The organism is Methyloceanibacter caenitepidi (assembly GCF_000828475.1).
In the GTDB taxonomy this organism is placed as follows: domain Bacteria; phylum Pseudomonadota; class Alphaproteobacteria; order Rhizobiales; family Methyloligellaceae; genus Methyloceanibacter; species Methyloceanibacter caenitepidi.
On the sequence record NZ_AP014648.1, the window covers coordinates 1,704,557 to 1,819,899 of the forward strand.

The 115,343-nt window shown below is 63.2% G+C and carries 98 protein-coding genes (2 of these 98 running past the window's edge); 54 read left to right on the forward strand and 44 right to left on the reverse strand.

From position 1 onward, the window contains the following. From GL4_RS07920 to thiD, 14 genes are all read left to right on the forward strand, one after another. Window positions 1–633, forward strand: partial view of an ABC transporter substrate-binding protein gene (locus GL4_RS07920; RefSeq protein WP_045369752.1) — the final stretch only. Its footprint begins 921 nt before the window's first position; the window shows 633 of its 1,554 coding nt (coding positions 922–1,554); the start codon falls outside the window, past its left edge; its stop codon occupies window positions 631–633. Between the two features lie 26 nt (window positions 634–659). After that, window positions 660–1,205 (forward strand): SRPBCC family protein, encoded by a 546-nt coding sequence (locus tag GL4_RS07925; protein WP_045366458.1) that lies wholly within the window; start codon window positions 660–662, stop codon window positions 1,203–1,205. 171 nt (window positions 1,206–1,376) lie between these two features. Beyond that, window positions 1,377–2,003, forward strand: a complete 627-nt coding sequence (locus GL4_RS07930; RefSeq protein WP_045366462.1) for a hypothetical protein — start codon at window positions 1,377–1,379, stop codon at window positions 2,001–2,003. Window positions 2,004–2,048: 45 nt separating this feature from the next. Continuing rightward, the gene (locus GL4_RS07935; protein WP_045366465.1) at window positions 2,049–3,041 is read left to right on the forward strand and encodes an ABC transporter permease; all 993 of its coding nucleotides are present in this window, start codon (window positions 2,049–2,051) and stop codon (window positions 3,039–3,041) included. Further along, on the forward strand, window positions 3,038–3,958 hold the full coding sequence (locus GL4_RS07940) for an ABC transporter permease (RefSeq protein WP_052464234.1): 921 nt from the start codon (window positions 3,038–3,040) through the stop codon (window positions 3,956–3,958). The genes GL4_RS07935 and GL4_RS07940 overlap by 4 nt, the downstream gene beginning before the upstream one ends. 211 nt (window positions 3,959–4,169) lie before the next feature. Next, window positions 4,170–5,165 (forward strand): class II fructose-bisphosphatase, encoded by a 996-nt coding sequence (gene glpX, locus GL4_RS07945; protein ID WP_045366468.1) that lies wholly within the window; start codon window positions 4,170–4,172, stop codon window positions 5,163–5,165. Window positions 5,166–5,200: 35 nt separating this feature from the next. Then, window positions 5,201–6,139 (forward strand): phosphoribulokinase, encoded by a 939-nt coding sequence (locus tag GL4_RS07950; protein WP_045366471.1) that lies wholly within the window; start codon window positions 5,201–5,203, stop codon window positions 6,137–6,139. A 41-nt stretch (window positions 6,140–6,180) separates the two neighbouring features. Beyond that, entirely contained in the window at window positions 6,181–8,178 is a 1,998-nt protein-coding gene (tkt, locus tag GL4_RS07955) for a transketolase (protein WP_045366474.1), read from the forward strand. 29 nt (window positions 8,179–8,207) lie between these two features. After that, window positions 8,208–9,221 (forward strand): type I glyceraldehyde-3-phosphate dehydrogenase, encoded by a 1,014-nt coding sequence (gene gap / locus GL4_RS07960; protein ID WP_045366476.1) that lies wholly within the window; start codon window positions 8,208–8,210, stop codon window positions 9,219–9,221. Then, window positions 9,218–10,474 (forward strand): phosphoglycerate kinase, encoded by a 1,257-nt coding sequence (locus GL4_RS07965; protein ID WP_244462588.1) that lies wholly within the window; start codon window positions 9,218–9,220, stop codon window positions 10,472–10,474. The genes gap and GL4_RS07965 overlap by 4 nt, the downstream gene beginning before the upstream one ends. Before the next feature lie 2 nt (window positions 10,475–10,476). Further along, entirely contained in the window at window positions 10,477–11,148 is a 672-nt protein-coding gene (gene rpe, locus GL4_RS07970; protein WP_045366479.1) for a ribulose-phosphate 3-epimerase, read from the forward strand. Then, window positions 11,148–11,834 carry an HAD-IA family hydrolase gene (locus tag GL4_RS07975; RefSeq protein WP_045366481.1) on the forward strand — a complete coding sequence of 229 codons (687 nt, stop codon included), beginning with the start codon at window positions 11,148–11,150 and terminating at the stop codon, window positions 11,832–11,834. The genes rpe and GL4_RS07975 overlap by 1 nt, the downstream gene beginning before the upstream one ends. Window positions 11,835–11,843: 9 nt before the next feature. Continuing rightward, on the forward strand, window positions 11,844–12,578 hold the full coding sequence (locus GL4_RS07980; RefSeq protein WP_045366483.1) for a cytochrome c biogenesis CcdA family protein: 735 nt from the start codon (window positions 11,844–11,846) through the stop codon (window positions 12,576–12,578). An 89-nt stretch (window positions 12,579–12,667) separates the two neighbouring features. After that, the gene (thiD, locus tag GL4_RS07985; RefSeq protein ID WP_045366486.1) at window positions 12,668–13,489 is read left to right on the forward strand and encodes a bifunctional hydroxymethylpyrimidine kinase/phosphomethylpyrimidine kinase; all 822 of its coding nucleotides are present in this window, start codon (window positions 12,668–12,670) and stop codon (window positions 13,487–13,489) included. Window positions 13,490–13,497: 8 nt separating this feature from the next. Here the strand turns inward: thiD and GL4_RS07990 are convergent, their stop codons facing one another. Further along, window positions 13,498–14,343, reverse strand: a complete 846-nt coding sequence (locus GL4_RS07990; protein WP_045369757.1) for a fumarylacetoacetate hydrolase family protein — start codon at window positions 14,341–14,343, stop codon at window positions 13,498–13,500. Window positions 14,344–14,990: 647 nt separating this feature from the next. Beyond that, window positions 14,991–15,869 (reverse strand): fructosamine kinase family protein, encoded by an 879-nt coding sequence (locus GL4_RS07995; RefSeq protein ID WP_045366488.1) that lies wholly within the window; start codon window positions 15,867–15,869, stop codon window positions 14,991–14,993. Window positions 15,870–15,951: 82 nt separating this feature from the next. Between GL4_RS07995 and GL4_RS08000 the strand changes: the two genes are divergently transcribed. After that, window positions 15,952–16,782, forward strand: a complete 831-nt coding sequence (locus tag GL4_RS08000) for a UDP-2,3-diacylglucosamine diphosphatase (RefSeq protein ID WP_045366490.1) — start codon at window positions 15,952–15,954, stop codon at window positions 16,780–16,782. Further along, window positions 16,782–17,855 carry a glycosyltransferase family 4 protein gene (locus GL4_RS08005; RefSeq protein ID WP_045366492.1) on the forward strand — a complete coding sequence of 358 codons (1,074 nt, stop codon included), beginning with the start codon at window positions 16,782–16,784 and terminating at the stop codon, window positions 17,853–17,855. The genes GL4_RS08000 and GL4_RS08005 overlap by 1 nt, the downstream gene beginning before the upstream one ends. A gap of 537 nt (window positions 17,856–18,392) precedes the next feature. On the opposite strand, the gene GL4_RS08010 is transcribed toward GL4_RS08005, so the two are convergent. Beyond that, window positions 18,393–19,415 carry a hypothetical protein gene (locus GL4_RS08010; RefSeq protein WP_045366494.1) on the reverse strand — a complete coding sequence of 341 codons (1,023 nt, stop codon included), beginning with the start codon at window positions 19,413–19,415 and terminating at the stop codon, window positions 18,393–18,395. A gap of 73 nt (window positions 19,416–19,488) precedes the next feature. Between GL4_RS08010 and GL4_RS08015 the strand changes: the two genes are divergently transcribed. Continuing rightward, window positions 19,489–20,778 (forward strand): MFS transporter, encoded by a 1,290-nt coding sequence (locus GL4_RS08015; protein WP_052464237.1) that lies wholly within the window; start codon window positions 19,489–19,491, stop codon window positions 20,776–20,778. Here GL4_RS08015 and dgcA read toward each other — a convergent pair. Beyond that, entirely contained in the window at window positions 20,748–21,767 is a 1,020-nt protein-coding gene (gene dgcA / locus GL4_RS08020) for an N-acetyl-D-Glu racemase DgcA (RefSeq protein WP_045366496.1), read from the reverse strand. The genes GL4_RS08015 and dgcA overlap by 31 nt on opposite strands. 102 nt (window positions 21,768–21,869) lie before the next feature. Here dgcA and GL4_RS08025 point away from each other — a divergent pair, with 102 nt between their 5' ends. From GL4_RS08025 to GL4_RS08035, 3 genes are read left to right on the forward strand one after another with little or no spacing between them, the layout of a single operon-like run. Next, a complete protein-coding gene (locus GL4_RS08025) occupies window positions 21,870–23,048 on the forward strand; it encodes an ABC transporter permease (protein WP_052464239.1) in 1,179 nt (392 codons plus the stop codon). Beyond that, window positions 23,045–23,845, forward strand: coding sequence for an ABC transporter ATP-binding protein (locus GL4_RS08030; RefSeq protein ID WP_172653254.1), 801 nt, complete (start codon window positions 23,045–23,047; stop codon window positions 23,843–23,845). The genes GL4_RS08025 and GL4_RS08030 overlap by 4 nt, the downstream gene beginning before the upstream one ends. Before the next feature lie 30 nt (window positions 23,846–23,875). Continuing rightward, the gene (locus GL4_RS08035) at window positions 23,876–24,694 is read left to right on the forward strand and encodes an MlaD family protein (RefSeq protein ID WP_082025566.1); all 819 of its coding nucleotides are present in this window, start codon (window positions 23,876–23,878) and stop codon (window positions 24,692–24,694) included. A gap of 160 nt (window positions 24,695–24,854) precedes the next feature. Here the strand turns inward: GL4_RS08035 and GL4_RS08040 are convergent, their stop codons facing one another. Beyond that, the gene (locus GL4_RS08040; protein WP_052464241.1) at window positions 24,855–28,853 is read right to left on the reverse strand and encodes a hypothetical protein; all 3,999 of its coding nucleotides are present in this window, start codon (window positions 28,851–28,853) and stop codon (window positions 24,855–24,857) included. Window positions 28,854–29,296: 443 nt separating this feature from the next. On the opposite strand from GL4_RS08040, the gene GL4_RS08050 reads away from it, so the two are divergent. The 3 genes from GL4_RS08050 to GL4_RS08060 all read left to right on the forward strand — a co-directional run bounded on the left by GL4_RS08050 (window position 29,297) and on the right by GL4_RS08060 (window position 31,230). Next, on the forward strand, window positions 29,297–29,698 hold the full coding sequence (locus tag GL4_RS08050) for an Hpt domain-containing protein (RefSeq protein WP_052464243.1): 402 nt from the start codon (window positions 29,297–29,299) through the stop codon (window positions 29,696–29,698). A 176-nt stretch (window positions 29,699–29,874) separates the two neighbouring features. Next, on the forward strand, window positions 29,875–30,195 hold the full coding sequence (locus GL4_RS08055; protein WP_045366504.1) for a 2Fe-2S iron-sulfur cluster-binding protein: 321 nt from the start codon (window positions 29,875–29,877) through the stop codon (window positions 30,193–30,195). A 6-nt stretch (window positions 30,196–30,201) separates the two neighbouring features. Next, on the forward strand, window positions 30,202–31,230 hold the full coding sequence (locus GL4_RS08060; RefSeq protein ID WP_045366506.1) for an NAD(P)/FAD-dependent oxidoreductase: 1,029 nt from the start codon (window positions 30,202–30,204) through the stop codon (window positions 31,228–31,230). A gap of 32 nt (window positions 31,231–31,262) precedes the next feature. Here the strand turns inward: GL4_RS08060 and GL4_RS16690 are convergent, their stop codons facing one another. After that, window positions 31,263–32,315 carry a class I SAM-dependent methyltransferase gene (locus GL4_RS16690; RefSeq protein ID WP_052464244.1) on the reverse strand — a complete coding sequence of 351 codons (1,053 nt, stop codon included), beginning with the start codon at window positions 32,313–32,315 and terminating at the stop codon, window positions 31,263–31,265. Window positions 32,316–32,491: 176 nt separating this feature from the next. Here GL4_RS16690 and GL4_RS16695 point away from each other — a divergent pair, with 176 nt between their 5' ends. Both GL4_RS16695 and GL4_RS08075 read left to right on the forward strand, forming a co-directional pair. Continuing rightward, window positions 32,492–33,058, forward strand: coding sequence for a sigma factor-like helix-turn-helix DNA-binding protein (locus tag GL4_RS16695; RefSeq protein ID WP_052464246.1), 567 nt, complete (start codon window positions 32,492–32,494; stop codon window positions 33,056–33,058). Further along, on the forward strand, window positions 33,055–33,483 hold the full coding sequence (locus tag GL4_RS08075) for an anti-sigma factor (protein ID WP_045366508.1): 429 nt from the start codon (window positions 33,055–33,057) through the stop codon (window positions 33,481–33,483). The genes GL4_RS16695 and GL4_RS08075 overlap by 4 nt, the downstream gene beginning before the upstream one ends. Before the next feature lie 9 nt (window positions 33,484–33,492). Here the strand turns inward: GL4_RS08075 and GL4_RS08080 are convergent, their stop codons facing one another. Further along, on the reverse strand, window positions 33,493–33,987 hold the full coding sequence (locus GL4_RS08080; RefSeq protein ID WP_045366509.1) for a hypothetical protein: 495 nt from the start codon (window positions 33,985–33,987) through the stop codon (window positions 33,493–33,495). Between the two features lie 748 nt (window positions 33,988–34,735). Between GL4_RS08080 and GL4_RS08085 the strand changes: the two genes are divergently transcribed. Continuing rightward, window positions 34,736–35,764, forward strand: a complete 1,029-nt coding sequence (locus tag GL4_RS08085) for a hypothetical protein (RefSeq protein ID WP_045366511.1) — start codon at window positions 34,736–34,738, stop codon at window positions 35,762–35,764. A gap of 15 nt (window positions 35,765–35,779) precedes the next feature. On the opposite strand, the gene GL4_RS08090 is transcribed toward GL4_RS08085, so the two are convergent. Together GL4_RS08090 and GL4_RS08095 are read right to left on the reverse strand one after the other, a co-directional pair. Next, window positions 35,780–36,793 carry a YcjF family protein gene (locus GL4_RS08090; RefSeq protein WP_045366513.1) on the reverse strand — a complete coding sequence of 338 codons (1,014 nt, stop codon included), beginning with the start codon at window positions 36,791–36,793 and terminating at the stop codon, window positions 35,780–35,782. Continuing rightward, the gene (locus tag GL4_RS08095; protein WP_045366515.1) at window positions 36,790–38,247 is read right to left on the reverse strand and encodes a YcjX family GTP-binding protein; all 1,458 of its coding nucleotides are present in this window, start codon (window positions 38,245–38,247) and stop codon (window positions 36,790–36,792) included. The genes GL4_RS08090 and GL4_RS08095 overlap by 4 nt, the downstream gene beginning before the upstream one ends. A gap of 332 nt (window positions 38,248–38,579) precedes the next feature. Between GL4_RS08095 and dksA the strand changes: the two genes are divergently transcribed. After that, window positions 38,580–39,011: an RNA polymerase-binding protein DksA gene (dksA, locus tag GL4_RS08100; RefSeq protein ID WP_045366517.1), complete on the forward strand. Its 432-nt coding sequence runs from the start codon at window positions 38,580–38,582 to the stop codon at window positions 39,009–39,011. A 4-nt stretch (window positions 39,012–39,015) separates the two neighbouring features. On the opposite strand, the gene GL4_RS08105 is transcribed toward dksA, so the two are convergent. The 3 genes from GL4_RS08105 to GL4_RS18145 form a co-directional block, all read right to left on the reverse strand. Beyond that, on the reverse strand, window positions 39,016–40,455 hold the full coding sequence (locus GL4_RS08105) for an MFS transporter (RefSeq protein WP_045366519.1): 1,440 nt from the start codon (window positions 40,453–40,455) through the stop codon (window positions 39,016–39,018). Then, window positions 40,452–41,234 (reverse strand): M15 family metallopeptidase, encoded by a 783-nt coding sequence (locus GL4_RS08110; protein ID WP_045366521.1) that lies wholly within the window; start codon window positions 41,232–41,234, stop codon window positions 40,452–40,454. Before GL4_RS08110 ends, GL4_RS08105 begins: the two co-directional genes overlap by 4 nt. Before the next feature lie 343 nt (window positions 41,235–41,577). Then, on the reverse strand, window positions 41,578–41,937 hold the full coding sequence (locus tag GL4_RS18145; RefSeq protein WP_052464249.1) for a flagellar biosynthetic protein FliO: 360 nt from the start codon (window positions 41,935–41,937) through the stop codon (window positions 41,578–41,580). 165 nt (window positions 41,938–42,102) lie between these two features. On the opposite strand from GL4_RS18145, the gene cckA reads away from it, so the two are divergent. The 3 genes from cckA (at window position 42,103) to GL4_RS16705 (ending at window position 47,359) form a co-directional block, all read left to right on the forward strand. Further along, window positions 42,103–44,661, forward strand: coding sequence for a cell cycle histidine kinase CckA (gene cckA, locus GL4_RS08120; protein ID WP_045366523.1), 2,559 nt, complete (start codon window positions 42,103–42,105; stop codon window positions 44,659–44,661). 103 nt (window positions 44,662–44,764) lie between these two features. Beyond that, window positions 44,765–46,021, forward strand: coding sequence for a sulfotransferase family protein (locus GL4_RS16700; RefSeq protein ID WP_156137464.1), 1,257 nt, complete (start codon window positions 44,765–44,767; stop codon window positions 46,019–46,021). 87 nt (window positions 46,022–46,108) lie between these two features. Further along, window positions 46,109–47,359, forward strand: coding sequence for a sensor histidine kinase (locus GL4_RS16705; protein ID WP_052464253.1), 1,251 nt, complete (start codon window positions 46,109–46,111; stop codon window positions 47,357–47,359). Between the two features lie 96 nt (window positions 47,360–47,455). Here the strand turns inward: GL4_RS16705 and GL4_RS08135 are convergent, their stop codons facing one another. Next, window positions 47,456–48,607 (reverse strand): TIGR03032 family protein, encoded by a 1,152-nt coding sequence (locus tag GL4_RS08135; protein ID WP_082025569.1) that lies wholly within the window; start codon window positions 48,605–48,607, stop codon window positions 47,456–47,458. 349 nt (window positions 48,608–48,956) lie between these two features. Here GL4_RS08135 and GL4_RS08140 point away from each other — a divergent pair, with 349 nt between their 5' ends. From GL4_RS08140 to GL4_RS08155, 4 genes are all read left to right on the forward strand, one after another. Beyond that, the gene (locus GL4_RS08140; protein WP_045366525.1) at window positions 48,957–52,628 is read left to right on the forward strand and encodes an autotransporter outer membrane beta-barrel domain-containing protein; all 3,672 of its coding nucleotides are present in this window, start codon (window positions 48,957–48,959) and stop codon (window positions 52,626–52,628) included. A 172-nt stretch (window positions 52,629–52,800) separates the two neighbouring features. Further along, a complete protein-coding gene (locus GL4_RS08145; protein WP_208430877.1) occupies window positions 52,801–55,980 on the forward strand; it encodes an autotransporter outer membrane beta-barrel domain-containing protein in 3,180 nt (1,059 codons plus the stop codon). Window positions 55,981–56,154: 174 nt separating this feature from the next. Then, window positions 56,155–59,796, forward strand: coding sequence for an autotransporter domain-containing protein (locus tag GL4_RS08150; RefSeq protein WP_156137466.1), 3,642 nt, complete (start codon window positions 56,155–56,157; stop codon window positions 59,794–59,796). An 85-nt stretch (window positions 59,797–59,881) separates the two neighbouring features. Continuing rightward, complete coding sequence (locus tag GL4_RS08155; RefSeq protein ID WP_045366531.1) at window positions 59,882–61,204, forward strand: spinster family MFS transporter; 1,323 nt, start codon at window positions 59,882–59,884, stop codon at window positions 61,202–61,204. 74 nt (window positions 61,205–61,278) lie between these two features. On the opposite strand, the gene GL4_RS08160 is transcribed toward GL4_RS08155, so the two are convergent. Both GL4_RS08160 and GL4_RS08165 read right to left on the reverse strand, forming a co-directional pair. After that, entirely contained in the window at window positions 61,279–61,569 is a 291-nt protein-coding gene (locus GL4_RS08160; RefSeq protein ID WP_045366533.1) for an HU family DNA-binding protein, read from the reverse strand. Between the two features lie 184 nt (window positions 61,570–61,753). Beyond that, window positions 61,754–62,884, reverse strand: a complete 1,131-nt coding sequence (locus GL4_RS08165) for an AI-2E family transporter (RefSeq protein WP_045369773.1) — start codon at window positions 62,882–62,884, stop codon at window positions 61,754–61,756. Between the two features lie 264 nt (window positions 62,885–63,148). Here GL4_RS08165 and recA point away from each other — a divergent pair, with 264 nt between their 5' ends. From recA to GL4_RS08180, 3 genes are all read left to right on the forward strand, one after another. Next, the gene (recA, locus tag GL4_RS08170; protein WP_045366535.1) at window positions 63,149–64,294 is read left to right on the forward strand and encodes a recombinase RecA; all 1,146 of its coding nucleotides are present in this window, start codon (window positions 63,149–63,151) and stop codon (window positions 64,292–64,294) included. A 429-nt stretch (window positions 64,295–64,723) separates the two neighbouring features. Next, window positions 64,724–67,459: an alanine--tRNA ligase gene (gene alaS, locus GL4_RS08175; protein WP_045369774.1), complete on the forward strand. Its 2,736-nt coding sequence runs from the start codon at window positions 64,724–64,726 to the stop codon at window positions 67,457–67,459. Between the two features lie 3 nt (window positions 67,460–67,462). Continuing rightward, entirely contained in the window at window positions 67,463–68,638 is a 1,176-nt protein-coding gene (locus GL4_RS08180; RefSeq protein WP_045366536.1) for a cyclic nucleotide-gated ion channel, read from the forward strand. Here GL4_RS08180 and GL4_RS08185 read toward each other — a convergent pair. After that, window positions 68,635–69,864: an NADP-dependent isocitrate dehydrogenase gene (locus tag GL4_RS08185; protein WP_045369776.1), complete on the reverse strand. Its 1,230-nt coding sequence runs from the start codon at window positions 69,862–69,864 to the stop codon at window positions 68,635–68,637. The genes GL4_RS08180 and GL4_RS08185 overlap by 4 nt on opposite strands. 94 nt (window positions 69,865–69,958) lie before the next feature. Between GL4_RS08185 and GL4_RS08190 the strand changes: the two genes are divergently transcribed. The 3 genes from GL4_RS08190 (at window position 69,959) to rpsD (ending at window position 72,383) form a co-directional block, all read left to right on the forward strand. After that, on the forward strand, window positions 69,959–70,780 hold the full coding sequence (locus tag GL4_RS08190; protein WP_244462589.1) for an RNA methyltransferase: 822 nt from the start codon (window positions 69,959–69,961) through the stop codon (window positions 70,778–70,780). A gap of 95 nt (window positions 70,781–70,875) precedes the next feature. Further along, complete coding sequence (locus GL4_RS08195) at window positions 70,876–71,550, forward strand: hypothetical protein (RefSeq protein ID WP_156137468.1); 675 nt, start codon at window positions 70,876–70,878, stop codon at window positions 71,548–71,550. A gap of 215 nt (window positions 71,551–71,765) precedes the next feature. Continuing rightward, window positions 71,766–72,383, forward strand: coding sequence for a 30S ribosomal protein S4 (gene rpsD / locus GL4_RS08200; protein ID WP_045366540.1), 618 nt, complete (start codon window positions 71,766–71,768; stop codon window positions 72,381–72,383). 172 nt (window positions 72,384–72,555) lie between these two features. On the opposite strand, the gene grxD is transcribed toward rpsD, so the two are convergent. Genes grxD through purC form a run of 6 tightly spaced genes read right to left on the reverse strand, consistent with a single transcriptional unit; the run spans window position 72,556 to window position 77,245 of the window. Further along, window positions 72,556–72,906 carry a Grx4 family monothiol glutaredoxin gene (grxD, locus tag GL4_RS08205; RefSeq protein ID WP_045366541.1) on the reverse strand — a complete coding sequence of 117 codons (351 nt, stop codon included), beginning with the start codon at window positions 72,904–72,906 and terminating at the stop codon, window positions 72,556–72,558. Window positions 72,907–72,929: 23 nt separating this feature from the next. After that, window positions 72,930–73,166, reverse strand: a complete 237-nt coding sequence (locus GL4_RS08210; RefSeq protein WP_045366543.1) for a BolA/IbaG family iron-sulfur metabolism protein — start codon at window positions 73,164–73,166, stop codon at window positions 72,930–72,932. A 51-nt stretch (window positions 73,167–73,217) separates the two neighbouring features. After that, complete coding sequence (gene purL / locus GL4_RS08215) at window positions 73,218–75,425, reverse strand: phosphoribosylformylglycinamidine synthase subunit PurL (RefSeq protein ID WP_045366545.1); 2,208 nt, start codon at window positions 75,423–75,425, stop codon at window positions 73,218–73,220. Window positions 75,426–75,439: 14 nt separating this feature from the next. After that, window positions 75,440–76,129, reverse strand: coding sequence for a phosphoribosylformylglycinamidine synthase subunit PurQ (gene purQ, locus GL4_RS08220; RefSeq protein WP_045366547.1), 690 nt, complete (start codon window positions 76,127–76,129; stop codon window positions 75,440–75,442). 60 nt (window positions 76,130–76,189) lie between these two features. Next, window positions 76,190–76,435, reverse strand: a complete 246-nt coding sequence (gene purS, locus GL4_RS08225) for a phosphoribosylformylglycinamidine synthase subunit PurS (RefSeq protein WP_045366549.1) — start codon at window positions 76,433–76,435, stop codon at window positions 76,190–76,192. Window positions 76,436–76,474: 39 nt separating this feature from the next. Further along, window positions 76,475–77,245 (reverse strand): phosphoribosylaminoimidazolesuccinocarboxamide synthase, encoded by a 771-nt coding sequence (purC, locus tag GL4_RS08230; RefSeq protein WP_045366551.1) that lies wholly within the window; start codon window positions 77,243–77,245, stop codon window positions 76,475–76,477. A gap of 309 nt (window positions 77,246–77,554) precedes the next feature. Here purC and GL4_RS08235 point away from each other — a divergent pair, with 309 nt between their 5' ends. The 3 genes from GL4_RS08235 to GL4_RS16710 all read left to right on the forward strand — a co-directional run bounded on the left by GL4_RS08235 (window position 77,555) and on the right by GL4_RS16710 (window position 79,451). Further along, complete coding sequence (locus GL4_RS08235; RefSeq protein ID WP_045366552.1) at window positions 77,555–77,884, forward strand: DUF1476 domain-containing protein; 330 nt, start codon at window positions 77,555–77,557, stop codon at window positions 77,882–77,884. Between the two features lie 68 nt (window positions 77,885–77,952). Further along, complete coding sequence (locus tag GL4_RS08240; protein WP_045366554.1) at window positions 77,953–78,711, forward strand: HpcH/HpaI aldolase family protein; 759 nt, start codon at window positions 77,953–77,955, stop codon at window positions 78,709–78,711. A gap of 194 nt (window positions 78,712–78,905) precedes the next feature. Further along, the gene (locus tag GL4_RS16710) at window positions 78,906–79,451 is read left to right on the forward strand and encodes an SH3 domain-containing protein (protein ID WP_052464256.1); all 546 of its coding nucleotides are present in this window, start codon (window positions 78,906–78,908) and stop codon (window positions 79,449–79,451) included. 30 nt (window positions 79,452–79,481) lie between these two features. Here GL4_RS16710 and purB read toward each other — a convergent pair whose 3' ends face one another. Together purB and GL4_RS08255 are read right to left on the reverse strand one after the other, a co-directional pair. Further along, window positions 79,482–80,777 carry an adenylosuccinate lyase gene (gene purB, locus GL4_RS08250; protein ID WP_045366556.1) on the reverse strand — a complete coding sequence of 432 codons (1,296 nt, stop codon included), beginning with the start codon at window positions 80,775–80,777 and terminating at the stop codon, window positions 79,482–79,484. Between the two features lie 71 nt (window positions 80,778–80,848). Next, window positions 80,849–81,340, reverse strand: coding sequence for a hypothetical protein (locus GL4_RS08255; RefSeq protein WP_045366558.1), 492 nt, complete (start codon window positions 81,338–81,340; stop codon window positions 80,849–80,851). A 67-nt stretch (window positions 81,341–81,407) separates the two neighbouring features. On the opposite strand from GL4_RS08255, the gene GL4_RS08260 reads away from it, so the two are divergent. Continuing rightward, entirely contained in the window at window positions 81,408–81,695 is a 288-nt protein-coding gene (locus GL4_RS08260; RefSeq protein ID WP_425283167.1) for a hypothetical protein, read from the forward strand. Window positions 81,696–81,710: 15 nt separating this feature from the next. On the opposite strand, the gene GL4_RS08265 is transcribed toward GL4_RS08260, so the two are convergent. The 7 genes from GL4_RS08265 to GL4_RS08295 form a co-directional block, all read right to left on the reverse strand. Beyond that, the gene (locus GL4_RS08265) at window positions 81,711–82,835 is read right to left on the reverse strand and encodes a branched-chain amino acid ABC transporter substrate-binding protein (RefSeq protein ID WP_197539029.1); all 1,125 of its coding nucleotides are present in this window, start codon (window positions 82,833–82,835) and stop codon (window positions 81,711–81,713) included. A gap of 78 nt (window positions 82,836–82,913) precedes the next feature. Then, window positions 82,914–83,276, reverse strand: a complete 363-nt coding sequence (locus tag GL4_RS08270; RefSeq protein WP_244462590.1) for a DUF6867 family protein — start codon at window positions 83,274–83,276, stop codon at window positions 82,914–82,916. Beyond that, window positions 83,273–84,034 (reverse strand): ABC transporter ATP-binding protein, encoded by a 762-nt coding sequence (locus GL4_RS08275; protein ID WP_045366561.1) that lies wholly within the window; start codon window positions 84,032–84,034, stop codon window positions 83,273–83,275. Before GL4_RS08275 ends, GL4_RS08270 begins: the two co-directional genes overlap by 4 nt. Further along, a complete protein-coding gene (locus GL4_RS08280; protein WP_045366563.1) occupies window positions 84,031–84,885 on the reverse strand; it encodes an ABC transporter ATP-binding protein in 855 nt (284 codons plus the stop codon). The genes GL4_RS08275 and GL4_RS08280 overlap by 4 nt, the downstream gene beginning before the upstream one ends. Beyond that, window positions 84,882–86,387: a high-affinity branched-chain amino acid ABC transporter permease LivM gene (gene livM / locus GL4_RS18095; protein WP_425283192.1), complete on the reverse strand. Its 1,506-nt coding sequence runs from the start codon at window positions 86,385–86,387 to the stop codon at window positions 84,882–84,884. Before livM ends, GL4_RS08280 begins: the two co-directional genes overlap by 4 nt. A gap of 47 nt (window positions 86,388–86,434) precedes the next feature. Next, the gene (locus GL4_RS08290; protein ID WP_045366567.1) at window positions 86,435–87,349 is read right to left on the reverse strand and encodes an ABC transporter permease subunit; all 915 of its coding nucleotides are present in this window, start codon (window positions 87,347–87,349) and stop codon (window positions 86,435–86,437) included. Between the two features lie 155 nt (window positions 87,350–87,504). Next, window positions 87,505–87,747 carry a CDGSH iron-sulfur domain-containing protein gene (locus GL4_RS08295; RefSeq protein WP_045366569.1) on the reverse strand — a complete coding sequence of 81 codons (243 nt, stop codon included), beginning with the start codon at window positions 87,745–87,747 and terminating at the stop codon, window positions 87,505–87,507. 310 nt (window positions 87,748–88,057) lie between these two features. Here GL4_RS08295 and GL4_RS08300 point away from each other — a divergent pair, with 310 nt between their 5' ends. The 4 genes from GL4_RS08300 (at window position 88,058) to GL4_RS16715 (ending at window position 95,137) form a co-directional block, all read left to right on the forward strand. Then, complete coding sequence (locus GL4_RS08300) at window positions 88,058–90,535, forward strand: acyl-CoA dehydrogenase (protein ID WP_045366571.1); 2,478 nt, start codon at window positions 88,058–88,060, stop codon at window positions 90,533–90,535. A gap of 10 nt (window positions 90,536–90,545) precedes the next feature. Next, on the forward strand, window positions 90,546–92,540 hold the full coding sequence (locus GL4_RS08305; protein WP_045366573.1) for a 3-hydroxyacyl-CoA dehydrogenase NAD-binding domain-containing protein: 1,995 nt from the start codon (window positions 90,546–90,548) through the stop codon (window positions 92,538–92,540). A gap of 37 nt (window positions 92,541–92,577) precedes the next feature. Further along, window positions 92,578–93,906, forward strand: coding sequence for an acetyl-CoA C-acetyltransferase (locus GL4_RS08310; protein WP_045369787.1), 1,329 nt, complete (start codon window positions 92,578–92,580; stop codon window positions 93,904–93,906). A 118-nt stretch (window positions 93,907–94,024) separates the two neighbouring features. Beyond that, entirely contained in the window at window positions 94,025–95,137 is a 1,113-nt protein-coding gene (locus tag GL4_RS16715) for a DUF2147 domain-containing protein (RefSeq protein ID WP_172653323.1), read from the forward strand. Between the two features lie 69 nt (window positions 95,138–95,206). Here GL4_RS16715 and GL4_RS08320 read toward each other — a convergent pair whose 3' ends face one another. Further along, window positions 95,207–96,919: a long-chain-fatty-acid--CoA ligase gene (locus GL4_RS08320; RefSeq protein WP_045366576.1), complete on the reverse strand. Its 1,713-nt coding sequence runs from the start codon at window positions 96,917–96,919 to the stop codon at window positions 95,207–95,209. Window positions 96,920–97,288: 369 nt separating this feature from the next. Between GL4_RS08320 and GL4_RS08325 the strand changes: the two genes are divergently transcribed. Together GL4_RS08325 and GL4_RS08330 are read left to right on the forward strand one after the other, a co-directional pair. After that, window positions 97,289–97,558, forward strand: a complete 270-nt coding sequence (locus GL4_RS08325; RefSeq protein ID WP_045366578.1) for an acyl carrier protein — start codon at window positions 97,289–97,291, stop codon at window positions 97,556–97,558. A gap of 66 nt (window positions 97,559–97,624) precedes the next feature. Beyond that, a complete protein-coding gene (locus GL4_RS08330) occupies window positions 97,625–98,863 on the forward strand; it encodes a beta-ketoacyl-[acyl-carrier-protein] synthase family protein (protein WP_045366581.1) in 1,239 nt (412 codons plus the stop codon). A gap of 25 nt (window positions 98,864–98,888) precedes the next feature. On the opposite strand, the gene GL4_RS08335 is transcribed toward GL4_RS08330, so the two are convergent. From GL4_RS08335 to sfsA, 4 genes are all read right to left on the reverse strand, one after another. After that, window positions 98,889–99,593 (reverse strand): DUF4336 domain-containing protein, encoded by a 705-nt coding sequence (locus GL4_RS08335; protein WP_045366583.1) that lies wholly within the window; start codon window positions 99,591–99,593, stop codon window positions 98,889–98,891. Then, entirely contained in the window at window positions 99,593–100,354 is a 762-nt protein-coding gene (gene radC / locus GL4_RS08340) for a RadC family protein (RefSeq protein ID WP_045366586.1), read from the reverse strand. Before radC ends, GL4_RS08335 begins: the two co-directional genes overlap by 1 nt. Window positions 100,355–100,398: 44 nt before the next feature. Next, window positions 100,399–101,220, reverse strand: a complete 822-nt coding sequence (gene map / locus GL4_RS08345) for a type I methionyl aminopeptidase (protein WP_045366589.1) — start codon at window positions 101,218–101,220, stop codon at window positions 100,399–100,401. 70 nt (window positions 101,221–101,290) lie between these two features. Then, on the reverse strand, window positions 101,291–102,019 hold the full coding sequence (sfsA, locus tag GL4_RS08350; RefSeq protein ID WP_045366591.1) for a DNA/RNA nuclease SfsA: 729 nt from the start codon (window positions 102,017–102,019) through the stop codon (window positions 101,291–101,293). A gap of 94 nt (window positions 102,020–102,113) precedes the next feature. Here sfsA and GL4_RS08355 point away from each other — a divergent pair, with 94 nt between their 5' ends. Further along, the gene (locus GL4_RS08355) at window positions 102,114–102,884 is read left to right on the forward strand and encodes a competence/damage-inducible protein A (protein ID WP_045366594.1); all 771 of its coding nucleotides are present in this window, start codon (window positions 102,114–102,116) and stop codon (window positions 102,882–102,884) included. Between the two features lie 613 nt (window positions 102,885–103,497). Here the strand turns inward: GL4_RS08355 and GL4_RS08360 are convergent. After that, window positions 103,498–103,824 (reverse strand): hypothetical protein, encoded by a 327-nt coding sequence (locus GL4_RS08360; RefSeq protein ID WP_045366597.1) that lies wholly within the window; start codon window positions 103,822–103,824, stop codon window positions 103,498–103,500. A gap of 56 nt (window positions 103,825–103,880) precedes the next feature. Beyond that, window positions 103,881–107,579 (reverse strand): vitamin B12-dependent ribonucleotide reductase, encoded by a 3,699-nt coding sequence (locus GL4_RS08365; RefSeq protein WP_045366600.1) that lies wholly within the window; start codon window positions 107,577–107,579, stop codon window positions 103,881–103,883. Between the two features lie 467 nt (window positions 107,580–108,046). Here GL4_RS08365 and GL4_RS08370 point away from each other — a divergent pair, with 467 nt between their 5' ends. From GL4_RS08370 to GL4_RS08380, 3 genes are all read left to right on the forward strand, one after another. Beyond that, a complete protein-coding gene (locus tag GL4_RS08370; RefSeq protein WP_045366603.1) occupies window positions 108,047–108,430 on the forward strand; it encodes an NADH:ubiquinone oxidoreductase subunit NDUFA12 in 384 nt (127 codons plus the stop codon). A gap of 21 nt (window positions 108,431–108,451) precedes the next feature. After that, the gene (locus tag GL4_RS08375; RefSeq protein ID WP_244462591.1) at window positions 108,452–109,252 is read left to right on the forward strand and encodes a class I SAM-dependent methyltransferase; all 801 of its coding nucleotides are present in this window, start codon (window positions 108,452–108,454) and stop codon (window positions 109,250–109,252) included. 65 nt (window positions 109,253–109,317) lie between these two features. Next, window positions 109,318–110,001, forward strand: coding sequence for a DUF2155 domain-containing protein (locus tag GL4_RS08380; protein WP_244462592.1), 684 nt, complete (start codon window positions 109,318–109,320; stop codon window positions 109,999–110,001). 92 nt (window positions 110,002–110,093) lie between these two features. On the opposite strand, the gene aat is transcribed toward GL4_RS08380, so the two are convergent. The 6 genes from aat to GL4_RS08410 form a co-directional block, all read right to left on the reverse strand. After that, window positions 110,094–110,816, reverse strand: coding sequence for a leucyl/phenylalanyl-tRNA--protein transferase (aat, locus tag GL4_RS08385; protein WP_045366610.1), 723 nt, complete (start codon window positions 110,814–110,816; stop codon window positions 110,094–110,096). A gap of 84 nt (window positions 110,817–110,900) precedes the next feature. Then, the gene (gene accC / locus GL4_RS08390) at window positions 110,901–112,250 is read right to left on the reverse strand and encodes an acetyl-CoA carboxylase biotin carboxylase subunit (protein ID WP_045366613.1); all 1,350 of its coding nucleotides are present in this window, start codon (window positions 112,248–112,250) and stop codon (window positions 110,901–110,903) included. 16 nt (window positions 112,251–112,266) lie between these two features. Continuing rightward, the gene (gene accB, locus GL4_RS08395) at window positions 112,267–112,728 is read right to left on the reverse strand and encodes an acetyl-CoA carboxylase biotin carboxyl carrier protein (RefSeq protein WP_045366615.1); all 462 of its coding nucleotides are present in this window, start codon (window positions 112,726–112,728) and stop codon (window positions 112,267–112,269) included. 27 nt (window positions 112,729–112,755) lie between these two features. Then, window positions 112,756–113,199 carry a type II 3-dehydroquinate dehydratase gene (gene aroQ / locus GL4_RS08400; protein ID WP_045366617.1) on the reverse strand — a complete coding sequence of 148 codons (444 nt, stop codon included), beginning with the start codon at window positions 113,197–113,199 and terminating at the stop codon, window positions 112,756–112,758. Between the two features lie 195 nt (window positions 113,200–113,394). After that, the gene (locus GL4_RS08405) at window positions 113,395–114,198 is read right to left on the reverse strand and encodes a DsbA family protein (RefSeq protein ID WP_052464260.1); all 804 of its coding nucleotides are present in this window, start codon (window positions 114,196–114,198) and stop codon (window positions 113,395–113,397) included. A gap of 36 nt (window positions 114,199–114,234) precedes the next feature. Beyond that, window positions 114,235–115,343 carry the 3' portion of a M48 family metalloprotease gene (locus GL4_RS08410; protein WP_045366620.1) on the reverse strand. Its footprint extends 322 nt past the window's final position, so only the last 1,109 of its 1,431 coding nucleotides appear in the window; its start codon lies beyond the right edge, outside the window; it ends in the stop codon at window positions 114,235–114,237.

Consider the following 115,343-nt stretch of genomic DNA (forward strand, 5'->3'; position numbering starts at 1 on the left):
ATCATGCGCGGCTTCGCGACGCCCGCAGGGCAACTCAGCCCCGAAGGCTACGCGGGACACGATCCCGCTCTGAAGCCCCCGTACGACCTTGAGAAGGCCAAGGCGCTGATGAAGGAGGCCGGTTACGAGGACGGCTTCTCGGTGACCATGATCGCCCCCAACAATCGCTACGTGGGGGATGCCCGGATTGCCGAGGCGGTGGCCGCGATGCTCGCCAAGATCAACATCAAGGTCGACCTGCAGACCATGCCCAAAGCGCAATACTGGCAGCGCTTCGACCAGCGCGACGGCGACATCCTGATGATTGGCTGGCAGTCGGATACGCAAGACTCGGCGAATTTCTACGAGTTCCTGGCCATGACGCCGGATGCCACGACGGGGTACGGCCAATACAACGCGGGCGCCTATTCAAACCCTGAAGTGGACCGGCTGACGATGCAGACGCAGACCATGACGGATCCGGAAGCCCGCGCCGAAGTCCTGAAAGAGATTGAGCGCATCCTTGCCGACGACGCGGCGCTGCTCCCCCTTCAATGGCAACACCTGGCGTGGGCTGCGCGCAAGAATGTGAATATCGCGCCCGTCGTGAATGCCATAGACATGCCCTATCTTGCCGACCTCGTGATCGACTAGGTCGCGCGTTCTGGGAGGGAACGGTCATGTTCAAGAAAATTCTGCTGGTGCTGTTGGTGCTGATTGGCGCCTTCGCAATTTACGTCGCGCTCCAGCCCGACGAATACCGGATCGAACGCTCGGTCACTATCGCCGCGCCCACAAGCGCGGTCTTCGGTCACGTCAACAACCTCCAGAAATGGGAGGCTTGGTCTCCCTGGGCGAAGCTAGATCCCGACGCCAAAGTCGCCTTCGAGGGTCCGGAGGCCGGAGAGGGCGCGACCATGACTTGGGACGGCGACGACAATGTCGGCGCCGGCAAGATGACAATCGTCGAAAGCGAGCCCGACAAGGCCGTCGATCTCGCGGTGACCTTCACCCGGCCGTTCGAGGGCGGCACCAACTCCGATTTCAGCTTCACGCCCAAAACCGACCAAACGGAGGGTGACCAGACCGAGGTCACCTGGGCGATGCATGGGACGCACAACTTCATGGAAAAGGCGTTCTGCGTCGTCTTCGACGGCCTCGGCATGATGGGTAAAGACATCGATAAGGGCCTTTCCCAGCTAAAAACCGTTTCGGAACAGTCCTGAGCCTGGCTCAGATTGCGGCCGCAGCATTGCAGGTCAATTGGTCTGATATCCGCGCCTAGGCTATAGTCGCATCATGTGGTTCGCCGATGCGCGCAGCCACGCGCGGGCGGCTACAAGCGGCGACAGCTCAGGGGGGCGCGGCAGCGACATTGGCATTGCCCGCTAAAGGTAATGGTTTGGGATTTCCTGAAGGACGACACCCAGCCGCGATTGCCCAAGCGCGCGCGTGTCGTCCTGGCCATGGCTTCGGTCGGAATCCTGACCGGGCTAATCTCGAGCCTACCCTCGCCATTGCCGTCGATCCGTCTCGAGGAAGACGGGCTGATCCTCAACACGGCGAGCAGCCCGCTGCATGCGGGTCTCGCCTTCGCGATCGGCATTGCCGCCTGCATGTGGGCCTGGGTTTCGCGCGAGATGAGCAAGTGCCTTCTGACGGCCGTGCTGGTTTTCCTCGGCTGGCTCGCGGCCGTGAACACCGCCAACGATCTCTATCAATTCCTGATCGGCTCGGGTGCGTTCGGCACCGAGACGGGCGCCAAGGCGACCCGCGAAGCTTCTGGACTCATTATCGGGGGCGTGGTTGCCGGTGCTGTCGGCGCGGGCCTGTCGGCCTTCGGCGCCGGAATTCCGGCGGCAGCGATCCGGCAGCCCCGGAATTGGGGCCTGATCGTACTCGCCGGCGCGGTGGCGGGCATCATGCTCTACCCGGCCGCCATGCTGCGCATGCCCCACGTGATGTTCATGCCATGGCAGGCCTTGGTGGCAGCATCCATCGGCTTTGGTTTGACGCGGCCTTGAGCATGTTCGGCTCGATGCGGCGCCCCGATCTGGGGGCGCGCCGGCATGGGTAGCCTGCTTTCCGCTCTTGCCTTTCTGGCGCGGCGCTTCTTTCAGGCGCTTCTCGTCATGCTGGCGATCCTGGTCATCGCCTTTGCGGTGCGCGAGAGCCTCGGCGATCCGGTCCGCGAGTTCACGGGGCAGGTGGTCTCGGAGTCGGAGCGCGCGGAGTTGCGTAAGGAGCTGGGGCTCGACCGCCCGTGGCCCGTCCAGTTCGCCGACTATCTCGGACGCGCCGCACAAGGCGATCTCGGCACGTCCTTCATCTACAAGAAGCCGACCGTCGCGGTGGTCCTGGCCAAGTTTCCGGCCAGTTTCGAACTGGTGCTGGGCGCGAGCCTGATCGTGCTGCTCTTCTGCGTTCCCGCAGGCGTCTACTGTGCCGTCCGGCCCGATCGGCTCGGCGCAAGGCTGGTTCTGGGATTGAGTGTGCTGGGGATCTCCATCCCCGTATTCGTCACCGGCATCGTGCTCATCACGGTGTTCTCCGTATGGCTCGGGTGGCTGCCCGCGTTCGGACGTGGGCAGACTGTCGCCATCGGACCCTGGACCACCGGTCTCCTCACGCGCGACGGTCTGGAACACCTCCTGCTGCCGGCGCTCACGCTCTCCTCGATCATGCTGCCATTGTTCGTCCGGCTGGTGCGCAGCGCCATGCTCGGCGAGTTGGGGCATGACTATGTGCGGACGGCCTGGGCCAAAGGAGCCTCACCCTTGCGCGTCTGGATCGTCCACGCGCTCCGCAACGCGCTTCTCCCCCTCGTGGCCGTGGGCGGTCTGCAAGTGGGCACGCTGGTCGCCTACACGCTCCTGACGGAGACCGTGTTCCAGTGGCCCGGCATGGGTTTTCTGTTTCTCGAAGCCGTGACGCGCTCCGACATTCCCCTGATCACGACCTATCTCGTGCTCGTCGGGCTGCTGTTCGTGGTGGTCAATACGTTGGTCGACCTGCTGAGTTTGGCGCTCGACCCGCGCGTCAGTCTGGAGGGGGCACGATGAGCGCGTCTCCCGCGGCGGGCGGGACGAACGGACTGATTGCCTTCACGCGGGGGCGCCCGGGCGTCGGACTTGCCTTCATCGTGCTGCTCGTCATCGCGGTCGCGGCTCTGTCGGCGCCGGTGATCGCTCCCCAGGACCCGTTCGACCTTGCCGGGTTCGACATTCTGGACGCCGAATTGCCCCCGGCGTGGCTGGAAGGCGGCGAGGCACGCTTTCCGCTGGGGACCGACGCGCAAGGGCGCGATCTCCTCAGCGCTATCCTTTACGGCGCCCGCATCTCGCTCCTGATCGGCATTTTGGCGGTTTTGATCCAGGCCGCGATCGGCGTGACCTTGGGCCTGCTCGCGGGCTATTTCGGAGGCCGGATCGACGCCATCGTCACGCGCCTGGCCGATATCCAGTTGGCCCTTTCGACCTTGATGATGGCGATCGTCGCCATGGCGCTGGTTCGCGCCGGGCTCGGCGGGGAAGCGCTCAGCCTGTTCGCGGTGCCGCTGCTGGTCGTCGTGATCGGCCTTGCGGAATGGCCCATTTTCGCCCGGACGACGCGGGCGGCGGTGCTGGTTGAGGCCACCAAGGATTATGTGCGTGCGGCCCGCGCGGTCGGCGACACGGATTGGATCATTCTGCGCCGCCACATCCTCCCCAACAGCCTCTCGCCCCTGATCATCGTGGCCACGACGCAGGTCGCCGGAGCCATCATGGCCGAGGCGGCCTTGTCCTTTCTCGGCCTCGGCATGCCGGTCACGAAGCCGTCGCTCGGCACGCTGATCCGCTCCGGCTACGATCTCATGTTCGCCGGCAGCTGGTGGGTGACGGTTATACCCGGCCTGGTTCTCATCGCCGTGCTGATATCAATCAATGTCCTCGGGGACGGCCTACGCGATTGGCTGGATCCGCGCCGTCATTCGGGGTGACCCTGCTCTGAAATGGCGGGCAAAACGGCCAAAGCGCTTGATAATTTGGGCAATGGCGACCCATAAGATATACAGAGGCGCGAGCCTGGTCGCCCGGGGAGTGGCGCCATGGCGTAGCCCGGACACGCGTCCGGGCGGCCTGCGAACGGCAGAACCCCCCAAGAGCTAAGCCCTGAGAGCAGCGCCTCGCAGGCACCGCGGAGGAGACGTCATGGAGACCCCGAGCCCGGCCAATCCGGATCTCATCTTTTCTTTGCGCCGTGTGACCGAGAGTGCGGCCTGCGCGGCCTTCAACTGGATCGGCCGAGGCGACGCGGACGACGGCGGCAATGCCGCGTTGGAAGCCATGCGCGCCGCGCTCGCGCAGATCGACGTCGACGCCGTCGTTGTCATCGGCGAGGCCACGGCCGGCGAGGCCCCGCAGCCGCATCGAGGCGAGCGCCTGGGACGCCCCGGGGCGGCCTTCAAGGCCGACATCGCCGTCGATCCGGTCGAGGGCACCAGCTATCTCGTCCGCGGCCTTACCAACGCGTTGGCGGTTCTGGCGGTCGCGCCGCGCGGCGCCATGATGGACCCGGGGCCCGCTTTCTATATGGAGAAGTTCGTGGCCTCGGCGCCCGCGCGCGGCAAGATCGACCCGTCCTGGCCGACGGGAAAGAAGCTCGAGGAGCTGGCGAAGGTTCTCGGCAAGGATATTTACGATCTGAACGTCTTCGTTCTGGAGAAGCCGCGCCACCGCGAGCTCGTCAACGAGATCCTGGCGGCAGGCGCCCGCGTGGCGATGTATCCGGCAGGCGACGTGGCCGGCGCTTTGATGGCGGCCGTACCCGGTTCGTCGATCGATGCGCTGATGGGAACGGGCGGTACTCCGGAAGGCATCATGTCCGCCTGCGCAGTCCGCGCCATCGGGGGCGAGTTTCTGGCCCGATTCGATCCTCAGCTCCAGACGGAGACCCAGGCCGTGCACGACGCCGGCATCGACACCACGCGCTGGTACCAGCGCGACGAACTCATAACCTCGGACGACGTGTTCTTCTGCGCGACGGGCATCACCACGGGCCTTATGCTCGAAGGCGTGGAGCGCGGAAAATCGCACTACAAAGTGCAGACAATGATGATAACCGGGGCGACGGGCGAACGGCAGATCATGACGAGCTATCTGCCGACCGACCGCCTTGCGAGTGTGGCGGCTCGCGACGTCGCCTAATAAGCCATAACGGTTGGAGACGCCTGGGAAGGAATATGCCCAAGCGAGTAGATCATCCGATCATCCTCGGAATCGTGGGTGATTCTGCGTCTGGAAAGACGACCTTGTCGGCCGGAGTCGCGCAGATTCTGGGCGAGGAGCATTGCTCGGTCTTTTGCACGGACGATTACCACTGCTACTCGCGGAAGGAGCGGAATGATGCCGGTCTTTCCGCCCTCGACCCGCGCGCGAATTACATCGACATCCTGGAGCAGCACCTGCGGCTCTTGCGCAAAGGCGAGCCGGTCCTGAAACCTGTCTATTGCCACCACGACGGAACACTGGGGCGTCCGCGCTATTTCAGACCGACCGAGTTTGTGATCGTCGAAGGTCTGCTCGGCTACAGCACACGCGCCATGCGGGACTGCTATGACGTCAAGATCTACCTCGATCCGGTCGACGACCTGAGGATCAAATGGAAGATCCACCGCGACACGACCAAGCGGAACTACAAGCTGGAGGACGTTGTCGCCTCGCTCGAACGGCGCAAGCGCGACAGTTCGAAGTTCATCCATCCGCAGAGGACCTTCGCCGATATCGTCATCCGGTTCCTGCCGCCCCAGGAGATGGACGACACCGACACCCATCTCAGCGTGCGGCATCTTTTGCGGCCCACATTGCCGCACCCGGACTTCTCGCCGCTGTTCGACGGCAACAGCAATGCGGGCCTGCATCTCGAGCTGGCGCGCGATAGGGATGGAAAACCCGTCGACGTACTTGAGATCAACGGCAATATCTCCGACAAGAGAGCCGAGCGGATCGAGGATCTGCTCTGGAATCTCATCCCGGAGGCGGGTCACTTGCGCGACCAGGTCGGTCGTATCGACATCGCCAACGGAGCCAATGGCGCGAATAAGAGCCACCCGCTGGCGCTGACCCAGCTTCTCGTGGGCTATCACGCGGTCAAGGCGGCGATGGGTGTTCGCGCCTACTAGGCGTCGGACGCGTCACAACAACACGGGGCTAGGGGCCATCGATGCAGGATCAGGCAGTGGCGGATGTGACACATAAGGATATGGCGAACGCGATCCGCGCGCTTGCCATGGACGCGGTGCAGAAGGCGAATTCCGGCCACCCCGGCATGCCCATGGGCATGGCCGATGTCGCCACGGTCCTGTTCACGCAATTTCTCAAATTCGACGCCACCCATCCCGATTGGCCGGACCGGGATCGCTTCGTGCTGTCGGCTGGCCACGGGTCCATGCTGCTGTATGCGCTGCTTTACCTGACCGGCTACCCGGACATGGATATTGGCGAGATCGAGCGCTTCCGCCAGCTCGGCGCGCGCACCGCAGGTCACCCCGAATACGGTCATGCCCCCGGCATCGAGACGACGACGGGCCCGCTGGGGCAGGGGATCGGCAACGCGGTGGGCATGGCCCTCGCCGAGCGTCTGCAGAACGCCCATTACGGCGACGGCATCGTCAGCCACTTCACCTACTGCCTGGCCGGCGACGGCTGCCTCATGGAAGGCATCAGCCAGGAGGCGATCTCCTTGGCCGGACATTTGAAGCTCGGGCGGTTGATCGTCCTGTTCGACGACAATCAGATTTCGATCGATGGATCGACGGATCTTGCCGTCAGCGACGATCAGCTGCAGCGTTTCGGCGCTTCCGGCTGGCATACGGCGGCCGTGGACGGTCACGATCCGGAAGCGGTAGCGCTCGCTATTCAGAACGCACGCAACGTCACCGACCAGCCTTCCATCATCGCTTGCCGCACCGTGATCGGATACGGCGCGCCCAACAAGCAAGGCACTTCCTCGACCCACGGCTCGCCGCTGGGCGATGAGGAGATCGCCGGCGCACGCGAAGCGTTGGGTTGGCCGCATCCCCCGTTTGTGGTGCCTGACGAGATCCTTGCCGTATGGCGCGAGGCGGGCCGGCGCAACCGGGCCGCGTTCGAGCGCTGGACGGCAGCGGCCGGAAAACTGGATGCGGACGAGCGCACCCATCTTGTCGACCCCGTGGATACGAAGGTGGCGGCGGCCATTTCGGAGGCTGTTGCCGGCATCAAGGCCGATTTTGCGGCCGAGGGCGCCAAACTCGCCACGCGGCAGTCTTCGCAGAAAGTGCTGGAGCGCCTCGTTCCCGTCGTGCCGGGCATCGTCGGCGGTTCTGCCGACCTCACCGGCTCCGTCGGCACACTGACGAAACAGCATGGTATCGTGGAGACGGGCGACTTTTCCGGGAACTACATTCACTACGGCGTGCGCGAACACGCGATGGGGGCCGCAATGAACGGAATGGCCCTTCACGGCGGGATTGTGCCTTATGCGGGCACCTTCCTGGTGTTCTCGGACTACTGCCGCCCAGCCATCCGGTTGTCGGCGTTGATGGAGCAGCGTGTGGTCTATGTGATGACTCACGATTCCATCGGTCTCGGCGAGGACGGTCCGACCCACCAGCCGGTCGAGCAATTGGCCGCGCTGCGGGCCATTCCCAATCTCAACGTCATGCGCCCGGCGGACTCGGTCGAATGCGCCGAGTGCTGGGACATCGCGCTCAAGTCCAAGTCGACGCCCGCGATCATGACGTTGACCCGCCAGGGGCTGCCGCTGTTGCGGTCGGCGCCGACCAACGAGAACCTCTGCGCCAAAGGGGCGTACGTCCTCATCGAGCCTGACGGCGGACGCGACGTGACTTTGCTCGCGACCGGATCGGAAGTCTCGCTGGCTGTCGAGGCGGCGAAGTTGCTCGCCGGCGAGGGCGTCAAGGCTGCGGTCGTCTCGATGCCCTGTTGGGAGCTATTCGAGGCGCAGGAGCCGTCCTACAGGGACGCCGTTTTGGGGTCGGCGCCGCGCGTGGGCGTGGAGGCGGCTGTCGAGTTCGGCTGGCAGGAATGGCTGGGCCCGAAGGGGGCCTTCGTCGGGATGCGCGGATTTGGTGCTTCCGCCCCGGCTGGAGAGCTCTATAAGCATTTCGGCATCACGCCCGAGGCTGTGGCAGCCGCGGCGCGCGATCTCATTGTTTAAGTCATAGATACGTAAAGGGTAGGGAGGTTATGGCCACACCACGCGTTGCCATTAATGGATTTGGCCGGATCGGCCGTTTGACGTTCCGGGCCTTCATGGAGGCCGGCCGCGACGATCTCGACTTCGTGGCGATCAACGATCTCGGCTCGGCCGATATGAACGCCTTGCTTCTTGAGTACGATACCGTACACGGCAAATTCCCCGGCGAGATCTCCGTGGACGGCAGCAGCCTCCGCGTCAATGGCAAGGACGTTGCGGTTCTAGCCGAGCCCGATCCCGAGAAACTGCCGTGGGACGAGCTTGGCGTCGACATCGTCATGGAATGTACTGGCCGCTTCACCAAGCGCGAAGCCGCTGCGCAGCACCTGAAGGCGGGCGCGAAGCGCGTGCTCGTGTCCGCGCCGTGCTCGGGCGCCGACCTCACCGTGGTCTATGGCGTCAACGACCAGAAGCTCACCGAGGCCGACGTCGTCGTTTCCAACGCGTCCTGCACAACCAACTGCCTCGCTCCCGTGGCCGAAGTTCTGCACAAGCTGGTAGGCATTGAGCGCGGCTACATGACCACGATCCACGCCTATACGGGCGATCAGCGTACGGTGGATACACTCCACAAGGATCCGCGTCGCGCCCGCGCGAGCGCCGCGAACCTGATCCCGACCTCGACAGGCGCGGCCAAGGCAGTCGGTCTGGTCCTGCCTGAGCTGGAGGGTAAGCTCGATGGCGCATCCATCCGCGTGCCCGTGCCGAATGTCAGCCTGGTCGACCTCACCTTCCAGGCCGGCCGCAAGACGAGCGCCGACGAGATCAACGAGGCCGTCGCCGAAGCTGCGTCCAAGGCGCCGCTGCTCGGTGTGCTCGGCGTCAACGACAAGCCGCTCGTGTCGTCGGACTTCAATCACAGCCCGCTCAGCTCCGTGTTTGACGAGACCGGCACGCAAGTGATCGACGGCACGTTCTGCCGCGTCGTCGCCTGGTACGACAACGAATGGGGCTTCTCCAACCGCATGAGCGACACCGCGGTTGCGATGGGACGCTTGCTATGACCTCAGGGAACGGCATGGCGGACATCGACCTCGCCAGCATCAAGACCATCGATGGGCTTGATGTGGCGGGGAAGCGTGTCCTCGTCCGTGCCGATCTCAACGTGCCGGTCGAGGATGGCGCTGTCGCTGACGCGACGCGGATCGAACGTGTCCTGCCGACGATCGAAGCCCTGCGGAAGGCCGGCGCGAAAGTCGTTCTGATGTCGCATTTCGGCCGTCCCAAGGGTGAGCGCTCGCCTGAGACGTCGCTGAAACCCGTCGCCACGAAGCTCACCGAGCTTTTGGGGGCGGACGTTTTGTTCCTCGATGATTGCATTGGTCCAGAGGTCGAGGCGGGCATCGCATCGCTCAAGGACGGCGACGTCGCGCTGCTCGAGAACCTGCGTTACCACACCGGCGAAACGAAAAACGACGTCGGCTTCGCCAAGCAGCTCGCGGCCTTGGGCGACATCTATGTGGACGATGCGTTCTCCTGCGCCCACCGCGCTCATGCCTCTGTCGAGGCCATCGCGCGTCTGATGCCCGCCTACGCCGGGATGGCGATGATGGCGGAGATCAATGCCTTGAGCGCCGCGCTTGAAAACCCGAAGCTTCCTGTGATGGCCGTGGTCGGCGGCGCCAAAGTCTCCACGAAGATCGAGGTGCTGACCAATTTGGCGCAGCGCATGAACATAATCGTGGTCGGCGGCGGCATGGCCAACACCTTCCTGTTTGCCGATGGGATCGACATAGGCAAGTCTCTGTGCGAGCCGGACTTCGTCGACACCGTCAAGGAGATCACTGAGAAAGCCAAGGCGTCCAGTTGCGAGATCGTGCTTCCCGTGGATGTGGTGGTCGCGAACAGCTTGGCCGAAGGCGTCGAAACATCCGAGTGCGGCGTTGATGAGATTCCGGAAGAAGCGTTGGCCCTGGACTGGGGGCCAAAGAGCGTTGCCCTCCTGATCGAGAAGCTCGAAGGCGCCCACACAATTCTTTGGAACGGCCCGCTCGGCGCGTTTGAAATCGCACCCTTTGGTGCGGCGACCTTTGCGCTCGCGCAAGAAGCGGGCGCCCGCACGAAAGCGGGAAAGCTCATTTCCGTCGCTGGAGGTGGCGACACGGTGCGCGCGCTCAACATGGCAGGCGCGGCGGATAACTTCACCTATATCTCCACGGCGGGTGGGGCCTTCCTCGAGTGGCTCGCCGGCGAGCAATTGCCGGGCGTTGTGGTTCTGGCGGGCGGCGCAACGCCGCCTCAGTCGGCGGTGGCTTGACCATGGCGCGCGAGATCGTCATCGCGCCGTCGATCCTGTCGGCTGATTTCGCCAAACTCGGCGGGGAAGTCGAGGCGATCGACCGCGATGGATGCGACTGGGTCCATCTCGACGTCATGGACGGTCACTTCGTGCCGAACATCACCTTCGGGCCTGACGTGGTCGCGGCGCTTCGACCGCACTCGGACAAAGTATTCGACACGCATCTGATGATCGCGCCGTGCGACCCCTATCTCGAGGCGTTCGCGAAGGCCGGCTCCGACATCATCACGGTGCACGCGGAAGCCGGGCCACATCTCGACCGGTCGTTGCAGCACATTCGGAGCCTCGGCAAGAAGGCGGGGGTCAGCCTTACGCCGTCGACGCCCGAGAGCGCCATAGAGTATGTGCTCGACAAGCTCGACCTTGTTCTGGTGATGACCGTCAATCCGGGCTTCGGCGGCCAGACCTTCATCCCGGCGCAGCTCGACAAGATCCGCGCCATCCGCAAGATGATCGGCGAGCGGCCGATCCACCTGGAAGTCGACGGCGGCGTGAATGTCGACACGGCCGGGCTCGTCGCCGAGGCGGGCGCCGACGCACTCGTGGCGGGCTCCGCCGTCTTCAAGAACGGCGACTATGCGAAGAACATCGCAGCCATCCGCGAGGCGGCCATGGCGGGCGTCGCCGCCTGATGTCACACCTCCAGCCGTGCCAGGCCGTCATCTTCGATCTCGACGGCACGCTTGCGGACACGGTAGGCGACCTCGCGCTGGCCATTGAGAGAACCTTGGACGACTTCGGTCTGCCAGGACACCCCGAGGACGTCGTCCAGGGCATGGTGGGGAACGGTCTCAGGAAGCTGGTCGATCGTGCCTTTGCCGCGCATGGTGTGACTCTCGACGAAGAGGAGCACAAGAAGGCCTTCGCGCGTCTGCTGGTGCACTATAGCGCCGTTCCCTTCGAAAATTCGAAACTCTATCCCGGCGTTCGTGAGACGCTCGAGACACTGAACGCGGCGGATATCGAGTGCGCCGTCCTGACCAACAAGATGGAGCCGATTGCCCACGATGTCCTGAACGGCCTCGGGATCGCTGGGCTGTTCAAGGTGGTGCACGGCGAGAAGGACGGGCGTCCGCGCAAACCCGACCCCGCCAGCGCGCTCGAGCTCATCCAGGCGCTCGGCACGCAGCCGGACACGACACTCCTAGTCGGCGACAGCCAGACCGATCTGAAAACGGCGCGCGCGGCCGGGCTGCGATCGGTTCTCGTCTCGTATGGCTACTCCACGGTCCCGGTGGCGACGCTCGAGCCGGACGCCGTCATCAACCATTTTCACGACTTGGTGGGCGGTCTTGCTCTCGCCCCGGAAGCGGACTAGCACAAGCCCATGGATGTCACCTATTACGGCGCGCTACTCGCGGGCTTTCTGAGCTTTCTCAGCCCATGCGTCCTGCCGCTGGTTCCCCCCTATCTCTGCTTTCTCGGCGGCACCACCTTCGACCAGCTCACGGGCGAAGACGAAACGCCGGCGCATGTGTACCAGACGGTAGTCTTGTCCTCTGTGGCCTTCGTCCTGGGCTTCACGACGGTCTTCGTGATTCTCGGCGCCACGGCGACTGTCCTGGGGCAGATCGTTGTGACCAACCTGCCGATCCTGTCGAAGATCGCGGGCGTCGTAATCATCATCGCCGGCCTGCATTTCCTCGGGGTCATCCACATCCCCATTCTCCATCGCGAGGCGCGCTACCATGCCGACACGCGTCCGGCCGGCCTGTTCGGCGCCTATATCATCGGCCTTGCCTTCGCCTTCGGCTGGACGCCCTGCATCGGGCCCGTGCTCGGCGCGATTCTGGCGGTAGCTGCCGGCGGAGAGACCGTGAGCAAAGGCGTGAGCCTATTGTTCGTCTACTCGCTGGGGCTCGGCATTCCCTTCATCTTGGCCGCCGTCGCCATAAAGCCGTTCATGAAGGCCCTCCAGCGCTTCAAGAAGCATTTGGGGAAGGTCGAGAAGATCATGGGCGGCCTTCTCGTTTTGACCGGCATTCTTTTCCTGACGAACTCCATGACTCTCATCGCGGGCTGGATCCTGCAAACCTTCCCGTCTTTGGCGACGATTGGTTGATCGTTCGGCGCCCACGTCGCCGGCATCCAGCGTGATGATCTGTGCCAGAGCGGCGCGCTACTCACTGACTTTCGGGGACCACGAACACAATGACAGCAGACAGAACCCTGATCGCACTCACCGTGGCCGGTTCGGATTCCTCGGGTGGCGCGGGCATCCAAGCCGACCTGAAGACGTTCTCAGCTCTCGGTGTCTATGGCGCGAGCGCGATTACGGCGCTGACCGCGCAGAACACGCTCGGCGTCGACGATGTCATGGCCGTGCCGCCCGAGTTCGTGCTGGCGCAGATGCAGGCCGTCGCACGCGATCTCGATGTCGGGGCGATCAAGATCGGGATGCTCGCCACGGCCGAGACCGTGGAGGCGGTGGCGACAGGCCTCGACCTGTTCGAGGACGTTCCTGTCGTGCTCGATCCCGTCATGGTGTCGACGAGTGGCGATCTATTGCTCGACGAGGACGCAGTCGGGGTCCTGCGGGACCGGCTCTTGCCGCGCGTGACCATTGCCACACCCAATCTCGCGGAGTGCGCAGCCTTGCTCGGAGAGCCGCCGGAGAGCCGGGAGCAGATGATGGAAGGCCGCGCGGAGCGGCTGCGAGCCCTTGGACCGGATGCCGTCCTTCTGACCGGCGGTGAATCCATGGCCGAAACCGCGCTCGACATTTTTGCCGACGCGAGCGGCGTTCAACGGATCGAAGCCCCGCGTCACGAGACCCGAAACACACACGGGTCGGGCTGCACCCTATCGTCGGCGATTGCCGCCGAACTCGCCAAGGGCGAGACGGTTGAAAAGGCCGTCAAGCTTGCCAAGATGTACGTCACGGCCGCGATCATCGCCGCGGACCAACTCCACGTGGGCGAGGGCGCAGGGCCGTTGCACCACTTCCACGCCGTTTGGCCCAAGCCGGAGTAGAGCGTCGTCTAGCTTTCGGCGACCACGACCGAGTGTTGTTCGCCGAGGCCCGAGATGCGGAGCACCATGTCGTCGCCGGGCTTGAGGAACACGCGCGGATTCCGCGCCATGCCCACGCCTGGCGGCGTGCCCGTCACGACGACGTCGCCGGGAACCAGCGTCATGTACTTGCTGATATAGCTGACGAGTTCGGCCACGGAAAAGATCATGGTCGAGGTATTGCCCGTCTGCATGCGCTCGCCATTGAGATCCATGGTGAGATCGAGATTCTGCGGATCCGGAATCTCATCCGACGTGACGAGCCACGGACCGAGCGGGCCGAATGTCTCGTAGCTCTTTGCCTTGATCCACTCGCCAGGGCCGCCCTTTTGCAGGCTACGCTCGGAGACGTCGTTACCGATGCAATAGCCGGCCACATAGTCGAGCGCGCTCTCGACGGGCACGCGTTTCGCGGTACTGCCAATGACGAAGCCGAGCTCGACCTCATAGTCCATGCGCTTGAAGTCCGGCGGCGCCAAGACATCGTCGTTGGGGCCGCAAATGGACGAGGTTGCCTTGACGAAAACAATAGGTACTTCCGGGATCGGCAGGCCGGTCTCTTCGGCGTGGTCGCGATAATTCAGCCCGATGCCGAAGAACTTGCGGACATTGCCGACCGGAGCGCCGAGGCGGGGATTGCCCTCGGCCAGCGGCAGGGACTGCGGGTCGATCTCGCGCAGGCGCTTCAAACCTGCCGGCGTAAGGACCTCGTCTGCAATATCGGCCACGATGCCGGACAGGTCGCGAATGCCGCCATTGGCATCCAGAATGCCGGGCTTCTCCTGGCCGAATTCACCAAAACGTACGAGCTTCATCGTCTCCCCCCGCGAGAATGTTTGGCGCATGATGCACATGGCGATCAGGCGTGCAACGCCAGGAAGACGAATTTCTGCGCGTCCGCGGCAGCCATCGATATGGACGATTGAATGCCGCTGTAACGAACGCAAAGGCGCCGCTAACAGGATGCCGTGGCGCAATTGCAACATGACTGTCGAAAGATTTCCCCCATTTAGGGCACGGGCGAGCCTCCAGCGCGACCAATATTCGGACAGAGACGCCGTGGCTGCGCGTTCGCGATGAATCCATAACGCATTGAATATACTCAAAAAATACAGCCGTTTCGCACGCGAAAACGCCGCCTTTTGCATTTCCGCAACACTGCGACAGTGAAGTGCATTCGAGGGCCTTCGCTTTGTTGAAGCGCGGCGCCGGCATGGGCTAGCTTTTCATCACACCACGGGGGACGGGCTGGGGGGCCTTCTTCTCCGGGAGAAGAACGAAGCGGGTGACACCGCGAGGAATTCGAGCGACGGCTCAGGAACAAAATGGGGGGGCGAGTCGAGACCTCATAAAGGCCACAGGCCTTTAGCTTTCGGCTCGTTCGCAGGGAAGACCGGCCCGGCTTTGCCCGGGCCGGTTCTTTTTTGCCCAATCGCGATCGCCGCTGCCGCAACCCTCGATTCTACACGCCGAGCTTCGCCAGGGTTCGCTCGACAGCCGCGACATAGCTGCCGCCGAACAGCCGCACATGCACGAGCGTCGGATACAAATTGTAGGTGTCCCGCCGCACCTCGTGAAAGCCGGGCTCTAGCGGCAAAATCTCCTCATAGGCGTCGAAGAATGCGCGGCCGAACGTTCCGAACATGGTGGTGAAGGCCAGCTCGATCTCTGGATGTCCGCAATAGATGGCCGGATCAACGAAGCCGGCGATGCGATCGCCCCTGACCAGCACATTGCCTGTCCAAAGGTCGCCATGGAGAAGGCTCGGATGGGAGGGCTCGGCGAGATACTCGCCGAGACGGCCCGCAAGCCGCTCGAGCCGGCCGTAGAGCGGGTGGGGCAGGGCCCCTTCGTCGCGCGCGGCCTGCGCCATATGGAGCAGGCGATGATCGCGGAAGAAGGGCAACCACGTGTCACTCGGAGGATTCGGCTGATGCAGGGGGCCGATCAGGGTGTCGTAGTCATACCCAAACTGATCGCGCGGTATTGCATGCAGCGCCGCGATCAGCGTTGCGGCGTGGCGCTCCACGGCGGGCGTTATGGAACCGCCGTCATTGTCGATGAAGTCCATGACCAGGAGATCGGCCTCGGCCGCGTAGACATGCGGCACGGGCAGGTCGGACAGGCGCGCCAGATCGGCAAGCATGGCGCCTTCGAGTGCAAGACTGGGCCCCGGCACCGATTCGCTTGCGCGCGCTTTGACGGCAACCCGGCGTCCGTCGCTCAGTGTGGCCATTATTCCGGTCAAACCGAATCCGGCCGAAAGGCGCGCGCGGGACACCACGCTGGCACCGAGAATCGTGTCCAGGCGATGGTTTAGCAGGGCCTCGGGATCGTCCATTTTAAGTGCGGTTTTTGGTCGTACACAGATCGTGTGCGATGTCACAACGCTGATACAAAACCAGCTTATTCGCCGATTTACTATGTTGGACACCCGCAGGGAAGAAGAGGAGCCGTCCGACGCTGGCGTCCAGCGTTATCGTGCTCTTTTTATTTCAGACATTCACCTTGGCACCAAGGCTTGCCAAGCAGAAGCCTTTCTGGACTTCCTGAAGACGCACAAGGCGCCGAAGATTTATCTTGTCGGCGACATCGTAGACTTCTGGCGCATCCGGCGCGGGGTTTATTGGCCGCAGCCCCACAACGACGTCCTGCAGAAGCTTCTCCGCGAGGTCCGCAAAGGCACCGACCTCGTCTACATTCCCGGCAACCACGATGAAGCCATGCGCGAGTATTGCGGATCCCAGTTTGGCGGGATCGCCATCGAGCGCCAGACCGTCCATACCGGCGCGGACGGCCGACGATACCTCATCATGCATGGCGACGAGTTCGATGTGGTCGTGCGCTACGCCAAGTGGCTGGCCTTCCTGGGTGATTGGAGCTATGCGACCGCGCTGTGGTTCAACACCCACCTGAACGCGGTGCGCCGCTGGTTCGGCATGCCTTACTGGTCGCTTTCGGCCTATCTGAAGTACAAGGTCAAGCGCGCCGTAAACTTTATTGGAGAGTTCGAGCACGCTTTGGTACAGGAAGCGCGCCGGAGCGGCGCCCAAGGCGTAATTTGCGGACATATTCACCATGCCGCTATGCGTCAGGTCGAAGACGTGGTTTATATCAACACGGGCGATTGGGTCGAGAGCTGCACGGCAGTCGTCGAGACCGAAGAAGGAGTCTTCCAGATCATCCGTTGGAACCCCCATACTGGTGTGCGTGAGCCCGAGACTTCCTCCAAGGAGCTTGAGGCGGCCGCCTAATGCACGTTCTCGTCGTCACCGACGCCTGGTACCCCCAGGTCAACGGAGTTGTGCGCACCTACGAGCGGCTTGCGCAGGAAATTCCCAATTTTGGCGCGGAAATCAGCTTCCTGGTGCCTTCGCAGTACCGCACGCTTCCTTGCCCCACCTATCCTGAGATCCGGCTCGCGCTGGCGACCCCGGGAATGGTCGACCGCTATATCGAAAGCGTCGGGGCGGACTTCGTTCATATCGCCACGGAAGGACCGCTCGGTCTTTTGGCGCGCCGACATTGCCGCAAGAACAAGCGGCCCTTCACCACCAGCTATCACACGCGCTTCCCCGAATATGTCTCGGCGCGCCTGCCTGTGCCCGAATCCTGGTGCTATGCCTTCCAGCGCCGTTTCCACAATAGCGGCGCCGGCATGTTCGTGGCCGCGCCTTCGGTGGAAGAGGACCTCGCGGCCAAGGGCTTCAAGCGCATGATGCGCTGGACACGTGGCGTCGATGTAGACCTGTTCAGGCCGCAAAACGTGCGGCTGTTCGGGGACGGGCCCGTCTTCATGTATGTGGGCCGCGTGTCCGTCGAGAAGAATATCGAGGCCTTTCTGAAGCTCGATTTGCCGGGCCGCAAAGTTGTTGTCGGCGGCGGGCCGCAGCTGACCGAGCTTCGCCGCGCCTACCCGGATGTGCACTTCACCGGTCCCAAGGAAGGCGAAGAGCTGGCCGCGGCCTACGCCTCCGGCGATGTGTTCGTCTTTCCCAGCCTTACCGACACGTTCGGCCTCGTTCTCTTGGAAGCCTTGGCATGCGGGGTCCCGGTCGCGGCCTATCCCGTGCACGGGCCTAAGGACGTGGTGACCGATCCGGCCGCCGGTGTGCTCCATGACGACCTTCGGACGGCGGCGCTGCAGGCTCTGGACCTCAATGGCGAGGATGCCCGGTCCCATGCCTTGAACTTCAGCTGGGAAAACTCGGCACAGCAGTTTCTGGACAACGTGCTGGCGGCCCACAATCTCGGTCTGCCCGAGCGGCGGCGTCTCTTGCCCCGCCTGCGCCCCAGCCGCTTGATCCGTAAGAAAACGGCGGCTTAGTCAGCCTCTCCGCACACGACCCCACAAAAGAAAACGGCCCGGTGGGGGGACCGGGCCGTTCGCATTTTCATGCGTCAGTTTGGGGGACGCGTTGGGGGATCTTGCGTCTCCCCTGAGATGGTTTGGTGCCATGGGGCTTTCAAGAGCGCGCCGAATAATTTTTTCCCGCTCCGGCAGCATCTGCGTGGGCACAAAGGAAAACGGCCCGGTGGGGGACCGGGCCGTTCGCATTTTCATGCGTCAGTTTGGGGGACGCGTTGGGGGATCTTGCGTCGCTGCTGAGATGGTTCGGTGCCAGCGGGCTTTCAAGAGCCCGTCGAATAATTTTTTCCCGCTCCGGCGGTACCTGCACTCACGCAAAAGAAAACGGCCCGGTGGGGGGAACCGGGCCGTTCGCATTTTCATGCGTCAGTTTGGGGGACGCGTTGGGGGATCTTGCGTCTCCCCAGAAATGGGCAGGGGCCTACCGGCTTTCAAGTGCCGGCATACGATTTTTCCCGATATGCGCCTAACACATTGAAATAATTGATATAACAATCATCCGAAAAGCGCCGCGCGTTGTGATGCTACAAGCGCTTCAAGGGTCAGAGGCTCTGGCCGCTCGAAGGGGCGCGGTCCATCGGAGAGAAGGTCCGGTGCCGGCGGTTCGACGGGCACGGGGAGCCTTGTCGGCGCCGGCAGTCTTGCAGGAGCGGCATCTTCAGCCGGGGCTACGTCATTTGCAGGCGCTGAGAGAGCTTCGTCCGGTACGAGGCGATTTGTCCGCCGCGGCGCGGGCTCATCACACACCTGCTCCGGCTCATCTTGGTGCTGCTCGTCGAGAGCCGGTTCGTTATCGTCTACGGTGACGACGCCGGGTCGTGACGGTAGTGGCGCCGTTTCGAACGCCTCACTCACATCCAGGGCCTTCGCGGCGTCCAAGAGGTTTTGAGCCTCGTGGTCGCTCCAGTCCTCGACCAGCGCATCAATGCGGCGTTCCATGTCGCGCAGGAGGTTCAAGGCATCGGCCGTCTGCTGTCCCGCGATCTCCCGCCGGGCGCAGGCCGTGTAAATGTCGGCTGCGCGTTCGTCCAGCCTGTCGCAACAGTCGAGCGCCACGCCCTGATCGCGCAGCGCGGTTGCAACGCTTTGGATCTCTTCCAGTGCCTCAAGCACATCGGACGTCGCGCGGGCAGAAGCCTCCATAATCTGCTCGAAGGCGCACGGAGCCGCAATCGGATCGGAAAACGGGATGTCCGCGCGTTGGAGTTCGCCGATCTCCCGCCGCAGGTCGCTGATGGTTTCGCTCATTGCCACCAGCTCGGATACGAGGCCATGCGACTGGCGAGTGCGTTCCGGCGCGGCCGAAGCGGACTCGAGCCGGACGAGGGCATCTAGCAGCAATTTGACTTCCGGTGTCGGATGCTGGCGCGCATAGTCCGCCAGGAATCGGCGGCCAAGTTCAGACCCTTTCAGCGTCGTCTCGAGTGCTGCGTATTCCGCATGTTCGGCGGAGGCGGATTGCGGATCGCCGTCGCTTTGAGACAGGGCCTGTGCGGCGCCATTTGCGCGGTTCAGCATGGTGCGACCAATCTATCTGATTCGATGGTGCACCCGAAGGTAGTCATCGTCCTAAAGGGAATGGTTAACGATCATGGACGGCTTCGCGCCACCTGAGACTGCCACACAGGCGACGCGCCGTGCGCTCGCTTGGCGTCTGGGCTTTCTCTACGCAGTCCTGTTCCTGATCATCGGCTGCTACCTGCCTTATCTGCCGGTGTGGTTGGAGTGGCGCGGCTTCACACCCGATCAGATCGCCATCCTGCTCGCGACCCCGCTGTTCGGACGCATCTTTATCGCTCCGTCGATCAGCTTCGTCGCGGACCGTCTGGGAGACAGGCGCTTCGTGCTGATCCTGTCGGCTTGGGGGTCGTTGATCGCTTATGGCGCACTCTGGGTCTCGGACGGGTTCTGGCAAATGTTCTTCGCCATGGTTCTCGTCGCCTTGGCATCGACCACGTTGATGCCGTTGACCGAAACGATTGCGATAACCGGAATCCGGCGCGCCCGGCTCGACTACGGCAAGGTTAGGCTTTGGGGCTCGCTCAGCTTCATCGCAGCCAGTCTCGGGGTCGGTATGGTCATCCAGCAGGCCGGGGCAGGGCTCGTCGTGCAGCTGCTGATGGGTGCGACCGTGTTGATGATTGTCGGCACCTATTTCATTCCGCAGGACCTTGCCGTGACACGCCGCGCCAAATCAATCGGCGAGGGCGCACCGCCGCGGCGCCTGCGCTTATCAGACGCTACGGCTCTCATGCGCTCGCCGCTGTTCCTGCTGTTTCTCGTCGCGACCAGCCTCGTGCACGGGAGCCACGCCATGCTCTACGCCTTCGGTTCGCTCCACTGGCGTGCGCAAGGATTCTCGGGCGGCACGATCGGCGCGCTGTGGTCGATCGGCGTCATCGCGGAAGTGCTGCTGTTCGCCGTGTCCGGTCGGATTGTCGGCCGCATCGGTTCGACGCGGCTCCTGATTCTGGCCGGCTTCATGACGGCGCTTCGCTGGGCCCTGATGGCGTTCGATCCGCCGCTGTGGGCAACGGCGATCCTACAGACGCTGCATGCCATGAGCTTCGGCGCTGCGCATCTCGCCGCGATCCACTTTTTGACCCACGCGGTTCCTGAGGACCGCTCCGCCACGGCGCAGGGCCTGTTCTCGGCGGTGGTGGCCGGCCTAGTCATGGGCACGGCCACGTTGCTGTGCGGTCCGCTCTACGCGAGCCTCGGCGGGGAGTCCTATGCGGTCATGGCGGTTGTCGCCGCGGCCGGGACGCTGGCCGCGATGTGGCTCAGCCAGCGCTGGCACGGCGGGATCGTCGTCGAACACGCGAAGCCGGAGCTCCTGGGTTCGGACGCTCAACCCCAAAGCTTTGGCGAGGGCGGGTAGACGTCTCCGTTCGCGAACGCGAGCCCGTTGTCCCGATCGCGCGCGAGCAGGAGCGGGCCGTCCAGGTCTATCCAGTCCGCCGTCTGAGCGACGAGGATGGCGGGCGCCATCGCCAGCGATGTGGCCACCATGCAGCCGACCATGATCTTGAGCTCGTGCGACCGCGCCCGATCGGACATGCGCAACGCCTCGGTGAGGCCGCCCGCCTTGTCGAGCTTGATGTTGACCGCGTCATACCGGCCGACAAGCTGTTCGAGCAAAAGGCTGTCATGAGCGGATTCATCGGCGCAGATCGGGATGTCGTGGGCGACATCGGCAAGCAGCGCGTCGTTGTCCGCCGGAAGAGGTTGCTCGACTAGCTCGATTCCGGTCTTGGCCGCCATGGCCAGAAGCGATTGGACCTGGTGCGGGGCCCACGCCTCGTTGGCGTCGACAATCAGGCGGGTGTCGGGCACCGCATCGCGGACGGCGCGCATGCGGTCTGCATCGCCGTCGCCGCCCAGCTTCAGTTTCAACAAAGGATGAGCGGAAGCCTCGCGCGCCTGTGCCGCCATCACGGCAGGCTCCCCCAATGAGATTGTGTAAGCGGTCGGGACCGGCCTAAGGGGCGCCAGCCCAACGCGTTCTGCAACCGTCCGGCCCGTCTGCTTGGCTTCAAGATCCCAAAAGGCGCAGTCGACCGCGTTGCGTGCGGCGCCAGGCGGTAGGCGCTCTGCGAGGCGGGAGCGATCGAGGCCGCAGTCGAGTTCCGGCCGAAGGCTTTCGATCGCCGCGACCACGCCGTCGACGCTTTCGCCATAGCGGGCATAGGGTACACATTCGCCCCGGCCGGTCGCGCTGCCGTCGGATAACTCGGCCAGAACCACGACTGCTTCCGTCTTCGATCCGCGCGCGATGGTAAAATTGCCGCGAATAGGCCAGTGTTGCACGCGAACCGAAAGGGTCAGCGGCTTGCCGTCGCCAATACACTCGGCGGGTTCGCTTCCCATCGCAGCTTTATTTCTCCGTTGTTTTCGGCCAAAACGGTTCCGCTGCCATTTGCGCCGAATGCCACAAAGAAGCTTAGATTCTGAGCCAGGCCAAGCCCTTACATGCTAAAGCGTGACAATCAATTCGTCCTTTCGACCGAGATCGAGGCCCCTGGCTTTCGGGTCGAGTTGCGTGGCACGACGTTCCGCCTGGTTGCGACCGGCGCCTGGACAATCTCGGAAGCCGCGGTTCTGGACGAGGAACTGCGGCGCCTCAAGGTCCCGATCCCGCCGTCATCTGAGTTCACGGGCGAAATGGATATCTCCGGCATCGCCGAGATCGACACGTCCGGTGCATGGCTGCTGCAGCGGACCGCGGCCGCCTGGCGGCGTGGAGGTTTGAAGACGCGATACGCCGGCGCAACGGACAGCTTCCGTATTCTCATCGAAGAAGTTCACCGCCGCGCGCAATCGGATCTGCCAGAGATCGACGAGGTGCCGCCGTTCCAGCAGTTCGTCGACACGATGAAGACCAGCGCCTCCAGCATCTGGCGTGACACGGTTGCCCTGACTGCTTTTCTGGGCGAGGTCACATTTGCCGCTGTTCGTGTGGTTCGCGAGCCCTGGCGGTTCCGTCCGATCTCCTTCATCCATCATCTCGATCACGCCGGCCTGCGCGCCTTGCCGATCATCTTTCTGATCTGCTTCCTCATCGGCGCGGTGGTCATGCAACAGGGCGTGGTTCAACTGTCCTACTTCGGCGCCGAGGTCATGGCCGTGAACATGGTCGCGATTCTTTCGCTACGAGAGGTGGGCATCCTTCTGACGTCGATCATGGTGGCCGGCCGTTCCGGTTCGGCGTTCACCGCAGAGATCGGCTCCATGAAGATGCGCGAAGAGATCGACGCCATGCGCACGCTCGGCATCGATCCTATGGACACGCTCGTCCTGCCACGGGTCGCCGCGCTCATCGTGGCACTGCCGCTCCTCACTTTCATGGGAGACATCGCCGCCCTCGCTGGCGGCGGCGTCATGGCTTGGGTCATGCTCGGGCTCGATCCGCCGCTCTACGTCGACAAGCTGCAAGAGATCGTCAGTTTTCGGCATTTCATGGTTGGCATGATCAAGGCGCCGTTTGCGGCCGTGATCATCGCACTCGTCGGATGCCTCGAGGGCTTGCGTGTCGAGGGCAGCGCCGAGTCCCTCGGCGTTCACGTGACCTCCGCCGTGGTCAAGGCGATCTTCCTCGTAATCTGCATCGACGGCATCTTTGCCATGTTCCTTGCGGGGATCGGCCAGTGATCGTCGAGGACGGACGCGAGATCCTGATCCGCGTGCGCGGGCTCGCAAAGAGCTTCGGCACGCATCAGATCTGGGAGTCGCTCAATCTGGATGTATACCGGGGCGAAATCCTGGCCATCGTCGGTGGCTCTGGCCAGGGCAAGTCCGTGTTGATGCGGGTGATCACGGGTCTGGTTCGACCGGACAACGGCGTCGTCACGCTGTTCGGACAGGAAGAGCACACGCTGTCGCCCGAAGCGCGGCTCGAGATCGAAAGGCGCTGGGGCATTCTCTTTCAGGACGGCGCGTTGTTCTCCTCTCTGACGGTATTGCAGAACATCGAGGTCCCGATGCGCGAGCACCTGGACCTGTCGCAGTCGATGATGGACAACCTCGCGTTCCTGAAACTATCGATGGTGGGTCTGCCGCCCGAGGCGGCGCACAAGTACCCATCCGAGCTGTCCGGTGGTATGCGTAAGCGCGCAGGTCTCGCCCGTGCGCTCGCGCTCGATCCTGAGATCGTGTTTTTGGACGAGCCCACGGCTGGTCTCGATCCGATTGGCGCCACGGAGTTCGATCACCTTATTCGCAAGCTACAACAGACACTTGGGCTTACGGTCTATATGGTCACGCACGACCTTGATACGATTTTCACGGTATGCGACAGGGTGGCGGTTCTGGCGGACAAGAAGATCGTCCGGACCGGCTCGCCCCAAGAGCTGCAACGCACGCCCGATCATCCGTGGATTGAAGAGTATTTCTGTGGCGAACGCGCGCGCGCCGCTAGCCCAACCGAGGAGCGGCGGGTGGTCAGCTGACCGGCGCCCGGTTCTTTTTGAGAGGATCCAATGGAAACTCGAGCCAACTATTTGATGATCGGCGGCTTCATCCTAGGCGCGCTTGCGCTCATTTTCATCTTCGTGTTCTGGGTCGCAAACATCGCCGGCGGCGGCAATCGTTATCAGATCATCTTCGATAGCTCGGTCGCGGGGCTGACAACGGGATCCCGCGTCGGGTTCAACGGCATCAAGGTGGGTGAGGTCCAGTCCTTCGCGCTCGATCCCCAGGACGCACGGAAAGTCCGTGTGGTGATCAGCGTGAGCGACAACACCCCGATCCGCGAGGACTCGCTGGCGACCATCAAGTCCATGGGGCTGGCCGGCGGCAGTGGCGTTGAGATTTCGCCGGGGTCGCCGGACTCGCCGCTTCTTGTGGCGACCGACGAGAATCCGATCCCGACGATCGAGGCGGCGCCCATGGCCGGTGCCGGTATCTTCGACGCGGCGCCTGCAGCGCTCAATACGGCGAATGCCTTCATCAAGCGCCTGGACGCGTTGATCGCTGCGAACGAGCAAGAGATCAACAACACGATGAAGAACGTCGACGGGTTCACGACCATGCTGGAAGGCAAGAACCAGGAGATCGAGCAGGCGATCGTCGATTTGCGATCCGGCGCGGAGGACTTCAAACAGATCAGCGCCAAGCTCGACAAGAACCTGGACGAGCTGACCCTGGAGGCCAAGAAGGGTATGCAGGACTTCAGCGCCGCCATGCAGCAGGCCCGGCAGACAGCGGCCACCATGGACCGTGTGCTCAAGAAATTCGAGGCCAACCCCGCCAGCTTCCTCTTCGGGGGCTCGCGGCAAGGCACCGTTCAGCGCCGGTAGCGACAGGCCCGGCGAGCGCATAGCCGGGAGCGAAGCTGTCAGGGACGCAGGCCAGCAAGACAAAAGAAAACCCCCTCGCTCCGGATATGGAGGAGGGGGTTTCCTTTGGGGGAGCCGGACCGGTGTGGTTCGCCTCCGCTAATCTTGCCGTGGCGCGGGACTACCGCAGCCGGCCGCTCGCGTGTGCGAGCAGGAGATAGACGCGCCCGGTCTCGGACGTCAGGTAGTTCTGCAGCATGTTGCCCGCCGGATCGGACTGCTCGGCTTCGGCGAGCAACCGCTCGAAGTCGGCGACATACCGGTCGACCGTGTTGCGGAACTCGGGGTCACGGTCGTAGCGGTTCGAGATCTCATCGAACGTGGCCTGACCGTCATAGGTGTAGATGTGCCGTCCGAGCACGCCCCGCTCGCCGGCGCGCATGCGATACCAGACCTCGGTCGCGGTCCGGATATCGATTGAGCGGGCGAGTTCGTCGATGCGGAGCTGTCCGGCACTCGTCGAGGCATAGCCGCCACGGGGCTCGGGTTCCGCCGGGGCCCAAGCTTGGCGCCCGTTGCCAGACATCTGGCCACCGGACATCTGCGGCGGCAAGCCGCCTGCAGCCTGGTCCAGATCGGTCGCTTCACGACCGCCCGCCACCTGACGCCCATGGGCGTCGAAGCGTGGCATCGGTGGCAGACCGTACTCGTCAGCGGCAGGGCGGGGCTCTTCGGCGCGAGGCGCGTAGGGAGCCGGTGCCGGCTGCTGGGGCGCAGGCTGCTGAGGAGCAGGCTGCTGCTGGTAGGGCTCGGGATTGAGCGTCAGAGGCGCTGCGGTCAGCGGGTCGCTCGCAGGCGGTGTCGGTGCGGACCCAAACGAGCCTGCGGCGAACTGAGGCGTCTGCGGGCTGGCCTGTACCACGGCCTGCGCTGCGGCCAATTGAGCCGCCTGGTTCGCAGCATCGGATGCGGCGCGCGCCGCGGCATCCTTTGCAGCCTGGCTTGCAGCTTCGGAAGCGGCGATGGACGCGGCTTCCTTGGCAGCCTGCCGTGCAGCTTCCTTCGCGGCCTGCGTCGCCGCCGCCGTGGCGGCCTGGGCCGCGGCCTGCGATGCAGCTTGCGTGAGGTTCGGCGTCATCGACTCAATCTCACGCAGCTGATCGTTGAGCGCCTTGCGGATGGCCGTGGTCGCCTGCGCGGCCTGTTCCGGCATGCTGTCCAGACGCGCCTGCATGTTCTGGCGGAGCGAGTCGAGATCGACGGCGGTCTTCTGCGCCTGTTCGCGCATGCCACGTGAGGTGTTGTCGAACTGGCCGCGGATCTGTTCCAACTGGCGGCCAACCTGGGTGATGACCGTCTCGAAGTTGCCCTTGAGGTCGGTAACGGCGCGGGCGGTGTGTGCCTGCGCCTCTTCGCGCAGCTTCTCGATCTGGGCGAGCGTCTGCTGCACCTGACCGGCCGTCTCGTGGCCGAGGGAGGTCGTGATCTGCTTGGCCCGTTCTTCTGCCTGGGTGAGGGCGTTTTCCATGAGGCCGGAGTAGTTCCGCATCATGCCATCCAGCTCCTGCGCCTTGGTGTTCACCGTGTGGAGCAGGGAGATGATCGCCTGATGGCGTCCCTCGAGGATTGAGTCGATCTTGGCATTGGAGGAGTCGAGTGCCTTGGCAGCGGTCAGGATCGCCTGGCCCTGGCTCTCGAAGCGCTGGGTCAAACCATGGATCTGGTCGAGCAGTCCGCGGGAGACCTCACGCAGCGTGCCGGTCTGGTTGGTCAGGATGTTGACAGCCTCAGTGGACTGCGCCCCGACCTGCTCGGCGGTCTGCTGCATCATCTGCGAATTGTTCGCCAGGACCTCGTTGAGCTGCATGGTCTGGGTCGAGAAGACCTGCCCCACCATGCGCGTATGCTCGCCGAGCATCTTGTCCGTCTCGGCCGTGTTCTGCCCAAACGTGGTCTCGATGACCTTCAAACGCTCGGCGAGGGCGTTGATCACATACTGGGCGCGCTCGTTCATGACCTTGTCGAACGATTGCGCCTGCTCGGTGATCGAGGCTTCCAGGCCCTTCGCCCGGTCGAGAAGCGTCTGCGTGAAGGCGTCCGCCTGGCCGGTAATGAGCTTGGTGAACGTGTCCGAACGCTCCGCCAGCGTCTTGTCGAGCGCGATGGCGCCCTGATTGACAGCGGAAGTGAATTGCGCCGTGCGATCCGCGAGGGTCTTGTCGACCTTGGATGTCTGCTCCTCCACGGCAGCGGCCAGGCTGGCGGTCCGTTCCTGGAGCGTCTGGTCGAAGGTAACGGCGCCCTGGGCGACAAGCCCGGTAAGAGCCTCGGTCTGCTGGGCGATCGTCTCGCCGAGCTTGGCCGTTCCGGCGGCGACCGTGGCGTTGAGGGCCTCGGTGCGATCGGCAAGCGTCTTCTCGAAGGTGACCGCGCTCTCGGCGACCATGTTGGTCAGGCCGTCGGTCTTCTCCTGAAGCGTCTTCTCGAGGGTCACGGCGCTTTCGGCCACCACGTTGGTGAAGGCCGCGGTGCGCTCGCTCAGCGACTGATCGAGGGTGACGGCGCTCTCGGCGATAACCGAATTCAGTGTGTCGGTCCGATCCGTGAGCATCTTGTCGAGCGTGACGGCGCTCTCTGCAGCCACGTTCGTGAAGGCTTGGGTGTGATCCGTCAGCGTCTTGGAGAGTGCCTCGGACTTCTGCGCGAGCGTCGTTTCGAGGGCAACGGCGCCCTCGGCCACGAGATTGGTGAAGGCTTCGGTGTGGTCGCCCAATGTCTTGTCGAGCGTCACGGCGCTCTGGGCAACGACGGCGGTCAACGCCTCGGTGCGCTCGGTCATCGTCTTGTCGAGAACGATGGCGCCCTCCGCGACAGTGGACTCGAGGCCCTTGATGCGCTCTTCGAGCGAGGTCTGAAGGGCTTCCGTGCGATCCTTCATGGTGTTGTCCAGAAGGGTCGTCTTCTCTGTCACGGTGGTTTCCAAGGATGTCAGGTTCTTGGTGGCCGCGTCGATGATCTTGGTCAGGCGCCCCTGTTCCTTGGTCATGCGCTCGATGAGGCCGGGCACCTGCTCGGAGATTTTCGTCTGTGCCAGATGAACCTGCTCGGCGGCCTCGTTGGAACGCGCGACAAGGAGCTCGGTCAACTGGGTGCCGCGCTCGGAGAGCCGCTGGTCGATCGAACCGCTGGCATTGGCGATGTCGCGGGAGATCTGGGCGCCGACGCCCTTCAAGGCCTCGCTCACGCGCTGGCTGTTGTTGGTGAGCGCGTCGCGCTCCGTCGCCAGTTCGTTGATGAGGTTCCGGACACGAAGCTCGTTCTCGCCATAGGACCGCTCTAGGGCGGCAACCTCGTTATGAACCATGGCCTCGAGTTCGGAAGCCCGGCCGATGGCGCGCGAGATGGCGTCGTTCATCGCCGCGACCTGGCGGCGGATGGTTTGGCCGACGGAGGCAACGGACTGTTCCGCAAGCTTGTCGGGTTCCGCCAGACGTACGGCGACCTCTGTCATGGCGGACGCCATGAGCCGCAATTCCTGGGCACGCCAAACGAGGAGGGCCAGGAACCAGAAAATGACAATCGGCACCAGAATGGCGGCCGTCGACGAAAGAACCGCGCTGGCCGTGCTGCTGGCATCCGAGATCACGCCAAAGGCGAAGAAGCCGCCCAGGATGAACCAAGCCACCGATGCGCCAAGGGCAATCAGAAACGGCGTGCGCGCCGGACGCTGCTGCAGCGCAAAGATCAGACCGCCGATGGACGGGATGTCGTCATTGGCCGGAGCCGACAGACGGCGCTGGGGCGGTGGGCCAGCCGGCCGGCGCGTCCGCGCAAGATGCTTGGGCGAGGGGGCCGTGCTTGCGCCTTCGGGTGCGTCGCCGGCGCCTGCGTCCTCCTGCGGTGACTTGAGCGGCCGCGACTTCGCCTGGGGCTTGGGCTGCTCCTTGAATTCGACCTTCGGCTCTTCGCGCTTTCGAGCCACTTCGCCGCGCGGCTCATCGCGTCTGCGCTGCTCGGCCTTGAGCCGGTCCGCCAAAGAAGAACGACGGGGCAGGGTCGGCGTGTCCTCGACATCGTCGTCGGACGAGCCCCCCATCATTGCCTCAAGCGGCTCCTTGGTCTGATCCTTCTCGTCGGATGTTTCCTTTTCCGGAGCCGACTTCGCTTGTTCCTGCGCCATTACGCGTTCCTCGCACCACTTGATACTCAGAGTAGGAGAAGTTCTGCCGTCCGACACAAAGACCGCCACTGGCAGCGCATCGCGTCCGGGGAGGACCGCCTCTCATCTGGCCTCATCTAACCAGAAGGTCCCCAACGCTTTTTCCCCCTCATGCCAACATCGTTAACGAATTCTTAGCAATAAACAAAGCTGAATCGGTTACTTGGGTTAACGGCCAATAACCCATTATAAAGAAAGAAAATTCTCTAGGCCAGTGCTTCGAATCGCCTATAGTCGGGCACCGGGTAATCCTTAGGCGGATCAACGGATAGTTGCGTAACGGCTACACCAGTTGCTGCGGTGCAACAGTTTAACATCTCGCTGTTTGGTTTTCCCGTCGAGTCGGGAGCAAAGTCCGGTTGCAGAGCCGGATTTCGAGCGGGATATCCCTACGGAGCGAAGCGATGGGTGGAGAACAAGCGCGGCGGGTCGGTACGGTGGAGACACATGCCGACGCTGAAAGGCCCGAGGCACCGGTCGATATGGCCCATTTGGCGCGATATACCCTGGGGGACGCCGCGCTGGAGCGCGAGGTCCTGGAGCTCTTTTGCACACAATCGGTGACGTATCTGGAGCAGCTCCGTGCGGCGACGTCGCATAAGGACTGGTGCCATGCCGCCCACTCTCTCAAGGGCTCGGCCCGCGCCGTTGGAGCCTGGCGTATGGCACGGGCGGCCGAGTATATCGAGGCGCTGCGAGAGGATATTCCGCCCGAGGTGCGAGCGGCGCAGATTGGCGAACTGGAAACCTCGCTCCAGGAAGCAACGGCCTTCGTGGCCAACCTGGTCGGGGATCGCGGCCCCTAAGAGGTCCGACGCCTTGTTGTCGCATGGCTCTGGCGCCATCAGGTCAATTGCCCTATAGAGCACGGGCCGAGAACGGGAGGGACATCCCGGATCGCGCACTCAGCCGGGCACAGTGATCATCGACACCGAAGGCCCGACGTCCGAAATGCAAATCTGTATTCAAGTCTCCCCACCCCATGCTCAAAGTCACCTTCATTCAACCGGATGGAATCGAAAACACGGTCGAAGCCGAACCCGGCATGACCTTGATGGAAGCCGCCGTGAAGAATTCGGTACGGGGCATCGCGGCGGAGTGCGGCGGCGCCTGTTCCTGCGCGACATGCCACGTGTATGTCGAAGAGGCGTGGCGAGAGGCCACGGGCGAGCCTGAGGCGATGGAAGAGGACATGCTAGACTTTGCGTTCGACGTTCGTCCTTCGAGCCGCCTTTCTTGTCAGATTAGACTGACCGAAGAGCTCGACGGGCTCACGGTTCGGATTCCAGAAAAACAATTCTGAGGCACTATGTCAGTTGACGTCATTAAAACCGATGCGGTCATTATCGGCGCGGGGCCGGTTGGACTCTTCGCCGTTTTCGAGCTCGGTTTGCTCGACGTGAAGTGTCACGTCATCGATATTCTCGATCGCGCCGGCGGTCAGTGTGCGGAGCTCTATCCCGAAAAGCCGATTTACGACATTCCGGCCATCCCGGTCGTGACGGGACAGCAGCTCACAGATCAGCTCATGGAGCAGATCGAGCCTTTCGGCCCTGAGTTTCACTTCAGCGAGCAAGTCGACTCGATCGACAAGACCGGCGACGGATTCCGGCTCGTGACCGACGCAGGCACGACGTTCGAGAGCAAGGTCGTGGTGATCGCCGCCGGCGGCGGATCTTTCACGCCCAAGCGCCCGCCGCTTCCCGGCATCGAAAACTACGAGGGTACGTCGGTCTACTACTCCGTCCGCAAGATGGATGTGTTCAAGGACAAGGACGTCCTAATTGTCGGCGGCGGCGATTCCGCGCTCGACTGGACCTTGAACCTTCAGCCTGTCGCCAAGTCGCTCACGCTGCTGCATCGGCGTTCGGAGTTTCGGGCCGCGCCCGCGTCCGTGCAGAAGATGTTGGAGTTGGTGGAAGGCGGCGACATCTCGTTCAAGCTCGGACAGGTCACCGAACTACACGGCGACAACGGTCAACTCACTGGTGTCACTGTCAAAGGGTCGGACGGAGAGACCTTCGAACATCCCGCCGAGGTCATGCTGCCGTTCTTCGGTCTCACCATGAAGCTCGGACCGGTGGCGAACTGGGGGCTCAATCTCGAGGAGAACCTCATTCCCGTCGACACGGAGAAGTTCGAGACGAGCGAGAAGGGCATCTTCGCCATCGGCGACATCAACACCTATCCGGGCAAGCTGAAACTCATCCTTTCAGGCTTCCACGAGGGGGCGCTCATGGCGCAGGCCGCTCATCGGATCATCTATCCCGACAAGAAGCTCATCTTTCAGTACACGACCTCGTCGTCGAACCTGCAGAAGAAGCTCGGCGTCAAATAGCGCCGCCGCGTCTGTCGGAAGGAGAACGACCGCTATGCCAAGGAGCGGTAGACCGCGACGGTGTGCGGGCTGAATAGCTTCAGCTTGAGCTCATCGATTTGCGAGGGCTCGACGCGTGCGAAGACGCCGCTGGCCTCGACCAGGTCGGCCGCGATCGGGTCGACCAGGATGAGATAGAGCCGCCGCGGCGTCATCCGATACGCCATCACGATGTTGTTGAGCACCTCGGCGAACACTTCGCGTGCGAACGGGTTGAAGAAGAAGTGGACAGAGGCGCCGTCGGGCGGTCCCACCTCCACCGCATCCGCAAGAACGCATTCGACATTCCGGCAGCGCATGCTGGAACGGGGATACTGAGCGATGTTCATCTCCGCGTTGTCGTGGAGTTCGGCGGCGAATTCGACACCGGCGACGGCGGCAAACGGATGCTCCGCCGCCAGGAGCATGGCGCGCCCCTTGCCGGCGCCATAATCCACGAAGGTGAACTCGGACAGATCTTCGGGCACGAGCGCCAGCGCCCAGTCGAAGACCTGGCAGGGGACAGGCCGGTAATCGTGCCCGAACCCCCGGTTGGGACTGTCGATCGTCAGCGTGGACAGCGCTTCGGGATCTTTTGTCGGCACGAAGAACAATTGCTCCCGTGATGCATCGAGCACGCGTTCGTGCAGTTTGCGGACGAGCGACTGGTGCTCGGCCTTCAGCCTGTCCAGCCAAGAACCTGTCGGCGGTGCCTTCTTTGCAGGCTTCTTATCAGCCTTAACCTTGGCGGCTTGAGGCGCCGGCTGAGGCGCGGGAGCGGCTGTTGCGGGCGCGGCCACTGCGGTGGCATGTTGCGGGGCAGGGGGCTGCGTCGGAGGTTGCGCTTGCGGCTGGGTCGCCGTCTTGTTCGCGATCTGCGCCATGCGCTCTGCGAGTCTCCCGCGGATGGCGACCTTGCTCGAGGCAGACACATCCGCATTTGTCCGTGCACCGACGGTCGAAGGGTGGACAGCCGCAGGATCGCCAGCAGGCGTCGCGCCGCGGTCTTTTGAAGACGCGGCGATCGTGCTTTCCGCCGGTTGTGAACCGCGGGTTATGGCCGTCATCGACAGATCCCCCTTCTGCGCAAAGATTGGGCAGAGTGGTATGCGACGCAAGCATTCCTAACGGGGTTAGGTTAACGGTGCCCGTCCAAGTTGCCAGAGAAATATGGTATCCTCTTGATTCGCTGGGAAGACTCCGGCGTTTCGCCGGCATCGACCCAAGCTGCGGGGATTAAGGCGTGCACGCACAAGATTTCTACGATTCCGTGAGACCGGGCCTTGTGGCGATGCTTCCGAGGCTGCAGCGCTTCGCCGATGTGCTCGCGGGCGGGCGCGACGCGGGCCGGGGTCTGTTGCAGCGGGCGCTGCTCTACATGCTGGCCGAGCAACACCGCTATCAGCGTGGCACGGCGCTCGATGTGTGGGCCTTTAGCGAGCTCTATCGTCAGTGGCGCTACGAACTGAGCGGCGAATCCGACCCGATGGCCCAGGCCAAGATCGACGATGTGGCGTTCGGCGCCTTGTTCGACCTTGAGGAGGATGAAGCGGGCTTTCGCGACGAGCCCGTGATCGATTTTCTTGTTGGGTTGCCGCCGCAGCAGCGTCTGACGCTTCTTCTCGTCTATGGCGAGGGGTTTGAACACGAGGATGCAGGACGGATCCTCGACGTGTCGTCCGAGATGATCGCCGCGCGTCTCATCCGTATGAGTACGTCACTGGCGGACCGGCTGAGCGATCGGCCGCCGGCGCAGGCCGCCGCGATTGTCGAAACCTTATATCCCGAGGGACACAGAGCTTCACCATGACTGAACTCTCAGACGAACTCTTGGTGGCGTATGTGGATGGTCAACTGGCGCGGAAGCAAACCCGCGCCATCGATAAGGTTCTGGAACAGGACGATGTATTGGACGCGCGCGTCACGGCGCTAAAACACGCCCATGCGCGGCTCGAAGCGGCCTTCGAGGCAATCCTAGCCGGCGAAGAGGCCGAGATTTCCGGGGTGGCAGCGCCACCGCAGGAAGACGGGTTCTGGGTGCCCTGGCGGACCTTCAAGATAGCTGCGGCCTCTGCCGGCCTGGTGATCGCGCTGGCTCTTGCGATGCTTGGCTACGGGTGGCCGCTGGCCGAACCCGGCATGGGTTCTGCTCCCGGCGCCGGATCGGACTCCGGCGCAGGTGCCGCGCCTCAGGTCGAACTCGATGTCGCTCCCGAACCCTCCGCCGCGCCTTAGCGCCCCCGACTATGTTTGGAAATTGCCGGCGAGATACCGGTTCAGCTCAGGGCGAATTTCGTCGACCCGTTCGCGCGTGCAGTAATTGGCGTCCTGCTTGGCGCGTTCGGCGGTGGACTCGAGGGAATAGTCGTAAGCACGTTGGATCTCTTGCATCCGCCTCGTGTCGGCCCCGTAGGACTGTTCGAACGCGAAGTAGCGCGCCCGCAGTTGCGCCGGATCGAACACGAACCCGCAATGGGAGGCGCGCGCCGAGAGCCAGCCGACCCGGGTCGGACGGTCGTTGGGATCGGGTCTTTTCGTGAAACCGGGAAATCCGTCAACCGCCGAACGCCCGCCGCTCCAAAGTCCGCCAACGGTGTTATCGTCACCCGCCTTTTTGGTATTGCTGCCGCCGCCACCGAGCGAACTCATCGTGCCGCAGCCCGCGAGCGCGACAAGAAAAGTGATCGCGATGGCGGTCGCGGCGAAGTGGCAGGGCCGGATGGAGAGCTTCGATTGCATGACGGCGCGATCTTATCGGCGCGGTGCCGGCAGCTAAAGGGGGGAAACAGACCGCAGAAACAAGGAAAGGCGGAGCTTTGTCGGCCCCGCCTCCCTGTTGCGATGTCGAACCACCCGCCCGTTCGGGACGTCTGGTCGGCGCCGCGGGACCTTTCGGCCCCTTGGCCACGGTTTAGGCTACAAGGTCTCCCACGAGTGGGCTCCCGAGAGCCGGCGCCGCGACCTGACCACGGCCCTTATTTTCCGTCGCGTTGCTACGACGCGGCTTCCGCTCTGGCCAAGCTAGAAGCCTGACAGCGGTGGGATCAGTGGCGCGAAATTCCCTGCCAGTTCCACCACACGGTACTGCGGTGACACCGCCAGACCGTAGAATTTCGCGTCTACTTTTCCCTCCGCCTTCAGCCACCCAGGGCATGGATGACCTCGGGCTTGCCTTGCCCTAACGAGTCTGCCGCCGTTTCCCGGCGCCTCCAGATTTCTCCGTCGGCCCCTTCCACAACCGGCCAACTCGCAACATCAAGACTATACAATTGGTTTTTGGTTGCAGCAGGTCCGTGAGGCTTATCCCCGCTATCCACCGGGAGCCGATTAAATCCAATAATAGCAATAGGTTAAGTATGCACAGGCGGGCAGGTTGCCGCAGCCCCCTTTTGTGCCCGGAAAATCACGGACGAGGTGTTGCCGCTGCCGTTTTTCTGACCCTCTTTACCCGTTATGATAGTGTCCGCGCAGGGGGGATTGCGAGCGGATGAAGAGGCTGGTCGGCAAGACGTTGGCGTTTACGGCGGCATCGCGCGCGGCGATTCTCGCTGCGCTATCGTCTGTGCTCGCCTTCGTATCGCGTGTTGGACTTTCAGCATCCCGCCATTCCGCCGAGGCCTTTCCAAAGCTTGCCGTCCGTGCCCGGTGGTTGCGCGGCCGCGCCATGCAGTTGCCGCGCCCGGCGGTCCGGCTGATCGCTGCTAGCACGGCCGTCGTGCTGACGCTGGCGGCTCTCGCACTGCCCGGCAGGGACCACGGGCGGATGCTGGCCTCGGTCGAGTTGGTTCTTGGTAGCAGTGACAGCGGTGTTGCCGGTGCGGCCTCGGACGAGATCCAAATCGCGGCGCCGCCGCAGACCGTCGCTGCAACGGGCAGCATTCCGAACCCGCCGCCGGCGGACGCCCCCGCACAGCAGCAGGCAAGCACGGCACCGCAGGCCGAACAGCCGGAGCAGACGCAAGAGCCGAACCTCGCGGGTCTCGCCGAGATTCCTCCGGAGTTGCTGGCGAAACAGAACAAACGTAACGGAGCCGGTTCCACACGCAAGGCATCCTTCGCCGCATTCTCCGAGGCGCAAGAGAATCTGCCTTGGAAGGAGGTCGAGCCCGTTGTGTTCACGCCGATGGGTCCGGGCCAACAGCACAAACCAGGGACCGCCCCATCAGGAAGCCCGGCGCCGAGCCTAAGCAAGGTGTCGAGTGCCGACATCGGCAAATGGACGAAGGGGAAGGCGACCAAAATCATGGGGGCGGAACGCACGAAGCCGCTCTACCACTTCGTCGTCTGGGTAGAGCCGCCGGAGGCGATGCGGGCGCATGTGGCGGGCGTATCCTACGACTTCAGCTCGCCGGCCGTTCAGCCACAGTCCCAGGCTTCCAGCGACCCCGGCAGCGGCTTCAAGATCAACGCGGCGGGCCTTGCTTGCGCTGACGAGATCACGGTGACGCTGCGCTTCGATGACGGCCGCGTCGAGACGACCCAAATCGACGGGTGCGAGCTGTTCAACAAGGCTTGAGATACACACCCGCGCTTAGTTGAGCCCGGCCACTTCTGCCACGAGTTCGCGAAACCGCGGTCGCTGCTGTTCGATATAGGGCAGGGGACGGCAGACATCGATCGTGGCGATCCCGATCCGCGTCGTCAGCGCACCATTGAAGACACCTTCGCCCAGCTTCCGCGATAGCCGTGCTGTGAGACCGTGCCCGACGAGCTGCTGAATAACGTCGTCGCCCAGCGCGATGCCGCCGGTCAGGACGATATGGGTGACCACCATGCGGGCGAGCTTCATCAGCGAGAAGAAACCGGGCCGCGCGCCGTAGAGTGTCGCGAGCTTCCGCAGCATGCGCAGGTTTTGGGCGGCGACGAACATCATGTCGACGAGCGCATTGGGGCTGACCGCAGTCACGACTGAAACACGCTTCGCGGACGAGGCCACAATGCTGCGCGCAACCGGGTCGAGCGGCGCGACCAGCGTGCGCTCGCTGAGGCGCAAGAGTTCCTCGGCGTTCATGATGTCGTTCTCGTGCTCGGCCAGACGCTGCAGGCCCCAGGCAAGGTCGTCGCGGCCGCGATAGAAGCGTTTCAGGCGCCGGGTCACGTCGATGGCGAGCGGCTTGTCGTTTTGACGGGCCGCGCTGTCTGCCTCGTGACGAATCTTGTCGAGCCGGCCGAGGCGCATGAGGCCGGCAAGTTCACGCAGGATGATCATGAGCAGCGCGAGCAACACGAGAGCGAGCAGCACCACAGCGACCCAGCCGATCCAGTCGTCGCGAGCGATCAGGGCGAGGACATAGTCGTACAGCCATAGGGAAGCGAGCAGGCCGATCAGGCTGCCGAGCGCGCCGATGAAGATGCTGCCCCAACGCAGCCCCCGCTCGAGCTTCGGCAGGCCCGCGACCTCGGCCTCCGTCTGTGGTGTGCCGGGCAACGGTTCCGGTTCGGGCGGGATGACGATCTCCACGTCCTCAATCCGGAACGAGGCGGGTTTACGCCGCGCCGGGTTGGTCGCGTTCGATGGCGTCTTGCCGGATGCTGATTTGGTCATGTCAGGCGGTCTCCGAGAAGCACCTGCATGGCGCGGTCCAGCCGGATATTCGGGAAGGGGGCGAAGCCGCCCGCCGGCAGAGGCTTGGGATCCGGCGGCCGGAAGCGCACGAAGCGCACCTCGGCATCGCCGGTCTTCCAACCCGACATGGCTTCCTGGGGATCGGCCGGGAGATCGCCCGGAAAGATCGCGAAGGCCTCCGTTCCGTCGAATGTGCGGCTGCCGATTTTTTCGCCGGGCAGCGGATAGCCGACGATGCAGGGGAGCGTTTCGCCGCCTTTCTTGGCCTCGGCCTCGCGTGTCGCGCGGATCGCCGCCATCGCCAGCACCCTGACGTCCGAACCGTGATGCTGCGCCTTCGCGATCGCGTTCTTGGCGAGGAGCGACAGGATCGCCTCGAGCCGGTCGTGACTCTCATGGTGAAGGCGGTCGGCCTTTGTGGCGGCGAGAACGATGCGGTCGATGCGCGGGTAGAACAGGGTTGACCACAGGCTGTTCGACCCCGTGCGGTAGCATTCCAAGATCTCACGCATGGCCCGCTCCAAATCGCTCATCGCGGAGGGCCCGCCATTGAGCGCGGAGAGTACGTCGATGAGGACGATTTGCCGGTCAAGCCGCGCGAAGTGATCGCGGAAGAACGGCCGGATGACATGGCGCTTGTAGGCCTCGTAGCGCCGCTCCATGAGCGACCAAAGCGTATCGCGTCCAAACCCGGTTTCGGTCTTTGCATCGAGCGGCGCGAAGGTCAGCGCCGGCGAGCCTTCGAGATCGCCCGGCATCAGGAAGCGCCCGGGCGGCATGGTCGACAAGGCATACTGATCGGCGCGGGCTCCATGCAGACACGCCTTGAACAAATCGGACAAGGATGCGGCACGTGCCTCGTCGGCGGGACCAGCCGGATCGGTCTGCGCGAGGGCCTCTTGCCAAGCCTTTGCCGCCGGGTTGCGGGCGGCATCGTAGGTGCGCTTAACCGCATCCCGCGACCAGTCTTCGTAACTGAGTTCGAGAAGCGGCAGGTCCAGCAGCCATTCGCCCGGATAGTCGACAATGTCGATATGCAGCCGCTCGCGGCCGAGCTGGCGCTTCCAAAACTTGGTGGACTCGTATTCGAGCGTGAGCCTGAGCTGACTGATGCGGCGCGTGCTCTCGGGCCATTCCGGTGGTTCCGCCGTCAGGTCGGCCAAGTGCTTCTCGTATTCGAAGCGCGGAACAATCTCGTCCGGCTGCGGTTCGAGATAGGCACGCAACAGGCGGCCTTCCGCTGCCGGGTCGAAAAAAGGCAGGCGCCCCCCCGACATGAGGTTGTGCACCAGCGCGGTGATGAAGACCGTCTTGCCGGATCGCGCCAGGCCCGTCACGCCGAGACGGATGGTTGGCGTCACCAGATTCGATGCGTAGTCGCCGATATTGCGAACGGCATCGCCGGCGGCGTCGGTATAGGTCGAGAGTGGCACGCTTAGGCTTCGTCCTTTTCCACGCTGACCAACCTCAGCGCATTTTCGGCCCCGACCGTAGGATCGGGCGGGCCCGAGATTATTTGGTATCGCGCACGTTCGCGCTGCACAACAAATGAGCGGATGAAGTGTACATGGTGCTTCGCGTGCGTGACGACCAGGCAAGAGCGCATGGCTCACCAATTTCTGTGTCTGTCAACAGCGAGTGCGTCTTGACTTGCCAACGCGGTTCCGTAAATACGGGGCAGTCCGATGGGGGGTGCCGATACGGCGAGTGAACGTCGGTGCAGGCACCGAGCCAACAAGAACGGAACGCGTTTGGAATGTCTCTGATGGCGACTGCGAAAAAGAGCAAAACTCTCCCCGAGGACTACGCGCCGTCGGAAGACGAACCGTTCATGAACGATCTGCAACGGGCCTATTTCCGGCGGAAGCTCCTAGACTGGCGCGACGAGATTTTGCGCTCCACCAAAGAAACGCTGGAGCACCTGCAGAACGACTCCGAACAGCACGCCGACATTGCCGACCGGGCGACGTCCGAGTCCGAGCGTGCGCTTGAATTGCGCGCGCGCGACCGCCAGCGCAAGCTGATCGCGAAGATCGACGAGGCGCTCGCGCGCATCGACGACGGCACCTACGGCTACTGCGAAGAGACCGGCGAGCCGATCAGCCTGAAGCGCCTCGATGCGCGTCCGATCGCGACACTGAGCGTCGAAGCGCAGGAGCGGCACGAACGCCGCGAGCGCGTCTACCGCGACGAGTAAAATCTCACACCGCAGACAGCGGCGCTGCCACGCTTTCGAGCGGCTTCCGTTCGGCGTCGACGCCATACCGTGCGGCAATGACCGCGGCTGCGAGCATCAGCCCGGCCCCCAGCAGGTAGCCGCCGAAGAGGCTGAAGCGCGATCCGGTGTCGATCAGCGCGCCGAAGAGGAACGGTGCGCCAATGCCGCCGACGCCCGTACCCACCGCATAGAAGAACGCGATCGCCAGCGCGCGCACTTCCAACGGGAATGTCTCGCTGACAGTAAGATAGGCGGAACTGGCGGCGGCTGATCCGAAGAAGAAGATCACTGTCCAGGCAAACGTCTGCCACGCGGCCGAGAGCACGCCAGCCGCGAAGAGCGCGCCCGTCAGCGCGAGCAGCAGTCCCGAAACCGCATAGGTGAGGGCGATCATGGGGCGGCGGCCGATCGTGTCGAAGAGCCGTCCGAGCAGCAAGGGTCCGAGGAAGTTTCCCGCCGCGAAAGGAAGCAGGTACCAGCCCACTTGACTGGCCTCGATTCCATAGAAGTCGGTCAAGACCAGCGCATAGGTGAAGAAGATCGCGTTGTAGAAGAACGCTTGCGAGGCCATTAGCGCGAGGCCGACGAGTGTGCGCTGCCGGTGGAGATCGAACAGCGCATGCCAGACTTCGCGCAAGGGTGTGTGGCTACGGGTCTGGATCCGGATCGCGGGCTCTTCGCGATCAGGGACATGATGGCCGCGATTGCGGTGATGATCTTCGATCTGATCGAGGATGTCGTGCGCTTCGTCCGCGCGGCCGTGCGTCATCAGCCAGCGCGGCGACTCCGGGATCCATCGGCGTATCATCAGTATTCCGAGACCCAAGACCGACCCAATGAAGAAGGCGGCGCGCCAGCCGATGTCCGGCGGCAGAAGCGTGGGATCGAGCAGAACGATCGACCCGGCCGCGCCGGCGCCCGCTCCGATCCAGAAGCTGCCGTTGATGGCGAGGTCCGTGTGGCCGCGATAGCGCGCCGGGATGAACTCCTGGATGGCCGACGCAATGGCCGTGTATTCGCCGCCGATTCCTGCGCCCGTGAGAAAACGAAACAACGCGAAGCTGGCGAAGCTCGAGGAGAACGCCGTGGCGGCGGTGGCGACGAGATAGACGCCAAGTGTGATGACGAATAGTCGCTTACGCCCCAGCCGGTCGGTGAGCCAGCCGAACAGGACCGCGCCGAGTACGGCCCCCGCCAAATAGAAGCTCGAAGCGAGGCCCACCTCCGCATTGCTGAGCTGAAGAACCGGGCTCTCCTTGAGTGCGCCGGCGACCGCGCCGGCGACCGTCACCTCGAGGCCGTCGAGGACCCAGGTGATGCCGAGAGCCACCACGATCAGCGTATGAAAGTGGCCCCAACGCAGGCGGTCGAGCCGTCCCGGTATGGAGGTCTCGACGATCCCGGTCTGAGGCGCGCGGCTCACGTCCTGTCCGGCATGTCCGGCTCGCTGCCGGGACGCGGCAAGATCGGGAAGTCGAAATAGGTGTCGGGAAAGGGCTCCGGCTGGAACGTGAAGTGCCAGATCTCCTTCGGGTAGTTTTGGAAGCCGTGACGGCTCATAACGTCGAGGAGAAGATGCCGGTTTTTCTCCTCGCCCGCCGTGAGGCCCGTCGTGACCGTATTGGCCTTGGTGTCGAAACAGTCGAAGCCCGTGCCCATGTCGAGCCCATTGTCGGCGGGATCGCCTTCGGTGCAGGGCTCTGGCTTGTCAGGATCGGCTTCCCCCGGTGAGGGTTTGGTGCCGATCGGCACGATGGTGACGTCGAGCGTTGCGCCGCGCGAATGGCCAGATCGCGTGGCGATATAATTCGGGAACAGGTCGCTTTTCGACAGGTTCGGATAGTGCGTCCGCTTCGCATCCGGATCGTCCGGTTCCGACGACCACGCCACAAACGCCGCCACAGCTTGCGCCGGACGATAGCAATCATAGACCTTGAGCGAGTATCCGAGCGGCTTCAGATCGGCCTGAGCGGCCTTTAGCGCTTCGGCCGCTTCGCGCACCAAAATGCACTCCGGTGCGACGTAGCCGGGAACGGGGCGACCGGTGAAGTTGTCGCTGCCCGCATAGCGCATGTCCTGCTGGATGGTGGGATCCACGTCACGCAGATACACGAAACTGTCGGGCATCGTGCTTGTCGGCGTGTCGTTGTTCGGTGTGCCGGCGATACCCATAGCGATTCCCATCAGGACAATGGTCGCCATAAGGGCGGCCCAAGCCAACCTGTCGCGAATGGTCATGCACCGAGAATTCCAGCCGGGTATGGTCGCGTCAACACGCACAAAAAAACTCCCCGCTTGAGGCGGGGAGTGGAGAGTGTTTGGGGGACTGACAAGACTGGCATGGCCAGTCGGTGTCGGACCATTAGCAGGGAACTGCCGGCGTTCTCACGGTTGGCGAACAAAGTTACCGGCGTTTGCTCTATTCGCTTGCCCGGGTGGGCCACCGTAAGACCGTGCGTTAACGCTAACGCAACCGCGGGGCGACCTCAAGGAAAACCCGCCGTTGCAAATAAGCAACAGTCAATACGGAATGTCCTTTCGAACCCTAGGGTTGGCTCATTTTGGGAGCGGGTCTCGGGGCGGTTTTTGCGATCACCACGTCGCCGAGAGGCGGCTGGAGCGGCGCAGGACGGCCTCTGATTCCCGTTTCGACGACGAGATCTACCGGTCCGCCAATGATCAGGAGGTGCTCCACGTCGTCCCGCCGCACGAGGCACAGCTTGCGGTTCGCATCGACCTGGGCCGTCTCAACAACGGACAGCCGCCGTTCGCGCCCCTTCTTTGCCGTTCCGGTTTCGCCCTGGCCGAAAATGGCTTTGAACGCCCAAACCGTCAGCACCAGCAGGGCGACGACGAACAGGAGCGCCGCGATGCCCAGAATGGCGGTGTTGAGGTCAAAATTCATGGCCGTCGCTCCCTGCGGTTGGCTCCATACGAAAGCCAAACTTTACCGCACCTTAGCTCGATTGCCGCATGTTGAAACCAAGTTCGTTCCTGAAGCGCGGATTGGCACTGGGCGTTCGTGACAATCTCCGGTCAAGCCACGTCGAATCGGATACTTTCTCATGCCATGTCGGATATCGATGCGCCCATGCGCTACGCTGAACCTATGATGGACCGGACCGGCCGTGACGGGAGCATTACGCTCGTCGTGTTGTTGGCGCTGGCTCTTGCCGTCGCCGCAGTCGGCCTGGCCATGCTGAGCCGCGAGGTCGCGGAACCTTTCGTGCTCGCAATCCTTGCGGCGCTGGCTGTCGTAGGCGTGTTCTGCCTGTTCGCCGGTGCCGTCGGCATCCTGTATTTCGGCCAGCGTCACGAGCGGAACGATCTGACCAAGGCCTTTGTCGACAACCTGCCTCACGGCGCGCTCATTGGCGATGCCTCGGGCCGTGTGTTTTACGCGAACCAGGCCTACCGGGAGCTTCTCGGCCTCGACGCCGAGGCGCCTGTGCCCGCACCGGACCGCGCATTTGGCGGCAACCCGTACCTGGCCGAGCCGATCTTCCGGCTGGCCCGCGCCGCGCAGCAGGGACGGGCGCGGAAAGAGGAGTTCCGCTTGCCGCCGCCCGGCGAGCTCGAGGACGAATCCGCCGTCGAACCCCGCTGGTTCCGGATTTCAGTGCAGCCCATGCCGCCGGAGGCCGGCTCGGGCCGGAAAGGGCCGCTCACGGTCTGGCAGGTCGACGAGGTAACGCAGGACCGGGTGCGCGAAGAGTCGAGCTTTGCGAAGGTCCAAGCGGCCATCGACTATCTCGACAACGCCCCGGCGGGTTTCTTCACGGTGGATGCGGATAGCCGCATCGAGTATCTCAACGCAACGCTCGCGCAGTGGCTTAAGCTCGATCTGACCGACATAGCCGCCATGCCGCCGAAGCTCTCGGACATCATGTCTCAAGACAACGCCGCGCTCCTGGCCGGCGCGGGGCGCGGCGACACGCAAGGCGCGGCACAGAACGGCGTCCGGCGCTTCGACATGGATCTCCTGCGGACCGACGGCACCACGATGCCCGTCCGGGTGCTGCACCGTCTGCCGCGTGGCAATCAACTCGCTCATGTTCTCATTCTTAGCCGGGGGCCGGGCGAAGCCCACGAAGCCGGCACCGCCGAGCTGCGTTTCACCCGGATGTTCCAATCCTCGCCGTTCGCCATTGCGACGGTGGATGCGGACGGGGCCGTCAGCGGGACCAATGCCGCTTTCTCTCGGCTTTTCGGCATCGACGCGGACGCCAATCCGGGCAAGACGAAGCTGGAGGATCTTGTCGACGACGCCAACCGGCAGGCACTGCACAAGGCGCTCGAGGCCGCCATTGCAGGCCAGGGCTTGATCGACGCGATCGATGTCACGTTTGCCGGCCCCGAGCCGCGGAGCGGACGCATCTATCTCAGCGCCATCTCCGACAAGGACGACAAGAGCGAAGCGGTGATCGCCTACGCGCTGGATACGACCGAGCAGCGCGCGCTCGAAGCGCAATTCGCACAGAGCCAGAAGATGCAGGCGGTGGGGCAGCTCGCCGGCGGTATCGCCCACGACTTCAACAACATGCTGACGGCGATCATCGGCTTTTCCGACTTCCTGCTCCTGAACCATAGGCCGACCGACCCGGCCTTCCAGGACATCATGAACATCAAGCAGAACGCGAACCGTGCCGCCGGTCTCGTTCGTCAATTGCTTGCCTTCTCGCGGCAGCAGACGCTGCGCCCCCAAGTACTGCACTTGGGCGACGTGCTGTCGGACCTATCGATCTTGCTCGATCGCCTCCTAGGCGAGAATGTCGAACTGAGCCTGGATACGGCCGGCGACCTCTGGCCCGTCAAGGCGGACCTGCATCAGTTCGAACAAGTCATCATCAATCTCGCGGTGAACGCGCGCGACGCCATGCCCGACGGCGGCAAGCTGGCGATCCGGACCGAGAATGTGGACGAAGCCCGGTCGCGCGAGTCCGGTGGCAGCCACATGCCGCCGGGCGAGTACGTCATGATCGAGGTCCGCGACACCGGCTCCGGCATGACCGAAGAGGTCAAACAGAAGATCTTCGAGCCGTTTTTCTCGACCAAAGAGATCGGCCGCGGAACGGGGCTCGGACTGTCGACGGTTTACGGCATCATCAAGCAGACCGGCGGCTATGTGTATGTCGACAGTGAGGTGGGGAAGGGCACGGCCATGCGCGTGTTCCTTCCGCGCTACGTGGAAGGCGCCGCCGAAGTCGACCAAGAGCCAGCCAAGTTGGAGCGCAAGCCCGAGAAGCCGAAGGATCTGACGGGCCGCGGCACGCTGCTGCTCGTCGAGGACGAGGACGCGGTGCGTAGCTTCGCGGCCCGTGCTCTCGGAACGCGCGGTTACGAAGTGTTGGAGGCTTCGACGGGCGCCGAGGCGCTGGAAGTCTTCGAAGAGCATGAAGGCAAGGTGGACCTCGTAGTGAGTGACGTGGTGATGCCCGAAATGGACGGCCCGACACTCCTGAAGGAACTCCGCCAGAAGGACCCGGATATCAGGATCATCTTCATGTCCGGCTACGCGGAAGACGCCTTCAAGCGGAATCTGGACGAGAATGAAGAGTTCGGGTTCCTGCAGAAGCCCTTCGATCTCAAAACGCTGGCGGCCACCGTGAAATCCGCGCTCGAAGACTAGCCCAACGTCGCTGTCCTCTGGGCTCTGCGGCCCCAAGGGGGCTTCCCTTGGGCGGAAATCGCGTCTAGGACGCCCCTAACCATCCCATTAGGAGACGAGAAGCGTGCCAGACTACGAGGTCATGCCGTCCGACGACGACGACGCCAACAAGCGCCGCAAACGGCACAAGAAGAAAAAGATGGGGCTGACCGTCGAGCGCTATGGCGGACGGCTGCTTTATATGTGGTTCGGCATGCGCTTCATGACGCTGATGCGGCTATTCTGGCGCGGGCGCTTCTCCTTCACGCTGAACTGCATTCCGGACACGCTGGCGCTCTTCCTATTCGTGCCGTGGAACACGCCGCTCACATGGATCTCCGAGGCGCTCTACAAGAAGAAGGCGGAGAGCCTGAAGCTGGACACGCCGCCAATCTTCGTCGTCGGCCATTGGCGCAGCGGTACCACGCTGATGCACGATCTCTTTTCGGAAGACCCGAACCTCGCGTTTCCGACGACCTATGAGTGTTTCGTTCCGCATCACTTCCTCCTCACGGAAGGCACGCTCGACCATCTGGCCAAAGGGCTTCTGCCCAAGCGCCGGCCGCAGGACGATGTGCCGGTGGGCTTCGACCGTCCCCAGGAGGAAGAATTCGCGATGCTGATGCTGGGGCAGGGCTCGCCGCTGATCACGATGGCATGGCCGCGGCTCGGGCCCCAGGACACCGACTTCATCGACTTCGAGGGCGTGCCCGAGGCGGAAGTCCAGCGCTGGGCGGACGCGTATATGTGGTTCTACCGGCGTCTGATGGTGAAGCACGGCAAGACGCTGGTGATGAAGACGCCGCCCAACACCGCGCGCATCAAGCTGCTGACCAAGTTGTTCCCCGACGCGCGCTGGGTACATATCTCGCGCAGTCCGCTGAAAGTGTTCCCGTCCACGGTCAAGCTGTGGCGCGCGCTCTATTCGGCGCAAGGCCTCCACAACCCGCCTCAGTGCGACGCGTGGCTCGACGACTACGTCTTGGATCTCATGGAGCGCGTCACCACGGTCTACGAGCGCGACAAGCATTTGATCCCGAAGGAGAACCTCTACGAAATCCGCTATGAGGATCTCGTGAAGAACCCAATCGATTCGATGCGGGACATCTACGAGAAGCTCCGCATAGAGAGTTTCGATCAGGCGGAGGGGCCCATGCGCGCGTTTCTCGCCGACCGTTCGGACCACAAGGTGTCCAGCTACAAGATGCCGAAGGACCTCACGAAGCGGATCGCCGACCGGCTGAAGCCTTTCATCGACGCCCATGGCTATCGCGAGGTCGTGGACGCGGCGCTCGCCGAGCCGGAGACGGACGCCAACGTGCGTGAAGAAGCGGCGTCCTAGCGCAGCGCGGACAGTTAGCCCCGCCGCTTGCGCGTCGCTGCCACTTCGCGGCAATATCGGCGCCCCTATGGAAGCTGGGCTTGAGCAATGGAAATCGACCGCGACGCTGTCTATAGCCTGGCTGTCAGTACTGCTGGAGTCATAGGCAACGAGTTTCTTGTCGCCCTCGTCCACCACCTTCACGAGGTCATGCCGGTCAGCCTCGCCCTGATTACGCTGGGCCTTGGCAGGCCGCCGTCGCGCGCGCGCGCGATTTTCAGCTGGCGTGACGGGGAGAAGGGTGTCCCGATCGAGTACGATCTGGAAGGCACGCCATGCAAATTGGTCTATGACGGGCAGACTCTCGTTGTGCCCGATCAGCTTTCCATCCGTTTTCCAAAAGAATCTGAGCGCTTGAGGAGCTATTGCGGCGTTCCTTTGCGTGATCGCTCGAGAGAAGTGGTGGGGCACTTCGCGGTGCTGTCCGAGGAAGCCCTGACGGAGACGGAGCGCGTCGAAGGCATCGTGCGGATCTTCGGCCGCCGCGCGGAGTCTGAGCTCAATCGAATAGCCCAAGACGAAGAACGCAACGAGCTCATCGCCCGTCTGGAAAAGCAGTATGCAGTGTCCAATCAGCGCAACAATTTCATGTCCAAGGTCTTGGGCATGGTGGCGCATGATTTGCGTAGTCCGCTCTCTGCAATAGTCGCTCGTGCGGATCTAATGCAGGCGCTGATTGACGCTGACCGGAGCGCGTATGACGACAAGACCACGCGGTCGCTGGTGAAGTCGCTTGAATCTGTTCATGCGTCCAGCGAACGAATGAACCGCATGATCGAAAACTTACTGGAAGCGGCTCGGAAGGAGAGTACCGAGATATCTCTTACGACCACCAATATCGCCCTGACCCGGGCGGTCGAGTCTGCAATCCAAATTCATCAGCCATACGCATCCGCCAAGTCGATCGATCTGATATCCCATCTCGACGATCAGATCAGGGTCAAAGGGGATGAGGACCGGCTCGTGGAGGCGATCGGCAATTTGATCAGCAACGCCATCAAGTACTCGCCCGTCGGAAGTGAGGTTACCGTTGTTACGCGCCGGGAGGGTGAGCGCCAGGCTGAAATTGTCGTGGCCGACTTGGGACTGGGCATGACCGCGGAAGATCTCGGCAATGCCTTCAAACCGTTTCATACCCTGTCGGCGCGGCCGACGGGCGGCGAAACGTCCACGGGGCTCGGGTTGGCGATCGTACGAACCGTTGCGGAGGCCCATGGCGGCGAGGTGTTTGCAGAGAGCAAAGGCCGCGACAAGGGCACCACGATGACCATTCGCCTGCCTGCGATCGACTCCACCTAGGAACCTTTTTCAACAAAGCAGGCGGTTCACCGCGGTCATTGGTGCTGGCAGCGAGGCCGGCTGCTTCTTTCCGGATCGCGTTGCGAGGCCGTTCGGCTAGAGCGAGGACGCATCGTCCAGCTCGTCATGGGTGACGAGGCCCAAGATCTCGTTCGAGGCGAAGCCCAGCGACATGGGCCGAAACACGCCTCCCACGACGGCGACATCGTAGAGTTCGCCGATGGCGCCATCGATCCGGAACCAGTGCGCGACGGCCCCCGTCTCCAAGTCGATGACCTGCACGCCGCACCACGGTTCGGAGTCCGTTTCCGCGAGCTTCTTGTCGAGGGCAAGGCCCTCGAAGCGCTCGTAGCGCGGCTTGGAGAGGCCCACGAAGGCGTATTTGCCGTGGAAGCCGAGACCCCGCACGAAGCCGGGACAAAATGCGATCACATGAAGTGTGGCGTCGGCGGCCTTATCCGCCGTCTCGACCCAGCACAGCTCGCCTGTGCCCGAGTTCAGGACATAGAGCCGACCGTTGTACATACGCGGGGAGTGCGGCATCGACAGCCCGCCGATGACGATCTCGCCCGTGGCCACGTCGATGATGATACCGCCGTCATAGCGGCGGTCGCGCCAGCCATCGATCGTGTCGGACTTGCTGACCGCGGTCACATAGCGCGGGACACCGTCCTCCATGGCAAGGCCGTTCAAATGGCAGCGGTCTTCCTTGACGATCTTTGAAATAAACGGAGGCTTCCAAAGCGGCGTGAAACTGTGGCGCGACGACGGCGTCGCCAGACAATTGAAGAGCGTGTTGACGAAGACGATCCGCCCATCCTTGAGCAAGCCGACATCGTGAGCGTCGATCTCGCCCGTGACGAAAAGTTCACGCGGGACGTAGCAGGCGTCGTAGAGATTGTTGATCTGCTGCTCAGGGCCCAAGACGTTCCTGAAGCGGATGATCTGAAACAGCGTCGCGAGCAAAATCGTGTCCTTGTCGGGGACGGCGATGCCCATGGCCTTGCGGAAGAAGCGTTCGTCGACGAGGAGTCCGCCGTCGGTGTTCTGACCGAGCAGGTAAAACTTGCCCGACTGATAGGACGAGATGCCGAGGCCGATCCCGTTGCTGCCGAGGAAGGACGAAAAACCCGGCGACATCGAATATTTGACCTGCGGCTGTTCCGGCGCCTTCTGTTCTTCCGTCGCGCTATTCTGTGTAGTGCCCTCAGCGGCCTGAGCGTTCGGCTGATCCTCGCGTTCGGTCATTCTGATCCTTCCTCGAACTTCGGCGGACGAACCCAAACGCATTTGCACACATCAAGCTGTAGCCCACCCGCGCGAACGTAGTAGAGGCGGCGGCTCCGGATGACAACGTGCGATTGCCTTCGGTTCGCGTGCGACCCTGCGGAAACGTACGGTAACCGATCGTTAGGACTTGGGGTCTGAAAAGCAAGTCGCGGAGCCATTCTGTCTCACGTTGGCACGCTTCGGCGCAATTGATTCAACTTGTATGCAACTTGCGCTCGTTTTCTCGGGCCCCGGCCGTATCGTTCGAGATCGGACTTGCGGCGATCTGCGTGGGATGCAGAGCCGGCGTGGGGTCAAGGGGGAAACAATGTCCAAGCTGTCGGCACGGCTGCCCGTGCTGCTGTCAATGCTCGTGGCCGCGGCCGCGTGCACGGGCGGCAGCCAGTATGCCTATGCCGATTGCACAGGCACGGCGCCAAACTTCGAATGTTCCGGCAGCAGCGGGGCCCAGACGATCAAGGCCGACAATGCGACCGTTGAAACGCTTCCCGGCTTCAGTGTCTCCGCGACGGACAAGACTGCGCTCGCGATCTCCGGCAAGGGCCAGGTCTCCTTTAGCGACGCCAATGCGTCCTCGCTTACGTCCGTGCTGGAGACGGCACTGTCCGTTTCCTCGACCGGCAATGACGGATCCACACCGGGCGGTGTTGACGTCACCACGAACGGATCACTGAGTGGCGGAATCGGAATTGACGCCACAAATTACGGAACGGGTGCGCTGAGTATCGACGCCCTCGGCGCGATCGAGGGAACAAGCGGCAACGGCATCACCGCGCTCAACAGAAATGCGAACGGCGGGGCTCTCTCGATCGTCAGCCAAGAGACTGTCGTGGCCAAGCGCACCGGCATCAGTGCCACGAACTACGGAACGGGCCCGTTGACCATCGATGCTGGCGCCGGCGTCAGCGGTGAGACTGGCATACAGGCTGTGAACCGCGGTTCAGGCACGCTTACGGTCGATACGCACGGGCCTGTCTCAGGCACGCTGTACAACGGTATTACGGCCACGAGCTACGGAACGGACCTTTCGATCACGACAGAGGACGCCATTTCGGGCGCCATCACGGGCATCAAGGCCAGCAATTTCGGTCTCGGATCGACGAGGATCGAGACCGGCGGCACGGTCGACGGGCTCAGCGCCCACGGGATCGAGGCGATCAACGAGAACGCGAACTCGAACAGCCTGACCGTTATTACCAAAGGCGCCGTGACCGCGAGCCAAACAGGCATCAGCGCCACAAATCACGGCAAGGGCCCGCTCACCGTGCAAACGATGAGCGCCGTCAGCGGAGAAACAGGCATCGATGCTGCCAGCGAGGGGGCAGGCTCTCTTTCGATCGACACGGGCGGAACGGTCACCGGCACCAGCTCCAACGGAATCACCGCCGAAACCTATGGCACCGATCTTTCGGTCACAACCAAGGATACGGTTACAGGCGCGCGCGCGGGCATTGCCGCGACGAATTACGGGACGGGGACGTTGACGATCGACACGCGAGGCGACGTCACCGGCACCAGCGGCTCGGGCATTCAGGCGTCGAACACGGCCGGCACCGATCTTTCGGTCTCGACCGCCGGTGGCACCACCGTGAGTGGACAAACCGGACTCATCGCGAACAATGGAGGCAGCGGCGCGCTGAACCTCGATATCGCCGGCAACATCGAGGGCACCGCCGCCGAGGGCATCTCGGCTGCGAACAGCGGCACAACGTCGACAATCTCGACGCAAAGCGGCTCGAGCGTTCGTGGGGCCACCACGGGCATGCGGACCGTTCACGATGGGTCCGGCGCGTTGGCACTGGACATTGCGGGCACCCTGGAGGGCCTTGGCGGTGAGGGTCTCTACGCCACCAGCAGCGGACCGGAGGCGATCGCCCTGAACACCACGGGGAATATCTCCGGCACGACGGACGGCGTTTATCTAGGCCATGGCGGTGGCGGCGCGATCAACGTCGACATTGGCAGCGGCAGCATTGTCTCAAGCTCCGGCACGGGTGCAGACGACTTCGCGATCGAGACCTCCGGGGGGCGGACGAACCTTGTCGTCAAGGGTACGCTGAATGGCGGCGCCGGCGGCGCCGCGAAATTCGACAGAAGCGAGATCAATGCGTTCAGCGACCGCATGGAATTGCATCCAACGGCGGCCGTCACCGGCAAGGTTCTGGCCGGCCCCGGCATAGACACGTTGGCGTTCGCCGGCGGGGGGCACGGTACATTCGATCTCGACGACATCGACACCGGCGATCGCACGAAGCAGTTCCAGGAATTCGAAATCTTTCAGATCGACAGCGGCACGTGGAGCTTCGACGGCACGACGCCCTACACCTTCACCCTCAACGGCGGCACGCTGAAAGGTACCGGCACCTTCGGCGAGCTGATTTCGAACGGCGGCACGATCTCTCTCGGCAACTCGATCGGGAGCATGACGATCAACGGCGACTTGACGCTCAGCAGAGGCTCCGTGTTCGAAGTCGAGGTCGATGCTAACGGACGAAACGACACGGCCATCGTCAACGGCGCGGTGAATCTCACCGGCGCGACATTGCGCGTGCTGGCCAAGAAGGGCAGCTACAGGACGCGCACCAACTACACGATCATCCAGAATGACGGGTCCGACGCCGTAAACGGCAAGTTCGCGAAACTGGAAACGAATTACGCCTTCCTGACGCCCAGCGTCGTCTATGACGGCGGCGACGGCAATGACGTTGTCCTGACGCTGTTGCGCACGGTCGTGCCGACCACGACCGGCGGCAGCGGTGGCGGCGGTGGTGCGAGCGGACCGGGCGGCGTCACCTATCTCAGCTTCTGCTCGGTTGCCGAGACCAAGAACCAATGCAACGTGGCCGAGGGGCTCGATGCGTTTCCGGCCGACAATGCGCTTTTCTATTCCGCTTTGACTCAGACGGAGGAAGGTGCGCGGGAAGCCTTCAATGCGCTGTCCGGCGAGATCCACGCGACCGTGGCGGGGACCTTGGTGGATGACAGCCGCTATGCGCGCGAGGCGGTCATGGGGCGCTTGATGCAGGCGAACCACCGCGGCGGGGCGCTTGGCTCGAGCGGGCCGATCGTCGCCAGCTACGGCAACCAAGCCATGATGCTCGGGGGCTTGGACTTGTACGATGGTAAGGCGCTTCTCGATGCGCCTGCGCCGCTCGCATTTTGGACTCAAGGCTTCGGCGCTTGGGGCGACTTCGGCGGCAACAAAAACGCGGCCTCCGCGGATCGCAATCTCGGCGGCTTCATCTCCGGTATGGATGCGGACGTGGGCGACTCCTGGCGGGTGGGTGTCGCAACCGGCGCATCCTTCTCCGATGTGAGCGTGGACCAGCGTTACAGCACCGCCAATGTCCAGAGCTATTATCTCGGCGGCTATGCCGGCGGCATGGCTGGTGACTTCGCGTTGCGCGGCGGCGGCCTGTGGGCCTGGAGCGAAGTCGACACATCCCGCGCCGTTGTCTTCCCGGGCTTCTACGAACGCCAGAACGCGAGCTACGACGCCGACACGGGTCAGCTGTTCGGCGAGGTCGCGTACCCGACGCAAATGGGTGGTTTCGATCTCGAACCGTTCGCGGGTCTCGCGTACGTGTCCGTCGAGAGTGGCAGCTTCAAGGAGAAGGGTGGGGCGGAAGCCTCCTTGCGCGGCAAGGATGTCTCCCAGGACGTGGGCTATACGTCACTCGGCCTCCGCGCCGCGAAGACGGTGATGTGGGGCAACACGGCAGTGACCCCGCATGTGGAAGCGGCGTGGCTCCATGCCTTCAACGATGTCACGCCGGATGCATCGCTGGCATTCGCGACGACCGGCACGGGTTTCGACGTGTCAGGCGTGCCGCTTGCCGAAGACTCGGCGCTCCTGGATGCCGGCCTCGACTTCGCGGTCTCGGATCGGCTGTCCGCCGGCTTCTCCTACTCTGGCCAATTTGCGGACAACGTGTCCGACAACGCCGTCAAGGGCCGCCTCACCTGGCTGTTCAACTAGCTTCGAGTACATTTCGCCGCGCGGTTTGCCACTATTGCAACTTGCTGTCACAGCAACGAATCTGTGAGGGTTGTACCTTGAGGGCTTGACGATACCACCGGGCAAGGTGCGCCCGTGGTCGAAGGCTCGTTTGGGGGACGTCATGTGGCGAAGGGGGCTGAGGCAGCGGCTCTTGCTGTCCACGACGATGCTGGTGGCGACGGTCGCGGGGTACGGCCGCCGCGTACATGCAGATCAGATCTGCGACCAGCAGGGGTCGACAACGACCTATTTCTGCCAAGGAACCAGCTCGGACGCGCAAGACCTCATCGACATCGACAACGTTCAGGTTGTCACGGGCGATCCGTTCAGCGTCAGCACCATTATCTCCTACGCCATCGCGATCACTGGCGACGGGGCACTTTCCTACACCGACTACAACGGGGCGACGCTCTCTTCCGATGTCGACAATGCCTTCTACATCAAATCGAACGAGGACGATGGCTCCACGCCGGGCAGCGTGACTGTTGTTTCGAACGGAACTTTCAACGGCGATTTCCAATCCTACAATTTCGGCACCGGAAACCTGTCCATCACGCTGAACGCAGGGGGTAGTGTCAGCGGGGGCGGCTGGGGCATCTATGCCGACAACCGTGGTTCGTCGTCCTACGTGACGGTCAACGGTGACGTGACCGCCGATATCGGCGTGTTCGGCGAGGCTGGCACGGGCGTCTACGTCAACAACGACGGCAGCGGCCCGCTGGAGGTCACGATTGGCGCCTACGGCAGCGTCTCGGCAGAGGGGTACGGCGTCAACGCACGCGCGACTTCGGGCCCTATCACCATCAACACCTACGGCGACGTTACCGGTAAGAACGACGCGGCCATCAACGCCTACAGCTACGCCGGCACTGACATCACCGTGACGACGGGGGCAAACGCGACCGTCAGTGGCGTAACGGGGATCAATGTTTACAACAAGGGTTATGGCGAGGTCGCCGTCAGCGTCTCTGGCGACGTGACGGGTACGGATGGCAACGCCATCGGGGTGACCAATCGCCGTGGAACGGACATCGCGGTCACTGTCGGTGCCGTATCGACGGTCAAATCCTCTTCCGATGCCGACGGCATCGAAGTGGACAACGAAGGCAGCGGCAGCATCAACGTTACGGTCTATGGGACCGTGAATGGCGGCGAGATCGGTGTCGAAGCTGTGACCTTGTCCGGAACGGACGTGACGGTGACGACGGGCCAGGGCAGCACGGTCAGCGGCAGCTATGCCGGTATCAACGTTACGAACGGCGGGAGCGGCACCGTCATCATTACCGCAAACGGTGACGTGACCGGACAGACCGGCATCGGTGTGAGCAACTACACCGGCAACAACGCGCAGATCAGCGTCGGCGCCGGCAGCACGGTAACCGCAACCAGCAGCAGCAATTTCGCGGTGAATGTCGAACACGGAGGCGCCGATATCACCGTGGCCGGCGACCTCGATGGATCGCGCGGCATACAATTCGACCAGGCCAAGGCTTATGCCAACACGCTGACGATCGGAACCACTGCCGACATCACGGGTACGGTTCTCGCCGGTCCCGGAACAAACGATGCGCTGCTCCTATCAGGTCCAGGACAGGGTGAATTCAATCTCAGCGACATCGATACGGGCGCTGGCACGCAGCAATACCGCAACTTCGAGAGCTTCGAGATGGAAAGCGGCAATTGGACGTTCACGGGCGGCACCTCTATGCCGCTGACCGTTATGGGCGGCGTCTTAAGGGGAACAGGCACGTTCGGCGATCTTGACATCGTCGGCGCCACGCTGGCCCCCGGCAACTCCATCGGCACCATGCGGGTCAATGGCGCCTTCACGCTGTCCGGGGGCGCCGTCTACGAAGTCGAGGTGAATGCCGAGGGGCAGAGTGACAGGGTCGTTGTCAAAGGGACTGTGAACCTCACCGGGTCGACCTTGCGCGTGCTCGCGGCCAACGGCGATTACAAGCAGAGCACCGACTACACGATCATCGACAACGATGGCGGCGACGCCGTCCAGGGCCGGTTCGCCAAGATCGAGAACGACCTCGCCTTTCTCAAGCCGAGCGTCGACTATGGCGGCGGAGACGGTAACGACGTGGTGCTGACGCTGACGCGCTACCACGGCAAGCACAACGGCGGCGGCGCGAGTTTCTGCTCGGTCGCCACGTCGCCGAACCAGTGCCATGTGGCCAAAGCGCTCGATCAGTTCCCGACGACCAATCCGCTATTCCTCTCGGTTCTATTTCAATCCGCCGAGGGCGCCCGGGAAGCTTTCAACGCGCTCTCGGGCGAAGTACACGCCACTGTCGCCGGCACGCTTGTCGAAGACAGCCGCTATGCGCGCGAGGCCGTGCTGGGCCGCATGACGCAGGCAAGCCATGTGGGCGGCGCGCTGGGGTCCGGCGGGCCGCAAGTGGCAAGCCGCCGTGCGGCCTACGATGCAGGCGCCATGCGGCTTGGGGGCAATTTCATCAGCGAAGAGATGGCGGCCGAACCCGCGGCCCAACCGCTCGCGTTCTGGACCCAAGGCTACGGCGCCCGGGGAACCTTTGACGGCGACGGCAATGCCGCCACGGCCGACCGCAATCTCGGCGGCTTCATCTCCGGCATGGATGCGAGCGTTGGCGGCTCCTGGCGCGCCGGCGTCGCCACGGGCGCGTCCTTCTCGGACGTGAGTGTGGACGAGCGCTACAGTGGCGCCAACACGAAGACCTATCACCTTGGCGGTTACGTCAACGGCGATCTGGGCGGCTTCGCCTTGCGCGGCGGTGGGCTCTGGGCCTGGAGCGAGATCGAGACCGCGCGCGCCGTCGTCTTCCCCGGCTTCTTCGAGCGGCAGAAGGCGGATTACGACGCCGATACGGGCCAACTCTTCGGCGAGGTCGCGTATGCCACGCAAGTGGGTGGCATAGAACTCGAGCCCTTCGCGGGTCTCGCTTACGTGTCCGTCGAAAGCAGCGGCTTCCGCGAGAAGGGGGGCGCGCAAGCGAGCTTGCGTACATCTGGGATCGATCAGGACGTGGGCTACACCACGGTAGGCCTCCGCGCAGCTACGACGATGATGTGGGGCGGCATGGCCGTCACCCCGCATATCGAGGCCGCTTGGCTGCACGCCTTTGACGACGTGACGCCGGGCGCATCGCTTGTCTTCGCCACCACCGGGATCGGCTTCGATGTGGACGGGGTGCCGCTGGCTGAAGACGCCGCGCTCTTGGATGCGGGCGTCGACTTCGCCTTGAGCGACCGCCTCTCAGCCGGCGTCTCCTACCAAGGCCAGTATGCGGACAGCCTCGAAGACAACGCCGTCAAAGGGCGTTTGACCTGGCTGTTCAATTAGCCAGACTAAAGACAGCATCAAAAAACCGCAGAGATTAGGGGGGTTTTCCCGGAATCACTCTTGCAGGGCGCGGCGAGTTGTCGCACTGTAACATACAGTTGTGTAGGGCTTCGCATCGGCGCTGATGCGCCGTGCTCCGATCATCCTGATCAAATCGATTCTCGGGGGGAGAGCGTGAGTTCAGGAACAACTCGGCGCCGCCTACTCCTGTCGACGGCTGCCATGCTTGGCGCGGCCGTTGGCTATGGCCGCACTGCGTCGGCCGTTCCCCACTGCTCAGCAACCGGCCCCAACGTGACCTGCAGCGCCGGCGTGTTCACTGATCCCGAAATCATCGACAACACGGGCGACAGCACCCAGAGCTTGGCCGTAAGCGTCACGGCGCCGTTTTTCCGGGTCAACACGACCACGGGCAATGCCATGACGATCACGGGTTACGGCGCCGTTTCGTTTATCGACAGTTACGCGGCGTCCTATCTGGACGCCAGCGGCTTTGCCCAAGGTACTGCGCTCTCGATCACATCGAGCGGAGACACGACCGGCACGACTGTCACGCCTGGCAGCGTGACGGTCGAGACCTCCGGTCCGCTGATCGGGGACACGTCGATATCTCCGACGTATCCGTACTACGGCTTCGGAATCAGGGCTCTGAACTACGGCGGCGGATCGTTGAGTATCACAACCAACGGCGATGTTACGGGAGGTGCCGCCATTGGTGCACGAAACGAGGGCACGAGTCTCGCGGTGACGACCGGTGTAGGGACCACCGTCGCCGGTACCTATTTCGGGATCGTCGTCGATAACGACGGCACGGGCCCGCTGACGATAACCACCAACGGCGAAGTCACGGCCAACAATTCCTCCGGGTGCACTGGCCCCATTCCCTGCAGTTACGGCATTCGCGCGAGCAACGGAGGCAGTCCATACGCGGTGACCTCTGCCACGGTAACAACCAACGCCGCCACGACGGGCGACGATGTGGGCATTCGCGTCAGCAACGTTAGCAGCGGGGCATTGACAATTACGGCCAATGACGACGTTACCGGTGTCGATCGCTATGGCATCCGCGCACAGGGCTTCATAGGCAGTTCGATCAACGTGAACTCGGCCGCCGGAACGACGGTGACGGGCGGCGCCATTGGCATTTTCGCCAGCAACTTTGGGAACGGCGCGACGACAATCGTCGCCAATGGTGATGTTGCCGGCGGCACCGGTCCGTCCCCCTATTTGGCCACCTACGGCACTGGCATCGCCGCTCTGAATTACGGCACCGGGAGCGTGAACATCAGGGCTAACGGTGCCGTGTCCGGCGCTTACGGCATTGGTGCGTCAAACGATGGCACCAGCCTCACGGTGACCACCGGCGCCGGATCCACTGTCACCGGCACGTACATTGGGATTATCGTCGATCACGACGGCACGGGCCCACTGACCATAACCGCGAACGGCCCGGTGACCGGCAACAATCTCGCGGGCTGCCCCAGCACCGATCCTTGCCGTTACGGCATTCGGGCGAGCAACGGAGGCGGCACAGTCAGGATTACCACCAATGCCGTCACGAAAGGTGGAGACACGGGCATCCGCGTCAACAACACAGGCAACGGGCCGTTGACGATTAGATCCAACGACAATGTCATCGGGATCAATAACTATGGCATCCGCACCTTCACCGCGTTCGGAACCCCGGTGAATGTGATCACCGCTCCCGGCACGACGGTGAGGGGTGGCACGAACGGCATTCGGATCCGCAGGGTTGAGACCGGTACGACGATGATCGTCGCGAATGGCGATGTCACCGGCGCGACAGCGTCTGGCATAGACGTTCTGGCGTATACCGGGGCGGGCAGCACTGCGATCACCGCCGCTGGAGCCGTGACAAGCAACGGCGCCGCCGCCGACGCCTTCGCGGTTAAGACGGCAGGGACCTCCACGACGCTAACTTTGTCCGGCACGCTCAATGGCGGCGGCGGCGGCGCGGTCCAGTTCGATCAGAGCACTGCCTTCGCGGACGTGCTTCAACTCCAACCCGGCTTCGAGATCAATGGCCGCGTGCTGGCCGGGCCCGGCATCGACACACTGGCTTTTGGCGGCTCGGGCAATGGGGCGTTCAACCTGTCCAAGATCGATACGGGCGCGGCCACGAAGCAGTTCCAGAGCTTCGAGACGTTCCGTTTGGAAAGCGGCGCCTGGAGCTTCAACGGGACGACGACGGCCGCATTCACGCAAACGGGCGGCACCTTGGGCGGCAACCCCACGTTCGGCGGGTTGAACGTGCTTGGCGGCACGCTGGCGCCCGGCAACTCCATCGGCACCGTGACCGTCAACGGCGCGTTCTCCATGGCGGCGGCGTCGACGTTTGAGGTTGAAGTGGATGCTGCAGGCAACAACGACAAAGTCGTCGTGCATGGCACGGTGAACCTCACCGGCGCGACGCTCAAAGTGCTGGCCGCGGGCGGCAACTACAAGGACAGTACCGACTACACGATCATCGCCAATGACGGCACGGATTCCGTCAAAGGCACGTTCGGGAGCGTCTTCACCAATCTCGCGTTCTTGATCCCGACCGTCGACTATACGGGCGGCACGGGCAACGACGTGGTGCTCAACCTGGAGCGCAACGCCACGCTGTTCCAGGACGTCGCCAAGACCAAGAACCAAAAGGCCGTGGCTGGGGCACTGGATCAGTTCCCCACTGACAATCCGTTGTTCCTGGCCGTGCTGAACCAAACGGCTTCGGGTGCGCGCCAGGCGTTCGATGCGCTGTCCGGCGAGATCCACGCGACCGTGGCGGGGACTCTCGTGGACGATAGCCGCTACGCGCGCGAGGCGGTGCTCGGCCGCATGATGCAGGCGGGCCATCAAGGCGGCGCGCTCGGGTCCGGCGGGCCGCAGGTCGCAAGTCGCGGTGCGACTTACGATGCGAGTGCCATGCGGCTCGGCAGCAAGTTCATCGGCGAAGAGATGGCGGCCGAACCTGCGACGCAACCGCTCGCCTTCTGGACCCAAGGCTACGGCGCCTGGGGCACGTTCGACGGCGACGGCAATGCCGCCACGACGGATCGCAATCTCGGCGGTTTCCTCTCCGGCATGGATGCGAGCGTTGGCGGCTCCTGGCGCGTGGGTGTCGCCACCGGCGCGTCGTTCTCCGACGTCAGTGTCGACCAACGCTATAGCGGCGCCAACACCACGACCTATCATCTCGGCGGCTACGTCAACGGCGCGGTGTCGGGCTTTGCCTTACGCGGTGGCGGGCTCTGGGCCTGGAGCGACATCGAGACCTCGCGCGCCGTCGTGTTCCCCGGCTTCTTCGAGCGGCAGAAGGCCGACTACGACGCCGACACGGGCCAGCTCTTCGGCGAGATCGCGTATCCGACCCAAATTGGCGGTGTCGAACTCGAACCGTTCGCGGGGCTCGCCTACGTGTCCGTCGAGACCAGCGGCTTCAAGGAAAAGGGCGGCCCGCAAGCGAGCTTAAGCACGACCGGCGTCAACCAGGACGTGGGCTACACGACGGTCGGCCTGCGCGCAGCCCATACGATGACGTGGGGCGCCATGCAGGTGACGCCCCATGTCGAGGCGGCCTGGCTCCATGCCTTCGACGACATCACGCCCGGCGCGTCACTGGCCTTTGCCACGACCGGCATCGGCTTTTCCATCGACGGCGTGCCGCTGGCTGAAGACTCCGCGCTCTTGGATGCAGGCGTCGACTTTGCCTTGAGCGATCGCCTCTCAGCCGGCGTCTCCTACCAAGGCCAATACGCGGACAGCCTCGAAGACAACGCCGTCAAAGGCCGCCTGACCTGGCTGTTCAATTAGTGCAAGCGCAGGGTGCACTTGCACGGGCGGTCGTGATACCTGTCTGCGATCCACGGCAGTTCGATAGTCTCCGGTGCATCCCGACATGACGACTTCCACGACGGCGCTCGACGGTGTTCAAGTCGGTTCGCGGCGCTACACGCTCATCGTTCTCACGGCCTATTTCGCGCTCGCGCATCTCGATCGTCAGGTCCTTGCAGTGACGTTGTCGCCGATCGGACGCGAGTTCGCGCTCAACGACATTCAGCTCGGACTGCTGTCGGGTCTGGCGTTCGCGGTGCTCTTTTCGACGCTGGGTCTGCCGCTTGCCTTGGCCGTGAGCAGCCTCAACCGCCGTAACGTGATCGCCATCACGATTGCCTTTTGGAGTGGCATGACCATGCTGTGCGGGCTCGCGCAGAACTTCTGGCAGCTCTTCCTGGCACGTGTGGGCGTCGGTGTCGGGGAAGCCGGGGCGCTGCCCACAAGCCATGCAATCATTTCGGACCGCTACGAGACGCGCGAACGTGCGGGAGCAATGGGCGTATTCATGTCCGGTGCGAACATCGGAACGGCGCTCGCGCTGGTCGGGGGCGGGGTCGTGGCGCAGTTCCTCGGTTGGCGCGCCGCGCTTCTCCTTGCGGGTGTGCCGGGCCTGTTGCTGGCCGTGATCATTCGTTTGACCGTGCCCGAGCCGCCTCGGACGGGCGGCGGAACCGGCAACGCCACGCTGCGGTTCTCGTTGTTGTCCGAGACCGTAGCAAAGATCTTCCGTTCCTCGCCCATGGCGCTGATGGTGCTGGCCACGGTCCTGAACACGATCACGACCTTCGGCATGGTCGCCTGGCTGCCGACATTTCTTGTCCGGGAACACGGCATGGCGCTGTCCGCAGTCGGCCTGTATCTTGCCGTCGCCATCGGTGCGGCGGGTGCCATGGGAACAATGCTGGGCGCACAACTCGCTGGGCGCCTCGCCCTTTGGCGGGCATCCTGGATCGCGTGGACGCCTGCCGTGATACTCCTCCTTACGAAGCCTTTCTCCATCGCGGGCTTGCTGGCAGGGAGCAAGGCAACCGCGCTTCTGCTGCTGCTTGTCCCTTGCGCTCTTGGTGCGGTCTACGTCGCGCCGACGATTGCGGTGCTGCACGCTGCGCTGCGGAGCGAAGAACGGCCCGTCGGGTCCGCGCTGTTGTTGTTCGGCATGAACATGATCGGCATGGGGCTCGGCCCGCTGATCGTCGGCGCCGTTTCCAACGGGTTCGATCCCTCCGGCGGCAGCCTCGGCATCGGCCTGGTCGCGGTTCAGGCGTTCGGGATCACCGGCGCTATCGTGTTCCTTGTAGCCGGCTGGACGATCGGGACTGCGCCGCAGGAGCGCGAGCTGCTGCAAGGCCAAGGAACGAGCGCCCAAGTAGTCGCTAGGCGATAGCGCAAACGAAAAGTACGCCGCCCCGAAGGACGGCGCACTTGACTTCCCTCAATTCCGTATGCGGACGAGCGGTGCTACACCGCGTCCTTGGCGGCCTTAACCGGGCGCGCCTTGATGACCTTCCGCGCAGGCTTGGCCTTGAACACGGTCGGCTCCTTGGTGAAGGGATTGATGCCTTTGCGGGCGCGAACGGCCGGCTTCTTGACGACCACGAATTTGGCGAAGCCCGGCAGCATGAACTCGCCGTTCTTCTTCATTTCCTTGTAGCCGACGGTCGCGAGTGTCTCGAGAACGTCCTTGACGTCTTTCTTCGTCATGTCGAGCTGGTCGGCAATCGTTTGGATGAGTGCGGTCTTTGTAAGCATTATGTAGCGCTCCTAAAATAGGACGGCGCGCCGAAAAGCCGGTTGATACGAGCTCTCTTCGCCGTCCGAGCCAGGTCCGGCTCTTCATACCCATTGAGGCATGGCCGATTCGCACGGCTTTGTCTGCTTTTTTGAAAACGGCCTGTGAGTATTTCGCCCGTAAATTACAGGGCGAATCGTGCTTTCAGCGTGCCTTGCGCTTGTCCGCGGGAGGCTCGTCCGCCGCCGGCGTGTCGTCGTGCACGGCCGCATTCGGGACCACGTCGCTGCGGGCGGCGATGTCCCACACGGCGATGAACAAGGCCGCGATCAACGGGCCGACCACCAGTCCATTGAGACCGAGAAGCGCGATGCCGCCCAACGTCGAGATTAGGACGACATAGTCGGGCAGGGCGGTGTCCTTGCCGACAAGGTAGGGCCGGAGGAGATTGTCTACGAGCCCGATCACGCCCGCGCCGAAGGCAATGAGAATGAGGCCCTTGCCGATGTCGCCAGTGGCGATGAGATAGACCGCGACGGGGAACCACACGATCGAGGCCCCCACCGCCGGCAGCAGAGATAGGAAGGCCATGACCACGCCCCAAAGCACGGCCCCACGGATGCCGAGCGCCCAGAAGATCACGCCGCCGAGAAAACCCTGCACGATGGCGACCAGGATCGTGCCCTTGACCATGGCGCGCACGACGACGGCGATCTTTTCGAACAAGGCGGCCTTGTATTCGCCAGCGAGGGGAACGGCGTGGATGATCTTCTGCGAGAGCTTGCCGCCGTCACGCAGAAAGAAATAGAGGAGGTAGAGCATGATCGACGTGCCGAGCAGGACGTTGGCCGTGCCTTGCCCCACAAGGACCGCCTGGGTCGCGAAAAACTGGCTGCCTTCGGCAAGGAGCGAGATGATGCGCGCCTGCATGTCGGCCACGTCCGTCACCCCGAAATGGGCCAGGAAGTCCGTCGCCCAGCTCGGCAGCGCATCCAGGAAGCGCTGAAGAATCGTGCCGAGATTGACGTCCCCCGACTGGATGTTCTCGTAGAGCGTGGTCGCCTCGCTGACGATCGATGCGCCCGTGAACGCCACAGGGACCAGCACGATCCCCACGATGCTGAGCAGGGTCAGGAACGTGGCGAGGTTGGGCTGGTTCGGAAGCCGGCCGATGAACCACCGCTGCACCGGCGAAAAGACCAAGGCCAGGATCACCGCCCACAGAACGGCGCTGTAGAACGGGAGGAGGATCCAGGCAAACGCCAGAGACACCAGCACGAGCAGCAGGACGAACACCTTGTCCTGAAGGGCACCTTTTTCGACGTCCCGGCTCATGTCTCGCTCCATACCGCGGCTGGGCTCGATCATAGTGATTCACGGAAAGCCACGAAGCGCTTTTCCCGCCGCTTTCCCCGGTCCTCCTCGCAAATTTGCGACGGGATGCGAGAACATCTTGCGAACATAGAACAAAGAGGGTACATTTGGTCTCCAACGCAATTGCCGGCTCGCCGAAGCCCAACCGGGTGTGGACGAGGGCCTCGCGGGCCGGGCACCGCCATTTACGCAAGCCCTAAGGCTGTGAAATAAGGAGATTCGTCGATGTCGAACGCCGCACTGCGCCTTGTTGAGGCTGGAGGGGAAATGGACAAAGAGAAGGCGCTGGAAGCCGCGATCTCTCAGATCGAGCGGGCTTGCGGCAAGGGCTCCATCATGCGGCTCGGCCAGAACGAGACCGCCGTGGAGGTCGAGGCCATTCCCACGGGCTCCCTCGGGCTCGATATCGCGCTCGGCATCGGCGGTCTTCCGCGGGGCCGGGTGGTGGAGATTTATGGGCCGGAATCGTCCGGCAAGACGACGCTGGCTCTTCATGTGGTTGCGGAAGCCCAGAAGAAGGGCGGGGTCTGCGCCTTTGTCGATGCGGAGCACGCGCTCGACACGATCTATGCCCGCAAGCTCGGCGTCGATCTCGAGAATGTCCTGATCTCCCAGCCCGACACGGGCGAGCAGGCGCTTGAGATCGCCGACACGCTCGTCCGGTCCGGGGCCATCGACGTTCTGGTCGTGGATTCTGTGGCGGCGTTGACGCCCAAGGCCGAGCTCGAAGGCGAGATGGGCGACTCGCTGCCGGGCCTTCAGGCGCGTCTCATGAGTCAGGCTTTGCGGAAACTGACCGGCTCGATTTCGAAATCGCGCTGCATGGTCATCTTCATCAACCAGATCCGCATGAAGATTGGCGTGATGTTTGGAAGCCCTGAGACCACCAGCGGCGGCAATGCCTTGAAGTTCTATGCCTCCGTGCGCCTCGATATTCGCCGCATCGGCGCCATCAAGGAGCGGGACGAGGTGGTTGGCAACCAGACGCGGATCAAGGTCGTCAAGAACAAGGTCGCGCCGCCCTTCAAACAGGTCGAGTTCGACATCATGTACGGCGAAGGCGTCTCGAAGATGGGCGAGCTGATCGATCTCGGCGTGAAAGCGGGGATCGTCGAGAAGTCCGGCTCCTGGTTCTCGTATGACAGCGAGCGCATCGGCCAGGGACGCGAGAACGCCAAGACGTTTCTGAAAGAAAATCCCGACATGGCCGAACGGATCGAGCGGGCCATTCGGCAGAGCGCGGGGCTTGTCGCCGGGCAGATGCTGGAGGGTGAGAGCGTCGAGGATGTAGCCGATGACGGTGAGCCGCCGGTCGAGGAGGAGACGGTAACGCCCATTTCGGGTGGCGGCCGCAAGAGCAAGCGCGGCTAATCGCGCCAGGTCCGGCTGGGCCGCAAGGGGCCGCCAGGATCCTATAGGAGATTGCGATGGTTGCGGGCGTCCCAGTGTCCCTGGGGCGCCCGAATAGTTTGGGCGCCCCGCTTCGTTGTGACTGCTGGACAGGGGCGGAACGAGACCGTATGTCTGCCTCGATCGTCTTTTCCGTCGGCCCTCGCCGAATGGGGCGTCGTGAGGCGGCTTGGACCGAAGAATCGGTTAGGGTCGGTCGTTGGGTAGGGTCGCTATTCGCAGCAGACATGCGCGCATTCGGGAGCCGGTCCGTGCGTCCAGGGAGAGGCGTCAGTCGGAGCCGTCTGCATCGGTGCTGCGAGATCGGCTGCTGCAAAACCGGGTGCTACTGAAGTGAGCGCTGAAAAGTCCAAGAAGAATGCGGCCAAGACGGCGGCAAAGGCGCCCGCGATTGGGCACGAAGCACCGTCGCGCGCCAATGAGTTGCGCGCAGCGTTTCTGCAATACTTTGCCGACAACGATCATGTGGTGGAACCGTCAGCGCCGCTGGTGCCACGGCACGACCCGACCTTGATGTTCACCAATGCCGGGATGGTGCCGTTCAAGAACGTGTTCACCGGCCAGGAAAAGCCGAGCGCGTTACGGGCCGCCTCCTCACAGAAGTGCGTTCGCGCCGGCGGCAAGCACAACGATCTGGACAATGTGGGCTATACGGCCCGGCATCACACATTTTTCGAGATGCTCGGCAATTTCTCGTTCGGCGACTACTTCAAGGAGCAGGCCATTTCGCTCGCCTGGGATTTCCTGACCGGGACCCTGGCGCTGCCGACGGAGAAGCTTCTCGTCACGGTCTATGTGGACGATGATGAGGCCGCCGAGCTTTGGAAGAAGATTTCCGGGTTCGGCGACGACAAGATCCTGCGGATCGCGGGGTCGGACAATTTCTGGTCCATGGGCGATACTGGCCCCTGCGGGCCGTGTTCGGAAATCTTCTACGATCACGGCGCGCATCTGCCGGGCGGACCGCCTGGCAGTCCCGATCAGGACGGCGACAGGTTCGTCGAGATTTGGAACCTGGTGTTCATGCAGTTCGAGCAGCAGGCCGACGGTAATCGCATCGACTTGCCGCGTCCCTCGATCGACACCGGCATGGGTCTCGAGCGTATCGCGGCCGTCATGCAGGGAACCCACGACAATTACGAGATCGATCTGTTCAAGACGCTGATCGCGGCGTCGGTCGATCTGACGGGCGTTCCGGCGGAAGGGGCTGAGGCGCCGAGCCATCGTATCATCGCCGATCACTTGCGGGCGTCGTCCTTTTTGATTGCGGACGGTGTCCTGCCGTCCAATGAGGGCCGGGGCTATGTCCTGCGCCGCATCATGCGCCGGGCCATGCGGCATGCGCATATGCTGGGCGCGAAGGACCCGTTGTTGCACCGCCTGGTCCCGACGCTCGTTGGCGAAATGGGACGGGCTTTCCCGGAGTTGCAGCGCGGCGAGGCGCTGATCGACGAGACGCTCAAGCTCGAGGAGACGCGCTTCCGCGAAACCCTCGAGCGCGGCTTGCGCCTGCTCGACGATGCGCTGGAAGGACTCTCTTCCGGCGACACGCTGTCCGGCGAGATCGCCTTCAAGCTCTACGATACTTACGGCTTCCCCTACGACCTGACGGAAGACGCCCTGAAAGCCAAAGGCATCGGCGTGGACGCGGCCGGCTTCAAGGCTGCGATGGAGCGGCAGCGGGCAGAAGCCCGCAAGTCCTGGTCCGGCTCGGGCGAGGCGGCCACGGATAAACTCTGGTACGAACTCAAGGAAGAAGTCGGCGCAACCGAGTTCCTCGGATACGAGACGGAAGCGGCCTCGGGCGAGATCGTAGCGCTGGTGAAAGACGGCGCTCGCGTCGACAAGCTCGAAAAGGGCGATCACGGCATCGTCATTGTCAATCAGACGCCCTTCTATGCGGAATCGGGCGGCCAGGTCGGCGATCAGGGGACCCTGTCGATCGGAGATGAAACCGTATTCTCGGTTTCGGACACGCAGAAGAAACTGCATGGCCTGTTTCTCCATGACGGCGTCGTGGAGAAGGGCAAGCTGCTGCGCGGCGAGACGGTCTCGCTGTCCGTGGACCATGGACGCCGGACGGCGACGCGCGCGCACCATTCGGCCACCCATTTGCTGCATGAGGCTTTGCGCCAGGTCCTCGGGACCCATGTGGCGCAGAAGGGGTCGCTCGTAGAGCCCGGGCGTTTGCGCTTTGATTTTTCGCACCCCAAGCCCATGAGTGCGGAAGAGCTCAAGGCCGTCGAGGATTTGGCGAACGCCATGATCCTACAGAACAGCGCCGTCGAGACGCACCTGATGACGCCGGACGAGGCTATTGCCCGCGGCGCGCTCGCGCTGTTCGGCGAGAAGTACGGCGAGGAGGTGCGTGTCGTTTCCATGGGCGTGGCGCCGGAAAGCGAAAAGGCGGGCCACGCCTATTCCATCGAGCTTTGTGGGGGGACCCATGTGGCGCGGACCGGCGATATAGGCCTCCTGAAGATCGTGGGCGAGAGTGCCGTGGCCGCGGGCGTGCGCCGCGTGGAAGCACTGACCGGCGAGGCCGCGCGGGGGTTCTTGGGCGTTCAGGACGCGCGTGTCCGCGAAGCCGCCGACATTCTCAAAGTCCCGCCGGACGAAATGATCGAACGGCTGGCCGCCATCGTGGAGGAACGCCGGAAGCTCGAGCGGCAGCTAACCGACGCGAAGCGCGAGCTGGCGCTGCGGCCGGAAAGCAGTGAGGCGGGCAGCGGGTCACCCGTCCGGGACATCGGCGGCACGAAGCTTCTGGCGCGCGTGGTTCATGGCGTCGCGCCGAAGGATTTGCGCGGTCTTGTCGACGAGGCGAAGCAGCAGCTCGGTTCGGGCATCGTCGCCGTTGTTGGCGTGAGCGAGGAAGGGAAGGCCGGGCTTATCGTCGGTGTTACCGAGGATCTCACGGGCGCACACAGCGCTGTCGACCTGGTGCGTGTCGGCGCCGATATCCTTGGCGGCAAGGGCGGAGGCGGACGCCCCGACCTGGCACAGGCCGGCGGTCCCGACGGCGCCAAGGCCGACGCCGCGCTAGAGGCGATTGCCGCGCAACTCGGGGCCGCGCCCGAGAGCGAACCGGCGCCTTCTGCCTCCAGGCGCGCCGGACAAGCCTAAGTCATGACCTCGGCCCGCTGGCGCCACTGGCGCCGAAAGGTCCACGAGATTCTGGAACTCGGCGGCGACGTCCATCCGGCCGGTTACATCGTCAACGGCTTCATCATCGTCCTGATCGTCGCGAACGCGCTCGCCTTTGCGGCTCAGACGGTCGATGAACTGGCCACGCGCTACGATGCCTGGTTTCGTGCCTTCAACGTTTTCTCCGTGATGGTCTTCACCGTCGAGTATGCGCTGCGCGTGTGGAGTTCTGTCGAAATCCCGGTTCTGTCGCGCATGCCGCCTTGGCGCGCGCGGGCGGTCTTCGCCAGCCGGCCGATCATGATCATCGATCTCCTGGCGTTTGCGCCCTGGTATCTGACGTGGCTGTTTCCCGCGGACCTGCGCTTCCTGAGGCTGCTGCGTGTCCTGCGCCTCTTCAGGCTCGCGCGTTTCTCGCCCGCGTTGCAGACCCTGTTCCACGTGTGCAAGGAGGAGTCCGGGGCGCTTCTCGGCTCGCTCGTTCTCATGCTCATCTTGCTGCTCTTCACCTCGACGGGAATCTATTTTCTCGAGCGGCATGCGCAGCCCGAGGCGTTCGGATCGATCCCGGCGGCGTCCTGGTGGGCATTGGCGACACTGACGACCGTGGGTTACGGCGACGTCGTTCCCATCACGCCCCTGGGCAAGATGCTGGGCGGCGTCGTGATGCTCCTGGGCGTCGGCATGTTCGCATTGCCGGTGGCGATCATCGCTACGGGGTTCAGCCAAGAATCCGTGCGGCATCAGTTCGTGGCCACCTGGTCGATGGTCGCCCGGATTCCGTTATTCGCGGATATGAGCCGCGGCGAGCTTGCCGACATCACAAAGGTGCTCGACACACGGAGCTACGACCCGGGCGTCCCCATCGTGCGAGCCGGTGACGTGGGCGAGAACATGTACATCCTCGCGAGTGGGGAAGCGCGTCTTCTGCTCGACAAGGACCGGACGATTGACTTGAAGGAGGGCGACATCTTCGGCGAGATGGCGCTCCTGGAGCACCGGCGGCACGAGCATAGTGTGGTCGCGACGACCCGTTGCCGGCTCTACGTGCTCGACAATCGCGCCCTGGCCCGGCTATCGCGGCGCCATCCGGGGATGCTCGACCGCATTCGCCGCGCGGCGGATGCACAAGACGAAATCGAAGAGGCTCAGGCCTAGGCCGCGGCGACGTCTCCGGCCATGGCCGCCCGCATATTCTGGTCGATCTTGTCGATGAAGCCTTCGGTCGAGAGCCAAGCCTGGTCGGCGCCGACGAGTAAAGCCAGATCCTTGGTCATAAAGCCCGACTCGATCGTGTCGACGGAGACGGTCTCGATGGTCCGTGCGAACCGGGCGAGGGCCTCGTTGTTGTCGAGCTTGGCGCGATGCTTCAGCGCGCCGGCCCAAGCGAAGATTGATGCGGTGGAGTTGGTCGACGTGGCGCGGCCTTCCTGGTGCTGGCGGAAATGGCGCGTGACAGTGCCGTGTGCGGCTTCCGCCAGGACCGTGTTTCCATCCGGCGTCATCAGCACGGACGTCATCAGACCGAGAGACCCAAACCCTTGAGCGACCGTGTCGGACTGGACGTCGCCGTCGTAGTTCTTGCAGGCCCACACATAGCCGCCCGACCATTTCAGCGCCGCCGCGACCATGTCGTCGATCAGGCGGTGCTCGTAGGTGAGGCCGGCTTTGGCGAACGCGTCTTTGAACTCGGTCTCGTAGACTTCCGCGAAAAGATCCTTGAAACGCCCGTCATAGGCTTTGAGGATCGTGTTCTTGGTCGAGAGGTAGACCGGCATATTTCGGGCGAGGCCATAGTTCATGGAGGCGCGCGCAAAGTCGCGGATCGAGCTGTCGAGATTGAACATCCCGAGGGCCACGCCTGAGTCTTCGAACGTATGCACCTCGCGTTCAATAACCTCGCCGTCCTCGCCCTCGAACTTAATTGTCAGCTTGCCTTTGCCCGGAACCCGAAAATCCTGCGCGCGATAGATGTCGCCATAGGCATGACGGCCGATCACGATGGGTTTGGTCCAGCCAGGGACGAGACGCGGCACGTTTTTGCAGATAATGGGCTCGCGGAAGATGACACCGCCTAAGATGTTACGGATGGTGCCATTGGGTGAGCGGTACATTCTCTTGAGGTTGAACTCCTCCACGCGTGCTTCGTCCGGCGTGATGGTGGCGCATTTGACGCCGACCCCAAATTCCTTGATGGCATGTGCTGCGTCGACCGTCACCTGGTCGTCCGTTGCATCGCGGTGTTCGATCCCGAGGTCGAACGGTACAAGCTCCACGTCGAGATAGGGCTCGATGAGCTTCTCCTTGATCATGTCCCAAATAACGCGGGTCATCTCATCGCCATGCAAATCGGCGATGGGGTTCTCAACCTTGATCTTATCCACGCAGCAATCTCCAAAAATTGGGGTGTCGTCCGGGCCCGAAAGCAATGCGCCGCCGCCCATTGCGGGCCGGGGCTCCCTGTAGCATCGTCCGCCCATGATGGAAACAAATGACCCGGGCGGCAAGCTGACGAATGATCGCGCCGGCGCCGCACCCCCTTCGATTGTGCTGGTAGAGCCGCAACTCGGCGAGAATATCGGCTTCGCCGCCCGCGCAATGGGCAATTTCGGCTTGCACGATTTGCGGCTGGTCGCCCCGCGCGATGGCTGGCCCAACGAGAAAGCGCTTGCCGCCGCGGCCGTGGCCGAGCCGATCGCGAGTGCGGCAACGGTGTTCGAGACGCTCGAGGAGGCGCTGGCCGACTGCCACTACGTTGCGGCCACAACGGCGCGGCCGCGCGAGATGATCAAGCCGGTGCTCAGCCCTGAAACGGCGTCGACGATGCTCCGCAGGCGGACGCAATCGGGCGAGCGCTGCGCGGTCATGTTCGGCGGCGAGCGCAATGGTCTCGACAACGACTCGATCGCGTTGGCCGACGCCATTATCACCGCACCGGTCGATCCGAACTTCGCCTCGCTCAGCCTGCCGCAAGCCGTGTTGCTGTTTTCGTATGAGTGGATGAAGAGCGGCAACCCGGAGGCCCTCGGCCGGGCGACCACGTTCGACGGTCCTGCCCGGGAAGGGTTGGCGACGCCGGGAACAGCACCCGCGAGCCGGGCCGCGCTTTTCGGTCTTTTCGAACACATGGAAGGGGCGCTCGACGATGCCGGTTTTTTGCGGCCGCCGGAGAAACGGCCGACCATGGTCCGCTCGATCCGGAACATGTTTCACCGGATGGAGTGCACGGAGCAGGATGTCCGCACATGGCGCGGAATCATCTCCGCGTTCACCAGGCGGCCAACGGCATCAAAGGGTTAGCCGCGTCGGAGACGGTCACAGTTCCGCCCCGTTTCTCCTGTTGCGATGACCGTCAACAATGGTAGCTTCCGCCAGAATAATGAGAGGGGCGTCCGATGAGAATTGCGTGGGCAAAGTTTGGTGGTGTGATTGGTGCTTTTCTGGTGCCGTTGTGTGGTGCGTCCGCGCTTGCGGTTTCGCAGACTACTGACGGCCAGCCGGCCATGACGACGCTCGCCGCGGAGGAACTCACACAGCGCAGCAAGCCGGCTCCGCGCCAGGGCGGTGGGTTGAGCGATCGTGGCGTGCGCACGATGTCCATCTACGCCTCCACGCTCATTCCCGATCGCATCAAGGGCCCCGACGGCAAGATGGTCGACGTCGACAAGTCGGATCCGGCCAAATTCCTGATTCCGATGGACACCGCGCGCCGCGTCATCCAGGCCGCGACCCGATCCGCCTATGCCGATGTCTGCGATCTTCCGGAGCTGGGCAAGGCGAATTTCAAGACGATGCTGGCGGCCGAGCAGGGCAAGCAGAACTGGACTCAGGAGCAAATCGTGATGATCGAGACGCTGCACCTGTTCGCGACCTCGTTCTTCGCCGGCAAGGCCGCCGTGCCGATCGAGCGCGATTCGGCCCCATCCGACTGGCAGGACAAGGTCGTCGAAGAGGGAGACGGCCCGGCGCAGAAACTGGTGCTCCCGCCGGCGCCCGAATGCCCGCCGGAGCGGAAGGCGCAGGTCGAGGCGGCCATCAACGCCTATGTGGCCTCGGCTGGGGCCCAATAAACGGCGGAAGAACCGCTATGGGCCCCGAGAGCGGAATTGACATTTTCCGGGTATTCCGTGTAACAGAACGGCTCGGCTCGGCCGTTAAGGGCTGAGTGCGGACCGCCGGACAGATTTGGCGGTCCCCGATCAACCACCATCAATGGGTTTTTTGCGGCAGACGCGGGCACTTGAACCGCCCGTGGAAAGCTGATTTGGCTCTGGAGTCTTGACGAATGACGAAACGCATTCACGCCAAGCATAAGATCGACCGCCGGCTTGGCGAGAATATCTGGGGACGGCCCAAGAGCCCCCAGAACAAGCGCGAGTACGGACCTGGCGAACATGGCCAGCGCCGCCGCGGCAAGCTATCGGATTACGGGCAGCAGCTTCGCGCCAAGCAGAAGCTGAAGGGCTATTACGGCAATATCACCGAGAAGCAGTTTAAGGCCATCTACCACGAGGCATCGCGCCAGAAGGGCGACACCTCCGAGCGCCTCATCGGGCTGCTGGAGCGCCGTCTGGACGCTGCCGTTTACCGGGCCAAGTTCGTGCCGACGGTTTTCGCCGCCCGCCAGTTCATCTCGCATGGTCATGTGAAGGTGAATGGCCGCCGCGTGACGATCCCCTCCTACCGCTTGAAGGAAGGGGACGTGATCGAGGTGCGCGACAAGTCGAAGGATCTCGGCATGGTGCTGGAAGCTGCCCAGAGCAGCGAGCGCGATGTGCCCGATTATGTCGATGTGGATCACGGCAAGATGGTCGCCACGTTCACGCGTGTGCCGACGCTCTCGGACGTTCCTTATCCGGTGATGATGGAACCGAACCTCGTCATCGAATTCTATTCGCGCTAACCGCGCGGCCACATCCAGACGATTTTGCGGCCTGCACCGGATTTCCGGTGTCAGGCCGTAATCATTTGTGACCTCCGTCAGCGCCGCTCCGGCAGGATAGCGCGGGATACAAAAAAGCCCGGGAGCCGCACCTCCCGGGCCTTGAAATACGTCTCGGATGCGTGTCCGCCGGCTAGGCCGTCTGCGTGTCGGCGTTGCTGGCGATGCCCTTCTCTTTGAGCATGTCCTGCAGTTCGCCTGCCTGAAACATCTCGCGCACGATATCGCAACCGCCCACGAACTCGCCCTTCACGTAGAGCTGCGGAATGGTCGGCCAGTTGGAGAAGGCCTTGATGCCTTCGCGGACGCTCATGTCCTCCAGGACGTTGATGTCTTCATACTCGACGCCGAGGTGGTTCAGGATCTGCGCGACCTGCATGGAGAAGCCGCATTGGGGCATGGACTTCGTGCCCTTCATGAACAGCACGATGTCGTTGTTGGCGATCTGCTTGTTGATCCAGTCGTTGACGGCTTGGTCTGTCATTGCTGGTGTCCTCTCTCGAACGATTATTGCTGGGGGGCTGACGTGGTCAGGGCGAGCGCATGGAGCACGCCGCCCATGTTTCCTTTGAGGGCCTCGTAGACCATCTGGTGCTGCTGCACGCGCGACTTGCCGCGAAACTCTTCCGAGACGATGGACGCCGCGTAGTGATCGCCGTCGCCGGCCAGGTCTTTGATCTCGATTTTCGCATCGGGGAAGCGCTCGAGAATCAGGCGCTCGATATCCGTGGCGGCCATCGCCATTGCAGTCACTCCTAGTCTGGGGTCCGGACGTCTTAGCGCCGGACCTCGATGTTATCCCCGCGTCATAAAGCGCGGCAACCAATCTTCAAACGCCGCCCGCAGCATGCCCAGCGGCAGTGGGGCTTCGCCGGGCAGCGTCATCGTATCGCCTCCGACGGTCCCAAGCACCCGCACGGGCACGCTGTAAACCGCCGCGACATCCTTGATCGTGTCGACCTTGTCCGGCGTTGCCGTGACCACGTAACGGCCCTGATCCTCGCCGAACCAGATGCCATGCGCGGGGATGTCTTCCGGAGGCTCCTCCAGTGCCACGCCGCGCTTTCCAGCCAGCGCCATCTCGGCGATCGCCACCAGCAGTCCGCCATCGCTGACGTCGTGAACCGCATTGACCGTGTCGGCCTTGATCAGGCCGCGGACCAGGTCGCCGATCACCCGCTCGCTGGCGAGGTCGACGGGCGGCGGTGCGCCATCCAGGCGATCCTCCATAACGGACATATAGATCGATTGGCCGAGATGACCAGTCTCGAGGCCAAGGAGCAGGATCACATCCCCGTCAGCCTTCAGCGCCATATTGGCCATTTCGGCGATGTTGGCGATCAATCCGACACCGCCCACGGCTGGCGTTGGTGGGATCGCGACGCCGTTGGTTTCGTTGTAGAGCGACACGTTGCCCGACACGACCGGGAAATGGAAAACCTTGCAGGCCTCCGCCATGCCTTCGATGGCGCCGACGAACTCACCCATGATCTCGGGCCGTTCGGGGTTGCCGAAATTCAGGCAGTCGGTGATGGCCAGCGGCTTGGCGCCCGTCGCGGTGAGGTTGCGCCAGCACTCCGCGACCGCCTGCTTGCCGCCTTCGAACGGATCGGCGGCGCAATAGCGCGGGGTCACGTCGCAGGACACGGCGAGCCCCTTGTCGGTGCCATGCACACGGACGACGCCGGCATCGCCGCCGGGACGCTGCACCGTGTCGGCCATGACCATGTGGTCGTACTGCTCGTAGATCCAACGCCGTGAGGACAGGTGCGGCGAGCCGATAAGGCGCTCCAGTGCGCTCAGGATGCTGGGCGGGGCCGTGACGTCCTGGGGAGCAATGGTGGGCAGCTTCTCGCGCGTCTCGTAGGGGCGCTCGTAAATGGGCGCCGCGTGCGCCAGCGCGGGCAAGGGAATGTCCGCTTCCACCACGCCGTTGTGGCGCGCCACGAAATGGCCGGTGTCGGTGGTCTTGCCGATGACGGCGAAGTCGAGTTCCCACTTCTTGAAGATGCGCTCGGCCACGGGCTCGGAGCCGGGTTTCAGCACCATCAACATGCGTTCCTGGCTCTCCGACAGGAGCATCTCGTAGGCGGTCATGCCTTCCTCGCGCATCGGCACGAGATCGAGATCGAGATCGATGCCGACGCCGCCTTTGTCCGCCATCTCGACGGACGACGAGGTCAGGCCCGCCGCGCCCATGTCCTGGATGGCGATGATGACGTCCTCGTTCATCAGCTCGAGGCAGGCCTCCAGCAGCAGCTTCTCCGTGAAAGGATCGCCGACCTGTACGGTCGGGCGCTTCTCCTCGGAGCTTTCGTCGAATTCCGCCGAGGCCATAGTGGCGCCGTGGATGCCGTCGCGGCCCGTCTTGGAGCCCACATAGACGACGGGCAGGCCGACGCCTTTCGCGGCGGATTTGAAGATCCGGTTCGCATCGACCAGCCCGACGCACATGGCGTTGACCAGGATGTTGTCGTTGTAGCGGGGATCGAAATTCGTCTCACCGCCGATGGTCGGCACGCCCATGCAGTTGCCGTAGTCGCCGATGCCGGACACGACGCCGGCAACAAGGTGCCGCGTCTTCGGGTGACTGGGGCTGCCGAAGCGCAGCGCATTCATGTTGGCGATGGGGCGCGCGCCCATGGTGAAGACATCGCGCATGATGCCGCCGACGCCCGTGGCCGCGCCCTGATAGGGCTCGATGTAGGAGGGGTGGTTGTGGCTCTCCATCTTGAAGACGGCCGCCTGACCGTCGCCGAGACTGACCACGCCGGCATTCTCGCCCGGTCCCTGGATCACTTGCGATCCCGATGTGGGGAGCTTTTTCAGCCAGACGCGCGACGACTTGTAGGAACAGTGCTCCGACCACATGACGGAGAACACGCCGAGCTCCGTCAGCGTGGGTTCGCGCCCCAGCTCTTCCAGAAGACGCTCGTACTCCTCCGGGCTGATGCCGTGCTCGGCAACAAGCTCTTCGGAGAGACTTGGCGTCTCCGGCTTCACGTCCGCCGCCCCGCTCAATGGAGAGTCTCCACGAGAGAGGAGAACATCTTGGCGCCGTCTGTTCCAGATTGGGCCGGATCGATCAGCCGCTCGGGATGCGGCATCATGCCGAGCACCGTGCTGGTGTCGTTGTAGATGCCGGCAATATTGCCGGTCGAACCGTTTGGATTGGCCGCGTCGGTTATTGCGCCGTCCTCTTCACAATAACGGAACGCGATGCGGCCCTCGTTCTCCAGGATGTAGAGCGTGCCCGGATCGGCGAAATAGCAGCCGTCCTTATGGGCGATCGGGATGCGCACCACTTCGTCCTTCTTGTAATGGCTGGCGAAAGCCGTGTCGTCGCGTTCTACGCGCAGGCGCACGTCCTTACAGATGAAGCGCAAGGTCGCGTTGCGCATCAGAACGCCGGGAAGCAGCCCTGCCTCGGTGAGAACCTGGAAGCCGTTGCAGATGCCGAGCACCGGCGTACCGGCTTCGGCCCGGCGTACGACCTCGCGCATGATGGGGGAGTGCGCCGCCATGGCGCCGGAGCGCAAATAGTCGCCGTAGGAAAACCCGCCGGGAAGAAGGATCAAGTCGCTCTTCGGCAGTTCGGAGTCGCCGTGCCACACCATCTGAGGCGCGGCCCCCATAGCGCGCTCCAAGGCGACAGCCGCGTCGCGGTCGCAGTTCGATCCCGGAAAAACGATGACGCTGGCTTTCATGAGTCTCGAAGGGCCTCGCTTTTGGCGGAGAAGGTCTCCGTTGCGCGCGAGGCGCGCCCGTTACGCCGCCTCGAGCTCATACGCATAGTTCTCAATGATGGTGTTTGCGAGAAGCTGCTTGCACATCCGCTCGATTTCTTCGCGGGCGCGGGTCGGATCGCTTTCGGCGACTTCGACCTCGATGAACTTTCCCTGCCGGACTCCCTCGACGCCGCCAAAGCCCAAGGCATGCAACGCACCTTCGATGGCTTTGCCTTGCGGATCGAGCACGCCGGGTTTGAGGGTAATGGTAATGCGTGCCTTCATGGCTTCCTTCTCAAGTCTTCGGGCTTGCTCTTGCGACGCCTATTTGGATTGGACCAGGACAGGACCGCTGCGGCCGGGTGTCGGGTTCTCGGTATGGAGCCCGAGCCGGCGCGCCACTTCCTGATAGGCCTCGATCAACCCGCCCATGTCGCGGCGGAACCGGTCCTTGTCGAGCTTATCCTGGGTGTCGATATCCCAAAGGCGGCAGCAGTCCGGCGAGATTTCGTCGGCCAGCACAATGCGCATCTGGTCGCCTTCCCACAAGCGCCCGAACTCGACTTTGAAGTCGACTAGGCGGATGCCGACGCCGAGGAACAGGCCGGTCAAGAAGTCGTTGATGCGCAGCGCGAGCGACATGATGTCGTCCAGCTCCGGTGGCGAGGCCCAGCCGAAGGCGGTGATGTGCTCCTCGGAGACCATGGGATCGTCCAGCTCGTCGGCCTTGTAGTAGAACTCGACGATAGAGCGGGGCAGGGTAGTCCCTTCCTCCAGGCCCAAACGCTTCGACAGCGAGCCTGCGGCGACGTTGCGGATCACCACTTCGAGCGGAATGATCTCGACCTCGCGAATGAGCTGCTCGCGCATGTTCATGCGCTTCATGAAATGCGTGGGCACACCGATCTCGTTTAGCCGCTCGAAGATGTATTCCGAAATACGGTTGTTGAGGACGCCCTTGCCTTCGATGCGGTCGTGCTTCTTGTTGTTGAAGGCAGTCGCGTCGTCCTTGAAATGCTGGATGAGCGTGCCGGGCTCTGGCCCTTCATAAAGGATCTTGGCCTTGCCTTCGTAAACGCGCCGGCGACGGTTCATTTTCTGGTCCTCATTGAGCTGTTCACGACTGTCAAACGCCGAACGCGCGCAAATCGGGATAACCCCAATGCCGCGCGCCACGTCTCAAATCGCCATCGCTGGAATCGATCTAGAAATCTCGTATCGAGACTAGCCTATGGTGCGAGGGGGTACAACGGGCCGGGGGGCGGCGCAATGGCTTTCCGGGCCGCGCGGGATTTGTTGATTTGCCCCGATATCTTGGGTATCACCCGCCCTTGAAAGCAGGGTTTCCCCCCATAATTCTACAGACGGCGCCCCGTGGTTGGCGGGGCTTTGGAGGTCGCGCCGATGACGAACTTTAACGATCGTGAAAAGAGCTACGAGAGGAAATTCGCCCTCGACGAGGAGTTGCAGTTCAAGTCCACGGCCCGCCGGAACAAGCTTCTGGGCCTCTGGGCCGCTGAAAAGATGGGTCTTTCGGGGGACGATGCCCAAGCCTATGCCCGCGAGGTGGTGAAGGCGGACCTGGAAGAGCCGGGCGAGGAAGACGTTTTCCGCAAGATCCGGGGCGATTTCGACGGCAAAGAGATCGAACAGTCCGACCACCAAATCCGTCGCGCCATGGCGGACCTCATGGTCGAAGCCGTGCGGCAAATCGAAGCCGAAGCCAAGGCGTAATACGTCTAGGGTCCTGGTGGGCCCCTTGAAGCCCGGTAGGGACCAACTGGGCCCGTAGGGAGGGAGCTATGGCCAAGGACCTTTTTCGCAGCGCAGCCAGGAAGAAGCAGACGCTTTTCAACGCCTGGCTGATGATGAACAACCCGCTCGCCGTCGAGTTGATCGGCGATGCGGGCTGGGACTGTGTCACCATCGACCAGCAGCATGGCGCCGGCGGCAACGAGACCATGCTGTCCTGCCTGACGGCCGCCAAGGCGGCGGGGCTCCCTGCGATCGTCCGGGTCGCCAACAACGATCCAGGCCTGGTAGGCCGGGCGCTGGACGCGGGCGCGCAAGGGGTCATGTGCCCGCTGATCGAGAATGTGGCCGAGGCGGAGAGTTTCGTTCAGGCGGTGAAGTATCCGCCGCGCGGCAACCGCAGCTGGGGTCCGTACCGGGCCAAGATTGGCGCCTCGGGGGACTATTTCAAAACCGCCAACCGTTTCACGATTGCCTGCCCCCAAATCGAGACCAAAGGGGCGCTCGCCGATCTCGATGCCATCCTCGGCCTCAAGGGCGTCGACATGGTCTGCTTCGGCCCGAACGACCTCTCCGTGGCGCTCACGGGGGGCATCGATATCTGGGCCAAGGAGGTCCTGGAGGCGGGCAGAGAGGTCCTGGCCAAGGCTCGTGAGCACGGCGTCATGACCCTCGTTTTCTGCAACGACATCGACTTCGCCAAGCCCCGTATCAAGGAAGGCTGGGACGTTGTCGCCATCGGCACCGACACCGGCTGGCTCGCCTCGGCGGCCGCGGCGACCCTGGCCGCGGCTGAATCAACTTCTTAGGCGCCCCAAGTCAACCGTCTCAAAGGATTCGCAGATTCCTTCAGGCCGCAGCACCCCACAAACCGTTGCATCCTTGCACCATCCCGCGCGCCATAATGTCCGTGGGGCCAACGACGAGGCTGAATTCCATAGAGTCCTATGCCACTATGGTGACTTGAGACTCGGCTGAATCGCGAGCGGAACGGGTGGATTGAATGGGTTACGCGCGGACCGTCATTGCTGGATTGATCGGCCTCCTGGTGGGGGCTGTGGTAACGGTGGGCGCCGCCCAGGCGACCGAGGCGACCACGGCCACGGCGCTGAACCTGCGCGACGGGCCGGGGACCAGCTATGGCAAGATCGCCACGATGCCTGCAGGCTCGCCGGTCAAGGTCAAAGGCTGCCGCGACGGCTGGTGCGGCGTGATCTGGCGCGGACAGAAGGGCTATGCCAGCCAGCGCGGTCTGGCGCTGGGCTATGCCGACTACGCGGAATTGGTTGAGCCCGAGGTGTGGCCGATCTTCCCATCCTATCCCTACCGGGCCGGTTATTACTCGAAGGCCGACTGGTATTTCGACATGCCGCCTTACACGGCCATCTCGCCCAAATTCTACCGCAAGCGGTTTCTCATGATGGCCCAGGAGCGGGACCGCTACCGCTACGTGCCCAATATCTTCCGCGGGGGCAGCAGCTATGACGACACCCCGATCGGATACGTCAACACGCAGGCCGCCGCAGCCGCGTTGAGAGACCCCGAGTAGCACCCTAACGAGACGGCGCCGAAGGCGAGCTTAGTCCGCGAACACGCGGGCGAAGATGTCGTCGACGTGCTTGGTGTGATAGCCGAGATCGAATTGATCCCGGATCGTGTCCTCCGACAGCGCCGCCGTGACATCCGGGTCGGCCAGGAGCTCGGTCAGGAAGTCCTTGTTTTCCTGCCAGACCTTCATCGCATTGCTCTGAACGAGGCGATAGGCGTCCTCGCGCGAGACGCCCGCATTGGTCAGCGCCAGCAGCACGCGTTGCGAGTGAATGAGGCCGCCCAGCCGGTCCATATTGGCCTGCATGCGCTCGGGATAGACCACCAATCCCTCAATGACGCCGGTCAAGCGGGCCAGCGCGAAGTCGAGCGTGACGGTCGCGTCCGGCCCGATCATGCGCTCGACGGATGAGTGCGAGATATCCCGCTCATGCCACAGCGCCACGTTCTCCATGGCGGGGATGGCATAGCCGCGCACGATGCGGGCAAGCCCGGTCAGATTCTCCGACAGCACCGGGTTACGCTTATGGGGCATGGCGGAAGAGCCCTTCTGGCCCGCCGAGAAAAACTCCTCGGCTTCTAGCACCTCCGTGCGCTGCAGATGCCGGATCTCGGTGGCAAGGCGCTCCACGGAGCTGGCGATCACGGCGAGCGTGGCGAAGAAGGCTGCGTGGCGATCCCGGGGAATTACCTGTGTGGAGATGGGCTCGGGCCGGAGGCCGAGTTTTTCGGCCACGTAGGCTTCGACGCGCGGATCCACATGGGCGAACGTGCCGACCGCGCCGGAGATGGCGCAGGTGGCGACTTCCTCGCGAGCCCGCACCATGCGCTCGCGATTGCGGGCGAATTCCGCATAGGCCTGGGCCAGCTTCAGGCCGAATGTCGTCGGCTCGGCATGAATGCCGTGGCTGCGGCCAACCGTGATCGTGTGCTTGTGCTCATAAGCGCGGGCCTTGAGAGCCGCGAGCAGCGCGTCGAGATCGGCGATTAGAATGTCCGCCGCTTCCGTGAGCTGCACGTTGAAGCAGGTGTCGAGCACGTCGGAGGAGGTGAGACCGGCGTGGAGGAACCGCGCCTCGGGTCCCACATGTTCCGCCACCGAGGTGAGGAAGGCGATCACGTCGTGCTTCACCTCGCGCTCGATCTCGTCGATCCGGTCGATGTCGAAGCCGCCGCGGGCCTTGGCGGCCTCCGCCGCCTCCTTGGGAATGAGCCCGAGTTCTGCCATGGCCTCGGCGGCCGTCACCTCGATCTTGAGCCAGATGCGGAATTTGTTTTCGGGCTCCCAGATGTCCGTCATCTGGGAGCGGCTGTAACGCGGAATCATAAAGGTTCAGGCCTTTCTCAGGCGCCTTCTGCCGCCCATGGAGGGCGGCAGAAGGGCCGAGTGCTTACGTCCTAGAGTTCAACCGTCCGGGGCTCGCGGATGCCGAACAGCGCGATGTAGATCGCGGCGCCGATCGCAAGCGCCATGAAGCCCAGGCGCGGCGGAAGCAGCATGTCGAGCAGGAACGTATAGAAGTCATTGAGTGAGGAGGCATAGAGGCCGGCGAGGGACCAGTCCACCTGGCTCGGATAAATGGCGTGGATATAGGCGAAGCGCAGGAAGCCGCCGAAGCTGCAGAAGGCCACCAGGAAGATGAACAGGGCGAACAGCATCCGGATGAAGAAGCCGCGATGGGCCACGAAGCGCTGGCACCACCAGGCCACCAGGGCCGCCAGCAGTCCGGCGAAGCCGACAATGCGAACCGAGTGCTGGGTCTGCTCGTTGACGAGATTGGTGTTCATATAGTCCCCGACCATCAGGGCCCACGTGGACACACCGATCACGATGGCGAAAGCCGCCGCCAGAATGAACCCGACCACTTTGCTGAATGTCAGCTTTTCCATTGCAGCTTCCCCTCCAACCGCTCGATTGCAGGGGGAATATGCAAGGGAAACGGCTGGACTGCAATGGATGGGCACGCTCGGGCTTGCCGCGATTCACGCTTTGTGGTCCGATCCGCTCCCGAGAAGACAGAAAGGCAACACGCTCATGGCATTCGAGGACCTCAAGGCGGAACTAGCGCTCCTCATCAATCAGATGGAAAACCAGCCCGAGGACCGCCACGAGCTGTATCAGCAGGTCCGCGAAAAGCTCAACGAGATGCGCGCCTTCGGCATGCCGGTGCCTGAGGATCTGGTGCGTCTCGAAGAAGAGCTGGAAGCCGAATTCGCCGCTGCCAAGAAGCCGAAGACCAGCTAGGCCTGCAGGCCGAAGTCACGAGTTCTCATCGATCTGCTCGTAGCTCCCGTCGGCCCAGCGATAGACCGCATAGGGCGGCAGGTTGGGATCGCCCTTTTCGTCAAACCGGAAATCGCCGATCACCGAGTGGACCGTGATGTCGTCGAGCGCCTTCACAACAGCGGGCGCATCGGTCGTACCGGCCTTCTCCGCCGCCTCGGCCCAGGATTGGATCGCCGCGTAGGTGTAAAGCACATAGCCTTCCGGCGAGATGCCTTTCGCCTCCAATCGCTTTACGACGTCCTGGGCGGCCGGGTTCTTGCGCGGGTCAGGGGAGAAGGTCATCAGGGTGCCTTCGCCCGCGGGGCCGGTGATGGACCAGTATTCTTGTGTCACCAGCGCATCCCCGCCCATCAGCACCGTGTCCATGTCTTGGTCCCGCATCTGGCGGAGGATCAGCCCCGCCTCGGTGTGATAGCCGCCGAGGAACAGCGCATCCACGCCGGCCAGTTTCAACTTTGAGACCAGAGCGGAGTAGTCCTTCTCGCCCGCCGTGATGGATTCCCGGAACACCTCTTCAACACCCTTGGCGTTGAGGGCCTTCTTCACCTCGTTGGCAAGGCCGCGCCCATAGGCGGTCTTGTCGTCGATGATCGCGATATTCTTGCCGCCGAAATGCTTGGCGAGATAGGCGCCGGCGACTTCGCCTTGTTTGTCGTCGCGGCCGCACACCCGGTATACGTTCGGGCCTGCGCGCTGGTCCGTCAGGGCCGGGTTCGTGGAGGCGGGTGAAATCATCACGAGATTGCTCTCCGCGTACACATTGGATGCGGGGATCGACGAGCCCGAGCAGAAATGTCCCGCCACGAGTGCGACATTGTCCCCCGCCATCTGGTTGGCGACCGCGACGGCCTGTTTCGGGTCGCAGGCATCGTCGCCGACTTCCAGCTTGAGCTTCTTGCCGAGAACACCGCCCGCGGCGTTGATGTCGGCCACCGCCGTCTCTGCGCCCGCTGTCATCTGGGTGCCGAGCGATGCGTATTGCCCAGTCTGGGGACCGGCGACCGCGACCTTGATGACGTCGGGATCGTCCCCGCCGTTGCAACCCGCGAGTGCGATCGCGCATGCAGCGACGGCGAGCAGTCCAGTCAAACGCATCATGCCGGTCTCCCTTCGATGGTTGGCGTCCCATAACGTAGTAGCGCCCGGCGCATACGCCAAGCTGCCGGGGCCTCCGGACTATCGATCTTTCCAGGTGAGGGGGCTCGTCCGCTCATAGAGCCAGTGATACTGCGTGACCATCTGCGTCGTGCGCATGGTGCGGAAACCGAGCAGTCCCGCCGCGATCAGAACCACATAGGTCACGGCGTAGTAGTAGGGCGATATCAGCGTGCCGTCGAAAAGGGCGTAATCGAAGAAGCGCACGGCGGCCGCGAGTAGCGCCATGTAGAAGAACAACCGCCAGAGCGGACGCCAGCCGCGCGCCAGGCCGCGCCCGGCGAGAAACGCGGCGCCGCCGCCGATAATGACCGTCAGGAGCACGAAGACGCACAAGCCGTCATCGGTGATCCAGGGCGCAATCGTCTGCGTTACCGTGCTCACGATGTCGTCGGCTCCTTGGCCGGTGCGGTGGCACCCTCGAGATACGCGTTGCGCACCTCCTCGGAGGCCAGCAATTCATCGCCGGTGCCCGTCATGGTGATGCGGCCGTTGACCATCACGTAGCCGCGGTCTGCCAACTTCAGCGCGTGATAGGCGTTCTGTTCCACCAGGAACACGGTCAGACCGTCCGTGTTCAGCGCTTTGATGGCTTCGAAGATCTGCTTCACTACGAGCGGTGCAAGTCCGAGCGAAGGCTCGTCGAGCAGCAGCAGCTTCGGGCGCCCCATCAGCGCGCGGGCGATGGCGAGCATCTGCTGCTCGCCGCCGGACAGCGTTCCGCCCCGCTGCGTGGATCGGTCCTTCAGCCGGGGGAACAGGTTGAAGACGCGCGCGGCATCGGATTCGAACGCGCCGGGCGCATTGGCGACGATGGCGCCCATCTTCAGATTTTCCATCACCGTCATGCGTCCGAAGATCCTCCGGCCCTCTGGCGACTGGCAAATGCCGAGCCGGGCGATTTCATGGGTGGGCCGCTGTGTGATGTCCTGACCGTCGAAGACCACGCGGCCATGGGACGCGCGAGGCTTGCCGCAAATGGTCATCATCGTGGTCGATTTGCCTGCGCCATTCGCGCCGATCAACGAGACGATCTCTCCGGGCCGGACGTGGATGCTGACATCGTGCAACACAGGCAGCCTGCCGTAAGCCGCCGTGACGTCTTCGAGCGCAAGGAGCGGCGTGGGGGTGGCGGCGGTCATCGTCCGGCCTCCAGCGCGGCAGCATCCTCGTCGGATACGCCGAGATAAGCACCGATCACATGCGGATCGGTGCGGACCTCGGTTGACGTTCCGTCCGCGATCTTCTTGCCGTAGTCCAGCACGATCACATGGTCCGAGATACGCATCACCACGCTCATATCGTGCTCGATGAGAAAGATGGCCGTGCCGTCCTCCTCGCGGATCGAATTGAGCAAAGCGTTGAGCGCATCGCTCTCCCTGGCGTTGAGGCCCGCCGCCGGTTCGTCGAGACACAGAAGCCGTGGCCGGGTGCACATGGCCCGCGCAATTTCGAGACGCCGCTGATCGCCGTAGGGAAGGCCGCCCGCCGCCTCGTCCGCGCGCCGAAGAAGGCCGATCCGGTCGAGCCACGACTTGGCGAGGTCGATCGCCTCTTCTTGAGCGCGTCCGAACTGGCCGAGCCCAAAAATGGCCCCGAAGGAATAACCGGACGCGCGCGACAACTCGTTGTGTTGCGCGACCATGAGATTTTCGAGAACCGTCATGCCGGGAAACAGGCGAATGTTCTGAAACGTCCGCGCCACGCGGGCGTCGGCGTTGATTTCGTAGTCAGAGAGACGCTCGAGATAGAACGGCTCCCCGTCACTCGCATCGAGCGTCAGCATACCCTCGGTCGGTTTGTAGAACCCGGTGATGCAGTTGAAGACGGTGGTTTTGCCGGCGCCGTTGGGGCCGATCAGGGCGGTGATATCCTTGCCGCCCACGGAGAACGACACATCGTCGACGGCGGTGAGCCCGCCGAAGCGCATCGTGAGGTGCTCCACATGGAGCAGGGGAGCCTCGTCCCAGGGCCTGGCGCCGTTACCGCTCATCCGCGCCCCTCGCTTACGAGTTCGCCGGAGATGTTTTTGCCGTCGCCGAGTGAAATCGTCGGCGCGCGCGTGGAGACCAGCCCGCGGGGCCGCCACACCATGATACCGACCATGGCGATGCCGAAGAGCAGCATACGGTAGAGCGCCGGGTCGAAATCCTCGCCGAAGACCGCCTGCAGTCCCTCAGTGTGGCGCAAGGCTTCGAACCCGCCGACCATCACCACTGCCGCGATCGCGACGCCGAGCTGGCTGCCCATGCCGCCCAGAACCACGATGGCGAGAATGATCGCCGACTCGATGAAGGTGAAGCTCTCCGGGCTGACGAAGCCCTGGCGCGTCGCGAAGAAACACCCCGCCAGCCCGCCGAACATGGCGCCGGTCGCAAACGCGCTGAGCTTCGTCACGGTCGTGTTGATGCCGAGCGAACGGCAGGCGATTTCGTCCTCACGCATGGCTTCCCAAGCGCGACCCACGGGAAGGCGCCGCAGGCGCAACGTCACGAGGTTGGTGGCGAAGGCCAAAACCAGAATGAGGTAATAGAGAAAGATGAGAGCATGCAGGCCGTCATAGGGTATGCCGAAGAACTTGTGGAAGGTCATGCCCTCGGCGAAGGGTGAGAAGGGCAGGCCGAAGAAGGTCGGCTTCGGAATGCCGGCGATGCCGTTCGGGCCGCCGGTCACGTCGGTCCAGTTGAGGAGCACGATGCGGACAATCTCGCCGAAGGCTAGGGTGACAATGGCGAGATAGTCGCCGCGCAGGCGCAAGACGGGGAAGCCGAGAATGATGCCCCACAGCGCCGCGGCCGCGCCCGCAATCGGCAGGCAGATCCAGAACCCGAGGCCGAAATGCGTGGCGAGCAGTGCGAACGTGTAGGCACCCACCGCGTAGAACGCCACGTAGCCGAGGTCGAGGAGCCCTGCGAGCCCCACGACGATGTTCAGCCCCCAGCCAAGCATCACATAGGTCAGGATGAGGATGGATAGGTCGAACCAGTAACGTAGCGGCAAGCCGAGCCGGAACATCGACTCCAGCGCATAGGTGACGATCGGGAAGAACAGCGCGAACAATATGCCGCCGGCGATGAACATCTGCGCGTAAGGCAAGTTCGGGAAGCGTTGGACAATGAAGCGCCGCAATAGGCCGAGCCCGACAAAGAGAACGACGACGGTCCCCAGGAGCTCGTAGACCGGCTCGCCAAAAAGGAGACCGATCAAGAGCCACCCGGCGCCAAAAACGAACGCCACGGCGAGTGTCACCCGGTCGCGCCGGTCGAAGGGCTCGCTGTTGAAGAGTTTCGCGAAAGGGGCGGTAAGCGGATACTCGGCCTGCCAAACGAAGAGGTTCAGCGCGAGACGGCCGAAGAACACGATGGCGACAACCGTGAACAGCAGGGCTGGCCGCGGCTCGAGGGTGAGGCCGGTTGCGGCGTCCTCCGTTCGCAGGCCCAGCACGAGGGAGAACAGAGCGAAGGCGATAATCGCGGCGAGCAGGGAATCGCTCAGTGCCGAGACGAGTTTTCGGTCGCGGGTTTTGCCGGTCTCCGCCAACCTCACACCTTTTCAACCTCGGGCCGCCCAAGCAGACCCGTCGGGAAGAAGATGAGGACGATGGCCAGCATCGAGAACGCGGCCACATCCTTGTACTCGATGGTGAAGTAGGCCGACCAGAACGTCTCGATGAGACCGATAATAAGTCCGCCCAGCATCGCGCCGGGGATCGAGCCGATGCCGCCGAACACCGCCGCGGTGAAGGCCTTGATGCCGACGATGAAGCCAATGAAGAAATCGATCACGCCGTAATAGAGGAGGTAGAGCATGCCGGCGACGGCCGCGAGGCCGGCCCCGAGCACGAACGTGAGCGAGATCGTGCGGTCCACGTCGACGCCGGAGAGTGCGGCCATCAGCCGGTCTTGCTCGCAGGCGCGCTGCGAGCGGCCGAGCGCCGTCCGATTGATGAGGAGCCAGAACCCGGTCATCACGAGGACGGTGGTCGCGACAATGAGGATTTGAATGTTCGATACGATGACAGTGAATGAACCTTGGCTGTATAGCTCGTAGCCCCCAGTGATCACGGGCTGAAGCGGCTTCACCCGCGCGCCTTGCGCGATCTGGATGAAGTTCTGCAACACGATCGACATGCCGATGGCCGTGATCAGCGGGGCGAGGCGGAAAGAGTCGCGCAACGGCCGGTAGGCGACACGCTCAACGGTCCAGCCCCACACGGCGGTCAGCCCGATAGCGACAATAAGCACGAGGAGCAGGGCAAGCGGGATCGCAGTTACGCCGATGGCGGTAAGGGCTAGAAACGCGATCAAGGCGATGAACGCACCGATCATGAAAATATCGCCATGGGCGAAATTGATCATGCCGATGATGCCGTAGACCATCGTATAGCCGATGGCGATCAGGCCGTAGATCGACCCCAGCGTGACGCCATTGATGAGCTGCTGCAGGAAATAAGCCATGGATGCCTGCTGCGCCTTCCCCCGTTTGGCTGTGCAGACTCATAACGAGGACACGCGAGCGCGGCGCCGTTGGCCCGCTGGCGAGCGGCAATCAGGCCCGCGCGTCAACACCCCATCTTTTTAGCAAGAAGGGCGTGTCCTGTGCATGCCCAAATTCAGAGCAGAAGGTGAGAACCATCGCAGAATGGCGGGTCGCCCGTGTCCTTGCAGCCACAGAGCAGCGCCGTTTCCGTGCGTTCCGCTGTAAACATCAGGGGTTCGATGCCCGTGCCCGCGTGTGATCCATCGCAGAACGGCTGTTTCTTGCTGCGCCCGCAAGCGCACCACGCGTAGCGTTTGCCCTCTTCGAGCTCAACTTGATAGGGGTTGAGCTGTGGGCGTTCCGGCTCGTCGGTCATTCGGTTTCCCAGCTTTGTTGTCTAACCAGTAGCCGCGTCCTGCTTAGCCAATTCGGCCTGGAGTGACAAGGAAGGGCTCTTGCCGCGTGTTAACAAGCCCTTTGGTTTCTTGGCCTTAAGTCTGCGCTGAATCAGCGGCGCGGGCGAAATGCGGCAATGAAACGAATTTTTGGAACACCCCTTGAGTCCGAAGCCTATCCGCATCATAGAGGTCATGACGCGGTGTTCGACCTGCTTGCGTCCGACTCTCGCTCGGACAGGCGAGCCACGCAGCATCGCAGCGGGGGCATTGTGATTCTGGAGGCCGTCTGTGGCTGAACTGATCTTTGCTCTTCTCGCGCTGGCGCTGTTTTTCGCGCTGGCGATGAACCGCGCTTCCTTCCGGACCTGGGCGATCGCCGCCGCGATCTACACGCTGGCGCTTCAGATCGCTTTTGGATTTCCCGTGTGGACCTTCGCGGGCTGGCTCGTGGCGGGCCTGCTCTATGCGGCGGGCCTGCCGAACATTAAGCGCACCTACATCACCACGCCCGTGTTTCGCGCCCTGAAGGGCGCAATGCCCTCGATTTCGGAGACTGAGCGGGAAGCGCTCGAAGCCGGTACGACCGGCTGGGACGCGGAACTCTTCAGCGGACGTCCTGACTTTGCGAAATTGCGCCGTGTGTCGCCGATCACCCTCACGGAGGAAGAACAGGCTTTCCTCGACGGTCCGACCGAAGAGCTGTGCCGCATGATCGACGATTGGCGTATCCGCCATGAGCTCCACGGCATTCCCGACGACATCTGGCAGTTCGTCCGCGACAAGGGCTTTCTCGGCATGCTCATTTCCAAGGAGCATGGCGGGCTGGGCTTCTCGGCGCAGGCGCAGTCGCTCGTGCTCGGCAAGATCTCGACCAAGAGCCCGGACGTTTGCATCATCGTGATGGTGCCCAATTCGCTGGGGCCCGGCGAACTGATCGAGAACTACGGCACGGCCCAGCAAAAGGCGCATTACCTGCCGCGGCTGGCCAAGGGCGCCGAGATTCCTTGCTTCGCGCTGACCGGTCCCTTCTCCGGCTCGGACGCGGCCTCCATGCGCGACGTGGGCATCGTGACCAAGGGGATGCATTCGGGCGTTGAGACGCTCGGCATCAAGCTCACTTGGGACAAGCGCTACATCACGCTTGCCCCCAACGCGACGCTGCTCGGTCTCGCCTTCCGGCTTTTGGATCCGGACAACCATCTGGGGCAGGGCGAGGAGGTGGGTATCACTTTGGCTCTGATTCCCACCGACCATCCCGGAGTCGAGACCGGCCGCCGCCATTTGCCGTCAGGAGCGGCCTTTCCGAACGGCCCCACGCGCGGCCGCGATGTCTTCATCCCGATGGACTGGATCATCGGCGGCCCCGACCGTGCGGGCCAGGGCTGGCGTATGCTGATGAGTTGTCTCGCGGCCGGGCGCGCCGTGTCCCTGCCGGCGACGGGCGCCGCCGCGGCCAAGGCCGTCGCCCGCCACAGCACGGCCTACGCGCGCGTGCGCAAGCAGTTCGGACTGCCCATCGGTTACATGGAGGGCGTTGAGGAGCCGCTCGCCCACATCGTCGAGAACGCCTATGGGCTGGAAGCCGCGCGCGCGGTCACGTGCTCCATGGTGTCCGCCGGGGAGAAGCCGGCCGTGATCTCCGCGCTCCTGAAATATCTCTCGACAGCGCGCATGCGGCAGAGCGTCAACGATGCGCTGGATATCCACGGCGGCCGGGGCATTTGCGATGGGCCATCGAATTATCTGCAGGCCGCCTATCAGATGGTGCCTGTAGGCATCACGGTGGAAGGCGCTAACATCCTGACGCGCTCGCTCATCGTGTTCGCCCAAGGCGCGCTCCGCAGCCACCCCTATCTGTTGCCCGAGATCGAGGCCCTGAGCGACGAGGACCGCGCACAAGGCATCGAGCGCTTCGAGACGGTGTTCGACGATCACCGCGCTTTTCTGCTGTCGAACGCCACCGGTGCGCTGTTCCACAACGTGACCTTCGGCGTGTTCGCCGCTGCGCCGCTGGATGCAGGTGACATGAAGCACTGGTGGAAGCAGCTGTCCCGCGCGTCGCGGTCGTTCGCGCTCCTCGCCGATGCGACCGTCGCGCTGCTGGGCGGCGGACTGAAGACGAAGCAGAAGATCACCGGACGCATGGCCGACGCGCTGGCCGAGCTCTATCTGCTGTCGTCGATCCTCAAACGCTACCAGGACGATGGTCGCCAATGGGCGGACCGCAAGCTCGTGGATTATTGCGCGCAGAATTGCCTCGCGCGGTTCGACGCGGCCCTGCGTGGTGTTCTCGACAACTTCCCCATACGCTCGGCTGCCTGGATCATGGGGCCGCTCGTGTTGCCCTTCGGCGTGCGGCGCGGGGCCAGCGACAAGGATGGCAAGGCGCTCGTGCGTCAGGCGCTGGAGCCTGGGGCGTTCCGCGATCGTCTCACCCGGTACATTTATGTTCCGAATAATGCGGACGAGGCTCTGGGGCTTCTCGAAGCCGCATTCCAAAAGACCGTCGCCAACGAGGAGGCGGAGAAGAAGTTGGAGCGCGCAATCCGAAAGGGCGAGGTCCAACGCTTCCATGACCGCGACTGGATCAAGCAGGCCGAGGACAAGGGCGTTCTTACGTCCGACGAAGCCCGCGAACTCGCCGACTTACGCGACCTGGTCGCCCGCGTGATCGCCGTCGACGACTTCGCGCCCGACGAGATCGCGCACAAACCCCAGCCGGGCGAGAGCGGCCCGGTCTCCAATCAGCACCTCGCCGCCGAGTAGACCTGCACCTATGCCAATCACCATTCCCGACTTGAAAGACTGGACGTTCACGGTCGATTACGAGCGCATCGCCTGGGCGGTCGCGGACCGCGAGGGCGAGAGCATGAACGCGCTGGGGCGCCGTCCAACCGAGGAGTTGGAGAAGATTGTCTCGGCAGTCGAGAGCGCCGAGGCCGGCGAGATCAAGGGCCTCGTGCTGATCAGCGCGAAGGACACGAGTTTCATCGCCGGCGCCGACATCAACGAGTTCGACGTCTACGACACCGAGGACAAGATCAAGGACGCGGTGACGCAGACGCTCGCGCTGTTCGACCGGATCGAAAATCTGCCCGTCCCGGTCGTTGCGGCCATCCACGGCTATTGCCTCGGCGGCGGACTGGAACTGGCGCTCGCCTGCCATTGGCGTATCGCGGACCGCGAGGAGGGGACGCGGCTCGGCTTCCCCGAAGTCAAGCTCGGCATTTTTCCCGGCCTCAATGGAACCGTGCGCGCCATTCGCTCGGCGGGACCCCTCGACGGCATGACAGCCATGCTCACGGCCAAGATGCTGCGCCCCAGTGCGGCGCGCGCCATGGGGCTCGTCGATCAACTCGTGCCCACACGGCACAATCTGCGTTGGGCCGCGCGCAAGGCCGTGCTCAAGAAGCTTCGTTCCAAGGGCGCGCCCTGGTGGAAGAAGCTGATGGCGAGACAGCCGGTGCGCGGGTTCCTCGCCAAGCAGATGCGCGAGAAGACGGCCGCGAAAGTGCGCGAGGACCATTACCCGGCCCCGTTCCGGCTGATCGATCTGTTCGAGACCTGCGGCGACGATCCGAAAGCGATGCGGCTTGCCGAAACCGAGATGTTCGCGCCGCTGATGGTCAGCGACACGTCCCGCAATCTGCGGCGCTGTTTCAAGCTGTCCGAGATGCTCAAGGCTGCGGCGCCCAAGGATGCGTTCAAGCCGCGCAAGGTGCACGTCATCGGCGCGGGCACCATGGGCGGGGACATCGCCGCCTGGTGCGTTGCTTGCGGCATGCAGGCCAGCCTCCAGGATCTCGACGAGGCGCAGATCGACAAGGCGCTGTCGCGGGCCAAGAAGCTGTTCAAGAAGCGCGTGCGTGGCAAGACGGCCTTCGACTCCGCCGTTGCACGCTTGATCGCGGACCCGGAAGGCAAGCACATCAAACATGCCGATGTGATCATCGAGGCGGTCGCCGAGAAGCTCGAGGTGAAGCAAGGTCTGTTCGCAGATCTGGAGCGCAAGGCGAAGCCGGGCGCCGTGCTCGCGACGAACACATCGTCGTTGAAGCTTGAAGAGATCGCCGGGCCGTTGAAGGACCCCGGCCGTCTGGTCGGCATCCACTTCTTCAATCCGGTGGCCCAACTTCCGCTCGTCGAGGTCGTGCGCGGAGATGCCACGCGCGAGGACGAGATCGGCAAGGCCTGCGCCTTCGTGACCGCGATCAACAAACTGCCGCTCATCGTCAAGAGCTGCCCGGGCTTCCTCGTGAACCGCGTGCTCGCGCCGTACATGATGGAAGCCGTCCGGCTCTATCAGGAAGGCCAGCCGCGCGAGAAGATCGATCAAGCCGCGCTGAAATTCGGCATGCCCATGGGCCCTATGGAACTCATGGACATGGTCGGCCTCGATATCTGCAACAAGGTGGGCGAGGAACTGTCTCTCGCACCGGAAGGCGAGGGCTCGCAGGATAACGTGCTCGCCAACCTCGTCAAGCAAGGGAAGCTTGGTAAAAAGACCGGCCGCGGCTTCTACCAATGGGAAGACGGCAAGCCGAAACGCGAGCCGATGGATTTCTCGGATACGGAGCTCACACGCTTGGGCGAGAAGCTCATGGCGCCGCTTCTGGCCGAGGCGGCCCGTGCGGAAGCGGAGGGCGTGGTCGCCGACGCCGATCACGTGGACGCGGGCGTGATCTTCGGGACGGGCTTTGCGCCGTTCCGGGGCGGCCCGCTGCACTACGCCAAAACGAAGGATGCCGCCGCGGACAAGGAAGCGGCATGACGCTCACAGGACCCGCCCGGTCCCGGAAGGAATGTGGATGACGAATGCGAATTTACGTCGCGTTGCGGTGCTTGGCGGGGTCAGAACGCCGTTCTGCCGGTCGCACACGGCGTATGCGGAACTTTCCAACCTCGACATGCTGACGACGGCCCTCGCGGGCCTCGCCGAGCGCTTCTCTCTTGAAGGGATGCATATCGACGAGGTGGTCGGCGGCGCGGTGGTCACGCACGCGAAGGATTGGAACTTGGCGCGCGAAGCCGTGATCGGCAGCCCCTTGGCTGCCACGACGCCCGGCATCACCATGATGCAGGCCTGCGGCACGAGCCTTCAGGGAGCGCTGGGGATCGCGGCCAAGATCGCGTCGGGTCAGATCGACTGCGGCATCGCCATGGGCTCCGATACGACGAGCGACGCCCCCATCGTGGTCCAGAAGAAACTCGCAAAGCGCCTCATCGAGGCCTCCCGGGCCAAGAGCTGGGGCAAACGCCTCGCCGCCTTCAAAGGCATGAGCCCGGCGGAACTCGCCCCCGTGCCGCCCGATACCCGCGAGCCGCGCACCGGCCTCGGCATGGGCGAACATTGCGAACTGATGGCCAAGGAGTGGGGCATTTCCCGCGCAGACCAGGATCTCCTTGCCTACGAGAGCCACAGGAAGGCTGCGGCAGCCTACGACGACGGGTTCATGGACGACCTCGTGGTGCCCTGCGCCGGCGTCTTCCGGGACAACAATATTCGCGAGGATATTTCACTCGAGAAGATGGCCGAGTTGAAGCCGGTGTTTGACAAGCAGAATGGGACGATTACTGCCGCGAATTCGACACCGTTAACGGACGGAGCGGCCACGGTGCTGCTGGCGAGCGAAGAATGGGCGGATTCCAAGGGAATTCCGGTTCAGGCTTATTTAAGTTTGGGTCGTACTTCTGCCGTAGACTATGTCGAAGGTGAGGGGCTCTTGATGGCGCCGACCGTTGCTGTTAGCGATCTATTGCAGCAGGCAGGGTTGGCCCTTCAAGACTTTGACTATTACGAGGTGCACGAAGCGTTTGCTGCGCAGGTACTTGCGACCTTGAAGGCGTGGGAGTCCGAAGAGTATTGCCGGGTCCGGCTGGGGCGTGACACACCGCTCGGGCCGATCGACAGGTCGAAATTGAATATCGAGGGCTCGTCGATCGCGATCGGACATCCTTTTGCTGCCACGGGCGCCCGAATCCTGGCAGTTTTGGCCAAACTCCTTCATAATAGGGGTGGCAAAAGAGGTTTGATTTCAGTGTGTACCGCTGGCGGGATGGGTGTCGCCGCGATCCTTGAAGGGGTCGGAACATCCAACGCAGCGGATGCGGGTTTGAACGAGAGCGCCGAGCAATAGGCGCTCCACCGCCGGATCGAGATCTGGGTCCAACGAGACCCGTCGGGGGACAGGGAGTAATTGAGACACTGCCGAGGCGTGGGTGACGACCCGCGCCTGACCCATGACGGAGGTTCTTATGCGGCATAAAGTTTTATCTGCGGTGATCGGCATGGCCATTGCGGCCGTGCTCGTTCCGGCCAGTGCCACGACCGCGCAGGCCGCCGATCCCACGGGCTATTGGCGTAAAGCCGACCAAGGCAAATACCCTGCGAAGATGCAGCTCTATTACTGCGGAGGGCGCTCGATCTGCGTGAAGATCGCCTGGCTGCAAAATCCCCGCGACAGCAAGGGACGCGAATTGCAGGACGTGCGTAACGTGAATCCCTCCTTACGCGGGCGCACCATCGAAGGCATGCACATCATCCGGGGCATGAAGCAGGTGAGTGCCAATCAGTGGAAGGGCACGGTCTACAACCCGGAAGACGGCAAGACCTATTCGGCGTCCGTCACGCTCGCATCGTCTTCGAAGATCGTTCTCAAAGGTTGCGTAGCAGCGTTCCTTTGCCGCGAGCAGGTGTGGCTGCGGACATCCGCGCCGCCACCGCGTGAAGAGGAGAAGCCCGAGGAGCCGCAGGTCGAGGCATCTGCAACACCCGCCGCGCAGCCTGCAGCCAAGCCGAGCGCTGCCCCCGCGGCGGCACCGGCAGCTGCAGCCGCCTCGGCGGCTTCAACCGGGCTGGCGATAGGCAATGTCGCGAACACGGAAGTGCAGACACCGGCGGCGACGCAGGGTGGGGCGCCCGGACTGAGCTACCTTAAGGGCGATAAAGCCAACCAGCACCCCGCGGGCTACACGGGAGAGAGCGTGTCGAGCATGTTCTCGATGGCGACGCCCGTCGCCCCCAGCGGCGCACCGACCGCGGCACGGCCGGCACCGGCCCCCAAGCCGGTGGCGCCCGCAGCGCCGGCCCAAGCTGCCGCCCAGCCTGAACGGGCACCCGCACCTGCACCTGCACCTGCATCGCGCCAAGCCTCCATTGAGCCAGAGCCGGCTCAGCCCGAGTCGGTTCAGTCCGAAGCCGCAGCACCGGACGCGGAGTCCGCTGCGCCCGAGGAGTCTGCCGAGTCTGCTGCGGACACGTTTGACCAGCGGCTGAGTTGGCGGGAACGGCGCCAGTTGCGCCGTCAAAAGCGCCTCAAGGAACTGCAGCAGCAGGGGCAGAACCTCATTCCCTGGATGCGCCAGTAACCGGCGCAGCCTCTCGGTTCCGAGTTCGCACGGCACATCAGTCTGAGTGCGGAACGCGCGCGCGCGGGTCTAAGCGCTTGTCTCTGCGCGGAGCGCCTTCTTGGACAACTTGCCAATCATCGTTTTTGGCAATTCGTCGCGGAACTCGATCGCCACGGGCAGTTCGAGCTTTGACAGTTTCGGCCGCAAGAACGTCATGAGGTCGACTGCGGTCTCGGTGCGGCCGTCGTGCAGGCGCACGTAAGCCTTCGGGGCCTCTCCTCGATAAGAATCCGGAATACCGACGACGCAGCATTCGGCCACGGCAGGGTGCTCGTGGAGCGCGTCTTCGATGCGGCGCGGATAGACCTTGAAGCCGGCAGTGTTGATCATGTCCTTGATGCGGTCGACGATGAAGATGAAGCCGTCCTCATCCATGTAGCCGACATCTCCCGTGCGGAAATATTTGCCGACAAAGACGGCCGCCGTCTCGTCCGCCTTATTCCAGTAGCCGCTCATCACTTGCGGCCCCGCAATGCAGATTTCGCCCGGCTCTCCCCTCGGCATTTCTTGTTCGGGGTTCTCGAGAGAGCGGATCGTGATGTCCGTCCTGGGGAGCGGGAGCCCGATCGAGCCGTCCTTGTTTGTATGGAACGGATTGCAGGTCGCCACGGGTGAGGTCTCGCTAAGGCCGTAGCCCTCCACCAGCCACCCGCCGATGAACTTCTCAAAGCCCTTCTTGACGTGCATCGGCAACGCCGCACCGCCGGAGATGCAGAATTGCAGTGAAGAGAGGTCGAACCTGTCGATATGGCGATGGTGGAGCAGAGCCTGGAATAGGGTGGGGACGCCCGGCATGACAGTGGGCCGTAGTTTGCCGATGAGCTTCAAGGTTCGGCCCAGCTCGAATTTCGGCATGAGGATGATTTCCATGCCGTTGGCGACGCCGAACGTCATGACCGTCGTCATGGCGAACACGTGGAACAGCGGCAGCACGCCAAGTATCCGGTCAACCACCTCCGGCGGCCGCTGGCCCCACATTTGGACCTGCGCCGTGTTGATGAAGATATTGGCGTGACTGAGCATGGCGCCTTTGGGGGTGCCCGTGGTGCCGCCCGTATATTGGAGGACGGCCACCGACTCCGGCTTGACCGCGGGCCGGACGAAGCGGCCGTTATTGGCGAGCAGATTTCGTTCGCGCACGATTCGGCGCCGCTGCCGCGACAGACCGACGTTTGCGCGCCGGACTTTGCGCGTCAGCAACAGCCCGATCTGTTTCAGCCTGGGGAGCAGTGAGGCGAAATCGGCGACCACGGCCCGTGCGAGGGTCCCGTCTGCGAGCAGGGGCTCGACCTTCTTGAACAGGAGTTGGAGGTCGAGCGTCACCATGATCTCGGTTCCGCTGTCCCGGATCTGGAAGGCGATCTCCTCGACGCTGTAAAGCGGGTTGAAATTGACGACAGTGCCGCCCGCTTTGAGGACGCCGAAATAGTAGATGAGATAGGTCGGCGAGTTCGGGAGCAGCAGTCCGACCCGGACACCTTCCCGCACCCCGAGCGCCGCCAATCCCTTGGACGCCCGGTCCGATAGGGCTCCGATTTCCTCGTAGCTCAGGGTTTTGCCTTCGAAGTAGGTACACGTTCGGGAGCCGTAGCGCTCAACCGCCGCGTCGAGAAGGCTGTGCACGAGGCCGGGTTCGAACTCGGCCGTCCACGACAATCCGGGAGGATAGGATGTCAGCCAGGGCCGGGCCCTTGTGTCTGGTGCGGCTTGCTGTGCCGCTGGATTTGCCTTAACGGCCATCTCTGTGACAGGTGTCTGCCTTGAATTTGCCTTGCGATTCGGATGCTTAGCGGCGCCCAGCAATGCGCTAGGGGAGGCAATTCGCCGCAAGCCCCGATTCATGTAGTATTGTAACACGGGGGTTGGCATAGCGCGTGCGGACAGGCATATGACGCCCACAGAATATGCTGAAACGAAGGCAGGGGCAGGCGCAAAAACGCCCATTTTGTTAGCGATTAGAGCGTATAGTATCGGACATCGAGCGAGCATGGCGCGGCTAGACTCGGCCAGTTTTTAAGTCTATTCCAATGCCTGACTTGCCCTCGAACTCGCTATGTTTTAGCCAGGGAACATTATATACGGACCCCTCAACGGGGCAGGGAGAGTGATATGGACGAGGTGGCCACCAAGATCATTGAGATTCTGCGGAAGAATATGAAGGATCCCTCCAAGGAGGTTACGCTCGAGACGCCTCTGAGCGACCTGGAGATTGAATCCCTCGATCTGGCAGTTATCGTCTTTGATATTGAGGATACCTTCGGAATTGAAATTCCTTATAATGCGAACGAAGAAGTCGAAGCGTTTGCGACGGTCGGCTCGGTTGTCGATCGCGTGAAGGGAATTATCGCAGAGTCGAAGGCCTCGGGCGCAGCAGCTTAGACCAGCCCAACCGCTCGGGAGCTTTCCGGGGTATCGGCCAGGCTTGGAGTTACGGCTTAGCACTACATGACACACTCTAACGGACGCAGGCGCGTCGTGGTCACCGGCCAGGGCGTCGTCACGCCTTTGGGCACGGGCGTTGAAAAGTTCTGGTCGGGCTTGAAGTCGGGCTCTTGCGGTATCCGCGAGGTGCAGAGCTTCGAGACGGACGAGCTTTACATCACCATCGCCGGCGAAGTCCCCGATTTCGATCCCAGAGAGCGCGAGCTGAGCAAGCAGCTCCTGATGGCGGACAAGTACTCGCAGTATGCGGGCTGTGCCGCGCGGGAGGCCGTGCAGCAGTCGGGCATCGAAACGCCCATCAGCGACGAAGACGCCTATCGCACGGCCTGCATCATCGGGTCCGGCGTCGGCGGTCTGACCACGCTCGAATTCTCCTACAAGATGCTCTTCAAGGAGAATAAGCGCGCGACCCACCCGCTGACTCTTCTGAAGGCGATCGGTTCCTCCGCTTCGGCCCACGTCAGCATCGAATACGGCATCAAGGGGCCGACCTTTGGCGTCGTCAGCGCCTGCTCGACCGCGACCCATTCGATCGGCGTCGTCTACCAGATGATCAAGAGCGGCCTGATCGACACCGGCATAGCCGGCGCCGCGGAAGCCTCGCTCAACTGGGGCGCCACCCGCGCGTGGCAGGCCATGCGCGTGCTGAGCCCCGACGGACTGTTTCCCTTTTCCAAGACGCGCAACGGCACCGTTCTCGCCGAAGGCTCGGGCATTCTCGTTCTGGAAGAGTACGAGAAGGCCAAGGCCCGCGGCGCGCCGATCCTGGCCGAGCTCATGGGCTTCGGCATGACGGCGGACGCGGCCGACATGGTGAACCCCTCGATCGAGGGCGCCTCCACTGCCATGAAGATGGCGTTGGACGAGGCCGAGCTAGCGCCGTCCGACATCGACTATATCAACGCCCATGGCACGGCCACGGCGGTGAACGACGTCAATGAGACCCGCGCGATCAAGCACGTGTTCGGCAACGCGGCCAACAACCTGTCGATCTCCTCGACCAAGTCCATGCACGGGCACACGCTCGGTGCCTGCGGCGGCATCGAGGCGGCGGCGTCCATCAAGGCGCTGGAAGAGAACTTCGTGCCGCCGACCATCGGTCTTGCCGAGACTGATCCGGAGTGCGATCTGGACTACACGCCGAATGTCGGCAAGAAGCGCGACATCAACTACGTGATGTCCAACTCGTTCGCCTTCGGCGGCCTGAACGCCGTGCTCGTGTTCGGTCCGAACCCGGCTTAAGCGGGACTACCTTAGCTCTGAATCGCTAACCGCCCAGCCACGCGAGGGCACGCTTCAAGAACGCATGCCCGTTCTCGCGCTGCCATTCGCCATGGGCCATGATCACGCGCTCGGCGGGCCAGCCTAGGACTTTGTCCCGTGCGGCACGGGCAGGCTTCCGGTCGGTGAAGGACAGACGCCATTCGCGCGGCGCCCCCGGTTTCTTGAGCGTGACGCCGTCCAGCACTGCCAGCGGCCGTTGCCACCACGACCAATGCTCCTTCAGAAATTCCTCGCTGAAAGCCTCGATGAGATCGGCGAGGATCACGGTCTGGGACGGCCGATGAAAGAACACGATCTCATCCATCATGATCGAGCCCCGGAACCAAGCCTGATCGATATCCGGCTGCCAGGCTGAAGGCGGCGTATCCTCGAGCGGCTGCTGGAACGGCAGGGCAGGAAAGCGCTTTATCGTGGAGGCCGGTCCCCATAGTGCCGCGTCCGGATAGGCCGCGTGCCATCCCGGCAGATAGAGGTGATGGATCTTGTTGGGGCTCACGAGATGGGCGACCCGCCCCAGCGCGTCGACCTCGGCCCTGAGATCCTCGTCCAGCTTGACCGGCGACCAGACCCACAGATCGCCATTGTCGAACCGCGCGATCACCATGCGCGTGGGGTAGGGGAAGCTGTAGAAGTCGACGATCGGCCCTTCGGTCAGCCAGAGATTATCGCCGACGGGATCGAGGGCCATCAGATCAACCCCATGCCTCTGAAGCTCGTATGGCCCTGCTTGCCGACAATGATGTGATCGTGGATGACGACGCCCAGAGGCTTCGCGGCGGCGATGATCTGCTTGGTCATCTCGATGTCCGCGCGGGAGGGCGTCGGGTCGCCTGAGGGGTGATTGTGGACGAGCACGATGGCCGTGGCCGAGAGCTCCAGCGCCCGCTTCACCACCTCGCGTACATAGACGGGGGTGTGATCCACGGTGCCTTCCTGCTGGATCTCGTCGGCGATGATCTGGTTGCGCTTGTCGAGAAACAGAATGCGGAACTGCTCTTTCGCCTCGAAGCCCATGGCCGCGCGACAGTAATCCAGCACCCCCTGCCACGACGACAGAACGGGCCGTTCGCGGACCTCGCCCTGCATGAGCCGCAAGGCGGCGGCGCGCACGAGCTTGATTTCCGTGACGGCCGCGTCCCCGAGACCGGGCACCTCGAGCAGGAGGTCCTCGGGCGCGTTCATGGCCTCCGCGAAAGTGCCGAAGCGGGCGAGGATCGCTTTGGCCAGGGGTTTGGTGTCCCGGCGCGGCATGGCCCGGAACAGCACCAGTTCGAGCAGCTCGTAGTCGGGGAGGGACTGTGCACCGCCTTCGCGGAAGCGCTTTCGCAGCCGCTCGCGATGGCCGAGATAGTGCGGTTTGGCGGCATCCTGGAACCCAGTGTCCTTTGAGGCCGCCTGGTCGGCGGTCGCCGCTTGGTCGTCAGAGCTCAGTTTTTCCTTCGAGCTCATTGGCGTGGAGTCCCGGTTGGTCGGCTCCCCGAGCGGAACACGCTCTAGGCGCGCACGGGCGGGCGATCGAGCCCGGCGGGCGATAGGGTGAAAATCTCGCATCCCGTGTCCGTCACGCCGATCGTGTGCTCGTACTGCGCTGACAGCGAGCGGTCGCGCGTCACGGCGGTCCAGCCGTCGGAGAGGATCTTCACGTGCGGCTTGCCGAGATTGATCATCGGTTCGATCGTGAAGAGCATGCCGGGCTTGAGCGGCAGGCCTTCGCCCGGCTCGCCATAGTGAAGAATGTTCGGCCGGTCGTGGAAGACCTGTCCTAGGCCGTGTCCGCAGAAATCGCGGACCACGCCGCAGCGCTCGCCTTCCGCATAGGTCTGGATGGCATGGCCGATGTCGCCGGTCGTCGCGCCCGGCTTCACCGCCTCGATGCCCAGCATCAGAGACTTATGGGTCACTTCGAGCAGGCGCTCGGCGGCGCGGGGAATGGCGCCGACCGGATACATGCGGCTGGAATCGCCATGCCAGCCATCGACGATCAGCGTGACGTCGATATTCAGAATGTCGCCTTCCTTCAGCGCACGCGGGCCGGGAATGCCGTGGCAGACAACGTGATTCACCGAGGTGCAGATGGATTTCGGGAAGCCGCGATAATTCAACGGGGCCGGCGTCGCGCCATGAGATGTGGCGAAGTCGAACACCAGATCGTCGAGCGATTCCGTGGTTACGCCGGGCTCGACGTGCTCGACCAGCATGTCGAGGGCTTCGGCCACAAGCCGCCCCGCCTTCGCCATGCCGGCGAATGCGTCGGGACCGTGCAGCTTGATTCTGTTGTCGCGCGTCTGGGCGCGGGCGATTTCTAGTTCGGACATGGGCTCGGATTATAGGGGGCGTTGGTACTACAGCTAGTGCGAATTCGCCCCAGGTTCAAGTCGAGGGGGCCTAGCGGGGCTGCCTGCGCAGCCGGATAGGCCGCGGAAGGCCGAGACCCTCCAGAGAAACGTCGGACGCCACGGCCAGAGCTTCGATACCGGAGGCCATGGCTGCCTCGAAGGCGGCCGCATAATTGGGGTCGATATCGTTGGCTAGGGCAAAGGCCTCCGCGTCGCCCCGTTGGACGAAATAGACCATGACTGCGCGGGCTCCGGCCGCAACCACGCGGGACAGTTCGCCCAGATGCTTGGCACCCCGCGCGGTGACCGAATCCGGGAACTCGGCCAATCCGGGCTCGCGCATTAAATGCACGTTCTTGATCTCCACATAGCAGGGCGGGCGGGTTTCATCCTCGAGCAGAACGTCGATCCGGCTGCCCGTGCCATAGCGCACCTCGCGGCGCATAGAGGCGTAACCGGACAGCTCTGGAATGAGGCCCCGTTCGATGGCCGCGGCCACGGCGCCATTCGGGCTGGACGTATTGATGCCGACCAGAGCCGGCCCCCGGCCGAGATCGACTTCGATCAGTTCCCAGGAGAACGCCAGTTTCCGCTTGGGGTTGTTCGATTTCGACAGCCAGACCCGCGAACCCGGCTCGGCGAGCCCGAGCATGGAGCCGGGGTTGGCGCAGTGAGCCGTAACCGTTTCTCCGGAGGGGAGCTCGACATCGGACAGAAAGCGCTTGTAGCGCTTGATCAGCCGGCCCTCGATAAGCTCGGATGGAAACCGCGTGAGCATGGGGAAACCTAAAAAGGCCGCCTCGACGCGGCAAGCATCGCATCCGAGTCATCCCCACTGGACACGTGCCCGAACTTCGCCTTCACTCCCGGCCATGACCGAGGAGCCCCAATCCCCCGAGGCGGTCACCGCCGCGCTGATAGTGATCGGCGAGGAGATCCTCTCCGGGCGCACGATAGATACCAACACGCCCTATATCGCCGCCCATCTCGGCAGAGCCGGGATTGCATTGCGGGAAGTCCGTGTCGTGGCCGATATCGAAGCCGAAATCGCCGACGCCGTGAACGCGTTGCGGCAGCGCTACTCCTATGTGTTCACGACGGGCGGGATCGGGCCCACCCACGATGACGTAACGACGGACGCGATCGGTTTGGCATTCAATGTGCCGGTCGCCATCAATGACGAGGCCGTCGAAGCGATGCGCCTGCAATACCGTCCCGAAGACCTGACGCCAACGCGGCTGAGAATGGCGCGCATTCCAGAGGGCGCCGCACTCATCCATAACGCGGTCTCCCGTGCTCCCGGCTATATGATCGAGAACGTTATCGTCATGGCTGGCATCCCTGCCGTGATGCAGGTCATGCTCGACGAGGTCTTTCCGCGCCTGGCCAAGGGACGCCCCGTGAAGGCCCGCGCGGTACGGGTGAACGCGGCGGAGAGTGACGTGGCGACACCGCTTGCCGCACTCCAAGCGGCCTATGCCGACGTGCAGATGGGCTCCTATCCCTTCGTCGAACACCGGCGTTATGGCACCTATCTCGTGCTTCGCTCAGTGGACGACCAAAGGCTTGGCGAAGCCCTCGAGGCCCTTTGGGGCATCATCGAAGAACACGGCTTTACGGCAAGCCAGGTCGAAGAGTCTTAACGCGACAGCCCAAGCTGGCCATTTCGAATCAGTTGGGGCTCGAATGCCCCGGCCTTAAAGCTGTGGAAATTTTCCGCGTTCGAGACCGTCCGAAGAGCAGGGCAGGCCGTTTTTTGACATGCGGGCCCAAGCGATTCGGGTTGGCGTAGTCGAAGGGATGTCCGTCGTCTGTGCTTTTCCCAAGACAGCGCCCCCCGGATCGAGCGGACGCAGCTGAAGGGAACGAGGGAGTGGCCATGCGAAGTGTGTTTCGATAATACGCAGCATACGGAGCAGTTTGTGCTTCGCGGATTGCGATGCGTTGGTGCAAACTACGGCGCCGGCAGCCGGCGAAGAAGGCGGGGTGCGGCCACGCGTGTCGATGCCGAAGGCCAAAAAAGCATCAGTCCGTAGACAGAGTATTGCCTGGCTTTTTTGACCGGCGGGTCCCTGCAGACGGTCCGTGAGGAGACGTTCCGAGTTTGCACTGCGCCGCTACATCGAAGGCGCTGAGCGGCTGCGGGCACGGGCGGCCAGGCTTCAAGGGCCTGGTTGCCAACATATTGATTTCACGCAATAAAAAAGGCGCGGGGAGCGTTGCTCCCGCGCCTTTTTGCGAAGCCGTTGCGAAAGGCTAGGCCCTTTTGGCAGCCCTCTTTTTCGCAGGCGCCTTCTTCTTGGCCGCCCGCTTCTTCGCAGGTGCTTTCTTCTTCGCAGGCCGCTTCTTTGCGGCTGTGGTCTTGCGGGCGGTCTTCTTCTTCGCCGGCGCCTTCTTCTTGGCGGCCCGCTTCTTCGCAGGCGCCTTCTTCTTCACAACCCGCTTCTTTGCGGCCGTGGTCTTGCGTACGGTTTTCTTCTTCGCCGGCGCGCGCTTCTTGGCGACGGTCTTTTTCTTGGCGACGGTTTTCCGCTTGGCCGGCGCCTTCTTCTTCGTTGCGGTCTTCTTCTTCGCTACTGCCATTTCTATGTCCCTTCCTATCGGGTGGCTGGCTAATCGGATGACTCTAAAACTACACCCTAACTACACCCGCTCGTCGATCCGCACGTATCGCATTTCAGACACGTCCCGTTTCGGACGAGGGTAAAGTTGCCGCATTCTCCACATGCTTCCCCTTCATAACCCTTAACGCGCGCTTCGGCGACGAGCGCCGAGGCACCGCGTTGGGCTAGGGCCTCGACAGCCAGCGCCACATGTTCCGCCGTGCTCGAAGGAGTCGTGTCGAGCGAGGCGGTGGTACGGCCAGCCGTATCGCTTTGCGACTCTTCCTCATCGTCTTCGTTCAGAGCTTGCACCCGCGCCGTCGCGGATTGCGCGTCGCCGATGGCAGGTGCGGTGCGCTCGCCGAGCCGTCCCCGCGTGAAGCCGGGGGACACGAGCATTTCGGTGAGCGTCTGGCCATGGCTTGCATCGCCCGACCCGACCGTGGTGCTGCCAATCTCGTTGGGATCGACATGGGCCAGTTCGAAACGCCCTAGATAGGACACGGCCAATTCCCGGAAGAGATAGTCGAGAATGGACGTGGCGTTCTTGATCGCCTCGTTGCCCCGCACCGGACCTGCCGGTTCGAAGCGCGTGAACGTGAAGGCGTCGACGAACTCCTCGAGCGGGACGCCGTATTGCAGACCAACCGACACCGCGATGGCGAAGTTGTTCATCAGCGACCGGAAGGCGGCGCCTTCCTTGTGCATGTCGATGAATATCTCGCCCAGGCGCCCGTCATCGTATTCGCCGGTCCGCAAGTAGACCTTGTGACCGCCGACCATGGCTTTCTGGGTATAGCCCTTGCGGCGATCCGGCAGACGCTCGCGTTCCGCGGAGGCACGCACCCTTTCGATCACCCGCTCGACGATCCTTTCCGTCACGACGGTGGCGCGCTGGACCGCGGGTTGATCGGACGCGACCGCCGCCAGCACCTCCTCCTGCTCGTCTTCGTCGTCGGCCAGGAGCTGCGCATTCAGCGGCTGCGAGAGCTTGGAGCCGTCGCGATACAGGGCGTTCGCCTTCAAGGCGAGACGCCAAGACAGGAGATAGGCCGCCTTGCAGTCCTCGACGGTGGCCTCGTTCGGCATGTTGATGGTCTTGGAGATGGCGCCGGAGATGAAGGGCTGCGCCGCCGCCATCATCCGGATGTGGCTCTCCACGGAAAGGAAGCGCGTGCCCTTGCGCCCGCAAGGCGACGCGCAATCGAACACCGGCAGATGCGCGGGGTCGAGGCCGGGCGCGCCTTCGAGGGTCATGGCACCGCAGGCATATTCGTTCGCGGCGTCGATATCGGCCTTGGAGAAGCCGATTTCGGCCAAGAGGTCCGGTTGCTCGAGCTGATTTGCCGATAGCCCCAAAACGTCCGTGCAGAACGCCTCACCAAGCGTCCATTTGTTGAAGACAAACTTGATATCGAACGCGGTTGGCAAAGCCTTCTCTATGATATCCAGCTTGTCGGGCGTGAAGCCCTTGTCCGCGAGGGTTTCGAGATTGACCCCGGGGGCGCCGTCGAGCGACCCGCGGCCCACCGCATAGTCGATGATCTGCTTGATCTCGGCCTCCTCATAGCCAAGCGCTTCCAGCGCCTGGGGCACCATGCGGTTGATGATCTTGAAGTGACCGCCGCCGGCAAGCTTCTTGAACTTCACCAGGGCGAAGTCCGGCTCGATACCGGTCGTGTCGCAGTCCATGACAAGCCCGATCGTGCCCGTGGGCGCGATAACGGTCGCTTGCGCGTTGCGGTAGCCGTATTGCCGTCCAAGCTCCAGCGCCTGGTCCCAGGCCCGCATGGCGTGGGTCAAGAGCGTCGGATCGGGGCAGGCGGCATGATCGAGCGGCACCGGCGGTGTCGACAATTCCTCGTAGCCGTGCTGCTCGCCCCGCGAGGCCCGTGCATGGTTGCGGATGACCCGCAGCATGTGCTCGCGGTTCGCGTCAAAGCCGGGGAAGGCGCCGAGCTCGCGCGCCATCTCCGCACTCGTTGCGTAGGACACGCCGGTCATGATCGCCGTCAGCGCGCCGCCAAGGGCGCGGCCTTCGTCGCTGTCATAGGGAATGCCTGAAGCCATCAGGAGGCCGCCGATATTGGCGTAGCCAAGTCCCAGCGTCCGGTACTCGTAGGACAGCTGTGCGATCTGACGCGAGGGGAACTGCGCCATGGTGACGGCGATCTCCAGCACGACGGTCCATAGACGGATCGCGTGCTCGTAACCCTCGACATCGAAGCTGCCGTCCTTCGCCCGGAACGCCATCAGGTTGAGCGAGGCGAGATTGCAGGCCGTGTCGTCCAGGAACATGTACTCCGAACACGGATTGGAGGCATTGATCGGGCCTGCGCTGGGGCAGGTGTGCCAATCGTTGATCGTGGTGTGGAACTGGATGCCGGGATCGGCGCAGGACCACGCCGCGTAGCCCACCTGGTCCCAAAGATCGCGGGCCTTGACCGTCTTCGCCACCCCGCCGTTCTTCCGCAGGATCAGATCCCAGTCGCCGTCTTCCTCGACGGCCGTCAGGAATTCATCGGTGACGCGCACGGAGTTGTTCGAGTTCTGCCCCGCGACCGTGCGGTAAGCTTCCGAGTCCCAATCCGTGTCGTAGATGGGGATCTCGATCGAGGTGTAGCCCTGGCGCGCGAACTGAATGACGCGCCGGATCATGCTGTCCGGCACCTTCGCCTTGCGCGCCGCCTTGACCTCGCGCTTCAGCGCCGGGTTCTGCTTGGGATCGAAGCAGCCGTCATTGTCGCTGTCGCAGTTCACGCAAGCCCGCAGCACCGCGTTCAGACGGTCCGACAGAACTTTCGAGCCGGTGACGAGCGCCGCCACCTTCTGTTCTTCCAGGACCTTCCAATTGATGTAGGCCTCGATATCCGGGTGATCCATGTCGACCACCACCATTTTGGCCGCCCGGCGCGTCGTGCCGCCGGACTTGATTGCGCCGGCCGCCCGGTCGCCGATCTTCAGGAAGCTCATTAGGCCGGAGGACTTGCCGCCGCCCGACAGGGGCTCGTTCTCGCCGCGCAGCGACGAGAAATTGGTGCCCGTGCCCGAGCCGTATTTGAACAGGCGCGCCTCGCGCACCCACAGATCCATGATGCCGTTCTCGTTGACGAGGTCGTCTTCGATCGACTGGATGAAGCAGGCGTGGGGCTGGGGATGCTCGTAGGCGGATTCCGAGGCCTTCAGGATGCCGGTCTCGAAGTCCACATAGTAATGACCCTGGCTCGGGCCATCGATGCCGTAGGCCCAGTGCAGGCCCGTGTTGAACCATTGCGGGCTGTTGGGCGCGCCCATCTGCTTCGCGAGCATGTAGCGCATCTCGTCGAAGAAGGCCTCGGCGTCGTCTTCGGACGAGAAATAGCCGCCCTTCCAGCCCCAATAGGTCCAGGTACCGGCCAAGCGGTCGAAGACCTGCCGCGCGTCGGTCTCGCTGCCGAACCGCTCGGCCTCAGGCAGCGTCTCCAACGCATCCATATCGGGCACGGAGCGCCACAGCCAAGAGGGGACAGAATTCTCTTCGACGCGCTTTAGCTTCGCCGCGACACCGGCTTTGCGGAAATATTTCTGAGCCAGAATGTCAGCCGCGACCTGGCTCCAATGGGTCGGTACCGAGAAGCTCTCGAGAGCGAACACCACCGATCCGTCCGGGTTCTTGATCTCGCTCGCACTCTCGCGAAACGCGATACCGGTGTAGGGAGATTGCCCCCGCTCTGTAAAACGTCGTTGAATCCGCATCTTAACTCATGCCCCTTTCGTGAATTTCGGCCCCAAATCGTGCATTCAGTGCGAACTTTCAGACTGATCCGATTCGAAGGCACCCTCAACCGCCAGCATCAACATCTTGAGGTCTAGAGGCTAAAATATACTAAACCCTGTGTGTGGGGGGATGCAAAGAATGTGGATAGCCGGTGGATGAGCTGCAAGCGCGGGCAGGGAAAACCGCCACAAATCCGTCATTTGGCGCTTGGTTATCGGCCGGGCGCCGACTCGGCGCCCGCGTCTTGTACCAGTGCATAACGTGTTGACGGCGACACGACATATGGGGGTGGGGCGGTGGCCGCTGGGCAGAGCAGGGTACGAATGTCCTGCGCGCGCGGCCCTTCGTCCGCTGGACAGGGGGCCTGCAGGCGGGCCATAGTCGCTTATAGCGCACTGCACAAATTCGCGGCTGAGACGTGCGCATCCAACGGTGAAGGCTGACGATGGGACTCTTCAGTGACTTGTTTACCTGGTGGCACGGCGACACGCTGGGGACGCGTCTCTACACGTGGCGTAAGGGCGAGCGCGTCGGCGAAGACGGGCTCGGCAACGTCTACTACAAGGAGCGGAACGGCACGCGCCGCTGGGTGATCTACAAGACCATCTCCGAGGCCTCGCTGATCCCGCCGGAATGGCACGCCTGGATTCACTTCATCACCGACGAGCCACCCACGGACGAGGACTACACGCCGCGGCCATGGGAGGAGGCGCACCGGCCCAACCTAACCGGTACGTACGAGGCCTACCGGCCGCCGGGCTCGGTCATGCGCCCGCGTGTGCAGGAGCAGCCGTTGGATTACGAGCCCTGGTCGCCGGAATCCTCGTAAGGCAATCCTCGAAGACAAATAATGCTCGGACCCATATCGGAATCCCTGGGGGCTCATACGGGCCCCCGCATGCTCCAACGCTGGTCTGCCTCCGACTTTGCGAAGAACGGGCAGTTCATCCAGGACATGGCAGGTCCCATTTTCGCGCTGCTCGCGCCCAAGCCGGGTGAGCGGATCCTGGATTTGGGCTGCGGCGACGGCACGCTGACGGCGGAAATCGAGGCCGCGGGAGCCGACGTCATCGGGCTGGACGTCAGCGCCGAGCTGCTGGCCGTCGCCCGCATGAAAGGCCTCTCGGTCAAGCGTGCCGATGCCCATGACCTCGACTACGTTCAAGAATTCGATGCGGTGTTCTCCAATGCTGCGTTGCATTGGATGCAAGACCCGGCCCTCGTGATAGACGGAGTGGCGCGGGCGCTCCGGCCAGGCGGCCGGTTCGTCGGAGAGCTGGGCGGTCACGGCAACATTGCCGCCATCGCCACGGCCTTGCGCGCTGTGGTCAAGGCGCGCGGCGGCGATCCGGCGCAGGCGGTGCCGTGGTATTTCCCCACGATGGAGGAGTTTGGCGCATTACTCTCCGGCCATGGATTCGTCGTCCGTGAAATGGCGCTCGTGCCGCGGTCTACTCCCCTCAAGGGGGACATGCATGGCTGGCTCGGGACGTTCTGCCGCTTCTTCTTCGACCGTTTCGAAGAGCCGGAGCGCAGCCATGTCCTTGAGGAGGCGCTGGATCTCCTCAGACCCTCGCTTTGCGACACGCAAGGCCGCTGGACGGTGAATCACATCCGGCTTCGCTTCAGCGCGGAGCGTGGTCCGAGTTAATAAACGCCTAGGAAAGCTGGGGCATCTATGTCACACCGTTGCCTCAATGATCGCCCACGCGTGTCATGAGTAGCGGGGTCGCTCCCGCCGGAGTGACTTGCTTAGGAGCGTCACTGGTCGCGATCCTGGGGGCGGAAGCGAGCGAAGAGATGGGCATCTACGGGAGCAATAGGGGACAGCGATTGGCCGGCCGCGCCGCTTTGGCCGCGCTTGCAGCCGTTGCATTTGCTCTCTCCGCAGGCACCGCTGCCGCCGAGCCCATCGAGAACGCGACGGCTGTCTTCGCGGCCTTGGACAAGGTGACAGGCCGCATCCAGCATCTCGAGATTCCGATCGATCAGACCGTCGAGTTCGGTGCTCTCAAGGTCACGCCACGCATCTGCAATTCACGCCCGCTCACCGAGAAGCCCGACACGGCGTCCTTCGTCGAAGTGGACGAGGTGAAGCTCACAGGCGAACAGCAGCGCATCTTCACCGGCTGGATGTTCGCCGAAAGCCCAGGGCTTCACGCGGTAGAGCACCCTGTGTTCGATGTCTGGCTGACAAAGTGCAAGGATCCAATCGGCGGTCCGCCGCCCGAAAGCGCGGAGACCGAGACCGAAGAGGCACCAGACGAAGCCGCCGCCGCGGAACCGGCGCCCGCGCCGGCCCCGCCGCCTGCGGCGGCTCCGCCCGCAGCGGCTCCGCCGGCGCGTCCCGCTCCGCAGCGACGCCAGCAACAGCCCATTCTTCCCTGGCTGCAGCGTTAGCTTGGCTACAGCGCGGAGGACCGCGCGAGCGATACCCTCTTAGACACCAACTGTGAAAAGTCTCGGCGTTTCGGCGTGGGGCACCCTGATGACTACGGTGTTCCGTTGACCAGTTGCAGCACCTCAGCCGGATCCGCATCGGCGGGAAGCGCGGCAAACGAAGCTGCGGCTATGTCCCCGCCATCGACGCGCCCGTCGGTGCCGCTACTGCTCTGGCCGCCGTCCAAGGCGTCTTCCAATAGCTGCTGAAAAGCCTGCCGGCTGATCTCGATGGCACCGAACTGGGCGAGGTGATCGGTGATGAACTGCGTGTCCAGCAGGGTGAAGCCGCCATACTTGAGGCGCGCGACGAGGTATACGAGTGCAATCTTGCTGGTGTCCCGTGCCCGGGAAAACATGCTTTCGCCGAAGAAAGCCCGGCCGAGATGGACGCCGTAGAGCCCGCCCGTCAGTGCGTCGTCCTGCCAGATCTCGACCGTGTGACAATGGCCGAGAGCGAAAAGCTCCCCATAGAGGCTGCGGATGCGGCTGTTGATCCAGGTGCTCCGGCGGCCCGCGCTCGGCTCGGCGCAGCCGTCGATGACCGCTTCGAAGTCGTTGTCGATCCTAACGTCGTAGCCGCCACGGCGGATTGTCTTGGCAAGGCTCCTTGAGACGTGGACCGCGTCCAGAGGTAGGACGCCCCGGCGCTCGGGCTCGATCCAATAGAGCGCGTTGTTGTCCGCGCTTTCCGCCATCGGGAAAATGCCGCACGAGTACGCTTTCAGCAAAACCTGCGGTGTGATCTCGATGGTGACATCGTCGAGAGAAGTCATAACCCAAGACTCCTCGACGCGGATGCGTCTGGCAAGAGCCAGTTGAGCGGTGCCGTGTGGAGCGCCTGGTTTGCGGTAGGCGGGTTAGCGTTCGCCGTTCGGCGCCAAATGGTCTTCGAGCCAATGGATATCGTAGTTGCCGTTGACGATGTCCGGCTCCTGGATGAGCGACGAGAACAAGGGAATGGTTGTCTCGATGCCATCGACGACGAATTCTCCCAAAGCCCGCTTGAGACGCATCAGGCACTCGTTGCGGTTACGAGCGTGCACGATGAGCTTTCCAATCAGACTGTCATAATACGGAGGGATCGTGTAGCCCGCATACGCGCCTGAATCGACCCGGACTCCGAGGCCTCCCGGGGGATGGAAATGGGTGATGGTGCCCGGCGAGGGCCGGAACGTGAGTGGGTTCTCCGCGTTGATGCGGCACTCGATAGCATGGCCCTCGAAACGCACGTCTTCCTGCTGGATTGTCAGCGGGGCACCTGAGGCGGTCCGAATCTGTTCGATCACGAGATCCAGCCCCGTGACCATTTCGGTCACGGTGTGTTCCACCTGAAGCCGCGTGTTCATTTCGATGAAATAGAACTCGTTGTTCTCGTACAGGAACTCCACCGTGCCGACGCCGCGGTATTTCAGGTCGCGCATGGCTTTCGCCACGATCTCGCCGATCCGCACGCGTTCGCTTTCGTTCAGCGCGGGCGAGGGGGCCTCCTCCCAGAGCTTCTGGTGGCGCCGCTGAATGGAGCAATCGCGTTCGCCCAGATGAATTGCGTTGCCGTTGCCGTCGCCGAGCACCTGCACCTCGATGTGGCGCGGCTTGCCGAGATATTTCTCGAGGTACACCGTATCGTCCCCGAAGGCCGCGCCGGCTTCCGTGCGGGCCGTGCTGAGGGCCGCCTCGAGTTCGTAGTCGAAATGCGCCAGCTTCATGCCGCGGCCGCCGCCGCCGGCGGATGCCTTCACCATCACCGGATACCCGATTTCCTCGGCCACGACTTTGGCGGTTGCGAAGTCGGAGATGGGGCCGTCCGATCCGGGCACGACCGGAATGCCCAGGGCCTTTGCCGTCTCCTTGGCTTTGATCTTGTCGCCCATGATCCGCACGTGCTCGGCGGTCGGACCGATGAACGTGATGCCGTGCTCCTCGAGGATTTCGGCGAAACGGGCATTCTCGGCCAGAAAGCCGTAGCCGGGGTGTACGGCGTCGGCGCCTGTGATCTCGCAGGCTGCGACGATCGCGGGAATATTGAGATAGCTCTCCTTGGCCTGCGGCGGGCCTATACACACGCTTTCGTCCGCAAGCCGCACATGCATGGCGTGCGCGTCAGCCGTCGAGTGAACGGCGACGGTGGAGATTCCGAGTTCTTTGCAGGCCCGCTCGATACGAAGCGCGATCTCTCCCCGGTTGGCGATCAGGATTTTGTCGAACATTTCAGTCTGGCTGTTCCTACTCGATCACGACGAGGGGTTCGCCGAACTCGACCGGCTGTCCGTCCTCGACGAGAATTGCCGTGACCTTGCCAGACTTAGGCGAGGGGATGTGGTTCATCGTCTTCATCGCTTCGATGATGACAAGCGTCTGCCCTGACTTCACCGTGCTGCCGATTTCGATGAAGGGTGCCGCTCCGGGCTCGGGAGAACGATAAGCGGTTCCCACCATGGGCGAGGAGACTGCGCCAGGATGGGCGCCGGCATCCTCCGATGGCGCGCGCCGCTTCGGTTCCGTGTGCTCCGCCGCGGCATGTGCCGGCGTCGGGGCGACGGCGGCCGCGGTCACGTTGACGTTGCGCGCGACACGGAAGCGGCGTCCCTCGATTTCAATCTCGATTTCCGTCAGGCTGGTTTCATCCAGAAGCGTGGCGAGCTCCCTGATGAGATCCGTATCGAGGCTTCCCCCGTCTTTTGTCATTGGCGTCCTTTCATGGTCGTCGTCCCCTCAGGCATCTGAAATCGCGGAGGCCATTGCCTCGATCGCCAATTCATAGCCCAGGCCACCGAAGCCGCAGATTACCCCCTTCGCGGCCCCGGAAATATAGGATTGGTGGCGGAATGGCTCGCGCCTGAAGATATTCGATAGATGAACCTCGACAACGGGAATGTCGCAGGCAAGCAATGCATCGAGCATGGCTATCGAGGTGTGCGAATAAGCGCCCGCGTTGACGATGAGACCCGCCCCATTGGCGCGGGCCTCCTGAATCCAGTCCACAAGCTCGCTCTCGGCGTTGCTCTGCCGAAACTCGACCGCAAGGCCCAGTGTACCGGCCTTTCGGATGCATCGCTGCTCGAGATCGGCCAGAGTCTCGGTCCCGTAGACCTCCGGTTCACGAGTCCCCAGCAGGTTTAAGTTTGGGCCATTCAGAATGTAGATCGGCTTGGCCATGGTGAATTCCCGGTAGGCGATCCAGGGCTGATACAGCCCCAGCCTGCAGAGTCAGACAGAGCCGCGCGTGAGACTGGCGAAGTGAAGTGCGGCAGCGGGCCGTTTATCAGCTTTTTTGAACTTGAGCAAAAACCGTTCTGTCCCGTATGGGCGCTCCCACGCACCGGGGATGGACAAACGGCTCCGATGCGGCAGTCAGCAGCTTGCCTTGCAGCCTTCTTTCCGGATGACTTCGACGTTCTCGACCAGCTGGTCGTAGAGATCGTCCGGCGCACCCGGAATGGTCCGGTCTCCGATCAGGTAGAGCGGGGTACCCTGAAGGCCGAGACTCTGGGCCAGCGCATAGGCTTCGGCGAGGGCGTCCGCGACCTCCTGGCTCTCCATGTCCTTCTCGAGCTGAGGCACGTCGAGCCCAAGTTCATTGGCGATACGCAGGACCTTCTCCTTGTTGGCCTTGCCCGGCTCGCTGAAGAGCTTCTGATGCATCTCGAGATATTTGCCCTGCATCTTGGCGGCGAGGGCGCCCTTGGCAGCGTCTTCGGAGTCCCCGCCGAAGATCGGGAGTTCCTTGAACACGACGCGGACCTTGTCGTCATTGTCCGTGAGTTTCATCAGGTCAGGCATCGCACGGCGGCAATAGCCGCAATTGTAGTCGAAGAACTCGACTACGGTGACGTCCCCATCGGGGTCGCCGGCGGTGAAGGACTTGTCCGAGCGGAATAGTGCGTCGGCGTTCTCGCTGATGGCCTTGTTCTGCTGCTGATCCTGCTCTTCCTGCTGGCGCCGGTCGAGTTCGGTCGTCATGGCGACGAGGATCTCGGGGTTCTTCGTGAGATATTCGTGGACGACGTCCTCGATGGCCTTCTTGTCGGAGATGCCGCCCGCAAGACTGGCGGTCGCGGCGCTGTCGCGCCAAACGATAAGGACGGTGGCGGCGCTCACAATGGCGGCGACGATCGCTGCGACGAGGGCTGTGGCGAGGCCAGTCTTAAAGGTCATGCTGAGGTCTCCGAGAGTTTGCGTGGGCCGTAGGCATCATTTTTTGCGTTCGGGCATTTTGAAATCGAGAATATCTTGGGCGCGGAGCCATTGCGGCGTGCCGCCTGGTAATCCGTCTTGCGCCCTCTTGGCCATCATCTGGGCCTCGCGCAGGCGCCCTTCATAGAAATATGCTTCCGCGGACGCAAGCGAGGCCTGGGCCAGGAAATTTTGCCGCGCGCCGGATGCCTGGGCCTGATCGCCCTTGCGGCCATAGGCCATCGCAAGTTGACGGTAGCCCATAGCCGATTGCGGCTCCTGCACCAAGGCTTTCTTCAGGTTGCGGATGACCTCGTCGAGATAGCGACTGTCTTCGGTGCTGAGCATGGCTTGCGCCAGCATGATCTGGATCAGCGCCTCGTGGGGGGCGAGTTCCACAGCCTTCCGCAAAGGCTCGATGGCTTCCCGACCCCGGCCGCTTTCGAAAAGAAACTGGCCCTTGGTCTCGTAAAAATAGGGCCAACGCGGCTGCGTCTCGATCAGCTTATTGAGGTAAGGCATGGCCGCGTCGACGCCGGACTGCCGATAGGTCGCGATCGCGCGGGCATAGGTTCCCGCCAGCGTATCGTCACCTTTATAGCGGTTCAGGGACGCCTCGGGCTTCTCCAGAAAGCCGGACAGCTTGGCGCGCATGAGGTCGTGCCGGTACTGAAGCTCCGGCGGATCCTTGACGTCGTAGTAGGGGCTCTGTTCCACCAACGTCCGAAGTTGCGAGATGCGCGTCTGCGGGAGAGGGTGGGTCATCAGGTAAGGATTGATGCCCTGAATGCCTCGCATCTTGTCGGCGAGCACGTCGAAGGTCTCGAGCATGCCGCGTCCGGATTGGCGCGTTGCATTCAGAAACGTCATGGCAGCTTGGTCGGCCGAGGATTCTTCGGTCTGGCGGTAGGCCAGGAAGCTCCGCATAGCCGCATCGGTGCCGCCGGCCATTGCGCCCATGCCGAGCTGGCCCGCGGACGGAACGCCGGCGAGACTCCCGCCGATCGCCGCTGCCAGGCCCAGAATCTGCAGCGCCATCGCCGTCGATTTCATCTGCGAAACCTGCGATCGCAACCGGGCCAAATGACCGCCTGTGATATGGCCGGTTTCATGCGCGATGACGCCAA

Bases quoted from the DNA above. Each gene is read 5' to 3' on its own strand.
- GL4_RS07925 (WP_045366458.1), top strand. From the start codon at position 660: ATGTTCAAGAAAATTCTGCTGGTGCTGTTGGTGCTGATTGGCGCCTTC.
- GL4_RS07930 (WP_045366462.1), top strand. From the start codon at position 1,377: ATGGTTTGGGATTTCCTGAAGGACGACACCCAGCCGCGATTGCCCAAG.
- GL4_RS07935 (WP_045366465.1), top strand. From the start codon at position 2,049: ATGGGTAGCCTGCTTTCCGCTCTTGCCTTTCTGGCGCGGCGCTTCTTT.
- GL4_RS07940 (WP_052464234.1), top strand. From the start codon at position 3,038: ATGAGCGCGTCTCCCGCGGCGGGCGGGACGAACGGACTGATTGCCTTC.
- glpX (WP_045366468.1), top strand. From the start codon at position 4,170: ATGGAGACCCCGAGCCCGGCCAATCCGGATCTCATCTTTTCTTTGCGC.
- GL4_RS07950 (WP_045366471.1), top strand. From the start codon at position 5,201: ATGCCCAAGCGAGTAGATCATCCGATCATCCTCGGAATCGTGGGTGAT.
- tkt (WP_045366474.1), top strand. From the start codon at position 6,181: ATGCAGGATCAGGCAGTGGCGGATGTGACACATAAGGATATGGCGAAC.
- gap (WP_045366476.1), top strand. From the start codon at position 8,208: ATGGCCACACCACGCGTTGCCATTAATGGATTTGGCCGGATCGGCCGT.
- GL4_RS07965 (WP_244462588.1), top strand. From the start codon at position 9,218: ATGACCTCAGGGAACGGCATGGCGGACATCGACCTCGCCAGCATCAAG.
- rpe (WP_045366479.1), top strand. From the start codon at position 10,477: ATGGCGCGCGAGATCGTCATCGCGCCGTCGATCCTGTCGGCTGATTTC.
- GL4_RS07975 (WP_045366481.1), top strand. From the start codon at position 11,148: ATGTCACACCTCCAGCCGTGCCAGGCCGTCATCTTCGATCTCGACGGC.
- GL4_RS07980 (WP_045366483.1), top strand. From the start codon at position 11,844: ATGGATGTCACCTATTACGGCGCGCTACTCGCGGGCTTTCTGAGCTTT.
- thiD (WP_045366486.1), top strand. From the start codon at position 12,668: ATGACAGCAGACAGAACCCTGATCGCACTCACCGTGGCCGGTTCGGAT.
- GL4_RS07990 (WP_045369757.1), bottom strand. From the start codon at position 14,343: ATGAAGCTCGTACGTTTTGGTGAATTCGGCCAGGAGAAGCCCGGCATT.
- GL4_RS07995 (WP_045366488.1), bottom strand. From the start codon at position 15,869: ATGGACGATCCCGAGGCCCTGCTAAACCATCGCCTGGACACGATTCTC.
- GL4_RS08000 (WP_045366490.1), top strand. From the start codon at position 15,952: ATGTTGGACACCCGCAGGGAAGAAGAGGAGCCGTCCGACGCTGGCGTC.
- GL4_RS08005 (WP_045366492.1), top strand. From the start codon at position 16,782: ATGCACGTTCTCGTCGTCACCGACGCCTGGTACCCCCAGGTCAACGGA.
- GL4_RS08010 (WP_045366494.1), bottom strand. From the start codon at position 19,415: ATGCTGAACCGCGCAAATGGCGCCGCACAGGCCCTGTCTCAAAGCGAC.
- GL4_RS08015 (WP_052464237.1), top strand. From the start codon at position 19,489: ATGGACGGCTTCGCGCCACCTGAGACTGCCACACAGGCGACGCGCCGT.
- dgcA (WP_045366496.1), bottom strand. From the start codon at position 21,767: ATGGGAAGCGAACCCGCCGAGTGTATTGGCGACGGCAAGCCGCTGACC.
- GL4_RS08025 (WP_052464239.1), top strand. From the start codon at position 21,870: ATGCTAAAGCGTGACAATCAATTCGTCCTTTCGACCGAGATCGAGGCC.
- GL4_RS08035 (WP_082025566.1), top strand. From the start codon at position 23,876: ATGGAAACTCGAGCCAACTATTTGATGATCGGCGGCTTCATCCTAGGC.
- GL4_RS08040 (WP_052464241.1), bottom strand. From the start codon at position 28,853: ATGGCGCAGGAACAAGCGAAGTCGGCTCCGGAAAAGGAAACATCCGAC.
- GL4_RS08050 (WP_052464243.1), top strand. From the start codon at position 29,297: ATGGGTGGAGAACAAGCGCGGCGGGTCGGTACGGTGGAGACACATGCC.
- GL4_RS08055 (WP_045366504.1), top strand. From the start codon at position 29,875: ATGCTCAAAGTCACCTTCATTCAACCGGATGGAATCGAAAACACGGTC.
- GL4_RS08060 (WP_045366506.1), top strand. From the start codon at position 30,202: ATGTCAGTTGACGTCATTAAAACCGATGCGGTCATTATCGGCGCGGGG.
- GL4_RS16690 (WP_052464244.1), bottom strand. From the start codon at position 32,315: ATGACGGCCATAACCCGCGGTTCACAACCGGCGGAAAGCACGATCGCC.
- GL4_RS08075 (WP_045366508.1), top strand. From the start codon at position 33,055: ATGACTGAACTCTCAGACGAACTCTTGGTGGCGTATGTGGATGGTCAA.
- GL4_RS08080 (WP_045366509.1), bottom strand. From the start codon at position 33,987: ATGCAATCGAAGCTCTCCATCCGGCCCTGCCACTTCGCCGCGACCGCC.
- GL4_RS08085 (WP_045366511.1), top strand. From the start codon at position 34,736: ATGAAGAGGCTGGTCGGCAAGACGTTGGCGTTTACGGCGGCATCGCGC.
- GL4_RS08090 (WP_045366513.1), bottom strand. From the start codon at position 36,793: ATGACCAAATCAGCATCCGGCAAGACGCCATCGAACGCGACCAACCCG.
- dksA (WP_045366517.1), top strand. From the start codon at position 38,580: ATGGCGACTGCGAAAAAGAGCAAAACTCTCCCCGAGGACTACGCGCCG.
- GL4_RS08110 (WP_045366521.1), bottom strand. From the start codon at position 41,234: ATGGCGACCATTGTCCTGATGGGAATCGCTATGGGTATCGCCGGCACA.
- GL4_RS18145 (WP_052464249.1), bottom strand. From the start codon at position 41,937: ATGAATTTTGACCTCAACACCGCCATTCTGGGCATCGCGGCGCTCCTG.
- cckA (WP_045366523.1), top strand. From the start codon at position 42,103: ATGTCGGATATCGATGCGCCCATGCGCTACGCTGAACCTATGATGGAC.
- GL4_RS16705 (WP_052464253.1), top strand. From the start codon at position 46,109: ATGGAAATCGACCGCGACGCTGTCTATAGCCTGGCTGTCAGTACTGCT.
- GL4_RS08135 (WP_082025569.1), bottom strand. From the start codon at position 48,607: ATGACCGAACGCGAGGATCAGCCGAACGCTCAGGCCGCTGAGGGCACT.
- GL4_RS08140 (WP_045366525.1), top strand. From the start codon at position 48,957: ATGTCCAAGCTGTCGGCACGGCTGCCCGTGCTGCTGTCAATGCTCGTG.
- GL4_RS08155 (WP_045366531.1), top strand. From the start codon at position 59,882: ATGACGACTTCCACGACGGCGCTCGACGGTGTTCAAGTCGGTTCGCGG.
- GL4_RS08160 (WP_045366533.1), bottom strand. From the start codon at position 61,569: ATGCTTACAAAGACCGCACTCATCCAAACGATTGCCGACCAGCTCGAC.
- GL4_RS08165 (WP_045369773.1), bottom strand. From the start codon at position 62,884: ATGAGCCGGGACGTCGAAAAAGGTGCCCTTCAGGACAAGGTGTTCGTC.
- recA (WP_045366535.1), top strand. From the start codon at position 63,149: ATGTCGAACGCCGCACTGCGCCTTGTTGAGGCTGGAGGGGAAATGGAC.
- GL4_RS08180 (WP_045366536.1), top strand. From the start codon at position 67,463: ATGACCTCGGCCCGCTGGCGCCACTGGCGCCGAAAGGTCCACGAGATT.
- GL4_RS08190 (WP_244462589.1), top strand. From the start codon at position 69,959: ATGATGGAAACAAATGACCCGGGCGGCAAGCTGACGAATGATCGCGCC.
- GL4_RS08195 (WP_156137468.1), top strand. From the start codon at position 70,876: ATGAGAATTGCGTGGGCAAAGTTTGGTGGTGTGATTGGTGCTTTTCTG.
- rpsD (WP_045366540.1), top strand. From the start codon at position 71,766: ATGACGAAACGCATTCACGCCAAGCATAAGATCGACCGCCGGCTTGGC.
- grxD (WP_045366541.1), bottom strand. From the start codon at position 72,906: ATGACAGACCAAGCCGTCAACGACTGGATCAACAAGCAGATCGCCAAC.
- GL4_RS08210 (WP_045366543.1), bottom strand. From the start codon at position 73,166: ATGGCGATGGCCGCCACGGATATCGAGCGCCTGATTCTCGAGCGCTTC.
- purQ (WP_045366547.1), bottom strand. From the start codon at position 76,129: ATGAAAGCCAGCGTCATCGTTTTTCCGGGATCGAACTGCGACCGCGAC.
- purS (WP_045366549.1), bottom strand. From the start codon at position 76,435: ATGAAGGCACGCATTACCATTACCCTCAAACCCGGCGTGCTCGATCCG.
- purC (WP_045366551.1), bottom strand. From the start codon at position 77,245: ATGAACCGTCGCCGGCGCGTTTACGAAGGCAAGGCCAAGATCCTTTAT.
- GL4_RS08235 (WP_045366552.1), top strand. From the start codon at position 77,555: ATGACGAACTTTAACGATCGTGAAAAGAGCTACGAGAGGAAATTCGCC.
- GL4_RS08240 (WP_045366554.1), top strand. From the start codon at position 77,953: ATGGCCAAGGACCTTTTTCGCAGCGCAGCCAGGAAGAAGCAGACGCTT.
- GL4_RS16710 (WP_052464256.1), top strand. From the start codon at position 78,906: ATGGGTTACGCGCGGACCGTCATTGCTGGATTGATCGGCCTCCTGGTG.
- purB (WP_045366556.1), bottom strand. From the start codon at position 80,777: ATGATTCCGCGTTACAGCCGCTCCCAGATGACGGACATCTGGGAGCCC.
- GL4_RS08255 (WP_045366558.1), bottom strand. From the start codon at position 81,340: ATGGAAAAGCTGACATTCAGCAAAGTGGTCGGGTTCATTCTGGCGGCG.
- GL4_RS08260 (WP_425283167.1), top strand. From the start codon at position 81,408: ATGGGCACGCTCGGGCTTGCCGCGATTCACGCTTTGTGGTCCGATCCG.
- GL4_RS08265 (WP_197539029.1), bottom strand. From the start codon at position 82,835: ATGATGCGTTTGACTGGACTGCTCGCCGTCGCTGCATGCGCGATCGCA.
- GL4_RS08275 (WP_045366561.1), bottom strand. From the start codon at position 84,034: ATGACCGCCGCCACCCCCACGCCGCTCCTTGCGCTCGAAGACGTCACG.
- GL4_RS08280 (WP_045366563.1), bottom strand. From the start codon at position 84,885: ATGAGCGGTAACGGCGCCAGGCCCTGGGACGAGGCTCCCCTGCTCCAT.
- GL4_RS08290 (WP_045366567.1), bottom strand. From the start codon at position 87,349: ATGGCTTATTTCCTGCAGCAGCTCATCAATGGCGTCACGCTGGGGTCG.
- GL4_RS08295 (WP_045366569.1), bottom strand. From the start codon at position 87,747: ATGACCGACGAGCCGGAACGCCCACAGCTCAACCCCTATCAAGTTGAG.
- GL4_RS08305 (WP_045366573.1), top strand. From the start codon at position 90,546: ATGCCAATCACCATTCCCGACTTGAAAGACTGGACGTTCACGGTCGAT.
- GL4_RS08310 (WP_045369787.1), top strand. From the start codon at position 92,578: ATGACGAATGCGAATTTACGTCGCGTTGCGGTGCTTGGCGGGGTCAGA.
- GL4_RS16715 (WP_172653323.1), top strand. From the start codon at position 94,025: ATGCGGCATAAAGTTTTATCTGCGGTGATCGGCATGGCCATTGCGGCC.
- GL4_RS08320 (WP_045366576.1), bottom strand. From the start codon at position 96,919: ATGGCCGTTAAGGCAAATCCAGCGGCACAGCAAGCCGCACCAGACACA.
- GL4_RS08325 (WP_045366578.1), top strand. From the start codon at position 97,289: ATGGACGAGGTGGCCACCAAGATCATTGAGATTCTGCGGAAGAATATG.
- GL4_RS08330 (WP_045366581.1), top strand. From the start codon at position 97,625: ATGACACACTCTAACGGACGCAGGCGCGTCGTGGTCACCGGCCAGGGC.
- GL4_RS08335 (WP_045366583.1), bottom strand. From the start codon at position 99,593: ATGGCCCTCGATCCCGTCGGCGATAATCTCTGGCTGACCGAAGGGCCG.
- radC (WP_045366586.1), bottom strand. From the start codon at position 100,354: ATGAGCTCGAAGGAAAAACTGAGCTCTGACGACCAAGCGGCGACCGCC.
- map (WP_045366589.1), bottom strand. From the start codon at position 101,220: ATGTCCGAACTAGAAATCGCCCGCGCCCAGACGCGCGACAACAGAATC.
- sfsA (WP_045366591.1), bottom strand. From the start codon at position 102,019: ATGCTCACGCGGTTTCCATCCGAGCTTATCGAGGGCCGGCTGATCAAG.
- GL4_RS08355 (WP_045366594.1), top strand. From the start codon at position 102,114: ATGACCGAGGAGCCCCAATCCCCCGAGGCGGTCACCGCCGCGCTGATA.
- GL4_RS08360 (WP_045366597.1), bottom strand. From the start codon at position 103,824: ATGGCAGTAGCGAAGAAGAAGACCGCAACGAAGAAGAAGGCGCCGGCC.
- GL4_RS08365 (WP_045366600.1), bottom strand. From the start codon at position 107,579: ATGCGGATTCAACGACGTTTTACAGAGCGGGGGCAATCTCCCTACACC.
- GL4_RS08370 (WP_045366603.1), top strand. From the start codon at position 108,047: ATGGGACTCTTCAGTGACTTGTTTACCTGGTGGCACGGCGACACGCTG.
- GL4_RS08375 (WP_244462591.1), top strand. From the start codon at position 108,452: ATGCTCGGACCCATATCGGAATCCCTGGGGGCTCATACGGGCCCCCGC.
- GL4_RS08380 (WP_244462592.1), top strand. From the start codon at position 109,318: ATGAGTAGCGGGGTCGCTCCCGCCGGAGTGACTTGCTTAGGAGCGTCA.
- aat (WP_045366610.1), bottom strand. From the start codon at position 110,816: ATGACTTCTCTCGACGATGTCACCATCGAGATCACACCGCAGGTTTTG.
- accC (WP_045366613.1), bottom strand. From the start codon at position 112,250: ATGTTCGACAAAATCCTGATCGCCAACCGGGGAGAGATCGCGCTTCGT.
- accB (WP_045366615.1), bottom strand. From the start codon at position 112,728: ATGACAAAAGACGGGGGAAGCCTCGATACGGATCTCATCAGGGAGCTC.
- aroQ (WP_045366617.1), bottom strand. From the start codon at position 113,199: ATGGCCAAGCCGATCTACATTCTGAATGGCCCAAACTTAAACCTGCTG.
- GL4_RS08405 (WP_052464260.1), bottom strand. From the start codon at position 114,198: ATGACCTTTAAGACTGGCCTCGCCACAGCCCTCGTCGCAGCGATCGTC.